The sequence below is a fragment of the Deltaproteobacteria bacterium genome (assembly GCA_021737785.1).
Lineage (GTDB): Bacteria > Desulfobacterota > DSM-4660 > Desulfatiglandales > Desulfatiglandaceae > AUK324.
Genome location: JAIPDI010000010.1, coordinates 1 through 106,959 on the forward strand (window position 1 = coordinate 1; position 106,959 = coordinate 106,959).

Annotated in this window: 86 protein-coding genes, 4 tRNA genes and 1 pseudogene; 63 read left to right on the top strand and 28 right to left on the bottom strand. The window is 54.0% G+C overall.

Annotated features, from left to right (window positions below):
• Positions 1 to 169: 169 nt before the first annotated feature.
• From K9N21_06905 to K9N21_06920, 4 genes are all read right to left on the bottom strand, one after another.
• Positions 170 to 246: transfer RNA gene (locus tag K9N21_06905), tRNA-Thr, on the bottom strand.
• A 123-nt stretch (positions 247 to 369) separates the two neighbouring features.
• Positions 370 to 446: transfer RNA gene (locus K9N21_06910), tRNA-Gly, on the bottom strand.
• 206 nt (positions 447 to 652) lie between these two features.
• Positions 653 to 737 (bottom strand) — tRNA-Tyr (locus tag K9N21_06915).
• 27 nt (positions 738 to 764) lie between these two features.
• A tRNA-Thr gene (locus K9N21_06920) sits at positions 765 to 840 on the bottom strand.
• A gap of 536 nt (positions 841 to 1,376) precedes the next feature.
• On the opposite strand from K9N21_06920, the gene K9N21_06925 reads away from it, so the two are divergent.
• A complete protein-coding gene (locus tag K9N21_06925) occupies positions 1,377 to 1,664 on the top strand; it encodes a hypothetical protein (protein ID MCF8143634.1) in 288 nt (95 codons plus the stop codon).
• A 113-nt stretch (positions 1,665 to 1,777) separates the two neighbouring features.
• Here the strand turns inward: K9N21_06925 and ndk are convergent, their stop codons facing one another.
• Positions 1,778 to 2,197: a nucleoside-diphosphate kinase gene (ndk, locus tag K9N21_06930; protein ID MCF8143635.1), complete on the bottom strand. Its 420-nt coding sequence runs from the start codon at positions 2,195 to 2,197 to the stop codon at positions 1,778 to 1,780.
• 291 nt (positions 2,198 to 2,488) lie between these two features.
• Between ndk and K9N21_06935 the strand changes: the two genes are divergently transcribed.
• On the top strand, positions 2,489 to 3,265 hold the full coding sequence (locus K9N21_06935; protein ID MCF8143636.1) for a YkgJ family cysteine cluster protein: 777 nt from the start codon (positions 2,489 to 2,491) through the stop codon (positions 3,263 to 3,265).
• Positions 3,258 to 4,016, top strand: a complete 759-nt coding sequence (locus K9N21_06940) for a YkgJ family cysteine cluster protein (protein MCF8143637.1) — start codon at positions 3,258 to 3,260, stop codon at positions 4,014 to 4,016. The genes K9N21_06935 and K9N21_06940 overlap by 8 nt, the downstream gene beginning before the upstream one ends.
• 154 nt (positions 4,017 to 4,170) lie before the next feature.
• Here K9N21_06940 and K9N21_06945 read toward each other — a convergent pair whose 3' ends face one another.
• From K9N21_06945 to K9N21_06960, 4 genes are all read right to left on the bottom strand, one after another.
• Entirely contained in the window at positions 4,171 to 5,100 is a 930-nt protein-coding gene (locus K9N21_06945; protein ID MCF8143638.1) for a glycine cleavage system protein H, read from the bottom strand.
• Positions 5,101 to 5,666: 566 nt separating this feature from the next.
• On the bottom strand, positions 5,667 to 6,227 hold the full coding sequence (locus K9N21_06950) for an archaemetzincin family Zn-dependent metalloprotease (GenBank protein MCF8143639.1): 561 nt from the start codon (positions 6,225 to 6,227) through the stop codon (positions 5,667 to 5,669).
• Between the two features lie 5 nt (positions 6,228 to 6,232).
• Positions 6,233 to 7,582, bottom strand: coding sequence for a sigma-54 dependent transcriptional regulator (locus K9N21_06955; protein MCF8143640.1), 1,350 nt, complete (start codon positions 7,580 to 7,582; stop codon positions 6,233 to 6,235).
• Between the two features lie 198 nt (positions 7,583 to 7,780).
• The gene (locus K9N21_06960; protein MCF8143641.1) at positions 7,781 to 10,216 is read right to left on the bottom strand and encodes a PAS domain S-box protein; all 2,436 of its coding nucleotides are present in this window, start codon (positions 10,214 to 10,216) and stop codon (positions 7,781 to 7,783) included.
• Positions 10,217 to 10,671: 455 nt separating this feature from the next.
• On the opposite strand from K9N21_06960, the gene K9N21_06965 reads away from it, so the two are divergent.
• The 11 genes and pseudogenes from K9N21_06965 (at position 10,672) to K9N21_07015 (ending at position 25,290) form a co-directional block, all read left to right on the top strand.
• Positions 10,672 to 15,126: an FAD-dependent oxidoreductase gene (locus K9N21_06965; protein ID MCF8143642.1), complete on the top strand. Its 4,455-nt coding sequence runs from the start codon at positions 10,672 to 10,674 to the stop codon at positions 15,124 to 15,126.
• Between the two features lie 85 nt (positions 15,127 to 15,211).
• The gene (locus tag K9N21_06970; GenBank protein ID MCF8143643.1) at positions 15,212 to 15,415 is read left to right on the top strand and encodes a hydrogenase iron-sulfur subunit; all 204 of its coding nucleotides are present in this window, start codon (positions 15,212 to 15,214) and stop codon (positions 15,413 to 15,415) included.
• A gap of 48 nt (positions 15,416 to 15,463) precedes the next feature.
• Positions 15,464 to 15,631, top strand: a complete 168-nt coding sequence (locus K9N21_06975; GenBank protein MCF8143644.1) for a hydrogenase iron-sulfur subunit — start codon at positions 15,464 to 15,466, stop codon at positions 15,629 to 15,631.
• A 61-nt stretch (positions 15,632 to 15,692) separates the two neighbouring features.
• Positions 15,693 to 16,814, top strand: coding sequence for a (Fe-S)-binding protein (locus tag K9N21_06980; protein ID MCF8143645.1), 1,122 nt, complete (start codon positions 15,693 to 15,695; stop codon positions 16,812 to 16,814).
• A gap of 107 nt (positions 16,815 to 16,921) precedes the next feature.
• On the top strand, positions 16,922 to 18,421 hold the full coding sequence (locus tag K9N21_06985; GenBank protein MCF8143646.1) for a CoB--CoM heterodisulfide reductase iron-sulfur subunit A family protein: 1,500 nt from the start codon (positions 16,922 to 16,924) through the stop codon (positions 18,419 to 18,421).
• 70 nt (positions 18,422 to 18,491) lie between these two features.
• Positions 18,492 to 20,096, top strand: a complete 1,605-nt coding sequence (locus K9N21_06990) for a CoB--CoM heterodisulfide reductase iron-sulfur subunit A family protein (protein ID MCF8143647.1) — start codon at positions 18,492 to 18,494, stop codon at positions 20,094 to 20,096.
• Between the two features lie 260 nt (positions 20,097 to 20,356).
• A pseudogene (locus K9N21_06995) lies at positions 20,357 to 21,088 on the top strand (hydrogenase iron-sulfur subunit).
• Positions 21,089 to 21,093: 5 nt separating this feature from the next.
• Positions 21,094 to 22,767: an FAD-dependent oxidoreductase gene (locus K9N21_07000; protein MCF8143648.1), complete on the top strand. Its 1,674-nt coding sequence runs from the start codon at positions 21,094 to 21,096 to the stop codon at positions 22,765 to 22,767.
• Positions 22,768 to 23,580 (top strand): hypothetical protein, encoded by an 813-nt coding sequence (locus tag K9N21_07005; GenBank protein MCF8143649.1) that lies wholly within the window; start codon positions 22,768 to 22,770, stop codon positions 23,578 to 23,580. It abuts the gene before it with no gap.
• A gap of 454 nt (positions 23,581 to 24,034) precedes the next feature.
• The gene (locus K9N21_07010; GenBank protein MCF8143650.1) at positions 24,035 to 24,454 is read left to right on the top strand and encodes a TlpA family protein disulfide reductase; all 420 of its coding nucleotides are present in this window, start codon (positions 24,035 to 24,037) and stop codon (positions 24,452 to 24,454) included.
• Positions 24,451 to 25,290 carry an amidohydrolase family protein gene (locus K9N21_07015; protein MCF8143651.1) on the top strand — a complete coding sequence of 280 codons (840 nt, stop codon included), beginning with the start codon at positions 24,451 to 24,453 and terminating at the stop codon, positions 25,288 to 25,290. Before K9N21_07010 ends, K9N21_07015 begins: the two co-directional genes overlap by 4 nt.
• A 129-nt stretch (positions 25,291 to 25,419) precedes the next feature.
• Here K9N21_07015 and K9N21_07020 read toward each other — a convergent pair whose 3' ends face one another.
• Positions 25,420 to 27,990: a PAS domain S-box protein gene (locus tag K9N21_07020; protein MCF8143652.1), complete on the bottom strand. Its 2,571-nt coding sequence runs from the start codon at positions 27,988 to 27,990 to the stop codon at positions 25,420 to 25,422.
• Positions 27,991 to 28,793: 803 nt separating this feature from the next.
• Between K9N21_07020 and K9N21_07025 the strand changes: the two genes are divergently transcribed.
• From K9N21_07025 to K9N21_07045, 5 genes are all read left to right on the top strand, one after another.
• A complete protein-coding gene (locus tag K9N21_07025; protein ID MCF8143653.1) occupies positions 28,794 to 29,093 on the top strand; it encodes a DUF2914 domain-containing protein in 300 nt (99 codons plus the stop codon).
• Between the two features lie 3 nt (positions 29,094 to 29,096).
• The gene (cdaA, locus tag K9N21_07030; protein ID MCF8143654.1) at positions 29,097 to 30,533 is read left to right on the top strand and encodes a diadenylate cyclase CdaA; all 1,437 of its coding nucleotides are present in this window, start codon (positions 29,097 to 29,099) and stop codon (positions 30,531 to 30,533) included.
• A 320-nt stretch (positions 30,534 to 30,853) separates the two neighbouring features.
• A complete protein-coding gene (locus K9N21_07035) occupies positions 30,854 to 31,642 on the top strand; it encodes an enoyl-CoA hydratase/isomerase family protein (protein MCF8143655.1) in 789 nt (262 codons plus the stop codon).
• On the top strand, positions 31,558 to 33,465 hold the full coding sequence (locus K9N21_07040) for an AAA family ATPase (protein MCF8143656.1): 1,908 nt from the start codon (positions 31,558 to 31,560) through the stop codon (positions 33,463 to 33,465). The genes K9N21_07035 and K9N21_07040 overlap by 85 nt, the downstream gene beginning before the upstream one ends.
• Positions 33,449 to 34,303, top strand: coding sequence for a general secretion pathway protein GspB (locus tag K9N21_07045; GenBank protein MCF8143657.1), 855 nt, complete (start codon positions 33,449 to 33,451; stop codon positions 34,301 to 34,303). The genes K9N21_07040 and K9N21_07045 overlap by 17 nt, the downstream gene beginning before the upstream one ends.
• Positions 34,304 to 34,319: 16 nt before the next feature.
• On the opposite strand, the gene fusA is transcribed toward K9N21_07045, so the two are convergent.
• Complete coding sequence (fusA, locus tag K9N21_07050; protein MCF8143658.1) at positions 34,320 to 36,353, bottom strand: elongation factor G; 2,034 nt, start codon at positions 36,351 to 36,353, stop codon at positions 34,320 to 34,322.
• A 361-nt stretch (positions 36,354 to 36,714) separates the two neighbouring features.
• On the opposite strand from fusA, the gene K9N21_07055 reads away from it, so the two are divergent.
• Positions 36,715 to 37,341, top strand: coding sequence for an endonuclease III domain-containing protein (locus K9N21_07055; protein MCF8143659.1), 627 nt, complete (start codon positions 36,715 to 36,717; stop codon positions 37,339 to 37,341).
• Positions 37,342 to 37,363: 22 nt separating this feature from the next.
• Here K9N21_07055 and K9N21_07060 read toward each other — a convergent pair whose 3' ends face one another.
• On the bottom strand, positions 37,364 to 37,624 hold the full coding sequence (locus K9N21_07060; GenBank protein ID MCF8143660.1) for a DUF4129 domain-containing protein: 261 nt from the start codon (positions 37,622 to 37,624) through the stop codon (positions 37,364 to 37,366).
• A gap of 152 nt (positions 37,625 to 37,776) precedes the next feature.
• Between K9N21_07060 and K9N21_07065 the strand changes: the two genes are divergently transcribed.
• Positions 37,777 to 38,799 (top strand): J domain-containing protein, encoded by a 1,023-nt coding sequence (locus K9N21_07065; protein ID MCF8143661.1) that lies wholly within the window; start codon positions 37,777 to 37,779, stop codon positions 38,797 to 38,799.
• 27 nt (positions 38,800 to 38,826) lie between these two features.
• Here the strand turns inward: K9N21_07065 and K9N21_07070 are convergent, their stop codons facing one another.
• Both K9N21_07070 and K9N21_07075 read right to left on the bottom strand, forming a co-directional pair.
• Positions 38,827 to 40,404: a GMC family oxidoreductase gene (locus tag K9N21_07070; protein ID MCF8143662.1), complete on the bottom strand. Its 1,578-nt coding sequence runs from the start codon at positions 40,402 to 40,404 to the stop codon at positions 38,827 to 38,829.
• A gap of 344 nt (positions 40,405 to 40,748) precedes the next feature.
• Positions 40,749 to 42,494, bottom strand: a complete 1,746-nt coding sequence (locus K9N21_07075) for an amidohydrolase family protein (GenBank protein MCF8143663.1) — start codon at positions 42,492 to 42,494, stop codon at positions 40,749 to 40,751.
• A gap of 374 nt (positions 42,495 to 42,868) precedes the next feature.
• Between K9N21_07075 and K9N21_07080 the strand changes: the two genes are divergently transcribed.
• Positions 42,869 to 43,294 carry a hypothetical protein gene (locus K9N21_07080; protein MCF8143664.1) on the top strand — a complete coding sequence of 142 codons (426 nt, stop codon included), beginning with the start codon at positions 42,869 to 42,871 and terminating at the stop codon, positions 43,292 to 43,294.
• Positions 43,295 to 43,391: 97 nt separating this feature from the next.
• On the opposite strand, the gene K9N21_07085 is transcribed toward K9N21_07080, so the two are convergent.
• The 4 genes from K9N21_07085 to K9N21_07100 all read right to left on the bottom strand — a co-directional run bounded on the left by K9N21_07085 (position 43,392) and on the right by K9N21_07100 (position 47,439).
• Positions 43,392 to 44,183, bottom strand: a complete 792-nt coding sequence (locus tag K9N21_07085; protein MCF8143665.1) for a dihydropteroate synthase — start codon at positions 44,181 to 44,183, stop codon at positions 43,392 to 43,394.
• 79 nt (positions 44,184 to 44,262) lie between these two features.
• The gene (locus K9N21_07090; GenBank protein MCF8143666.1) at positions 44,263 to 45,225 is read right to left on the bottom strand and encodes an ExsB family transcriptional regulator; all 963 of its coding nucleotides are present in this window, start codon (positions 45,223 to 45,225) and stop codon (positions 44,263 to 44,265) included.
• Positions 45,226 to 45,815: 590 nt separating this feature from the next.
• Positions 45,816 to 46,241 (bottom strand): 4Fe-4S binding protein, encoded by a 426-nt coding sequence (locus tag K9N21_07095; protein ID MCF8143667.1) that lies wholly within the window; start codon positions 46,239 to 46,241, stop codon positions 45,816 to 45,818.
• A gap of 19 nt (positions 46,242 to 46,260) precedes the next feature.
• A complete protein-coding gene (locus tag K9N21_07100) occupies positions 46,261 to 47,439 on the bottom strand; it encodes a pyridoxal phosphate-dependent aminotransferase (protein MCF8143668.1) in 1,179 nt (392 codons plus the stop codon).
• Between the two features lie 339 nt (positions 47,440 to 47,778).
• Between K9N21_07100 and K9N21_07105 the strand changes: the two genes are divergently transcribed.
• The 4 genes from K9N21_07105 (at position 47,779) to K9N21_07120 (ending at position 54,213) form a co-directional block, all read left to right on the top strand.
• Positions 47,779 to 48,954, top strand: coding sequence for a 6-phosphofructokinase (locus tag K9N21_07105; GenBank protein ID MCF8143669.1), 1,176 nt, complete (start codon positions 47,779 to 47,781; stop codon positions 48,952 to 48,954).
• A 128-nt stretch (positions 48,955 to 49,082) separates the two neighbouring features.
• On the top strand, positions 49,083 to 50,150 hold the full coding sequence (gene ispG, locus K9N21_07110) for a flavodoxin-dependent (E)-4-hydroxy-3-methylbut-2-enyl-diphosphate synthase (GenBank protein MCF8143670.1): 1,068 nt from the start codon (positions 49,083 to 49,085) through the stop codon (positions 50,148 to 50,150).
• 210 nt (positions 50,151 to 50,360) lie between these two features.
• Complete coding sequence (locus K9N21_07115) at positions 50,361 to 52,088, top strand: proline--tRNA ligase (protein MCF8143671.1); 1,728 nt, start codon at positions 50,361 to 50,363, stop codon at positions 52,086 to 52,088.
• On the top strand, positions 52,072 to 54,213 hold the full coding sequence (locus K9N21_07120; protein ID MCF8143672.1) for a bifunctional (p)ppGpp synthetase/guanosine-3',5'-bis(diphosphate) 3'-pyrophosphohydrolase: 2,142 nt from the start codon (positions 52,072 to 52,074) through the stop codon (positions 54,211 to 54,213). The genes K9N21_07115 and K9N21_07120 overlap by 17 nt, the downstream gene beginning before the upstream one ends.
• On the opposite strand, the gene rpmB is transcribed toward K9N21_07120, so the two are convergent.
• Positions 54,210 to 54,422: a 50S ribosomal protein L28 gene (gene rpmB / locus K9N21_07125; GenBank protein ID MCF8143673.1), complete on the bottom strand. Its 213-nt coding sequence runs from the start codon at positions 54,420 to 54,422 to the stop codon at positions 54,210 to 54,212. The two genes, K9N21_07120 and rpmB, sit on opposite strands and share 4 nt — an antisense overlap.
• A gap of 296 nt (positions 54,423 to 54,718) precedes the next feature.
• Here rpmB and mpl point away from each other — a divergent pair, with 296 nt between their 5' ends.
• Together mpl and K9N21_07135 are read left to right on the top strand one after the other, a co-directional pair.
• A complete protein-coding gene (gene mpl / locus K9N21_07130) occupies positions 54,719 to 56,089 on the top strand; it encodes a UDP-N-acetylmuramate:L-alanyl-gamma-D-glutamyl-meso-diaminopimelate ligase (protein MCF8143674.1) in 1,371 nt (456 codons plus the stop codon).
• A 70-nt stretch (positions 56,090 to 56,159) separates the two neighbouring features.
• A complete protein-coding gene (locus K9N21_07135; GenBank protein ID MCF8143675.1) occupies positions 56,160 to 57,857 on the top strand; it encodes a YcaO-like family protein in 1,698 nt (565 codons plus the stop codon).
• A gap of 85 nt (positions 57,858 to 57,942) precedes the next feature.
• Here the strand turns inward: K9N21_07135 and K9N21_07140 are convergent, their stop codons facing one another.
• Both K9N21_07140 and K9N21_07145 read right to left on the bottom strand, forming a co-directional pair.
• Positions 57,943 to 58,575, bottom strand: coding sequence for a hypothetical protein (locus K9N21_07140; GenBank protein ID MCF8143676.1), 633 nt, complete (start codon positions 58,573 to 58,575; stop codon positions 57,943 to 57,945).
• A gap of 368 nt (positions 58,576 to 58,943) precedes the next feature.
• A complete protein-coding gene (locus K9N21_07145; protein MCF8143677.1) occupies positions 58,944 to 59,378 on the bottom strand; it encodes an iron-sulfur cluster assembly scaffold protein in 435 nt (144 codons plus the stop codon).
• 303 nt (positions 59,379 to 59,681) lie between these two features.
• Between K9N21_07145 and K9N21_07150 the strand changes: the two genes are divergently transcribed.
• From K9N21_07150 to K9N21_07320, 35 genes are all read left to right on the top strand, one after another.
• On the top strand, positions 59,682 to 62,420 hold the full coding sequence (locus K9N21_07150) for an FAD-dependent oxidoreductase (protein ID MCF8143678.1): 2,739 nt from the start codon (positions 59,682 to 59,684) through the stop codon (positions 62,418 to 62,420).
• A gap of 93 nt (positions 62,421 to 62,513) precedes the next feature.
• Positions 62,514 to 62,921: a hydrogenase iron-sulfur subunit gene (locus tag K9N21_07155; GenBank protein ID MCF8143679.1), complete on the top strand. Its 408-nt coding sequence runs from the start codon at positions 62,514 to 62,516 to the stop codon at positions 62,919 to 62,921.
• A 28-nt stretch (positions 62,922 to 62,949) separates the two neighbouring features.
• Positions 62,950 to 63,618 (top strand): methylenetetrahydrofolate reductase C-terminal domain-containing protein, encoded by a 669-nt coding sequence (locus K9N21_07160; GenBank protein ID MCF8143680.1) that lies wholly within the window; start codon positions 62,950 to 62,952, stop codon positions 63,616 to 63,618.
• Positions 63,615 to 64,547, top strand: a complete 933-nt coding sequence (locus tag K9N21_07165) for a methylenetetrahydrofolate reductase (GenBank protein MCF8143681.1) — start codon at positions 63,615 to 63,617, stop codon at positions 64,545 to 64,547. Before K9N21_07160 ends, K9N21_07165 begins: the two co-directional genes overlap by 4 nt.
• Before the next feature lie 455 nt (positions 64,548 to 65,002).
• A complete protein-coding gene (locus tag K9N21_07170) occupies positions 65,003 to 65,254 on the top strand; it encodes a hypothetical protein (GenBank protein MCF8143682.1) in 252 nt (83 codons plus the stop codon).
• A gap of 10 nt (positions 65,255 to 65,264) precedes the next feature.
• Complete coding sequence (locus K9N21_07175) at positions 65,265 to 67,250, top strand: PAS domain S-box protein (GenBank protein MCF8143683.1); 1,986 nt, start codon at positions 65,265 to 65,267, stop codon at positions 67,248 to 67,250.
• The gene (locus K9N21_07180) at positions 67,247 to 68,716 is read left to right on the top strand and encodes a response regulator (protein ID MCF8143684.1); all 1,470 of its coding nucleotides are present in this window, start codon (positions 67,247 to 67,249) and stop codon (positions 68,714 to 68,716) included. Before K9N21_07175 ends, K9N21_07180 begins: the two co-directional genes overlap by 4 nt.
• Positions 68,717 to 68,882: 166 nt before the next feature.
• Positions 68,883 to 70,244, top strand: a complete 1,362-nt coding sequence (locus K9N21_07185) for a sigma-54 dependent transcriptional regulator (GenBank protein MCF8143685.1) — start codon at positions 68,883 to 68,885, stop codon at positions 70,242 to 70,244.
• A 475-nt stretch (positions 70,245 to 70,719) separates the two neighbouring features.
• A complete protein-coding gene (locus tag K9N21_07190; GenBank protein MCF8143686.1) occupies positions 70,720 to 71,526 on the top strand; it encodes an IclR family transcriptional regulator in 807 nt (268 codons plus the stop codon).
• Positions 71,527 to 71,588: 62 nt separating this feature from the next.
• Entirely contained in the window at positions 71,589 to 72,146 is a 558-nt protein-coding gene (locus K9N21_07195; GenBank protein MCF8143687.1) for a 2-oxoacid:acceptor oxidoreductase family protein, read from the top strand.
• On the top strand, positions 72,143 to 72,400 hold the full coding sequence (locus K9N21_07200) for a 4Fe-4S binding protein (protein ID MCF8143688.1): 258 nt from the start codon (positions 72,143 to 72,145) through the stop codon (positions 72,398 to 72,400). Before K9N21_07195 ends, K9N21_07200 begins: the two co-directional genes overlap by 4 nt.
• Before the next feature lies 1 nt (position 72,401).
• Positions 72,402 to 73,604, top strand: coding sequence for a pyruvate ferredoxin oxidoreductase (gene porA / locus K9N21_07205; protein MCF8143689.1), 1,203 nt, complete (start codon positions 72,402 to 72,404; stop codon positions 73,602 to 73,604).
• A gap of 13 nt (positions 73,605 to 73,617) precedes the next feature.
• Complete coding sequence (locus K9N21_07210; GenBank protein MCF8143690.1) at positions 73,618 to 74,520, top strand: pyruvate ferredoxin oxidoreductase; 903 nt, start codon at positions 73,618 to 73,620, stop codon at positions 74,518 to 74,520.
• Between the two features lie 398 nt (positions 74,521 to 74,918).
• A complete protein-coding gene (locus K9N21_07215; GenBank protein MCF8143691.1) occupies positions 74,919 to 76,175 on the top strand; it encodes an ABC transporter substrate-binding protein in 1,257 nt (418 codons plus the stop codon).
• A 322-nt stretch (positions 76,176 to 76,497) separates the two neighbouring features.
• Positions 76,498 to 77,241 carry an ATP-binding cassette domain-containing protein gene (locus tag K9N21_07220; protein MCF8143692.1) on the top strand — a complete coding sequence of 248 codons (744 nt, stop codon included), beginning with the start codon at positions 76,498 to 76,500 and terminating at the stop codon, positions 77,239 to 77,241.
• Positions 77,229 to 77,921 (top strand): ATP-binding cassette domain-containing protein, encoded by a 693-nt coding sequence (locus K9N21_07225; GenBank protein ID MCF8143693.1) that lies wholly within the window; start codon positions 77,229 to 77,231, stop codon positions 77,919 to 77,921. The genes K9N21_07220 and K9N21_07225 overlap by 13 nt, the downstream gene beginning before the upstream one ends.
• 146 nt (positions 77,922 to 78,067) lie before the next feature.
• On the top strand, positions 78,068 to 78,934 hold the full coding sequence (locus K9N21_07230) for a branched-chain amino acid ABC transporter permease (GenBank protein ID MCF8143694.1): 867 nt from the start codon (positions 78,068 to 78,070) through the stop codon (positions 78,932 to 78,934).
• Between the two features lie 6 nt (positions 78,935 to 78,940).
• The gene (locus K9N21_07235) at positions 78,941 to 79,774 is read left to right on the top strand and encodes a branched-chain amino acid ABC transporter permease (GenBank protein MCF8143695.1); all 834 of its coding nucleotides are present in this window, start codon (positions 78,941 to 78,943) and stop codon (positions 79,772 to 79,774) included.
• Between the two features lie 4 nt (positions 79,775 to 79,778).
• Positions 79,779 to 81,053, top strand: a complete 1,275-nt coding sequence (locus K9N21_07240) for an iron-containing alcohol dehydrogenase (protein ID MCF8143696.1) — start codon at positions 79,779 to 79,781, stop codon at positions 81,051 to 81,053.
• Positions 81,054 to 81,298: 245 nt separating this feature from the next.
• Positions 81,299 to 82,147: an FAD binding domain-containing protein gene (locus K9N21_07245; GenBank protein ID MCF8143697.1), complete on the top strand. Its 849-nt coding sequence runs from the start codon at positions 81,299 to 81,301 to the stop codon at positions 82,145 to 82,147.
• Positions 82,148 to 82,159: 12 nt separating this feature from the next.
• A complete protein-coding gene (locus K9N21_07250; GenBank protein MCF8143698.1) occupies positions 82,160 to 82,642 on the top strand; it encodes a (2Fe-2S)-binding protein in 483 nt (160 codons plus the stop codon).
• On the top strand, positions 82,639 to 84,006 hold the full coding sequence (locus tag K9N21_07255; GenBank protein ID MCF8143699.1) for a molybdopterin-dependent oxidoreductase: 1,368 nt from the start codon (positions 82,639 to 82,641) through the stop codon (positions 84,004 to 84,006). The genes K9N21_07250 and K9N21_07255 overlap by 4 nt, the downstream gene beginning before the upstream one ends.
• Before the next feature lies 1 nt (position 84,007).
• Positions 84,008 to 85,018, top strand: coding sequence for a molybdopterin-dependent oxidoreductase (locus K9N21_07260; GenBank protein ID MCF8143700.1), 1,011 nt, complete (start codon positions 84,008 to 84,010; stop codon positions 85,016 to 85,018).
• Positions 85,019 to 85,493: 475 nt separating this feature from the next.
• Positions 85,494 to 85,802 (top strand): hypothetical protein, encoded by a 309-nt coding sequence (locus tag K9N21_07265; protein ID MCF8143701.1) that lies wholly within the window; start codon positions 85,494 to 85,496, stop codon positions 85,800 to 85,802.
• Complete coding sequence (locus K9N21_07270; GenBank protein MCF8143702.1) at positions 85,799 to 86,194, top strand: hypothetical protein; 396 nt, start codon at positions 85,799 to 85,801, stop codon at positions 86,192 to 86,194. The genes K9N21_07265 and K9N21_07270 overlap by 4 nt, the downstream gene beginning before the upstream one ends.
• A 17-nt stretch (positions 86,195 to 86,211) precedes the next feature.
• Entirely contained in the window at positions 86,212 to 87,087 is an 876-nt protein-coding gene (locus K9N21_07275; protein ID MCF8143703.1) for a methylenetetrahydrofolate reductase, read from the top strand.
• Positions 87,088 to 87,103: 16 nt separating this feature from the next.
• The gene (locus K9N21_07280; protein ID MCF8143704.1) at positions 87,104 to 91,543 is read left to right on the top strand and encodes an FAD-dependent oxidoreductase; all 4,440 of its coding nucleotides are present in this window, start codon (positions 87,104 to 87,106) and stop codon (positions 91,541 to 91,543) included.
• Positions 91,544 to 91,651: 108 nt separating this feature from the next.
• Positions 91,652 to 92,083: a hydrogenase iron-sulfur subunit gene (locus tag K9N21_07285; protein ID MCF8143705.1), complete on the top strand. Its 432-nt coding sequence runs from the start codon at positions 91,652 to 91,654 to the stop codon at positions 92,081 to 92,083.
• 18 nt (positions 92,084 to 92,101) lie between these two features.
• A complete protein-coding gene (locus tag K9N21_07290; GenBank protein MCF8143706.1) occupies positions 92,102 to 92,770 on the top strand; it encodes a methylenetetrahydrofolate reductase C-terminal domain-containing protein in 669 nt (222 codons plus the stop codon).
• Positions 92,767 to 93,696, top strand: a complete 930-nt coding sequence (locus K9N21_07295) for a methylenetetrahydrofolate reductase (GenBank protein MCF8143707.1) — start codon at positions 92,767 to 92,769, stop codon at positions 93,694 to 93,696. Before K9N21_07290 ends, K9N21_07295 begins: the two co-directional genes overlap by 4 nt.
• A gap of 179 nt (positions 93,697 to 93,875) precedes the next feature.
• Positions 93,876 to 94,256, top strand: coding sequence for a response regulator (locus K9N21_07300; GenBank protein MCF8143708.1), 381 nt, complete (start codon positions 93,876 to 93,878; stop codon positions 94,254 to 94,256).
• A 168-nt stretch (positions 94,257 to 94,424) separates the two neighbouring features.
• Positions 94,425 to 95,444 (top strand): hypothetical protein, encoded by a 1,020-nt coding sequence (locus K9N21_07305; GenBank protein MCF8143709.1) that lies wholly within the window; start codon positions 94,425 to 94,427, stop codon positions 95,442 to 95,444.
• A gap of 223 nt (positions 95,445 to 95,667) precedes the next feature.
• A complete protein-coding gene (locus K9N21_07310; GenBank protein MCF8143710.1) occupies positions 95,668 to 96,852 on the top strand; it encodes an aminotransferase class I/II-fold pyridoxal phosphate-dependent enzyme in 1,185 nt (394 codons plus the stop codon).
• On the top strand, positions 96,849 to 97,631 hold the full coding sequence (locus tag K9N21_07315) for a carbon-nitrogen family hydrolase (protein ID MCF8143711.1): 783 nt from the start codon (positions 96,849 to 96,851) through the stop codon (positions 97,629 to 97,631). The genes K9N21_07310 and K9N21_07315 overlap by 4 nt, the downstream gene beginning before the upstream one ends.
• 29 nt (positions 97,632 to 97,660) lie before the next feature.
• Entirely contained in the window at positions 97,661 to 97,822 is a 162-nt protein-coding gene (locus K9N21_07320; protein MCF8143712.1) for a hypothetical protein, read from the top strand.
• A gap of 93 nt (positions 97,823 to 97,915) precedes the next feature.
• On the opposite strand, the gene K9N21_07325 is transcribed toward K9N21_07320, so the two are convergent.
• The 7 genes from K9N21_07325 to K9N21_07355 all read right to left on the bottom strand — a co-directional run bounded on the left by K9N21_07325 (position 97,916) and on the right by K9N21_07355 (position 106,529).
• Positions 97,916 to 98,527, bottom strand: coding sequence for a hypothetical protein (locus tag K9N21_07325; GenBank protein ID MCF8143713.1), 612 nt, complete (start codon positions 98,525 to 98,527; stop codon positions 97,916 to 97,918).
• Complete coding sequence (locus K9N21_07330) at positions 98,463 to 99,320, bottom strand: putative DNA binding domain-containing protein (GenBank protein ID MCF8143714.1); 858 nt, start codon at positions 99,318 to 99,320, stop codon at positions 98,463 to 98,465. Before K9N21_07330 ends, K9N21_07325 begins: the two co-directional genes overlap by 65 nt.
• 224 nt (positions 99,321 to 99,544) lie before the next feature.
• Positions 99,545 to 100,009, bottom strand: coding sequence for a hypothetical protein (locus K9N21_07335; protein ID MCF8143715.1), 465 nt, complete (start codon positions 100,007 to 100,009; stop codon positions 99,545 to 99,547).
• 16 nt (positions 100,010 to 100,025) lie between these two features.
• Complete coding sequence (locus K9N21_07340; protein MCF8143716.1) at positions 100,026 to 100,775, bottom strand: HEPN domain-containing protein; 750 nt, start codon at positions 100,773 to 100,775, stop codon at positions 100,026 to 100,028.
• A gap of 48 nt (positions 100,776 to 100,823) precedes the next feature.
• Complete coding sequence (gene brxL / locus K9N21_07345; GenBank protein ID MCF8143717.1) at positions 100,824 to 102,872, bottom strand: protease Lon-related BREX system protein BrxL; 2,049 nt, start codon at positions 102,870 to 102,872, stop codon at positions 100,824 to 100,826.
• Positions 102,872 to 105,412 (bottom strand): PglZ domain-containing protein, encoded by a 2,541-nt coding sequence (locus K9N21_07350; GenBank protein ID MCF8143718.1) that lies wholly within the window; start codon positions 105,410 to 105,412, stop codon positions 102,872 to 102,874. Before K9N21_07350 ends, brxL begins: the two co-directional genes overlap by 1 nt.
• Before the next feature lies 1 nt (position 105,413).
• Positions 105,414 to 106,529 carry a hypothetical protein gene (locus K9N21_07355; GenBank protein MCF8143719.1) on the bottom strand — a complete coding sequence of 372 codons (1,116 nt, stop codon included), beginning with the start codon at positions 106,527 to 106,529 and terminating at the stop codon, positions 105,414 to 105,416.
• Positions 106,530 to 106,959: the final 430 nt, after the last annotated feature.

A 106,959-nucleotide genomic window follows, 5' to 3' on the forward strand; every position in this document is an offset into this window, starting at 1 on the left:
TGCGGCTTCGTCCTCTCAAATTTCTTCTTCGCCATCTCGTGTCCTCCTACATCAATCAGCAGAAACAAACCGGTAAGCTTTCCCCAATACCATCCCCACAACACTCACCTTATGTCATCCCGAATACATGGGGCCTACCTGTTGCCTACTGCCCGTACGTTGATTTTGGTGGAGCCCACGACCGGGATCGAACCGGTGAACCTCATCCTTACCAAGGATGCGCTCTACCTACTGAGCTACGTGGGCACTCCATAAATCGTGCATCACCGAACTAATGACATTACTAATGACATTGTCCTCTGAATGTCAAAGGGCAAATATCGTACGTATTTCAGAAATTAAAGGATTTAAATTAATCCTCTATGTAAATGGAGCGGGAAACGGGATTCGAACCCGCGACCCTCAGCTTGGAAGGCTGACGCTCTAGCCAACTGAGCTATTCCCGCCCTGTATCAACCCAACGCTGCTCTCAACCGATAAACGGAAACCCTCTCCTTGAATTATCTCCAAAGAGCTGCAGCAAAATCCCACCGATATCCCCTTTTGCCCGATGTACCAAAAATGATCCGCTCTTTTTTACATCCCTTGTTCATTCTGCGGGCAAATACAAACCACATTCAAGTGAAAAATATAAAAAAGTTAAGCTGGAAGCTGGTGGAGAGGGGAGGATTCGAACCTCCGAAGGCTGAGCCGGCAGATTTACAGTCTGCTCCCTTTGGCCACTCGGGAACCTCTCCAGTTCGAGGTCTTGATTGATCGTGTCTTGGAGCCAGCGAAGGGAATCGAACCCCCGACCCACTGATTACAAATCAGTTGCTCTGCCATCTGAGCTACGCTGGCACCCTACCTGGCGATGCATAAATAGTCAATATAATTTTTTTTATATTCTATTTCAATGTCTATACGAGTTCAAAAATGCCCTTTAGATGATGAAAAAATGATTTTTTCTTTGATATGCTTAGGAATACATCAAAATGCTTCCACATCGACCTGTTAACTGATCTCAAGCGACAAATCATATGAGGGAACATACTTTGTGAAACTTCGCGGTTTAAGCGTTCCCTGTTCAAAGCATTGGGTATCATCTTTGCCTTTTCTTATGGGGTGGGACCGGCTTTTAGAGTTGTTTTTTTGGTGCACATGTACGGCTTGCCGTCTGCTCTGCAGGGCCTGGTTTACGGCCAATATATCACATCGTACAAAAATAAGGGCCACATAGTGGGTGTCAACTTCTATTTTCACAATCGCAGTAATAAATACTTGAAAAGCCCAAGTGTTTGTGTTAACTTTACCGCCATATCGCCGGATGCATCGAATAAGCATTGGATATATCATACAATAATCAATAATGAAACAGGCAAAAGGAGGTATGGCGAATGGCAGCGTTAGGAGGAGGACTGGCAGCTCTTATATTGGGGATTATAGGTATCGTCCTGTGGTTCGGGTATTTTGTCAAGGCCCTGCAGGCCGGAGTTCCCATCATGTTGATCCTGGGAGGCGCCTTGGCCGTTTACTTAGGCTTTGAAGAGCTCAAAGACAAACGAAACACCCCGGAAACCTTTGATGACAGTGCGAGCACCCTCAAGAGCGAAGTTGAAACCCTAAAAGACGAGATCAAGCAACTGAAGGAAGAGAAGAAGGAAAGCGAAAATAAAGACCTATAAGCCCAGTCGAGGACAAAAATACACTCGCTGACCCGGTTTCCAGACAAATAAATCTGCATTTCACCCTCCTTGGATATACCTGACGGAACGGCTCCAAGGACGGGTGAAATTCTTTACCTCCCGACTATCTCCAATGCATTGAAAAAATAGTTGATTTCATATTCAGCGGTTTCCACTGAATCGGAGCCGTGCACCACGTTTTTTTCGATGTCCGTAGCGAAATCCTTCCGGATGGTTCCCTCCTCAGCTTTCTTGTAATCGGTTGCACCCATGAGTTTTCGGTATCTGCGGATCCCTTCTTCCCCTTCCAGTATCATCACCACACACGGCCCTGAAGACATAAAATCCGTTACACTCTCAAAAAAGGGTTTTCCCTCGTGCACCTTGTAGAACCCCTTTGCTTCGATCTTGGTCATCCTGATCATCTTCATGGCCACTATTTTTAGCCCTTCCCCTTCCAATCGGCTGATAACAGCCCCGATCACCCCCTTTGAAACCCCATCCGGTTTGATGATCGATAATGTTCTCTCCATCATATCCTCAATATCCTCCTCGCATAATTTGATTGACCCGGTCCTTTTGTTGTTGATATAGAGCACCATGTATAAAAGACAACTCGGCGGCATTAGTCAAGGGATTTCAACCTGCGGACCCACTCAGATAGCCTTCTAACGTCCGTTTCACTCGAATCTGAAAATCCAAACGCCTGAATTTATTACTTGTGGCGTTTGATCCTGTCATTTAATGGAGTCAATAAACCAAAATCAACTCACGACGAATTGGACTCTGGTCAATTCGTCACTATTTGAAAGGAAATGCACGGAATGAATACATCGCACCCCATAGACACCCAGGACAAAAGGGAAAGGATGGATGCGGAACACATCTTTTGCTTCGACTGCGGCTCCCATGTCCCCTGCTTTACCGAATGCTGTCAGGATATTACAATTTTGCTGACGCCCTACGACGTCCTGAGGCTCAAAAATGCGCTTGAGATCCCCTCGGAGGTGTTTCTCGATACGCATACGCTCATTATTCCCAAGAAAAAGCGCCTGATTCCCATGATTGTTCTCAAGATGAATGAAACAGACAAACGATGCCCTTTTGTCACAAAGAATGGGTGTTCTGTCTATGGGGACAGACCCTGGCCGTGCCGGATGTATCCGTTGGATATGAACGATGACGGCACGTTCAGCCGGATACAGGATGCCTCCAGGTGCAAAGGTCTTAATGAAACCAAGACCCACCGGATTTCAAACTGGCTGGTCGAGCAGGGAGTTCCGATGTACGACGAAATGAACCAGCTATTCTCGGAGATTACCACCCCCCTGCAGGCCCAGGAACTGGATATCGATAACCCCAAGATCTATCAAATGACCTTCATGGCCTTGTACAACCTGGATATTTTTAGAAAATTTGTCTTCGAGAGTTCATTTATGGATAGGTTTGAACTAGATCCTCTCATGATCGAAAAACTAAAACGAAGTGATCTGGAACTTCTTAAATTCTCCTTTGACTGGATTAAATTCGGCCTTTTTGGTCAAAAAACTCTGCAAGTCAAGGAGAGCGCCATGCCCAAGACGGGTCCGTCCAATGACTAGCCGTCAGGAACAGGCTGAATTCAGACCTCTGACAGAAGCGCACTTCCACTTTTCCTGCCACAAGGGGGTGTCGTGTTTTACCGAGTGCTGCGCCAGACTCCGCCTCATCTTGAATCCGTATGACATCGTCCGAATGAAGCAGCGGCTGAAACTGTCATCAGATCAGTTCTTAAGCGATTACACGGAAACCGTCATCGACCGGCACCACCGTTTTCCTTTGGTCAAATTAAAGATGAACCCCGACCCTAAAGGCGCCTGCCCATTTGTGACCGAGGAGGGGTGTACCATCTATCAAGACCGCCCGGAGGCCTGTCGCCTCTATCCCATAGGGAGGGCCTCGGCCATGCCCGACGGGGCCAGTGGGGTCCACGAGAAATTTTTCGTGGTGGCCGAATCCCACTGCCAGGGCTTCAGGGAGAAGAAGGTCTGGACCCTGGAGGAATGGATGGACCATGAGGGGGTGAGAGAATACGCTGAGATGAATGATCCCTGGCGCGGCATCATGACATCAGCCAGAAGTCTCGGACCCGAGGCCCATCTCCCGCAGAAGCATCAGATGTTTTTCATGGCCTCCTATAACCTGGATAAGTTCAGGAATTTCATCTTCAAAAGCAGGTTCCTGGAACGTTTTCAGATCGATTCGGGCCTGAAGGCGCAACTCGGAAGAGATGATGTGACCTTGATGCGGTTTGGGTTTGACTGGCTTCGATTCAGTCTTTTTGGAGAAAAAACCATCACGATGAAGAATTAAAGAACATAAAGAACATCAGGATGTTCCATGGCGTCTTTTTCTGATATCCGACAAAAGATTGTGCAGCCACCCGGCCGCACAATCTTTTGTCATCCTCCACAGGGAAAGGGAAGCAGGGGGAACCACCTTAAGGCGGCTTGCAGCAGCGGCCTGATCATGTCCTGAGAAAAGCCTTGAGAAGTCTGGCACGGTCTTCTTCTTTCAACTCTGAAAAGATGTCGGTTACCGACTCGCCGCCGTCCGCAACGATCCTCAGATCTTCATTGGCCATGGCGAAGAGCTTATCCTTTTCCTCATTGAGAAAGCGCCGAGCTTCTTCCCCGTAATAGAGTCCTTTCAGATTTTTTCGAAGCTTCGTCGGTTCAACAATGAACACCCAGGCATCCTGATAAGGAGACTCGTTGATTAGTTCCGGGTGATCCAGGAGCCTATGGTTTACGTGTGACACAATGCCGTCCACAGGAGAAAGGACATGCGCCGTCTCATTGCTGCATCTCACTTTAAACCCGACCTCGCCCTGCGCCACCTCACGTCCCACCTCCGGGATTTCGATGTTGTTGAGACGTCCCATGAGCTTCTGGGCGAAATCGTCCAGCCCCACCCTGATACGGCCTCCGTATTCCGGTCTGGCCCAGGTGTGCCCCTCATGGTAGTAGGCGTCTTCCGCCAGATCAAACCCCGCCGCTTCACTCTGAGTCGTTACAGGAAGGGGTTCTGCCTGCAACCGTTCCTGCATCATCTGGTCGAATGAACAATTGCCGCACTCATATGCATTGGGGCATATCTTGCGGCCGATTTCACCGGTAATCATATATCGACACTTGCGCTGGGATGCAGGGAGTTGCATCATGGTTTCCACCCAGGTCCGGGTGATTTTGTCGGGAGACATCTCGAGGCTGGATAGCTGCGCCGCCTCTTTTTGCCGGGCGACCTTAAGCTGCATGCCCTGGTCGTAGACACACGTGGAACAATCATAATTGTTGTCGCAGAGCTTGTACGAAACGACCCCCGCCTCCATCCAGATACATTTCTTCTTTCCCGGCGGCACGATCTTCATGGATTCTCTTCCTGCCTTTGCTTCCATTTTCTTCCTCCTCGCTAAAAAGCCTCTTGTTTTCATGCATTGTTACCAGAAGAATAAGCAATGATGGTGCCAACGGCCCCTTTTTTTCTCCAGGCACTCATTTAACTGTTTGGTTTTAAAGTAAATAAAAGAAAATCATTAGAGGAAGCGACCCCTTTTTTGCTTGACCTTAATATGTCAATATTCTCGGCACCGATTTCTTGAGACAATCAACTTCCTAGGTAAGCATTAGATAAATAGGGATTTTTCTGTAGTGCCGAAAAGTGCGGCATGCTGCCTACTAATTCGACGCCTTTTATTATGTCCGGGGGGTGAAACCTAAACAGTGCCTGAATCACGCCTTGGCGTGATTCAGGCACTATTGAAGATTGAAGAATTGAATATTGAAAATTGATGGAATAAATTTAAGCTTAACAAACCGGATTCTCACATTTGACTGTTTCTTGATTCCCGGGTTTCCGTTCAGACACTAAATAAAGCCCTGAGACGCTCGAATACCGGTGGGAAAAGATGGATATTACCCCACCCCCCAAAAAAAATGGGTTCCGAACTATCGAAATCAGCAGTTACCGCCGGGGGGAGGAAAGACATGATTCCACACGCCAGGTGAACAACTCCGAACAGGCGGGGCAGAAGTCCATCCGCTTCATATCGGTATCTTCGATCCGGACGGAAGAATACATGACGCAGCGGCGGTTTCTGCAGTGGGTCAAACCGAGGCAATGCCCCAGTTCATGCAAGGCCGTTTTTATCAGCCGTTTCTCCAATAGTTCCTGGTCGGGGGGTCGATCATAGAATTCGGGGCGAAGCCGATACATCGAAATGATCGAACATCGCCCTTCCATTTCTGCCAATCCAAAGACATACTTGAGGATGGGAACAAACAGATCCTCACAGGTAACCCCCATAAATCCCAAGACTTCCTCAGGACAACATCTGATAAGACGTTTCAAAATGGTTGCTGAATTGTATTGGCATCTCCTTTCCTCATAGGCATATCCAGGTCTGTCCATTTTCGGGGATACCCTGCACATGACGTTGCACCGGATCTCAATATGCTTTGCGATACGTTCAAGCATTCCCGGATCCACAGCACCGATCGGGCAGATGATAACGCGTTTGGCCAAACGATTTACGAATCCCCTTTTCTGATCTCATATTTTTCGAGTTTGTTATAGAGGGTCTGCCGGTCGATATCCAGGTCGCGGGCCGCCTGGCTGATATTCCATCCGGCGGCCTCAAGCACCCTCTCGATATGCATTTTCTCCATTTTTTTTAATGACTTAGGAAATGTTTCCAGTCCCGTCTTCCCCCGTGAAAACGGAAGATCGTCCGCCGATATCTCTTTGCCCTGACCGATCACCAGGGCCCGTTCTATGATATTTTCCAACTCTCTCACGTTTCCGGGCCAGTCATATGCCATCAACTGCTTCAACGCGGAAGCCTCCACCTTTGCCTCTTCACGATTCATCTCCAGGCAGTATTTTCGAACAAAAGCATCGGTTAAAAGGGGAATGTCGTCCCTGCGCGCTCTCAGGGGAGGGACCTCGATATGAATAACATTTAGACGATAATAGAGATCCTCCCGGAACCGCTTTTCCTGAATAGCCTTTGCCAGATCACGGTTGGTGGCTGCAATGATGCGGACATCCACCTCCATCACCTTCTCACTGCCCAGGCGCTGCACCTCCTTCTGCTGCAGCACTCTCAGGAGATTCACCTGGGTCTTGAGGCTCACATCACCGATCTCATCCAGAAAAAGAGTCCCCCTGTGAGCCATCTCAAAACGCCCTTTTTTCGTGTGTTCGGCCCCAGTGAATGCACCCTTTTCATAACCGAAAAGTTCGCTTTCCAGCAGAGAGTCCGGGAGCGCGCCACAACTTACGGCGATGAACGGCATGAAACAGCGATGGCTGTTCCCATGGATCGCCCTGGCGATCAGTTCTTTCCCCGTGCCGCTCTCCCCGGTGATAAGGACAGTCGAATCCGTGGGCGCGACCCGGGCAATCAGGGCGAAGACCTCCTGCATGGCATCGCTTTTACCGATGATTTCATCAAACTGATAGGACTCCTCCAGCTTTTTTCGCAGCAGGATGTTCTCCAGAACCAATTCCTTATGGGCAAGAATTTTTTTGATCTGCACCTCCACTTCATCAGGATCAAAGGGCTTCACCAGATAATCAAATGCCCCTTCTTTCATGGCCTGGACCGCTGTTTCCACGGTGGCATAGGCGGTCATCATGAGGACCTCCGCATCGGGTCTCACCTCCTTCAGTTTCTGGAGGGTCTTGAGCCCGTCCATGCCGGGCATCTTCAGATCCAGCAGTATCACTTCCCAGGGTTCTTTCCGAGCCATGTCGATCGCCTCCTGCCCGCTTGCGGCCAGACCGACCCGGTACCCATCCTCCTTGAGCCAGTCATTGAGGCTTTCCCGCATGGGCCGTTCATCGTCCACCACGAGGATACGGGGCATTTTGGACATAGTCTCCTCCTCCATTTCAATCCCGAACCGGACTGTCGGCAAAACCGTACATCTGGCCCGGGTTGAGGGATTGCGGTTGTCTATCGTTGGTTACTTCTCAGAGGATCAGGCGTTTATCCACGATGGGGAAACCTCTTTCCCTATGAAAGGGGCAATCCCTTTCAAGGATCAGCCATTCACCTTGGGTGAAGGCCTGCCTCAGGCGACAGGAAGCAGTATCCTGAAGGTGCTTCCCTTGCCTGTTTCGCTTTCCACCTCTATGGAACCCATGTGATTGGAGATAATTCCATAAACCACGGACAGTCCTAATCCGACCCCTTTTCCTTCCGCCTTGGTGGTAAAGAACGGCTCGAAGATACTCTTCTGATCTTCCTTGGAAATACCGCACCCGGTGTCCGCGATCGAGATTTCCATGAAACCGCTCTTCTCTGCCGGGGCCGCTGACACCGTTAAGGTGCCCCCATTTTCCATCGCCTCTGAAGCATTGCTGATGAGGTTCAGAAGGGCCTGCTGAATCTGTCTGAAATCGCACTTTACCTGGGGCAGATCCGGCGCAATGTTTACGCTTAACGTGATTTCTTTCAGTGCCAGATCGTGAGACAGCAGATCCAGGGTCCTCCGGATGATCGGGTCTATATCCTGCGCCTTTACCTCGGTTCTGGCCTGTCTGGAAAAGGCCAGGAGATTCTTGACGATATCCCCGCATCTCGTCATTTCCGACGACATGGTCTTCAAGTACCTTGAGATATCGTCGATCCTGTCCTGAGAAAACCGGCCGCGGCTCACCAGTTTCATCATCAATTTGATGTAGGTAAGGACCGCAGCGATGGGGTTGTTGATCTCATGGGCAATGGTCGCGGACAGCTTCCCCAACGACGCCAGCTTTTCAGACCGGATGACCTGTTCCTGAACATCCTTGAGCTCCTGGTAAGTCCGGTTGGTACGCTCATAGAGGATGGCATTGTGCACGGCCATACCGATCTGATTCCCGATAGCAGCAAGAAAATCCACATAATCCTCTGAAAATGTGAACGGTTCATGGCTGCACGTACACATCACCCCCACCGCCTCTCCCTTCAACAGAAGGGGGACATAGACCGTAGATTGGATCCCTTCTTCCACGATAGCCTCCACATAGGGCTCATCCGACCGGAGAAAATTGTCCACGATCCTCGGTTCCCGCGTGAGCACGGTTTTTCCCAGCAGACCCTCACCCACCCGCCGCGACTGCATGAAGTCCTTATTGATAAAGCCCGAAGAAAACCCCCGGTGAGCCACCAGGTTGAGGATCTCTCGGTTATCATCCAGAAGGTAGATACGAACACAGTCCGTTCCCAGGATCTCAAGCATCTTGTCAATGGTTCTGTTCAGGACCTCATCCAAGTCCAGGCTGCTGCTCACGGTCATGGAGATGGCATTTAAGACGGCAAGCCGGAAATTCCTGTTTTCAATCTCCTGCTGTGCGCTTTTTTTGGTGGTAACATCCCGAACGATGATCACATATCCGGTAATCTGACCGATGATGTCGAGAACCACGCTGGAGGTGATGACGGCATCAAATGGTTTCCCGTTTTTTGCAGACATCCGGGTTTCAAAATCCATTACAAAGCCATCGGTGAGAAGCTGTTTCTGAATCCGGTAAAGGTCATCCCTGTCCAGGAAAAAATCCATGGCCGAACCTGCGGAACGAAGCTCGTCTTTAGCTCTGTATCCCAGGAGTTCGAGACCTGCCGGATTGATCTCCAGGATGTCTCCCTTACCGTCTGTCAGGATCATGGCATCCCATGAGCGTTCGAATATGGTTCGATATTTTTCCTCTGATTCTTCCAGCTTTCGCATGCGGGTGCCGATCATATCCTCCAGTTTGCCGGACATCTTGCGCAATTCTTCCTGCATGCGCCGCTTGAGCGTGATATCCGTCGCCGTTACCAGGACATACGCAACGCTCCCTTTCGCATCCAAGACCGGCGTGGACCTGACGGAAAGGCGGGCCGTTTGCCCGTCCTTTCGCACAACGCTCTCTTCACTGGTGTGAGGCTCCCCATCCTGAAAGGATTCTTCCACAAGGCAGCTGCCGCACGGGTCATTTCTGCCCTTCCATGCCCTGTAACAATAGACCCTTTGATTGTTTCCGAATTCATTCTTGAAGAGATTATTGCACATGATAATCTGATGATTCCTGTTGATGGCGATCACATAATCGGTGACGCTCTGGAGCAGGGTTTGATATTTTGATTCCGCCTCCCTTCGATCCGCCTCCGCGATCCGGCTCCTGGAGTAGGCTTGCTCTATCTTGCACACAAGATGTTCCGGGTCTAACGGTTTGGTTAAATAATCAAAGGCGCCTGACCGAATCCCTTCAACCCCGTCCTGGATCGACTCATGACCGGTCAGGAGGATAACCTCGGTTCCCGGATAGCCGGCCTTGATATGCCGGAGCACCTCAATCCCATCCATGCCGGGCATCTTGACATCCAGGATCACCACATCCACCGGCGCCTTTTCGAGCATGGAGAGGCATGCCTCCCCGCTTTCCGCCTGTTCAGGGGAGATGCCTCTTTTGGCCAGACGCCTGACAAGAACGTTTCGGAAATTCTCGTCGTCATCAACAAGAAGGGTGCGGATGTCCGCCATAATGAACCCCTTTTTAGGTCTCTTTCCGAACCATCAGACAGCACGGGAAGGGTGCGATGAGATTCAAAGAGAGTCTCCCAAAGCGGCCTGACAGCCGCAACCGAAAAGGTATGGGTGCAAATCCCGGCAACTTTTGAGCGCTTACCCATATGGCGCCAACTTCTCCGCGTGGTGCAGAGAAGTTGCCACCAAACACTCTAAAGCAAAGTACTGATTTCATACTCAGCCCCACGTTTTGGGGTATACCTGGATGGCCATCCTTTCACATCGATGAATGGCTCAAGAATCGATTTATTACATCACAAAAGGGATTTCGGATCAAGGAGATTGGAGCTTGTGAAATATTTCTTGACAACAAAAAGCCCACTTCTATATAAGTCCAACTGAATACTGATTTCTGTTCGCCCAGTGATGAAAGATAAATAAACATGTTTTCACTAGTCAGGAGCTAACCAATGACAGCAGAAAATGCCCAGAAGGTCCGGGGTTCGGTGATGGTGGTCGGCGGCGGCATCGCCGGCATGCAGGCATCCCTGGACTTGGCAGATTCCGGCTTTTTTGTCCATCTGGTGGAAAAGACCCCTGCCATCGGCGGGGTCATGTCTCAACTGGACAAGACCTTCCCCACCAATGATTGCGCCATGTGAATCATCTCGCCGAAACTGGTCGAGGTCGGCCGGCACATCAATATTGAGCTTCACACATGTTCTCAGATCCAAGCGATCGACGGTGAAAAGGGTGATTTCACGGTAACACTGCACAAAACCCCGCGGTTTATCGATGCCGATGCATGCACTGCCTGTGGAGATTGTGCAGCGGCCTGTCCCGTTGTCAGGCCCAGCGAATACGACATGGCACTGGCGGACCGCCGGGCCACATACAAGCCATACGCCCAGGCCATTCCCGGGTCCTTTGCCATAGAAAAGCTGGATAAAGCCCCATGCAGGATGGCCTGCCCGGCCAACCTGCATGTGCAGGGTTATGTCCAAATGGTCAAGGAGGGCAAGTACAGGGAGGCGGTTGAAATCATCATGCGGGACCTGCCGCTTCCCGGAATACTGGGCCGTGTCTGCCCCCATCCCTGTGAAAAGAGCTGTCGGCGGTTGGAGGTGGATGAGTCCATCTCCATCAGGGAACTCAAGCGGGTGGCTGCTGACCACACCGACCTCAGCGACATCCCGGTACCGGAGATGGAACCGAAGGATGACAAGGTGGCCATAGTGGGTTCGGGGCCCGCGGGCCTTACGGCGGCGTACTTCTTAGCCCTTCAAGGCTACAAGGTCAGTATCTACGAGGCCATGCCCGAGGCCGGCGGCATGATGCGTTACGGGATCCCCGAGCACCGGCTGCCCCGTTCTGTCATAGATAGAGAAATCGCCAATCTCAGACGCTACGGAATTGAGATCCACACCCAAACCGCCATCGGCAAAGATATTACGATTGAAGAACTGAAAGACCATGGCGCCAAGGCCGTTTTCCTCGGGGCGGGGGCCTGGAAGGGGCTCAAGCTTCGCGTTCAGGGAGAAGAGGCCCAAGGGGTCTATGATGTCACCTCTTTTCTGAGAAATGTCCATCTGGGAGATCTGAAAAAAATCGAAGGAAAAGCGGTCATTATCGGCGGGGGCCATTCTGCCCTGGATGGCGCCCGGGTAGCGCTTCGACTGGGTGCGGACGAGGTTCACATTATTTATCGACGGTCGCTTCCGGAGATGCTGGCGGAACCGGAGGAGGTGGAGGAGGCACAGAATGAGGGCATCAAGATCCATTTCCTGGTTGCCCCCTTAAAGATTTCCAATGAAAACGGCAAGGTCACAGGGATTGAATGCATTCGCACCCGTCTCACGGATCCCGATACCACCGGTCGGCGGAAGCCTGTCCCGGTCGAAGGTTCCGAGTTTTTTATTGAGGCGGAACACATCATCCCTGCCATCGGACAGGAGCCCGACCTCGACTTTTTGGGCAAAAATCTGGATGTGGACATCTCCAAATGGAATCTCCTGACGGTCAACCCCGAAACCCTGCAGACGAGCGTACCCTGGATATTTGCCGGCGGAGATGCGGTGACCGGACCTGCCACGGTAATTGAAGCCGTGGACGCAGGCAAGCGTGCCGCCCGATATATGGCCAAATTCCTGCAGGGAGAAACGCTTCCCACGGAATGGCAGGAAGAACCCCCCATCGGAACCAACTGGGTGGAAATCCGGGATGATGAACCGACCCTCCATCGCATGAAGGCCCCCACCCTCCCGGTGGAGAAACGGCTTTCCGGTTTTGAGGAGGTCAATCTCCTGGTGGATGAGGAGACGGCCAGGGCCGAAGCAGCCCGCTGCCTCAACTGCGGGGGATGTTGTGAATGTTACGAATGCGTCAAGGCCTGCAAGGCCCAGGCGGTCACCTTTGAGACCCATCAACAGAAGGAGGAGACCGTTTCAATCGATGTAGGATCAGTAATACTGGCCCCGGGCTTTTCCCCGTTTGATCCCAGCCGGTTTGACACCTACCAGTATGCGGCCTTTCCGAATGTGGTCACCAGCATGGAGTTTGAGCGGATACTGAGCGCCACCGGTCCCTTCCAAGGACACCTGTCCAGGCCTTCGGACCACAAAGAACCGTCCAAAATTGCCTTTTTCCAATGCGTCGGATCCAGAGACATCAACCAATGCGACCACGCCTATTGCTCTTCTGTCTGCTGTATGTATGCCATCAAGGAGGCCGTGATCGCCAAGGAACATGCTGCGGGAGACCTGGACACGGCCATCTTTTTCATGGATATGCGCACCCACGGAAAGGACTTTGACCGGTACTACAACCGCGCCAAGGATGAGGCCGGGGTCCGGTTCCTCCGTTCCAGGATCCACACCATCAACGAGGATCCTGAAACCCATGACCTGATCATCCAGTATGCCGATGAGGGGGGCGCGATACAGACCGAGACATTTGATCTGATCGTGCTGTCGGTGGGGCTGGAAACCCCCGGATCTCTCGTGGACATGGCAGAACGCCTGGATATCCAATTGGACGCAGATCACTTTGTCAAGACCGGAACCTTCCAACCGGTCGCCACCTCCCGCGAAGGGATCTATGTGTGCGGCGCGTTTCAGGAACCCAAGGACATCCCCTATTCGGTCATGGAGTCAAGCGCCGCAGCCAATGAAACCAAAGGGATCCTATCCACTGCCCGGGGGACGATGGTCAAGGAAAAGACCTATCCCGGGGAACGGGATGTGTCGACACAAGCGCCCCGCATCGGCGTCTTTGTGTGCAACTGCGGCACCAACATCGGCGGCATCGTGGATGTGCCCAAGGTGGCTGAATACGCCCGCACCCTGCCGGGCGTCGCCTATGTGGAGGAGAACCTCTTCACGTGCTCCCAGGATACCCAGGACAAAATCAGAGACGTCATCGAGAGAGAGGGATTGAACCGGGTCGTGGTCGCCGCCTGCACCCCAAGGACCCATGAACCCCTGTTCCAGGAAACCCTCAGAGACGCAGGGTTGAACAAATATCTCTTTGAAATGGCCAATATCCGGAACCAGTGTTCGTGGGTCCATTCCAAGGAGAAGGAGAAGGCCACGGAAAAGTCGATGGATCTGGTGCGCATGGCCGTTGCCAGGGCCCAGTTGATCCAGCCTCTCCCCCAGCCGACCATTTCTGTGGACAACAAGGCCCTGGTCATCGGGGGCGGGATTACCGGCATGACCGCGGCCCTGGGTCTGGCCGACCAGGGGTATCACACCTACCTGATCGAAGAGTCGAAGGAATTGGGTGGAAATGCCCTGAAACTCATTGACACCTGGCAGGGAGAAGATATTGCCGAGAACGTCACGCACCTGGTCAAGAAAGTCATGGATCATGCCTTGATTGACGTTTACACCGGGTCTTCCATCAAGGCATCTGAAGGATTCGTGGGAAACTTCGAGACCCTTATTTCACAAAACGGTTCCGACCTGTCGCTGAAGCATGGGGCCGTTGTCGTGGCCGTGGGCGCCGAGGAATTGAGGCCCACAGAATATCTCTATGGACAGGATGATCGGGTCCTGACCCACCTGGAGCTGGATGCGGCCATAAAGTCGGCATCCCCAAAGATCACGGGGGCCAGGGCGGCGGTCTTCATCCAGTGTGTGGGATCGAGGGAACCGGACAGGCCCTATTGCTCGAAGGTATGCTGCACCCACTCCGTGAAATCCGCCCTCCAATTGAAAAAAATGAACCCGGAAATTGACGTCTATATCCTTTACCGGGATATCCGCACCTATGGCCAGAGGGAAGCCCTTTACAGGGAGGCCAGAAGACAGGGCGTCATCTTTATCCGGTATGGTCTCGACCGGAAACCAGCCGTTCTAAAGGGGACGGATGCAATAGCCGTCACGGTCAAAGACCCTATCCTGAACCGGGATATCCTTATCAACGCCGATCTGGTCATATTGGCCTCGGCCATTGTTCCCCGTGACAACGCCACCCTTGCCCAGATGTTCAAGCTGTCCCTCAATCAGGACGGTTTCTTCATGGAGGCCCACGCCAAGCTGCGGCCTGTTGAATTCGCCACAGAGGGCGTTTTCCTGGCCGGGATGGCCCACTATCCAAAACCGATCGAGGAGAGCATTGCCCAGGCCAAGGCAGCTGCCTCGAGGGCCTCTGTGGTGCTCTCCAAAGAACATATTACTGTTGAAGGGGTGGTCTCCCACATCAACGAGGTCCTTTGCCGGGGCTGCGGCAAGTGCGTGGATGCCTGTCCCTTCAGTGCCGTCTCCCTGGTGGAGCGAGAAGGGGGCAAGACCGTGGCATTCGTGCAGGCGGCCCTCTGCAAGGGGTGCGGTTCCTGTGCCGTGGCTTGTCCCACAGGAGCGGCGTCCATATTCCACTATGATGATCAGGAAGTGCTGCACATGGTGGAAGCGGCCCTAAATTGAGAATTGAATATTGAAGACCTGATAATATTTTCGAATCTCTTGTGTAGCTGCTTAACATTTCTCAATATTCGATTAAGGAGGTGTCATGTCTCAGGAGTTTAGCCCAAAAATCGTCGCCTTTGCCTGTAACTGGTGTGCGTATTCGGCTGCTGACCTTGCAGGCGTCAGCCGGTTTCAGTATCCGCCCAATATGCGGATTATCCGGGTCATGTGTTCGGGCCGGATCAACCCTAATTTCATCCTCAAGGCATTTCAGAAGGGCGCCGACGGCGTACTGGTGTCAGGGTGACACATCGGCGACTGCCATTACCTGGATGGTAATGTAAAGGCCGAAAAGATGTTCCATATGACCGAGGAGTTGATCAAGATTCTCGGAATTGATGCGGGAAGACTTCGCCTGGAATGGATTTCTTCTGCCGAAGGGACGCGCTTTGCCGAGGTCGCGAGAGAATTCACGGAACAGGTGCGGGCGCTCGGCCCCTCCGCCCTGAAAGAGGCGGCTTGACAGACGGCCCCTCATCCTAATGAGAAGCGGTGAGACCGCATGATGTTACGAGGCGATAGGAATGACTGCAATAGCTGAACTGATTGACGTCACACAGACCTACTTCTGTCTTGACTGCGGGGTATGCACGGGGTCCTGCCCTGTTGCCAGGGTGTTTCCCGATTTTTCCCCCAGACAGATCATCGAGCGTTCCCTTTACGAACTGGAGGCGCCTTCCGACGACACCATCTGGAGCTGCCTGACCTGTGCCCAGTGCAGCGTACGGTGTCCTGCCAACATCGATTTCCCCGAATTCGTCCGCCTGATGCGGGACGAGGCCCATGCCCAGGGATTCGACGGGGTCCCGGCCCACAATGGAATGCTCCAGACCATTACCGCCATCCAGACAGGAGACGTTGTCCAGAACCGGAATTTCTGGGTTGAGGATGGAAAGACCGCCGAAACCGGGGACCTGTTCTATTTTGTGGGGTGCCGTCCCTATTTTGACGTGGTGTTCCGGGATATCGATGCCGGTTCCATCGACAGCGCCCGGAATGTGCTTAAGATCCTGAACGCCTGTGGCGAAACGCCGGTGGTGAGCAATGCGGAACGATGCTGCGGGCATGACGCCCTCTGGAACGGGGACGAGGAAAAGTTCAAGAAACTGGCTGAATTGAACCTCAAGACGATTCGGGACTCTGGTGCCAAACAGGTGGTTTTCAGTTGCCCTGAGGGATATTACACCTTCAAACACTTTTATCCCAAATACTTTGGCGAATTGGGTTTCGAACCGATCCATATCCTTGACCTTCTGGCCAGGAAGGTGGAGGAGGGGGTCATTGAATTTGAAGAAAAACAGGAACAGGTGACCTATCATGACCCCTGCAGGCTGGGAAGGCTGGCCGGTATTTATGACGCTCCCCGCAGTCTCCTGAAGGCCATTCCCGGTATTACGCTTACGGAGATGCCCCGTTCCCGGGAGAACGGCGTATGCTGCGGGACCACCGGATGGATGAATTGCTCCAGTTGTTCAAAGGAGATACAGATGGAACGTCTCAAGGAGGCGGGCAGCACCGGCGCAGGCACTCTGATAACGGCATGCCCCAAGTGCCAGATCCATTTCCGTTGCGCCAAGGCCGCGTTTGACCTGGATATAGAGATCAATGATCTCTTTGATACCATTGCCGAACAGATCAAGGGATAGATGTTCTACACGGAAGACCGCATCATGTGAATTGCAGGCGGTTATCTTATCGGAGGAAACAGATCGTGACTAAAGATATACTGGTTATCGGGGGGGGAATCGCAGGCATGCAGTCGTCGCTGGACCTGGCCGACATGGGCATCAAGGTCCACCTGGTGGAAAAGCTCCCCAGCATCGGCGGCAAGATGGCCCAATTGGACAAGACCTTTCCCACCAACGACTGTGCCATCTGAATACTCTCGCCCAAGATGCTGGATGTCGGTCGACATCCCAACATTGAACTTCTGGCCTACAGCGAAGTCGAGAAGGTCGAAGGGGAGGCAGGGGATTTCAGGGTCACGGTCCGCAGAAAGGCCCGCTATGTCAAGGAAGACCGATGCACCGGCTGCGGGGCGTGTGCGGAGAAATGTCCCACGGTGGTGCCCGATGCCTTCAACGAGGGCTTGGGAAACCGAAGGGCCATCTACAGCCTTTTTGCCCAGGGCATACCCTCAACCCACACCATTGATCCGGACCATTGCCGGCAGTTGAACGGCAAGAAATGCGGTATCTGTGCAAAAACATGTCAGGCAGAGGCCATTGACTTCGATCAAAAGGACAGAATCGTCGAGTTGGATGTGGGGGCCATCATTATCGCCGCCGGATATGATGTATTCGACCCATCGCAGATCCCGGAATACCGGTACCGCGAAATCCCCAATGTGGTCACGGCCATCGAGTTTGAGAGACTCCTGAGTGCCAGCGGTCCCACGGGGGGTCACCTGGACCGTCCTTCAGACCGTGCGGTTGAGGCGGAAATCGAAGAATTGGAAAAAAGCGCTAATAAATCGCAGAAGGTCCTCTCCAAACTCGAAGAAAAATACGGGGAATCTTCTGCCGCGTTCTATGAGAAGTACCAATCCGGGGCATACCCGGACGATGAGGACCGGAAGAAGTGGGCTGACAAATATGCCGCCCATCTGGCCGTTGTGGAACCCCTTGAGGCGCTTAAGAAAAAGGCTGAGGGGTTCGACGTTGCCAAGAGGCTTGCCTTTATCCAGTGCGTGGGATCGCGGGATTTCAGATTTTACCCCTTCTGCTCCGGCTATTGCTGCATGCACTCCATAAAGGAGGCCATCATTGCCCATGAACACGGCCCCGAGACCACATCCACCATCTTCGGCATGGACATCCGTGCCGTGGGCAAGGGATTTGAGGAGTATAAGATACGCGGGGGCAATCACTCCAATATCACCTATGTGCGCGGCCGGGTGGCTGAGATCGCGGAGGGGCCAGACAACAACCCGGTGGTGATTTATGAGGACACCCGGGAGAGAAAGGTCAAGCGCCAGGAATTCGATATGGTGATTCTGGCCACTGCCTGCGCGCCTTCAAAGGGGATCGCCGCTCTTGCCGAAACCGTGGGCGTTGAGCTGGACAAGTACAGCTTCCTGAAGACCAGCCCCCTCTCTCCGGTGGACACCACCACCCCCGGCATCTTTGTGTGCGGCTGTGCAGAGTCGCCCATGGATGTGCCGGAATCGGTGGCCCAGGCGTCCAGCGCTGCGGAACGAGCCGCTGAAATCGCGTTTCAACCGGATTTAGAAAAGGAGAAAGCCGTTGCCTGAAAAAAATGATGATATCCGGATCGGCGTATTTCTCTGCCATTGCGGATCCAATATCGCCGGATACCTGAATATGGAGGAACTGGGGGATTATGCCGAGACGCTCCCCCACGTGACCTTTGTGCAGAGAAATCTCTATACCTGCTCGGAGGGCGGCATCAATGAGATTAAAAAAGGGATAAAAGAGCAGAATCTTAACCGGGTGGTGGTCGCCTCCTGCACCCCACGGACCCATGAACCCCTCTTCCGGAGCTCCTGCGGTGAGGCCGGACTCAACCCGTATCTCTTTGAGATGGTCAACATTCGGGACCAGTGCTCCTGGGTTCATATGAAGGAGGAGGAGAACGGCACCAATAAGGCCAAGGATCTTATCAGGATGGGTGTGGCCAAGGCCGCCCTGCTGGAACCTCAGGAAGTGATTATATCCGAGGTCCAGGTCCGGGCACTCGTGATCGGCGGCGGCATTTCCGGTATGACCGCGGCCCTCGCCCTCGCCACCAGGGGGTATGAAGTGGTCCTGGTTGAGAAGGAAGAGGCCTTGGGGGGGATGCTGAACCGACTGAACCGGCTGGGGCCCACCATGACGCCGGCAAGTGATTTTGCAGCAGAAAAGGTTCGGGCCGTGACCGATCATCCCAATATTACGGTGTTCACCCATGCCAAGGTTGCCGAGGTCCAGGGATTCATCGGCAAGTATAAGGTGGACATTGAAACTGAATCGGGCGTCAAGAATATCGATATCGGCGTAATCATCGTTGCCACCGGGGCCCGCGCCTTTGTGCCGGAGGGTCTTTACCATTACGATGGAAAACGCGTGATAACCCAGTTCGAGATGGAAACGCTTCTCAAGGAGGGATTGAACCCTGATATCAAGAACGTCGTCATGATCCAGTGTGTGGGAAGCCGCAATGAAGAAAGGGCCTACTGCTCCAGAATCTGTTGTCAGACCGCTGTCAAGAACGCCATGCTTATCAGGGAACAGAACCCGGACGCAAAGGTTTCCATCCTTTACCGGGACATGCAGATGTATGGCGTGGAAAATGAAGAGATGTTCCGGGATTCCAAGGCCGGGGGGGTCCGGTATATGTACTACGATCCTGAGAGACCCCCTCAGGTGGAACCTGACAAGGTCCGAACATATCACGCCCTCCTGGGGCGCGAGATAGAACTACCCGCCGATCTTGTCGTCCTTTCCACCCCTCTTGTCTCACAGGAAGACGCCGAGATCACCTCCCGGCTCCTCCGGGTCCCCATTGATAAAAACGGGTTTTTCCTGGAGGGACATGTCAAACTGAAACCGCTCGATTTCGCCACGGACGGCATCTTTCTCTGCGGCAGCGCCCGGTTTCCGGCCAATATCCGAGAGGCCGTGGCACAGGGCCTGGGCGCCGCCTCCAGGGCATCCATCCCCCTGTCCAAGGGATCGGTGGTGGTGGAGCCGATTATATCGGTGCTGGCCGATGAGGATGCCTGCCGCGGGTGCGGGCTGTGCGTGGCCCTCTGCCCTTACGGGGCACTGGAGATTCAGCGTACGGAAACGGGGAGAAAGGTCCATGTGATAGACGTGGCCTGCAAGGGATGCGGCGTCTGCGCTGCCACATGTTACCAGCACGCCTTGTCCATAAACTCCTTCACGGACCGGCAGATCAGGTCCCAGCTGGAAGCGTACTTGGGTTGAAAACCGACGATGAACACCCGTCGCCCGTTTTCAATTTTGATGCATCCGTAAAGAATGAGAATCTCGCGCAAAGACGCAGGGCTCGCGAAGATGGAGACAATAATTTTAATGGGAGATTTCTGTGCTCTCTGAGGGCCTGGTGAGGAACCCGATCTTTTACGAGACCATCATTTTTCAATGTTCAATTTTCAATCTCATAGGGGGTTAAATTGGCCGACTTCGTTCCTAAGATATTGACGTTTTGCTGCACATGGTGAGGATACGCAGCCGCAGACTTAGCTGGAGTTTCCAGACTACAGTATTCACCGGATATCAAAATTGTTCGGCTCATGTGCACAGGAAGGATTGACCCGGCCCTGGTAGCAGAAGCGTTCGGAAGGGGCTTGGACGGCCTGCTGGTGGTGGGCTGCTATTTCGGAGACTGCCACTACATCACAGGAAATTACCAGGCAAAGGCCAAGCTGGACATGACCCGCAGGCTGTTCAAACACATCGGGATGAATGAAGACCGGCTGGCATTCCGGCAGTGTTCCTCAGGAGAGGGCTCCGTATTCGTCGACATCGTCACCGAATTCGACACCAAATTGCGCGGCCTGGGTCCGCTGGGTGGAGACGGAGACCGGGTAGCGGCCCCTGAACTCTACAAAAAGCTGGAGGCGGCCAGGGCCGTACTCGCCAGTGAAAAGATTCGATGGGTCATCGGGAAGCGAACCCCTTTCCTCACATCCGGAAACATGTATGGCGAGATCTTTACGGAACATGAGTTCAACCGCGCCATCGACATGATCATCGTGGAAGAGATGGAGACCCAGGAAATCCTCGCCAGCCTTCGTCAGGGCGCACAATCCGTCAAGGATCTGTCCGGCAACCTGGCCATTCCATCCGAAAGGGTATTCCGGTATATCACCGCTCTCAAGCGAAAAGGGATGGTGGCCCTGGACAAGATCGCCGGCCAATCGCCAACCTTTCAGGTAATTCCCCAAGAGGTGTAACAAAAGTGGATGATAAAAGCGTATTGATTGTGGGTGGAGGGATCGATGGGGTCAGCGCGGCCCTTGAAAGGGCAAAAAACGGGGAACAGGCGACCATCGTGGAAAAATTTCCCACTCTCGGCGCCGAGCGGATCCCCAGAGACCGGCTCATCAAACCCGGAGAGGCGTTTATCAATCCGGATTTGGACGCCGTGCGTCATCACGATAGTATCAGGATCCTGACCTACAGCGACCTAAAGAAGGTCAAAAAGGATAACGGGAAGATTCAGGCCCGCGTTCTGAAGCATAGCCTTAGAGTGGACAATACCAAGTGCACCGACTGCAAGGCCTGCATCAAGGTCTGCCCTGTCAACATGTTTGATGATTTTGACGAAGGGTTTACGTTCCGGACGGCGGTGGATTATTTTAATCCGGCCACGGGCGAGTACAACATATTTAAAGAAGACATGCCCGTCTGCCAGCGAAGTTGTCCGGTCAATCTGGACATCCGGACCTATGTCGGTCAAATCGCCGACGGGAACTATCTCGACTCTTTGGCCACCATCAGGGACCGGCTTCCTCTTCCGGGAAGCATCGGCCGGGTCTGTCCTCACCCTTGTGAGACGGCCTGCAACCGGCAATACCTGGATGAACCGATCAGCATCTGTTTCCTGAAGCGGTTCGTAGCGGATGTGGAGCTGAACAAAGGGATTGAGCCGGTCTATGAAGTCCCTGAAAAGAAATACCCCGAGAAGATCGCCATAATCGGGGCCGGGCCCGCGGGCCTGACCTGCGCCTATCACCTGGCACGAAAAGGATATCAACATATTACCATTTACGAAACACTCCCCGTGCCGGGGGGCTACCTCTGGGTGGGAATCCCGGAATACCGGCTTCCCAAAAAACTCCTGAAACGTGAAGTGGACCTTATTGCCGGTATGGGCATTGATATCCGCTACAACACCCGCGTAGGTGAAGACGTCTCTTTTGAAGATCTCAGAAAAGACAACGACGCCCTGTTTATCGGAGCGGGCTGTCACCGCGGGCTTAAGCTTCGGGTGCCCGGCGAAGATGAATATGAGGGCAAGGGGATTGTGGACTGCGTCACCTTTTTGAGAGAGCAGGCCCTTGGAAAACCCTTTGATGTCAAAGGCAAACTCATCGTGATCGGCGGCGGAAACGCGGCCATCGACTCGGCGCGGGTGGGATGGCGGATGGGTTTTGACGAGGTGTACATCCTTTATCGACGGACCAAGAAGGAGATGCCCGCCAATCCGTGGGAAATCGACGCAGCCGAACACGAGGGGGTCATCCTCCAGTATCTGGCTGCTCCTGTTGAGATATTGGGAAAAGATGGGCGGGTCTCGGGCATGAAGTGCATCAAGATGGAACTGGGAGAGCCCGATGCCTCCGGGCGGCGCAGGCCTGTAGCCATTCAAGGTTCGGAATACGTCATTGATGCGCAGACCATTGTGCCGGCCATCAGCCAGGGCACCAACCTTGATTTCTTAGGCGAAGATCATGGGATTGACATCAATCGCTGGAATACATTTGACATCGATCCGGAAACAGGAGAAACCAATGTCCCGGGCGTTTTTGCGGGCGGAGACGTGGTAACCGGTCCTGATATCGCCATTCGTGCAGTTGCTGCGGGCAAGAAGGCGGCAGACGGCATTCATACCTATCTCAGGAGCAAATAGATGATCTACGAAAAGCAAAAAAGGTATATTATCCCATTCGACGATGTCCCAACACCGAGGGCAGAGATGCCCGAGATTTCGGTGGATGAGAGGCGGGGAAACTTTGCAGAGGTGGAGACCGGGTTTCCCGAAGCGGTGGCACTGGCTGAGGCCAAACGATGCCTGAGCTGCCGACGTTGTCTGGGATGCGCCCTGTGCTGGGCCGAATGCGGGCCTGAAGCCATCGATTTCTCCCTCCCCGATGAGGAACTGGACCTTCAATTTGATGAGGTGGTTATCACAAAGGGACAGGACAACGCTTTTTATCCGATTGCCGCCGAGCTGGGCTTCGGAACCTACGCAGACGTGATCACCGATCTCCAGTTCGAGCGGATGCTCTCACCCACCGGACCCACGGACGGTCTGGTGGTCTCCCCCCTCAACGGAGACATCCCCCGGCGTCTGGCCATTATCAAGGCCGATTCTAAAAAGGATGACGACGGGCGGTCCTCAGCACTGGTCTTGGGCGTCAACGAGGCGATCATCGCCCTGGACAGGGTGGAGGGATTGGAGGCGGTCCTGGTGGCCCCTCTCAGCCAGGGATTCAAGGAGGAGTTCCTTTCAGAGGCTGAGCGGGTCTCCGGGCTCAGGATAGTGGACGGGGCCCCTGATTCTGTTGAAAGGACGGCCGAAGGAACCCCCCTGGCCCTCCGCTACTCCATGAATGGTCAGCAACAGGAAGAGGCGTTTGATCTGGTCGTGGTCCTCACCACGCCAAAGACTCTCCCCGAACTCGTTTCGTTGAGTAAACGGCTGGATGTGAATATCTCGTAAACGGGAAGACGACCCTCTTTCCACCGGCCGTGACCCTGCCAGGCATCTGTTGAGATCCGGCTATCTCCCTGCGACGTTAAGCGTCTCTTGGCGTTCCGGCCGTTTCAATGGCCGGCAGCTGCATTGACTGAGGGAATCTCAGGGAAAATGCGATTCTCCACACCAATTTCCACGACTCGCACTCGCATATCGCAGCATTTCACGTCGATTCAAGATGATGAAGGGTCCTGTGACCGCAGAAGAGGGGGCCTCCTTTGAACCGAGGCCGTCACTTTGTAACCTTTTGACTTTTTTGTCTCTATAGTAAATACTCATCAGAGTGAATCGACATCAACTCTTGAATAAAAGGAACCCCATGAAGCTGAATAAAAGTATTTTATCTATCGTGGTATTCATCTGTTTTAGTTTTTTTATGTTGTCTTTGGGATGCAATAATAATGTTGAAGCCGGCCCGTTGGCACCCGATTTTTCCCTTTCAGATCTTTCAGGTCAGACAATTTCTCTGGAACAACACCGCGGCAGTGTCGTACTCCTGGATTTCTGGGCCACATGGTGCGGTCCGTGCAAGATGACCGTCCCTTTACTGGCCAAACTCCATGAGCAATACAAGGACAACGGCCTGGTCATCCTCGGCATTTCAGTGGATGATCCGCAGCTGATTAAGGACGCGGATCTACGCAACTATAAAAAAATGACTCAGATTGACTATCCGCTCATGCGATTCAACCAGGAAATAATGGAGGACTATTTTTCGAGCGGGCAGATCGCCATACCCACCATGTTCGTCATTGACCGCAGCGGGCGGATCCGCGATAAGATTGTTGGATTCCAGCCTGATGCCCTTGAAAAATCCGTGGCCGCAGTGATTCGATGATTATCGATTTCCATACCCACCTTTTCCCCCCCGCCTTCAGGCAACAGAGGGATCAACTCGTTCATGAGGACCCTGCGTTTCAATCCATCTACAGCTTTCCCGATGCCAGGCTTGCAAGTGCAGAGGACCTCATCCGGAGTATGGACGAAGAAGGGGTCCAGCGGTCGGTCGTCTTCGGGTTCCCCTGGGAAAAAGCCGGGCTTTATACCAGGCATAATGATTATATTATCGAATCGGTCCATCGATACCCCGATCGGTTAACCGGCTTCTGCACCTTTTCGCCCCGCGCCCCGGGGGGCGCCCGGGAGGCCGAACGCTGCCTGGAACAGGGACTTTCAGGCGTGGGGGAATTAGCGGTTTACGGCTCCGGGCTCACTTCAGAAGTGGTCAAGGGCATGAAAGACGTCATGGATCTCTGCTCTCGAACCAACGCACCGCTCCTCCTCCATGTAAATGAACCGGTGGGACACGCCTATCCGGGAAAGACCCCCAACACCCTCAAACAGATATACGACTTTGTCAGGGAATATCTCTCCAACCGGATCGTGCTGGCCCATTGGGGAGGGGGTCTTTTGTTCTACGGCCTCATGAAAAGAGAGGTGAAAGAGGCATTACACAATGTCTGGTTTGACACGGCGGCCTCGCCCTTTCTTTACACCCCTGAGATCTACCGGATTGCCGGGGAGATCGTCGGTTTCGAAAAGATCCTCTTCGGAAGCGATTATCCCCTCCTCAGTCCGGGGCGTTATTTCAAAGAAATGGTCTCAGCAGGCCTGTCTTCCGAACAAATGGACCAGGTCAAAGAGGTAAATGCCGCACGATTGCTGAAATTCTGACCTCCGGGCGATTCCTTTCCTCTATTCTTCTTTTGTCCACCCCGCCCGCTGCCTCTGGATTCAACTCGTAAATCATCAAAAGGCCCTCATTACGATTGAGAATGAGATTGGGCATGTTTCGCCTGAGTCTCACTTCCTACACCTTCCACGTCGATCGTCCAGAATCTCTCGCAATTTCTGTGATAGGTCAGCTATCCTGATGGGTTTCTGAATAAAGCCGTTACACCCCCGATCCAATATTTCTTTGACCTGGCCATTCATGCTGTAACCGCTGGATAGAATGACTTTCATATCTGGATTGATCGCCTTCAGCCGGTTAAATGTCTCACTGCCGCTCATACCCGGCATGATCATATCCAGGATGATGATGTCAATTGTTTCCCAGGATGCTCTGTATGTTTCTATGGCTTCGGTGCCGCTTCTGGCCAGAAGAACCGTGTAACCCAATGTTTCCAGCAATTCCTTCACAATTTTAGTGATCATCTCCTCATCATCGACCAAAAGAACTGTTTCGGATCCCTTTTGAATCCCTGCACGTTGTGCGTCTTCCTCGGGTGCCGCATTTCCAGTCACTTTTAGACAAATATGAAAGGTAGTTCCATGCCCCTTTTCACTATAGACGTTAATGAAGCCGCCATGATTTTTGATGATCCCGAAGGCAGAGGCCAGTCCCAGCCCCGTCCCTCTCCCCATCTCCTTGGTGGTAAAGAACGGGTCAAATATTCTCTGCCGGGTTGCTTCATCCATCCCAATCCCAACATCCGTAACAGATATCCTGACATACCTCCCCGGATCCACCGCATAGGATATGCTATCCTCTTCATCGATTACGACGTTTCTTGTTTCAATGTACATCTCTCCGCCCCCAGGCATTGCATGCCAGGCGTTGACATACATATTCAGCAACACCTGCTCTATCTGCCTCCGGTCTGCCTCCACAATCCAAATATCATCCTGATAGGTGGAGTGAATGGTAATCTCTTTCTTTGTCCTTCCGAACATCTCAGAGGTCCTCGATACAATTTCATTCAGGTTCACGGGTTTCACTTCATACTTTCCACCTCTGGCGAGGCCCAAAAGCTGTTTGGTAAGATTTGCCGCATTTTGAACATAATCTTCTATGATCTTGAGATGCTCAACAGGAGGATAAGATTCATCCATATTCATCAACATCAAGGAGATCCTTCCCTGGATCCCCATGAGGATATTGTTGAAGTCATGGGCGATACCGCCGGCCAGCGTACCTAAAGACTCAATCCTTTCGGCCACCTGGATATGATTCTCAAACCTTTTTTTGGTCTCCTCTGCGAGCCTTCGTTCAGTCACATCCCGTATGATACCTCTATATCCGAGCGGCTGACCTTCCATGTTCCTGACAAGAGATACAGAAGCTTCCACATCTCTCCTGGAACCGTCCGGCCTCAAAACTCGCCACTCCGCACTTTGTTCGGGTTCCACGGTATTGTAGACCTTGTCGAATGCCTTTTGTACTTGTTCAATATCTTCTGTATCCACATAGTCTCTGGTATTCATCCCCATCAGCTCATCTCTGGGATACCCCATGATTTTAGACAACGCGTCATTAACAAGGGTAAAATTACCTTGAAGATCAACTTCATAGTAGCCTTCTTCGATATTTTCCAGGATGGTTTTGTATTTTTCCTCACTCTCCCGAAGGGCCTTTTCAGACTGTTTTTGCTTCAAGATATCACGGACTGTGGCAATGATATATGTATTGTCCCCAAATGAAATCTCGCTTGAGTAGACCTGTACATCTACAAAGGATCCGTCGCGACGGAGATCTCTTAATTCGTAAAGACGATCTTCATAATGCGGCCATCTTTCTCGACGTTCCAGAAGTATTTTACGGTCTTCCTGACAAATAATATTTGAGATATCCATCCCAAGCACGTCGCTCTTTACCTCGAATCCGTGCATCTGCAGCCATGCCTGGTTTACATCGATGATCTTTCCATCCAGCGTCAGACTCATCGCTTCCAAGGAACCTTGAAACAGCGTCCGGTACTTCTCTTCAGATTCAGCCAAATCGTTTATGGCGCGTTTCCGCTCTGTAACCTCCTGTTCAAGTTGTTCATTGATAGAGGTTAGCCTCGCGGTGAAGGCCTGCTCTTTTAGCAGGGCCTTTTCCAAGTTTCGAACCAATATGGCCAGAGAGACGACAATCACACAGCTCAGAAAGGCAAACGTTACTGAAGTCGTTCTCCATGTACCCAATGTGTATGGCATGGTTAACAGCCACTTCAAGTGGCCCGCACTCATTTGCTGTGCCAAAATGAATAACGTACATATGTTAAGGGCTGAGGCGGTGAGTCCGGCCCAAAGGCCCAGTAAAAGCGTGGCCGTTACGGCAAAGGTGAAGAGCCAGATGGAACTGGTTCCCATCGGTCCCACGGTCAGCAGAGTGGCTAACCCAAGTATATATAAGATAAAGAGACCAATTCCCGCACGAACGGCGAAGGGAATGGGACGCACCAGTAAAATGATGACCGCACAGAGATAGACCGATGTATAGAAGATTGCACTGCCGGGAAGGTGTCCTCTCGTTACGGCATACCTGAGCGTCGATACGTAGCTTAGCAGCCCAAAGAGGATACCGCTTGAGAAAATTACAAAAAAAATGCGCTCACGCCAGACATGCAGGGGGCTGTTTGAATTGCCGACATCCGTATAGGAGTGCATAATTCAACCTCGGAATATTTCATGGGTCGTTGATGAATAATACAGAGTATTGATTTATTTTTCCATATATTAATTATTTTTTTCAAGATGACCTGATTGCCAGAGGATAGAAAAGGGCTTCCGCCCACCGGCAGCGAGCATCGGTCCGGTAGATCCGGCTCAGGATATGATTAAGAAAGATTAAGAAACAATCTGTCGCTCGCCAATCGGGCAGCGGGAAACGCTCCCTCCACCGGCCAACTGACAGAAATGGGTGTGCGCCCCGAGTTTTATCTTGGGCTGAAATTGATCGGTTAAAATAGTCAAAATATTCATCAGCAGGCCTGTCTTCCGAACAAATGGACCGGATCAAAGGGGTAAATGCCGCACGATTGCTGCACGGCTGACCCTGATGCAACCAGTCTTTTCTCTCTTTTTATGACCAACCCTCCCGTTTCTTTGGAATTCAATCCACAAATAATGAAAGGCCCTCATATCAATCTACCCTCCGCCATTGAAAATGGAGAGCAGTTCTGATATGCTGATTTCGGCAGTTTATCCCTTCCCGCCTTTGCTTGGGATTTACCATCAATAGAAATCAAGATGACCATGACGCTCAAAGAGGAAAGTCATCCAAACGCCGGTTCTTCTCCTTTTAGACGGAAAGTGCTCTTATGGAAACAAGTCATACTCGAAGATCAACAGGGTTCTTGATTGCCGCCATCCTCCTTATCCTCTTTCAGGGCGCCTGGGCCCAGGAAGATGACACGGCCCGACCCTCGCCCCCCGAGAGACCCGCCTCACTGACCCTAATCAGGGCCCTCATGTGCGAGGAGATGAGAGAATTCGAACCCCATAACGAAACCATTATTTTCTCCGCAACCTTGGGACAGGCCATCTGTTTTACAGCCTTCGACCCGGTCCCTGAAAAAACAGAGATCTACCACAACTGGTTCAAACGGGACCTCCCTCAAGGCAGAATCAAACTAACGCTCAAGCCGCCCAAATGGGCCAGCTTCAGCAAGATCCGCCTGCCAAGTTCTGATGCGGGTCCGTGGAAGGTTGAGATCACCGATGCGAACGGAAAGATTTTCCAGACCTTGCGTTTCAGTGTAACGGAGTAATTGTTGTTGCAAAAAATCCTGATGCTTATCTCCACCATTCGATGGCAGGATATTGTTGATATCGCTTTCAACAGTTATATCCTATTTCGTCTCTATGCGCTTTTTCGAGGGACGGATGCCTTCCGGGTCCTCACCGGCATTGCCTTCCTTTGGGTGCTGCAACGAATAGCCGTGTCCATCGGCCTTATTCTCACGAGTTGGATGATGGAAGGCATCATCGCTGTGGCAGCTCTTATTGTGATCGTTGTCTTTAGAAACGAGATCCGATCCGTTTTCCGGGTCAGGAATATCTGGGCTATTCTCTGGGGTCTGCCCCAGAAACAGGCCAGGACACCCATTGATATCATCACACAGAGCGTTTATGGACTGGCGCAGCAGCGTATCGGCGCCCTCATTGTGTTACCTGGCAGGGAAGACATAGAAGAGGTCGTTCAAAAGGGCGTGCCCTGGGATGGGAAGATCTCCACGGAGATGATCAAGAGCATCTTCTGGCCGAACAATCCGGTGCATGACGGGGCCGCCGTTATTCGGGGAAACCGGGTAGTGGAGGTCTCAGCCATTCTGCCCCTTTCCCAAAGAAAGAATTTACCCTCCGTTTATGGGACGAGACACAGGGCCGCTGCGGGATTGTCTGAGATAACGGATGCCCTGATCATTGTCGTGTCCGAGGAAAGAGGCACGGTGACCATAGCCCAGGGCGGCGACCTGAACAATATCCATTCGGAAAAAGACCTCACCATGGTTCTCAAAAGGCATCTGGGCATTCGGGAAAACAGGACCCGTTATCTGAAAGAAAGACGCGAGCTTTATGCTGCCGCCTTCGTCTCCCTTCTCATTGTGTCCGTTGTCTGGTTCAGTATCAGCAGAGGCTTTGACGCCATCAAGACTTTTGATATTCCCATCGAGTATGCCAACCGTAATCCGAATCTGGAGCTGTTGAACACATCCACGGCCTCGGTTCGCCTATATTTGAGGGGATCCAGGGCACTGTTGAGATCCATTCAGCCCGAACAAATCCGAGTAGGAATAGACCTAAGCAATGCCGTCTCTGGTTCTAACACGTTCGCCATCACCAATGAACACCTCTCTATCCCGCCCGGACTTTCATTGAAAGAGGTCAGGCCCATGGTCGTCGATGTCACCATTGATGAACGTGCCCAGAAGGCTCTTCCCGTGCAGGCGGATTGGGTGGGGAAACTGGCGCCGGGGCTTATTCTTGTCCGATCAACTATTATTCCTTCAAAAGTGGAATTGATCGGACCCAGGACCATCCTTGACAGCATGTCGACGCTCTACACCACCCGCATCCCCTTGAACGACATCACCCGTACGGGGAAGACAGACGCCAAACTGGTCATCCCTTCCGCCCTTCTGACGCTGAAACCCGGCTCAAAAGACAAAGTGGTTGTGGAGTACGAGGTGAAGGAAAGGAATGAGTAGGCAGCGATTCCAGTTTGTGGTTTCCATTGAAATAACCTTTTCTTTCATATATATTCCCATCTGAAATGAACGACTCCCGCTTCAATGTCCAAAGCACATAAAATTATATCATGCTGATATTATTTATTTTCTTTGTTACCTTGGGTGCGAGGATCCACTTGGACACCTTTGTCCGTTCTTTTTGAGATAACATGTGGCCCTGTACATACAACAGGGGGAATTCCAGGAGTGCTTTCCATAGCCCTTTAAAGGGATCAGCCACGTATGATAATGGGCGACTGACAAATGACACGTCAATCGTTATAAGGGGAGAATAGGACATGGATCAACCGGTAAACCTGGAAAAAAGAGGGGGGATGGCGCTTGTTACATTAAACCGTCCGAAGGCCTATAACGCATTCGGTCTCGACATGATTAAGGTGTTGGCCGACATGCTGATTGAACTGGCCGTTGACCGGAATGTGACCGGGGTGGTGATTTCAGGCGAGGGGAAAGCCTTCTGCGCCGGTGGCGATTTGAGATGGATCAGTCAATGCGGGGAGCGTCACGGATCGGCATTTCATGAACTGGCCGCCCGGTATCATCAGGCCATATTGGAGATACGACGCATGCCCAAGCCGGTGGTGGCGGCCATCAACGGACTGGCTGCTGGAGGGGGGTTTTCCATGACACTTGCCTGCGATTTCAGAATCATGGAGGCCTCGGCCCTCCTCAGACAGGCCTATACCGCAAACGGTCTGAGCATCGACGGTGGCGGGACCTATTCCCTCCCGCGACTCGTGGGGATGGCAAGGGCCCTGGAGATTGCCGCATTCGACCCGCCCATTGATGCTGAAAAGGCCCTCTCCTGGGGTCTCGTGACTGAGGTGGTGGAGGACGGAAAGGCGCTCGACAGGGCCATTGAAATGATCCAGGTCATACAGCGGGGCTCTCTCACCTCCTTTGCCGCGTCAAAACGCCTGATGACAGACTCCTTCAATACCTCCTTTGAAACCCAGCTGGAAAAGGAGCGGCATCTCCTGGCATGGGCCGCGGACCAACCGGGAGGCAGAGAAGGAATCGCGGCCTTTCTGGAGAAAAGAAGGCCCATTTTCAATACGGATTGTTGAGAGATGGGTCCAGGGTAACCATGTATACGGCATATTTCGGTCTCAATGAAAATCCCTTTTCCCTTACGCCCGATCCCCGCTTTCTTTTCATGAGCCAGCGGCATCGAGAAGCCCTGGCCCATCTCCTGTATGGCATGGGCGACAAAGGGGGCTTTGTCCTCCTGACCGGTGAGGTGGGGACCGGCAAGACCACATTGTGCCGGAGTCTGCTGGACCAGGTCCCTGAAGGGGTGGAGGTGGCCCTGGTCCTGAACCCCAAACAGACGGCCCTCGAACTGGTGGCCTCCCTCTGCGACGAGTTGAAGATCGCCTATCCCGCCGGTACAGACAGCCTCAAGGTCCTCATCGACCGGCTCAACCGACATCTATTGGATATTCATGCCGGCGGCCGTCGCACCGTACTGATCATCGACGAGGCCCAGAACCTGAGCATCGATGTATTGGAACAGGTCCGGCTCCTGACCAATCTGGAGACCTCCACCCGCAAACTCCTGCAGATCCTCCTCATCGGTCAACCCGAGCTTCAGATCATGATGGCCCAGCCCGAGTTGAGGCAGATAGGCCAGAGGATTACGGCCCGTTACCACCTGAGCCCGCTCCTCTCTGATGAAACAGCCGCCTATATCCGACACCGCCTGGAGGTTGCAGGCTGCAAAAGACAGTTGTTCACAAAGGGATCCCTCCGGCTGGTGCATACCCTTTCCGGGGGCATTCCTCGACTGATTAACACCATTTGTGACCGCGCCCTCTTAGGCGCCTATGCCAAACAGCTTGAACGCGTCGACCGGCAGTTGCTGCGAAAGGCTGCATCAGAGGTCATGGGTCCCAAAGTTATCGCCCGGCCCCGCAGATTGATCGGCTGGGCCCTGGCCCTTTGGGCCTGTGCACTGGCGTGGGCGGGATGGCAGTTCATCGTCCACCCGATGATCGAAAACCAGATGATGATATCAGAGGAAGGACCCCACAGCGCCCTTTCCGAGGCGGCTCCCACAGTCCCGAAGCCGCAGTCGGAGAAGCTGGAAAGAGCCGATGGAAAGACTCTGAGCGCCGGGCCCTCAGCCGAGGCGGGGGAAAAGCCTTTTACCCCCGAACGTCTCAGCCATAATATGAAAGCAGAGGAAGAAAAGACCGACGATCCGGATGCGCTGACTGGATTGCTGGCAACCGGGACAGTCAGAACGGACATGGACACGGCATTTGCGGCCCTCCTGAGACAATGGCAGGCCGACTATCCAGGGTTAACCGGAACCACTCCGTGTGAACGTGTCGGAAAGATCGGACTCCGCTGCTATATGGACAAGGGCAACTGGACCACCTTGCGTCATCTGAACCGGCCCGTGATCCTGAAGCTGCTCGACCGTGATCAGCGACCGCATCATGTGGCGGCCATTCGGATGAAGGACCAGATGATTACGCTGGTCTTGGATGATCAACAGGTCACACTGAACCAGGCCGCGATCGAACCCTTCTGGTTTGGAGAATTCATACTGTTATGGAAACCGCCGGTCCTGGCTTCATCTGTGATCAAGGAGGGGGACAGGGGGTCGGACGTGCTGTGGCTGCGCGTTCAACTGGACCGGGCACAGGGAACCGGGTCTGCGGATTCCGATCTGAGCGGATCACAGGACCCGTCGCCCAGCCCATTGTTTGATGAACAGCTAAAAAGGCGGGTCATGGAATTTCAGCGAACCAACTTTGTGAAAGCGGATGGCATCGTGGGAGAGCAGACATTGATTCAATTGAACAAGGCGAGCGCAGACAATGCCACTCCTTTGTTATATACCCGGGCAACGAAGGGAGAGAAGCATGTCGTTTATCCTTGACGCGCTCAAACGCGCTGAGCGTGACCGCCGACTGGAGCGGCCGCCTGATTTGACCGCGGTTTACGAGGAAGATCATCTTCCACAAAGGGGCATTCGGCCGTGGCTCTGGATTGTCGGCATCTTTCTGGTCAGTGCCATTGTGGTCGGACTTATCCTGTGGCCCGACGGCCCCGATCCTCCCCCTCCCGTCGTGCCGACAGAGGCTTCTATCGCCCGGGCCGCATCTGAGACAGCCCCGCCGCCTGCAAAGATAGACGCACCCGCTTCCCCGGCTTCACCGGAGAGGAGTGTCCCGAGCCCGCCAGGTCCCTCCCCGGCCCCGAAGCAGGAAGCCCCGCCTGCCCCTCCCCCGAAGACGGCGGATGACACAGGGGCCAAGGCCCTTCCGGAGACAGGGTCCAAACCAGCCGGCGAAACACCGGATGTGAAGCCCCCACCCTCGGATGAAGGCACTCCCCCGGCTCCGGCCCCGTCTGTTCCGTCAACCAGGGAGATCGAACCTGTTGAACCGGCGGCGCCCCAGACAGAGGCGGATCCGGACAGCCCCCCTCCCCCGCTTCCGGCCGACCTGCAGACCGAGGCGAGTCCCGTCAAACCGGCATCCATCCCCTTGCTCAGCGAACTCCCCTTCGAGGTCCGGGAAAAAGTGGGCGAACTCCAGATCAATGTCCATTCATACTCGGAGAATCCGGCCGAGCGTCTGGTCTTTATCAATATGAAAAGTTTCAAGGCCGGAGATCAACTCAAGGAGAACGGGCCGATCCTGAAAGAGATCACGCAGGAGGGGGTGATTATCGATTACGGAGAGGGTCAGGCCCGGGTGCAGGTCTGGCGATAGGGATAAACAAACGGATTCAAGACCGGTCATAATGACTGAACTGCATGGTGAAGGTGCCTCTTCCGTGGGTGACCGAACGAAGGGCCGTGGAATATCCGAACATCTTGGACAGGGGCACACTCGCGGTCAGGACCTGGATCACGCCGGTACTGGAGATCTGCTCGATCTTTCCCTGCCTGGCATTGAGATCGCCGATCACCTCGCCGGTGAATTCCTCCGGCGCCAGTACCTCGGTTTTCATGATGGGCTCTAAAAGGACAGGCTCGCCTTTCTGAAATGCACTCCTGAAGCCCATGTTGGCAGCCGCCTTAAAGGCCATCACATCGGTGAGATTCTCCTTTATCTGAACGCCCAGCAGCGTGGTTTGAACATCGCATACCGGATACCCCAGCAGGGTCCCCCCGGCCTGGGCCTCGGCAATACCGTTGCTGATGGCCTCCACAAAGGCCTCTGTGAGCATCGGATCGTCGCACTGGTTGACAAACAGATTTCCGGTTCCCCTCGGCAAGGGGGATATGCGGATCCGAATGCCTGCAAAATGCTCCTGACCCGCCAGTTCTCTCTTAAAGAGGTTTTCCTCTTCCACCGGCACGGTGATGGTCTCCCTGTATACGACCTGGGGTTTGCCCTGATTCACGGGAACCAGATATTCCCGTTTAAGCCTTCCCACAATGATCTCTATGTGCAATTCACCCATTCCGGAAATGAGTGTCTGGCCGGTCTCTTCATCGATCCTGAACTTGAATGTGGGATCCTCATCCGACAGCTTTTCCAAGGCATCCAGAAGCCTGTCATGATCCTGTACGCCCTTGGGCTCCACAGCCACACTGATCACCGGCTCATTGAACTGGATCGTCTCCAGCAGGATGGGGTGCGCTTCGTCGCACAGGGTATCGCCGGTGCTCGTGAGCTTGAGGCCCATTGCCGCAACAATATCCCCTGCAGAGGCCTCTCCGATCCGTTCCCGCTTATTGGAATGCATCTTCAGCAAGCGTGCGGGCTTTTCAGTAAGACCCCTCCCCGGATTGTAGACCGGACTCCCGGCCGCTATTGTGCCCGAATAGACCCGCAAGTACGTCATCTTTCTCCCCTGGTCCATCATGACCTTGAAGGCGAGGGCGGAAAAAGGTCCCTTGGCCTTTGGGGGCCGGGATTCCACTTCCCCTGTCAGAGGATTCATTCCGGTGATGGGTGGAACATCCAGGGGTGACGGCAGGTAGTCTACAATCCCGTCAAGAAGGGGCTGGATGCCCTTGTTTCTCAAGGCGGCCCCACAAAAGACCGGGACCAGTTTCATGTGGGTAACGGCCTTACGAATGGCCGCTTTGAGTTCCTTAACCTGGACCTCCTCTTCCGCCAGATACCGCTCCATAATGAGATCGTCCTTATCCGCCAGTGTCTCCAGAAGCAGATCTCTGTAACGGTCAGCCTCCGCGGCCATTTCCTCCGGTATCGGCACCATAGCCAATCTCGCACCCAGAGAATCGTCTTCCCAGAGGATAGCTTTCATGTTGACAAGATCGATCACTCCCTTAAAACTGTCTTCCACCCCCCAGGGCAACTGCAGAACCAGGGGAACCGCGGCCAGTCGGTCCTTGATCATCTGGACGGCCCTGAAAAAATCCGCGCCGATCCGGTCCAGCTTGTTGACGAAGGCAATCTTGGGGACCTTGTATCTATCGGCCTGATGCCACACCGTCTCAGATTGCGGTTCCACGCCCCCCACTGCGCAGAAGACGCCGATGGCCCCGTCCAATACCCGGAGGGAACGCTCCACCTCAATGGTAAAATCCACATGACCGGGGGTATCGATGATGTTGATGGTATGCCCCAGCCATTCGCATGATGTTACGGCAGAGGTGATGGTGATGCCCCGTTCCCTCTCTTCCACCATCCAGTCCATGGTGGCCTCGCCGTTGTGGACCTCGCCCATCTTGTGAACACGGCCCGAGTAGAAAAGGACACGCTCCGTCACCGTGGTCTTGCCCGCATCGATGTGCGCAATGATTCCGATGTTTCGAGTATTATTTAGGGATGGACCTTTTGCCATGATAGATCACTTTTTCTGTTGTCACCATATGGTTGCTCAATTCATAAAAGCAACTCGGGGTGTCTGCAGCAATTCTCATCTTAAGACGGGAGGAAGCGGCTTTCCGGTCCCGCCGGAGCAGGATGGCAGAATGCCGCTCTCAACCGTTTTGGGACAAAAACAGATATTGTAATGAGAATTGCTGACTTGGCGGTTGCTTTGTTGACATGAAGGAAAAATCTAAGGTATCTTCATTCGCCTGTCAAGCGATAAGATCTTTATTTCGGGAGAACATGCCTTGAAACAGCCACCCTGCCCCGCAAAAGAACCACCGGATCAGCCATTCATCCCCTTCACCCATACGGGTCGACGGTTGCTGGAGATGTTCCAACTCCTCCTGGCCCATTTCGGTCCTCAGAACTGGTGGCCGGCAGAAACGCCCCTGGAGGTCATGATCGGGGCGATCCTCACCCAGAATACCAACTGGACAAATGTGGAAAAGGCCATTTCAAATCTCAAGGGCAAGGGGCTCATCTCCCTCGATCGTCTGGCTTCTCTGCCGACAGCGGAACTGGCTCAGGAAATCCGTCCGGCAGGCTATTATAACATCAAGGCAAAGCGGCTGAAGAATCTGCTCAATTACATCGCCGATCAGTACGACGGAGACCTGGCATATTTTTTCAATCAGGAGACCGATGCCATCAGAGAGGGGCTGCTCTCCGTCAACGGTGTGGGGCAAGAAACCGCGGACAGCATTGTCCTCTATGCCGCCAACAGGCCCCTCTTTGTGGTGGACGCCTACACCCACCGGATACTGAGCCGGCACAGCATGGCCCCGGAGGAGGCGACCTACCACGACATACAGTCCCTCTTTATGGACCATCTCCCCGAAGAGGTATCCCTGTATAACGAGTTTCATGCCCTGATCGTGCTGACCGGAAAGCACTACTGCCGCAAAAACCCGCTCTGCCCGGAGTGTCCCCTGCACCGATGGGAGGAATCCGAGTAGATATCGGCCCCAAAGGCCGGTGTTATATTCCCCGATGCGGCCGGAACCACGACTTGAGACGGGCGGGCCAGTAACGTAGACTCCGCACCCTGTTCAACGAATGCCGGGCCGACATGATCTGTTTCTCATTGGGCTGAGTCACGCCATAAACACTTTGATTATACAGTTCCACAATCCATGAGATATCATTTCCAAGGGTCGGGAATCGTCTTGCCAGATGAACGCCGTATTCCAGCGGCGTTTCATTGGGGGTACGGGGCAGCCCGCAAATTTTCAAAAACAATCACAAAAAACCGCCATATCGCAAGAGAGATGCACCAGCGTTTTCAAACGTCTCCATCATTCCCTCAACCGCCCTTCAAGGGACGGCGGGTTGACAGGACACGGCAAAGGAAATAGGGTAATCCTAAATGGGCATAAACCTGGGGTTGCCATATGTATCTGAAGAGACGATTCGTCAATCATGAAAGACATTACATCCTCTGCGAATCCTACTGGGATGTGGATTGCTGGAGGTCCCGCCAATTGATGGACCTCGGTCCCGACCCTGAGCAGCACGTTGTCTATCCTGGGGGCAACAGCTTCTACGTGGACCAGGTCCTGGAAGAGCGGCTTCAGGCCAAGGGGAGCCCTGTTGACAGCGATGCGCTGGAAGCGCTCTTCATGCCCTTTATCGATCCGAGAATACGCAGGATCGTGGAGATGTTTCAGCGGCCCAAAAACCGCAGCGGCCGCCATTCCCGGCTGAATCGAGATGAACTGATGGCGGCGCAGCAAAGGCTCCATCCCTTTGACAAGCGCCGGCTTCACTATCTCCGTTGCGGAAGAGTGGACATCGGGAATCTCGATGCACGGCCTTGGAAGTTCCTGAACATACTCCTGGATAAGAGCCGTGATGAACTTGAGCACCTCCTTGAAGAGATGGAAAGGGATCTGCCGCCTCACGAGATGGGGGACTATATTTATACGGCCCTCCACATGCAGCGTCATTTCAGTCATCTCCTGACCCGGCATCACCCGGCATTCCTGGGGTCGGAGAAACTGGATGCATATCTCCTGGAAGACCTCTGCCAACTGAACCGGGATCCGGAATTTTTTATGGGAGTAGGGCGTTATGACCCGGATACCCTCCATCCCTATCTCACCAAGTACCTGATCCTCTATTTTGACAACCCCTTCGATCCGCAGAACATCTGGCAGGAGACCGTCGAGGACTTCATCAGGAAACACCGCTTTCACAGTCCCCCCCGGTCCCGAGCCCCGGAGTTCATGCCGGAGGTGGAGGCCTGTCGCTGTCTCGGCATCCTGCCCGAGGATTTCAAAAAAATGGACCGGAAGGCCCTGCGTCGCTGTTACCGGAGGCGTGCCAAAGAAAGCCATCCTGACCAGGGGGGTGATGAAGGGACCTTTATTCAGATCACACAGGCCTATGAACGCCTGCGAACCCTGAAAAGCTGACCGGCTGTCTCCCTCCTCCTTTTCCCGCTACCTTTTTGGGATTTGAGACATGATGTATTCGGCGAGCGCCGTAATGGTCAAACTCGGATTGACCCCCAGATTGGCCGGCACAACAGATCCGTCCGCCACGAAAAGATTGGGATAGCCAAAGACCTCGCCGTTCATCCCTGCCACGCCCTTTTTAGGGGATCCGCCCATGCAACACCCGCCCAGGATATGGGCGGTGGTGGATGCATTCAAAACCACCTCAGGAAAGGAACTCAGGGGCGTGCCGTTCATTTTGCGGGCCAGGCGACGGGTGACCTCGTTGGCGATCGGTATGTAGGCGGGCGACCTGAGCATTCCGGAAGGGACGGTTGAGTTCACGCTTCGCCCGCCCAGCCGCCACCATCTGGGGCGGTAATCGAGTCTGAGATAGTTTTCATCCGTCTGCATGACCAGGACCACGGTTGTGGTGGAGGCCATCCCCAAGGGCCATAGAAGTCTGATAAACCGGACCGGATGTCTGGCCACATTTCCCAGAAATCTCACCGGCCGCGGAACCCTTCCACCCCCGTCGGTCATCAGGGTGAGGAGATTGAGCAGGACATCGGATCCTTTATTGTATCGCACCATCTCCACATGGGTGGTGTCGTCCGCATAGATGCCGGAAGTGATGGCGATCTGATCGTTCCAATCCGTTTCAGTATCCCTGGATTTCACTCCGAGCAGGGCCTCGGAGTTGGTGCGGACACAGTTGCCAAGCTGATCCGATAGGTCCGGCAGAAACCCTTTCTGCTGAGATATCATCAAAAGCTTGACCGAACCCAGGACCCCGGCGCTGAGAATGACGCCCCTGGCCCGATAGGTTCTCACAGAATGGACCGGCCTGGTTGATTTTCTGGCGGATATCTCATACCCATTGTTCCAGGGTCTGAGAACGGTCGCTTCGGTCTCGGGAATGATCCGGGCCCCCAGACCTTCGGCCAGGTAGAGATAGTTTTTGTCCAGGGTGTTCTTGGCGCCTACCGGGCAACCCACCATGCAGGACCCGCAAAACTTGCACCCGGTTCGATCCGGCCCCCTCCCTCCGAAATAGGGATCTGGGACGGTCTGTTCCGGCGTGCCGAAGAAAATGCCGACATCATTGACATGAAACGTATCCTTACCCCGCAGTTCCATGCCGACCTCCCTGAGGTATCGGTCGGCAATGCCGATCTGAGGGCTGGGGTTCGCGCCAAGCATCTGTCTCGCTGTTTCATAATGGGGCATCAATCGGGCCTTGCAATCGGGCATGCCCCAGTCCGGTCTCTCAAACACCCCGTCGGGCGGAACCAGTAACTGGTTGGCATATACCAGACTGCCGCCCCCCACTCCCCCGCCATGCAAGATCATGACATGTTTCAACTGGGTCAGCATCTGATAGCCGTAGCACCCCAATCGCGGCAGCCACAGGTATTTCCGTATATTCCAGTTGGTCTCCGGAAAATCCTCCTGCGCCCATCGCTTGCCTTTCTCTAATACGGCGACCCGATATCCCTTTTCAGAAAGACGTAGCGCCGATACGCTTCCGCCGAACCCTGAGCCGATGACGATGAAATCATAATCAAACCCTTGCGTATTCATGTCGCCCCGCGCCTCGATTTTCTGTTGATCTGTTGGTCACGAATGGAGGGCCTCTATGGCCCATTCATCCGAACACGCTTGAATGACCGATCATTTCCAAAGCGGATAACCGCAACCAAAACGGCTGTGTGCTGTCCTGTCATTCCGGCATGCCCTCAGCCGGAATCCAGTCCGCCGTATTTCTGGATTCCGGCCCAAAACCGTGCCGGAATGACGGAAAGGTAAGTGTGCGATTGAAGGATGGCCATATTTTCTTGGTTTTCATGACAGAAGACCAGGGAATAAGGTGCTGAATTACCCGCTCTGACGCTTGCGGTTGAAAAGGGACCTCAGCCCGCAAACGGTTATATCCCCACCAGGTCCCCTTCTCGAAATCGTGCATATCCCTTTTCGGTCATCTTGATGAAGGGGATGGCCGCCGAGGTCAGGGTGCATAAGGTGAGATGGGCGGATTCAAGGCCTGAACCCAGATCCCTCAGAATCTTCTGGAATCTCTTCAACTCTGAGACCAAGGTTCCTATCTCCATGCCGGACACATATCCCCCCGCCTCACAGGGGATCTCCACAAGGGATGTCCCCTCCTTCACCAGTACGGTGCCCCCCTGAATCTCGATAACCCGGTTAATGGCCGTGGCAATATCCCGATCGTCGACCCCTATGGCGATAAGCCCGGAGCTATCCCAGCAGAGGCTGGTGGCTGCGGCCCCTTTTTTCTGCCCCCACCCCCTCACAAAACCGATGAACTTCTCGGAAGCGCCGCTCGCCCTCTCAATGAAGACGCACTTGCAGAGATCGGTTGCCGGATCTGCCGAGAGTTCCCCATCTACCAGGACCGCCGTTGCCTTCCCCTCCCGGGTAACCAGGCCGCCTTCCTGTATATCGATGGTTCGAACATACCCGTTCCCGGCCGAAACCCGTAAGGCTGAAGCGGAGACAGGGGCCACATTCAGCGTCCTCATAAACCGGTCCGGATGGGGGACCCTGGACAGGGGCACGGTACATCGCCCGGTTTCGGCGACCACACGGCCTTTGGATATGACCAGATCCGGCATCATGATGCCCGGTTCCGGCAGGAGGAGGATGTCGGCCATCCGTCCCGGGGAGACGCCCCCCACCAGATGATCGATGCCCAGGTGCTCTGCCGGATTGAGGCTCGCCATCTGGACCACCCGCATAAGGTCCAGCCCGAGATCAACCGCCTTTTGGATCACATCCACAAAATATCCCCTCTCCACCAGGAGTTCAGGGCTGATCCCGTCCGTCACCAGGCCCACCCGTCGCATGTCCAGCGCATTCCCTATGGAGGAAATGATTTCGAGGTCGCCCCGGATGTAGCCTTCTCGAACCATCACAAAATAGCCCAGCTCCAGCCGGGACAGGACATCTTCGGTTGAAATGGCCTCATGACAGGATACGGCCCCGGCAGCGGCATAGGCGGCAAGTTTTCTGTCAAAGGCCCCGGCGCCGTGCCCCTGAACAGACTTTCCGGCCCGACGGGTTTCTTGAATGAGTTCCAATACCCGGTTGTCAGGGGTCAGGACGGCCCCCTGCCAATAGGACTCCCCAAGCCCGATGACGAGGTCGGACGTCAGAAGCCCTCTGGCCTCTTCCCGGGTGATGCACCAGGATCCGGAGGCCGGGCTGAGGGTGATCATTGGCGGTATCAGGCTGTAGATCTTGACCGGCCGGTCGCGGGTCTGCTCCAGGAAGACCCTGAAGCCTTCGGCCCCCAGGGCAAAGGCATAGCTTTCCGCTTCGGTGATATAGGTGGTCGTCCCCCCCGGGATTGCATGGGCCAGAAAATCGGTCAGATCAAAGAGGTAGGGTAGATGGGTATGCGCATCGATATACCCGGGGGATATGATTCTCCCATCCGCCTGAATCACCTCAGTATGATTCCCGATGCAATAGGAGGCATCCGGCCCCACATAGGCAATCCACTCGTCTTTGACAGCCACGGACCTGTGGGGGAGCATCCGTCCCGTGTAGACGTCCAGCAGCGTGCCGTCCTGAATCACCATATCGGCCGGTTCATTGCCCAGGGCCGTCTCCACCAGTTTTCGATTGGGAACGTCGGCGGTCATCTTCATCTATTTCGGTCATCCTTTCGCTTGGGTCTGAGATGCAGTCGATCATAGGAGAAACAGTGCCCGGTGTCAAACAGACATAACGATCGGGGTCACAGAATGCCTCTCCTTGAAGAGATGATGTTCGGTGAATATTCGTTGATAAAGCTCAAGCCGGCCTTGCGGGGGAGATCTTCTGTCTTATCTTGATGCCATCACATACACCTTAACCCTGCAACGCAACTTGCCACTCCGTCATTGCGACGAAGGCCGGAATCCAGCCAGAGGGAGATGCAAGATGGCTTATTTTTGGTTCGGTGCTTACGGCATGACAGGATGCAAAATAGGGTTATCACGGTAACATTCGTTGTAGGGTTAATATCCTCGGAAAGAACATAATGAGAAAAGATAAAGATCGAACGCCTGTTGCCCAGGATCTGGTTACAAGGTGCTCCAGATGCGATCTGGAACTGGCGCACGTGGTGGTTTACCACAATCTTGCAGGCATTGTTGACAGGGTAAAATGTAAGACCTGCGGGAGCGAGCACAAATACCATCCTGACAAGAAAAAGGCTCCTGCCAGGACCCTCAAACAGAAGAAACGTCCGGTCCCCAAAAAGAAGGATTTAACCAGGGACTTTGCGAACCTGGCTGAAAAGTTCAAGGAAAAGCCATCAATAGCGTACAGCATATCGGCATCGTTTGAGCCGGACGATGTGATCGACCACAAGACCTTTGGAAGGGGGATCGTGACAAGTGTCTCCCATGAAAAGATGGAGGTCGTTTTTTTCGAAGGACCCCGCATCCTTGCATGCAACCGGTAGAAAACATATCCCTTATTTGGGCAGCCCCCACGGTTGATCTTTCAACCAAATAACCTCATCCCCGGTGTGTTCGCAAATACACGGGAATGGGTTTTATTCAAGGCACTTCCTCCCACGAAAAGGTCCCCTGACGGGTGATGACGTTGCATGCCCTGGCCACAGAGACCGTGTGGTGATGAGACACGTCCATCAGGGCCCAATCCAACCCGGCCGAGGCAACCATCGGGAGGTACACGGCCTCCATCACTCGTCTTTTTTCTTTCGGACCTCTGCCGCTTGTCAGATTGGACAGCCCCACGACGGTCTTGACCGGACAACCCAGGAGTTCCGGCAGCATCCGGATGACCGTCAGAAGTTCCATGGCCTGCCTTGGCCCATCCTCCCACATCAGGGGGACCAGTACCGGATCGATAATCAGCCGCTCAGGTTCAATGCCCTTTTCATGCAATGCCTCAAGTAGCTGAACCGCCAGTGAGAGGCGTTCGTCGGCATTGCCCGGCACCCTCCCGGTTGGATCAAGGAGAAAGCCTATGATATCGCAATCAAACCTTGAGGCGAGGGGGAGGATTTTTTCGATCTTGGCTGGCTCCAATGAAAACCCGTTGAGGATCGGTTTCTGTCTGCATACCCGAAGACCAGCGGCCATGGCCGAAGGATTGGAGGTATCCAGCGAGAGGGGAAGATGACATACCTCCTGAACCGCCTCCACAAGAAAGGCCATTTTCGTTTCACCATCCCGCGTCAGCAGGCCTGGATTGATATCAATGATGTCGGCCCCCGCCTGTTCACAGTGTCTTGCCAGGGCCTGAATAGGCAAGGGGTCCATCTCATCCAAGGCCTGTGCGATCCGTGGATCCGTAATCTGAATATTGTCGGCAATAATCTGCATAGATGACCCTACATCCAAGGCCAGGCCTTATTTACGATATCGGCGCACGGCCTTTTGTCCATGACTCCGGAATTCTGGATTACACCGCTTCGATGGTGGAAGGCGGCTTTGTGGCAATATTGTAGGTGACGCTGACGATGCCGGGGACCTCGCGAATAATGTCGCTGGCAAGTTGTTCAAGGGTTTCGAACGAAAGACGTGTCGGTGTCGCGGTCCGCGCGTCCACGCTGTCCCAGCAGCGCACCTCGATCTGCCGGCCGAAATCCCGCTTGCCGTCGCGCACGCCGGTGACGCGATCTTCATGAAGAATTCCCATGTACTGGAAAGCGCCGGTGTTTTTCAGCAGCCGCTCCACAACGACCGTTGCCTTGCGCACCGTCTCAATGCGTTCCGGGGTGGCTTCTCCGATCACCCGCGCAGAAAGCGCCGGACCCGGAAAGGGGATGCGCTCAAACAGTTCGGAAGGGAGACCAAGCGCCTTGCCGATCTTCCGGACGCCGTCTTTGCGAAGCTGGATCAGCGGCTCGATGATCTGATAGCCGAAGGCCTCCTGTGGATCAATGCCGAGCTGTTCGAAAACATTGTGTTGCCGTTTGATCCCTGCAACGGTTTCATCCACGTCTGTCAGAATCGTCCCCTGAAGCAGATGTTTGGCGCCGCTTTCTTTGACAATGCGCCCGAAGACCGTACTGTAGAAGGTCTGCCGGATCGCTTCCCGCTTCTCTTCCGGGTCGGTGATCCCTTTGAGGGCTGAAAAAAACGCCTCCCTGGCATCCACCACGTCAACCATGACACCGAGGTCCCTGAAAAAACCGACCACCTGTTCGGATTCCCCTTCGCGCATGAGACCGTTTTCGATGAATACGGTCTTCAGCTGATTTCCCAGGGCGCGATGCCCGAGCATGGTCACGGTGGACGAATCGACGCCCCCGGAGAGGGCGTTTATGGCCATCCCTTCCCCCACAGCGGCCTTGATCTCCCCAACCTTTTCCTGGATGAAGTGTTCGGTGTTCAAGTCTTGCACAGCGATTTCCCTGATCATGGGGCATCCTCCTCTGAATGGTGAACTTTTATTTAGAATTCCTGGTATTGTCATACAACAATTCGTCTTGACCTCAAATGGCCACCCATCCCTGTAACAATAAAGGGCTAAACTGTTACTTAGTACCCGAACGGAAACCCGAAAAATCAAGAAACTGTGAAATATGAGAAGAGGTTCTGTTAATGAAAATTTTGTTCCATCAATTTTCAATTTTCAATTCTTGAATATTCAATTGTGCCTGAACGGGGTTTTCGTTCAGGCACTTCTTATACGCACGATGCCTCTGCATACGCCCTTCTCGCTTCAATGACAATCTTGATGCCGCCACTGGGCACCACCACCGAAATGATTAACCCTATGGCGAGGTCAGGAAGGCGTGCCGGCTGGGTGTTGATTACGATGGATACGAATACCTAACAGTCGACGAGGGCGGGCGGATTGGGCCAAGGGGAGGCATTGCCGGATTGTGGAGTCCCGGCCTCTGGTGTGCTGCTGGAGACTGAAAACCCGGGCGTCCTGAAGGGGCAGCCCATAGATGGGCTTGTCCTTATGTGAAAATCCTTGGCTGCAGTCCATCCGGGTCAGCCGGATCATTCCAGAAGGACCTTGTTGAAGCTGACCTCCATGGCACCGGCCGGGCAGGCGGGAACGCACCATTCGCAGGCGCTGCACCGTTCATTGTCAAATATCACCTCCATCTCGGGCCGCTTGATATAAAGGGCCCCCGTGGGGCATACCGCCGTGCAGGCCCCGCACTGAATGCATTTCTTTTCATTGCGCCGGATATCCTGCCCGATGCTCTCCACCTTGATCCCGATGCTCTTCAAGTATTGGACGCCCTTTTGAAAATTCTTCCGGTGACCGCTCAGTTGCAGCACCATCAGACCTTCTTTTCTCGGATAGATGACGGCCTTGAGGATATTGAAAGAGAGATCGAATTTCTTGACGAGATTGACCGCGATCGGTTCATCCACGATCTTTTTGGGAAACCTGAGGGAAAGCATTTTTGAATACATTTCTTTTCTCCGTGGATCGTCAATACCTCTCGATCACCCTCTTAAACCCCGGCAGCGCCCCTTCGATGACCCGGTCCGAGACGCAGTAGGCGATCCGGAAGTGACCCGGACCGCCGAAACCGGTCCCCGGAACGGTCAGGATATTCTCCTCCTGGAGCGCGGCCACAAAGGCCACATCGTCCGCCATGGGCGTCTTGGGAAAGAGATAGAAGGCCCCTTCCGGCTTTATGATGTCGTAACCAAATGATGCCAGGGCCTCGCACAGCCGGTCTCGCTTCTGCTGATAGATCGAAATGTCCACACTCTCGTTGAGGAGCCGCGCAATGGCCCGCTGCATCATGGCCGGGGCATTCACATATCCCAGGACCCGGTTACAGAGGACCATCCCGGACAGGACCATGGCCTTGTCCGAGATCTCCGGATGGGCAGCGGCATAGCCGATCCGTTCACCCGGAAGCGACAGGTCCTTTGAAAAGGAGGTCACCAGAAAGGTCTCAGGATATGCATCAAAGACGCTCGGCACTGAAATGCCGTCATAAACGATCTTCCGATAGGGTTCATCAGAGATGAGATAGATCGGCTGACCGAACTTTCCGGTGTAATGGGTCAGGAGACGGCCCAATTCTTTCAAGTCCTCTTCCGGGTAGACCTTTCCCGTCGGATTGTTGGGGGAATTGATGAGGACGGCACGTGTCTTTTCATTGATGGCCGCTTCCATCGCATCAAAATCAAATGAAAAATCGGGTTGGGTCTCCACCAGCCTCGGCACGCCCTGATGATTATCCAGGTAGAAATTGTATTCCACGAAATAGGGTTTCGGGATCACGACCTCTTCTCCGGGGTTCAGGATCGTCTTCAAGACCACGTTGAGGGCCCCCCCGGCCCCCACGGTCATCACGATCTCATCGGGCGAAAAACGGGGCCTGTTATACGTATTCAGATACTCAGCAACGGCCTGTCGCGTCTCCACCAGGCCGGCATTGGACATGTAGGCATGCTGTCCGGGAGTCGTATCCCTCACCAGATCCTCAAAGACTTCCCGGACCTTGGCAGGGGGTTCCAGATTGGGGTTCCCCAGGCTGAAGTCAAAGACCCTATCGGCGCCGTATCGGGCCTTCCTTTTGGCGCCTTCTTCAAACATCTTTCTGATCCAGGACGATTTTTCGATGGCCCCTTGGATTTTCTTGGATACGGACATACGCTTCTCCTTGATGACTAAGGTGGGATTTCCGGCTCGACAACGGGAATCAAATAATCAGGGGAGTTTGCCCTCTCTTCCTTGCGCCTTGCGCCTTGCGCCTTTAGAGCATAACCTTTTGGTTCCGCTTGTCAACAAAATATTGCGCCAGGGACCCTGCCGCGGTGCGGGCAGGCGCTGAAATCATCTTGACACGGTTTCAGGGTTCTTTTATAGCTTTATATAGGAAATCAGACGCCCCACATGCTGACAAGAGAGGGCGTCGACATACGAAACGGAACCCCCGGCAGACGTCATCTGCCGGGGTTCCGATCTATGCTCAAGGACGGAGACAATTCCATGAAAAAAAATGCGAAGAAAAAACCGACGATTGCCATTCTGACCGGTGGTGGGGACGTCCCCGGCCTGAATCCCTGCATCAAGACGCTGGTATATCGGGCCGCGAGCGAAGGGATTCAGACCTTCGGTATCCGACGGGGATGGGCCGGGATACTCAATTATAATCCGGATAATCCCAAGGCCTCCAAGGGCTGGGTCCAGAAACTTACGCCCGCGGAGGTCCGCACCATCGACCGTTCCGGAGGGACCTATCTCCACACCTCAAGGACCAATCCAAGCGCTGTCAAGGAAAAGGATGTCCCTGAATTTCTCAGGAGTGAATTTAAGGAGGGAGATTTGGCCCATGATTTCACCTCCCACTGCATCAGGGGCCTCGAACATCTCGGGGTTGACGCCGTAATCCCGATCGGCGGGGACGATACCTTGAGTTTCGCAGAACGGCTCCACAAAGAAGGCTTCCCCGTCATTGCCATCCCTAAGACCATGGACAACGATGTCTTCGGCACCGATTACTGTATCGGGTTTTCCACTGCCGTGACCCGCGGGGTAAGCTTTATCCATGCCCTCCGGACATGCACCGGTTCCCATGAGCGGATAGCGGTGATCGAACTCTTCGGGCGGTACTGCGGGGAGACCTCCCTGATATCGGCCTACCTGGCCGGAGTCGACCGGGCCATCATCTCCGAGGTCCCCTTCGAACCAGAGAAACTGGCCCACCTGATCATGAAAGACAAGAAGGACAACCCGAAAAATTATGCCATGATCACCATATCCGAGGGCGCCAGGATCATCGGCGGGGACATGTTCCTCTCGGGTGAATGCGATGCCTTCGGACATCGGCGTCTCGGCGGTATCGGCGAAGAAACAGGCGCCATTTTAAAGACACTGACCGGTCAGGACGTGCTCAATCAGCGGCTGTCTTACCTCATGAGGAGCGGGTCTCCAGACTCCCTGGACCTCATGGTCGCCGTCAACTTCGCCAACATGTCCATCGACCTTTTTCTGAAGAAGACTTTCGGCCGGCTGGTGGCCCTGACCAACGGGAACTATGTGGACATCCCCCTGAGCAGCATTACCACAGGCCAGAAGCGGGTGGACGTGCGTGAACTCTACGACATTGCGGAATACCGCCCCAAGGTAAGGCATGTGAGCGGTAAGCCCATGTTTTTGTATTGAGATGTAACAAAAAAAGCTAAAGCAGGTAGTCTGGAGAGCCTCAAGCTGAAAGGGCAGGAATTGCGATATCAACTTCTGCTTTCACACTTCACACTTCATACTTGTTTTCCGGATTGGAGCAACACCTCATGCCTTTTACTGAAGACCGAAAACAGACGCGCCAGATCCATGTGGGCAATGTCCCGATCGGCGGAAATGCGCCCATTGCGGTGCAGTCCATGACCAACACCGATACCCGGGATGTCTTTGCCACGGTCCATCAGATCGAGCGGCTCTCAGGGGCCGGGTGCGAGATAATCCGGCTGGCCATCCCCGACGAGGAGGCCGTGACCGCCTTCGGTCTTATCCGGGGAAAGGTGGATGTTCCGCTTATCGCCGATATTCATTTTGATCACCGTCTGGCCCTGGGCGTCCTGAAGGCCGGGGCCGACGGGCTCAGGATCAACCCGGGCAATATCGGGACCCGCAACGCGGTGGAAAAGGTGGTCCGGGCGGCCCGGGAACGGGAGGCCCCGATCCGGATCGGGGTCAACGGGGGATCCCTCCACAAAGATATTCTCGCCAGATACGGAGGGCCTACGCCTGAGGCCATGGTCGAAAGCGCCATGGAACATATCCGATTCCTGGAGTCGATGGACTTCGGCCTGATGAAGATATCCCTGAAATCATCCCATGTGAAGAATACGATTCGCGCATATGAGCTACTGAGTGAACGGGTCGATTATCCCCTCCACCTGGGCGTTACAGAGGCGGGCGGCCTGATCGCCGGCACCGTGAAAAGCGCCATCGGGATAGGGTATCTTCTGGCAGAAGGGATCGGGGACACCTTCCGCGTCTCCCTGACCCGCGACCCGGTGGAGGAGGTCCGGGTGGCCTATGAGATCCTGAGAAGTCTTGAACTCCGGTCCCGGGGGCCCGAGATTATCTCCTGCCCCACCTGCGGCCGGTGCGAGATCGACCTTTTTTCGTTGGTCGAACAGGTGGAAAATGCCCTTTCGAACATGACGGCCTCCCCAAAAATCGCCATCATGGGCTGTGTGGTCAACGGCCCGGGTGAGGCCAGGGAGGCCGACATCGGCATAGCAGGGGGGAGGGGGCAGGGGATCTTGTTTAGAAAGGGAAAGGTAGTGCGGAAGATTCCGGAGAACCAGTTGGCCGAGGTGCTCATCGAGGAGGTCCGGCAACTGGCAGGATAAACCACGACCTGTGGCAAGGCGTTTTAAAAGGTTTATGCGCATGCCCGCAACCAATCCCGCCCAGGCGGGACTCACACAAAGCCACGAAGCCACAAAGAGGTTATATTTTCGGCTGTTCACATGAATCATTTCTGTTCTTCTTCGTGCGTCTCTGTGTGAGATATTTTTGATTCCGGTTGATCCGGTTAGGGAGGAAATTTAGAAACCATCATGCGATATACAAGCTATTTCATACCCACCCACAAGGAGGTCCCGTCGGACGCAGAGGTTATCAGCCACCAACTCATGGTCCGGGCCGGCATGATCCGCAAACTGACCTCCGGGACCTATACCTATCTGCCTTCAGGCCTCCGTGCCATTCGGAAGGTGGAGGCGATCATCCGGGAAGAGATGAACCGGGCCGGCGCCATCGAGATCCTCATGCCTGCTGTCCAGCCGGCAGAGTTGTGGCAGGAGAGCGGCAGGTGGGAACACTATGGCCGGGAGCTGTTGCGATTCACGGACCGGCACGATCGGGAGGCCTGTTTCGGCCCTACCCACGAGGAGGTGGTTACCGACCTGGTGCGGAAGGAAATCCACTCTTACAAGCAGATGCCGATCAATCTCTACCAGATTCAAACCAAGTTCAGGGATGAGATACGGCCCAGATTCGGGCTCATGCGGGCCCGTGAATTTATCATGAAAGACGCCTACAGTTTTGATGTGGACGAGGAAGGGGCCAACCGAAGTTATGAGGCCATGTACGAGGCCTACACCAGAATATTTCGGCGTTGCGGTCTCTGGTTCAGGGCGGTGGAGGCGGATACCGGCACCATCGGCGGGAGTTATTCCCATGAATTCATGGTCCTGGCAGAAACCGGGGAAGACCAGATTGTCAACTGCACCCGATGTGCCTATGCGGCCAATCTTGAGAGAGCTGAGGTCCGCACCGCCGACACCCCCCATTCTCCGGAAGACGATCCCCTGCGCCCGCTCACAGAGGTTTCGACCCCCGGCATGCGGACAGTGGAAGAGGTCACCGCGTTTCTCTCTGTTTCCCCGGATCAGCTTGTGAAAACGCTCATCCTTGCCGTCGATGACCAGCCGGTTGCCGTTCTGATCAGGGGGGATCATGACCTCAATGAGGCCAAGCTGAGGAACCTCCTGGGTGCCCAAACCGTTGAGCTGGCCCCGGAACATATGATTGAAGAGGCCACGGCCGCACCCGTCGGGTTTGCCGGTCCGGTCGGTCTCAAGGTGAAGATCGTGGCCGATGCCGCGGTCAAGGCCATGAGAAACTTTGTCACGGGCGGAAACAGGAAGGACCTCCATCAGATAAACGTCAATCTTGAAAGGGATTTTCAGGTACACCAATTCGGCGATCTGCGCGTTATCACCCCCGGGGATCGATGCCCCAGGTGCGGGGAGGCCGTTGAATTCGGAAGGGGTATCGAGGTAGGACATATCTTCAAGCTGGGGACCAAGTACACCCGGGCCCTCAATGCCGTGTTCCTGAACCGTGAGGGCAAGGAGTCGCCCATTATCATGGGATGCTACGGCATCGGCGTCGGCAGGACCGTGGCAGCGGCTATCGAGCAGAACCACGACGCAGACGGCATCCTCTTTCCCATCCCGATCGCACCATTTGAAGTGACGGTCCTTCCCCTTCAGATGCACGACTCAAAGGTGGTGGAAACAGCAGAGAAGATCCATGCAGAGCTGACCGGTCACGGGATAGACACACTCCTCGATGACAGAGACGAACGGGCCGGATTTAAATTCAACGACGCCGACCTGCTCGGTATCCCGGTACGGGTGACCGTAGGGGCCAAAGGGCTCAAAAACGGGGAGGTGGAGATCAAACTGCGCTCGGAAACCGAAAGCGCGTTCGTCCCTGTTGACGCGGCACTATCTTCTGTCAGGCAGAAAGTGAAATCCCTCTATGATTCGATTGAATGATATCACCTCTCTGGTCCAGAACTACCATCCAAAAGCAGATATCGAACTCGTAGAGAAGGCCTATGTGTTTTCAGCCAAGGCCCATCAGGGCCAGATCCGCCTTTCCGGAGAACCCTATCTCTCCCATCCGTTAGAGGCCGCCTACATCCTTGCCCAGCTCAAGATGGACGTGGTCTGCATTGCGGCCGGCCTCCTCCACGATGCCGTCGAAGACAGCGATGCCAGTCTGGAAGAGATAAGGGAACTCTTCGGCGAGGAGACCGCTACCATCGTGGACGGCGTCACCAAGATCAGCAAGATGAAATTTGTGAGCAAAGAGCAGCGTCAGGCCGAGAATGTGCGCAAAATGATCCTTGCCATGTCCACGGATATTCGCGTCATTCTGGTCAAGCTGGCCGATCGTCTTCACAACATGCGGACCCTGGGATTCCAGTCGGAGACGAAACAGATCCGCATCGCCACTGAAACCCTCGATATCTATGCCCCGCTGGCAGGAAGGATGGGTATCAACTGGATCAAGTCGAGTCTGGAAGACCTCTGTCTGTATTACCTGGAACCTGAAATCTATGCCAAGATCAAGGATGCTACGGCTCAGAGACGGGGAGAGATGGAGAAATTCATGGCCGAGGTCAAAGAGATCCTCTCTGTCAAATTGCAGGAGGCCAACATCCAGGTGACCATCAAGGCCAGGCAGAAGCATTTTTACAGCATCTATAAAAAAATGCTGGATCAGGACCTTAACGTCAATCAGGTCTACGATATCCTGGCATTTCGGGTCATCGTCAACTCCATCAAGGAATGTTATGAGGTCCTGGGAAATATCCATTCCATCTGGAAGCCGGTCCCGGGAAGATTCAAGGACTATATCTCGGTGCCCAAGGCCAACATGTATCAGTCCCTCCATACCACGGTGATCGGGCCCCTGGGTCAGCGGATGGAGATCCAGATCAGGACATGGGAGATGAACCGGGTGGCCGAATCGGGGATTGCCGCCCACTGGAGATACAAGGAGGGATCCATTGCCACCAAGGCTGACCAAAAGCAGTTCACCTGGCTGCAGCAGCTCCTGGACTGGCAGAAAAACCTGAAGGACCCGCAGGAGTTCCTGGAATCCGTCAAGATGGACCTCTTCCCGGATGACGTGTATGTCTTTACTCCGAGGGGAGAGGTAAAATCCTTCCCCAAAGGGGCGACCATCATCGATTTTGCCTACAGCATCCACTCCGAGGTTGGGGAAAAGTGCATAGGGGCCAGGGTCAACGGCAAGATGGTGCCCCTTCGCTACCAGCTCAGAAACGGCAACATCGTCGAAATCACCACGTCTGCCAAACAACACCCGAATAAAGACTGGCTCAAGTTCGTCAAGACATCGAGGGCCAAGACCAAGATCAGGCAATGGATCCGCACAGAGGAAAGAGAAGAGGGCATCAACTTAGGGAGGACCATTCTCGAAAAAGCCCTTCAGCAGGAGGGGCTGAGACAGATCAATGTCTTTAAGAGCGAACAGATTGAGGCCATTGCCAAAGAGCTTTCTTTCCATTCGGTCGAGGACATGATTGCACAGATCGGTTTTGGCAAGACCTCGCCGAGGCAGGTGGTGGGTCGCCTCAAGCCCAGGCTGGATATTCGGACCGACAGATCACAGGGTCTTGTAAGCAAGATGGTCAGCCGGTTCAAACGTCCCAGGACCGACCACGGAATCAAGGTAAACGGGGTAAGCGACATGCTTATCCATTTTGCCAAGTGCTGTTCTCCCCTACCCGGTGAACGGGTGGTGGGATTCATCACCCGGGGACGGGGAATCACCGTCCATCTGCAGTCGTGCGGGCATGTCCAGAAGGCCGATCCGGACAGGCTGGTTCCAATATCGTGGGATGAAGCGGGAAAAGAGGCCTACCCTGCGACCCTGAGGGTGACCAGCGTGGAGAGAAAGGGAATCCTGGCTGAAATCAGCACGATTATCAGCCAGAAAGACGCCAATATCATCCATGCCGAAATCAAGACGACCGTGGACAATAAGGGCATCTCAGTGTTCACTCTTGAGGTGGAAAACTACAAACAGCTGCAGGATATTGTGAGCGCCATCAAAAAGGTAAAAAACGTGTTGATTGTAGAGAGGCTCTAAGCCGAGGCAACCCTCTCCTTTGACGGTTTCACCACCAGCCCCGACCGGATGCAGCTGGTACATGCCTTTATCCTGACGGCCTGCCCATTGATGACACATCGGACACTCTGGAGGTTGGGGAGCCAGCGCTTTTTGGTCTTGTTGTGGGCGTGACTAACACTATATCCTGTTACCGGCCTTTTGCCGCAGATTTCGCATACTCTTGACATGGGTGTCTCCTTGGTGCATTCAGAATTTTTAAGAATTTTATAATTTATTTGATATTGAAATAGATATCAAGTATTTTTTTTATCATGCCTTAGATGTGACACACCCTCAAACATCCTTTGGTCATACGCAACGCCGAAAAAGACGCCAAGATAAGAGAGATGAGACCCCTGAATTCGCCGATAAACATTTTTTCCGGAGGACATGCACATTGATTACATCCCAAGGAAGGCCAGAGGACGCCCTCCTATCACCCGATCTCAACCGTCTGCCGGACACCCTGCGCCATATCCATCTCATGGGCATCTGCGGGACAGGGATGGCATCCCTGGCCGGAATGCTGAAAGATAAAGGATATCGGATCACCGGTTCGGATCAGAATGTCTATCCTCCCATGAGCCTCTTTCTCGAATCGCTTCAGATCAAGGTATGTAACGGGTATCACGGGAAAAACCTCCATCCCGAACCGGACCTGGTGATTGTGGGCAACGTGATCACCCGAAAAAATCCCGAGGCCGTCGCCCTCTCTTCCCTCGGGCTCCCCTACCTCTCCTTTCCCCAGGCCATCGGGCACTTCGCACTGAAGGACCGGCAATCCATTGTCGTCAGCGGGACCCACGGAAAGACCACGACCTCCGCCCTCATTGCATGGATGCTGGAAAAGGCGGGCATGGACCCGGGATTCATGATCGGGGGGATCCCCGGTAATTTCGGGAAAAATTACAAGACAGGCAGCGGCCCCTATTTTGTGATAGAAGGGGATGAATACGACACCGCGTTTTTCGATAAGGGCCCTAAATTCCTCCATTATCGTCCATGGGTGACCATACTGACCGGTATCGAATTCGACCACGGAGATATCTATCGTGATCTGGAGCATGTGATCGAAAGTTTCCGCAAGCTGATCGGGCTGATCCCGGCCGACGGACTTCTCATTGCCAATGGAGACGATGAGATTGTCAGGCAGGAAAGCGAGGGGGCCGCGTGCCGGACAGAGACCTATGGATATACCGGGGACAATCAATGGCGTGCCGAACACATCTCTGTCCAAGAGGCCTTCACCAGGCTGACCATCGCCACAGAAAGGGAAGCGGTGCCCTTTACCACCTCCCTCTATGGCCGGCATAATATCTCCAACCTCCTTTCAGCCGTTGTCCTGGGTCGCTTTCTGAAGATACCCTGGACGACCCTTGAGGAGGCAGCCAGGACCTTTCGAGGTGTCAAGCGGCGGCAGGAGATCATCGGGGAACAAAACGGGGTCCTGATATTGGATGATTTTGCCCACCACCCTACCGCGGTGAGGGAGACCCTTCAAGCGGTCAGGGATAAATACAGTGACCGGCGTCTCCTCGCTGTTTTTGAACCCCGTTCAAATACCAGCAGGCGGAATATCTTCCAGGACCGCTATGCCCGCTCATTTGATGCAGCGGACCGGGTCTTCATCCCCGAGCCCCCTTTAATGGACGGCATATCGGTTGAGGAACGTTTTTCGTCACGCAAACTGGTCTCAGATCTAAACAGTCGCGGCCTTGAGGCCTCCTATCATGAAACCACGGACAATCTGTTAAGGGCCTTGATTCAACAGGTCCGATCCGGGGATGTGATCCTGATCATGTCCAACGGCGGGTTTGATAACCTCAATCAGCGGTTGCTTAAGGCACTCGAGTAGTTATAGATGGCTTCCGCGTTCCGAGTTCCAAGTTCCGCGTTCGCAAAAATGACTGACAAAAGGAGTCCCCATGAACTACACTCTCTCCCGGGTCGGTACGGGTATGGGCGTAGGCTGGTTCGAGTGTCTACCGGAACCGAAACCCACATTCGAGGAGGCCGTCCTCTACAGCAGAGAACATCCGAACGACCTGTTTATGCGCAGACATCTTCTGAGCATACTTCGGGACATTGAGCCCACCAAAATGACGGCGCTTATCCGGAATGCCCGCAACAGCGACATGCACCTCCTCGCCCTTGTCTATGAAGCCTGCTTTCTGAATACGCGATTCGACCCCCTGAAAGCGCATTTTCAGGGTGTGGATCTTGAAAAACTGGCTGGATATACGCCGCTGGTCGTTATCCCGTCATCATTAAACGAAAAAGCGGATCAGAACTTTTACTGGCGCAAACAATTTTCCGCAAACGCAAATCTCCTCCGACCCCTCCCCTCCCCGGATGAGGAGGCCAAGTTCCTCCTTCCTTTTTCACGGAAGGCGATTCAACAGTGGCGAAGAGGGGTGGTCTCTCTCAAGGATATTGCCTCGCCGTCGGCAATACATCGGGCAGTTCCTGATGGTCCGCCCCTTAAGGAAATCACCAAATTACTGAGGAACAGACTGGAGCAGTTGGGTATCCTGACCGGCTGGGATACGCGGACCGAGGCCACACTCAGTCCTTTCGCAATAGAAAGGCCGTGGAATCTTCATATAAGCGTCGATGACCGGAGAAATCTATGGCAGTTGTCCGGGACCCAGACCGGATACGGCCGGGGAATCAATATCTCCCATGCCCGCATGTCGTGTCTCATGGAGATCGTTGAACGCTATTCGGCTTTTGCAAGTATTGCATCTGGCCGGGTCCTGGGATACCGGAAAGACTACCACCTTATTCAGGGATCCTACGATGATCTTGTGGCCAAAGGACTCAAGGCGGTCAAGCCGGATGATATGTGTCTGGAGGCACCCTATCGGGGACAGTCATTATCATGGATCGAGGCCGAGCTCGGGCCAGGGGACCAGACAGAGGTCGTCCATGTCCCGGCGCAGATGGTCTTCCTCTTCTCCAACCTGGATGAGATCAGCCTGACCAGCGGCCTTTCGTCCAACGGCCTGGCAGCAGGCAGCACCCCGGAAGGGGCCAGGCTCTCGGCCCTCTTGGAGGTCATTGAAAGAGACGCGGAAAAGGTGGTCCCCTATACCAAGGAAAGGTCCTTCCTCTTGAGGTCCGATGACAGGAAGGTGAGCGACATCCTGGACGCCTGCGGCCAGAAAGGGATCCAGATCCAGGTCCTCGACATCACGCCGGAAATGGGAATCCCCTGCTATAAGGCCTTTGTCCAGGGACCTGGGGGTGTTATCCTGAAAGGGACCGGGGCGCACCTGGACGGAAAACGCGCACTCCTTTCCGCCTTAACGGAGATCCCCTACCCCTATCCCTACTGGTTCGGGTCCATGCCTGCACCCGAAGGACTCGACTTCGTGGACTATGAAGATCTCCCGGATTACGCCTCGGGCGATCCTTCCAGAGATCTTGCCTTCCTGGAAAAACTCTTGTCCCTGAACGGCTACACCCCGGTTTACGTGGATCTGACAAGAGAGGATCTGGGAATCCCGGTCGTCAAGGCCCTGGTCCCGGGCCTCGAGATCATGACCGTCCTGGACCGGTTTTCCCCATTGGGGCTGCGCCAGTTCGGCCATTATCTGCTAAGAACTCGGAAAAATGAATAGCATACAACCCCATTTTGTCCAGGCGTTCAACCACCACACACGGGCAAGCGCGTAGTGCGGTCTATCTGCACAAATAACACGGGAATTATAGCCCCGCCTGCTTGAACAGCCTGGCCACATCGAGTGAATTGACCATATCCGTAAAGATCTCGCCCATGAGGGTGTCTGCACTGTCGCGCCCGATGACCTTGTAGCGTTTGGCCTCTCCATTGATGAACTGGGTTGCAACTGCACCCCGCTCCCCGGTTAGTCTGGCCTCATAACTCATTTTGGCCAGCCACTCGCGCCCGGCCAGGTCGAGTGAGAATGTTTTCAGGACAATTTCCAGACCAGGCACTCCCGCGGTCTTGTCTGAGAGTACCCTCACGCCTGACCGCGCCAGTCGTCTTGTAAAGGCCTCTCTCATAAGGGTAGGGACCTGGAAGATTCCGACGCTCGTTCCCTTCTGGTCAGGTTCCGCAACCTTTAAGGCAACACTGTTGGAAAACCCCTTGAACTCCTCATGGGCCCCTTTCCCCAGGATTGACTTGTCTGAACGCCGGTCCTCAATGGTCAAAGCTACGGCGCGTCCCTTTAAAGTATCAGACTGCGTCGGGAGCGTGTACCGGACCTGCAATTCGGGGATGGTCGTGGCGCACGAGACCATGCCCATCAAAATCAGCAGGGCCGGCAAATTCCTGACGACGCTCCCCGGCCATGTTCGACATATTCTTTTCACGGGTCTATCCTCCCTTTCGATTGGCGATTGGCGATTGAGTATTGAAAAACCTGCAATCCCCAATCCCGCAACTCGGCATTCCGGCATCCTCGATAATCCTACAGAAGGATACCCATATGTCAAGCAAAAGCCTCCCCTTCTATTCCGACAGGTGCGCCTCCAGGCCCACAACCACGCCACAATCTTCCGAAATGGATCCAACCTGCCCTTTTGTGAGGCTCCCAAGCCTCCACCTCCCCCGGGTATGGGTGCCGCTCTCCCACGATCCTCGAGGCTTGCAAGCCGCTCACACAGAAAGGAATGCATAAGAGTTGGAATCCATTCTATCTATAACTGCCGGGTAGAAGCCGCTGACACAGAACCATGGACTATTTCACGCCCCGGGACAAATTTTCCTTTGATGTCTTCCTCATATAGTCATCCAGGGCGGCGTGGAGGGTCTCTTCGGCCAGACGGGCGCAGTGGAGGTGATCAGACGGGAGCCCGCCCACGGAACGCTGGATCAGGTCGGCATCTATCTCGAGGATCTCGTCCGGATGTCTTCCCCTGGCCAGGTCCGCGGCGGAAGATACGCAGTTGAAGCTGTAGGCGCATCCATCGGTCCAGTGGGAGGTCTTTTCGACATGGTCCCCTTTGAATTTCAGACATACCTCCATGGTATCCCCGCAGGTTCCGGTGATGCGCGCCTTTCCGTCAGGATCCTTCACGTGGGGGGACAGCCAGAAATAGATGCCGACCCATAGCCCGACGATCACAAAAAGGATCAGGGCGACAATAAAAAACCAGAGTATATACTCTATCATGGTGCCTTTGCCAAGGGTTTGGGAATTTGAAAATGTTCATGGCCTTACAACTCAACGGCTTACGATTTGCCCGCAGTTTACACCAGAAACAATCCGATGGTCGAGGGGAAAAAGGAGGCGTTTCAAACCCCCGAAAAGGAGGGCGTCTGCCCCGCCTGTGCCCCCTTATATATTCCAACATTTTCCTTGACACTCAAGCATGGCATGTGGCATGTAACAAATTTCACAAAAGGGGTCAATTCTTGTAAGCAAATGTAGTTTCTAACAAACACCGAACCGGTCAACAAGCAGGAGATAAACATCATGAGTCAAGAAAAACCAAAAGGTCCTGTCCTGGTTGTGGGCGGCGGGATCGCCGGGATTCAGGCGGCCCTTTCCCTCAGTGATGCAGGCCATGGCGTCCATCTCATAGAACACACGGGCACATTGGGCGGCATGATCCCCAAACTTCACCGGATCTATCCCCTCTGCGCATGTTGCAAGGTGGATCCGAGGATCGCCGCGTGTGAACAGGATCCCAACATCAACGTCATGGCCAATGCCCGCGTCTCCGGCATTTCCGGGGAAATGGGCAATTTTAGTGTCTCCCTTGAGACAGAGGAAGGGAAAAAGGAACTGAAAGCCGGCGCCGTGGTTCTTGCCGCAGGGATCGACACATTCGATCCCTCAGCGCACCAGACCTATTCCTACGGAGAACTTCCCAACGTGGTCACCAGCGTGCAATATGAGCAGATACAGAAGCCGCTGGGACCCGGAAAAGGGATGCTTCAACGGCCCTCGGACGGCAAGGCCCCGAAAAAAATCGCCTGGCTCCAGTGTGTGGGCTCCAGAGACATCAACCAGTGCGATGCGCCCTACTGCTCTTCTGTCTGCTGCATGTACGCCCTCAAGGAGGCGGTCAATTCCAAAGATGTTGATGAGGAGATAGAAACCACTATCTTCTACATGGATATGAGGACTCCCGGTAAGGGCTACGAAGACTATCTGAACACCGCCGTTGACAAAGGCGTCCGTCTGATCCGCAGCCGGGTTCACACCGTAGACGAGGTTCCTGAAGGGGATGATCTCCTGATTGCCTACGCGGACGAGAGCGGTCACCTCCAAAAGGAGACCTTTGACATGGTGGTCCTCTCGGTAGGGATCCGTCCGGCCAAAGCCGCAGCCGAGGCCGCCGGACAGATGGGCGTCCGGCTGACCGACGACATGTTCGTGGACGTGGAACCCTTTCAACCGGTCTCCACCAATGTCCCCGGCATCTTTGTCTGCGGCGGGATCAGCGGTCCTCATGACATCGCCCAGTCCATGATACAGGCCACTGCCACTGTCTCTGAAATTGCATCCATCCTGACGCCTGAATCTTTTTCCCCTCCGAAGGCATACCCGGCCGTGTTGGACATGGAAGACAAGGAACCTCAGGCACTGCTGGCCTATCACCTCTGTCCGGGCATGGCCCCGGATCTGGGGAAGGAGTTGGAGGCCTGCGGCATGAAGACCCCGGGCATCAAGGCCGTCTCCCGGGTCGAGGGAGACATCATCAATGCCCTCGTTGACCAGCTGAAGAAGAGCGGGGCCAACCGGCTGGTCTTTGCCAGTTGCACACCCGTCATTCATAAGCCCCTGATCGAGGAGGCCTTGAGGATGGCAGGCCTTAATCCCTATCTTTATGACCTGGTCGACCTGAGGGTGATGGATCCCGAGACCGCCACAGCCCAGATTCAGGACCGGATCCGTATGGGAGCGGCCCGCGCGCTTCTCATCTCGCCACCGGCCTTGAGGGAAATCCCGGTGGTCAAGAGCGCCCTGGTGGTGGGGGCCGGGGTGACCGGTATGGAAAGCGCGCTGGCTCTTGCCAGGGAGGGGTATCCCGTTACTCTGGTAGAAAAGGAAAAGGAGATCGGCGGCCATGGCCGGCACGTGCGCGCGACCTGGCAGGGATACGACGCCCAGGAGTATCTCAAGGGGCTCATCGCTGCGGTCCGGAATGACCCGAACATCACCCTGATGACCGAGACACGGGTCAGGGAAAACCGGGGGGTTGCCGGAAATTTTGTGACCACCCTTGAGCAGAAGGGAAAGGCCGTAGAGGTTTCCCACGGCGTTACCCTTCTCGCCTCGGGAGGCGATCCCACCCGGCCCAAGGAATACCTCCTGGGAGAGCATCCCAATGTCTACATCTGGTCGGATCTGGAGCAAAAGCTGCTGGAAGACCCCGCCGCCATTGAAAAGGCCCAAAGTGCGGTCTTCATCCAGTGCGTAGGCTCCCGGGAGCCAGGCTGTCCCCACTGCAGCAACATCTGCTGTACATTTTCAGTGCGGGCCGCTGTCGACCTGAAGTCCAAAAACCCGGACATGAATATCTATATCCTGTATCGGGACATCCGCACGGTCGGAGAAAGGGAGACGCTTTACCGGGAGGCGCGGTCAAAAGGGGTCATCTTTATCCGGTACACGACAGACAACAAGCCGGTGGTGACGCCCGGGCCCGATGGGAACAGCCTCCGCGTGGTGGCATATGATCCGGTCCTCCAGAAATCGATCGCCCTGGAAGCGGATTTCGTCTCCCTCCAGACGGCCATTGTGGGAACCGGCACCCCGGAGCTGGCCGATATCTTCAGGGTCAATTTAGACCCGAACGGCTTTTTTGCCGAATCTCCTGAAAAGCTGAAACCGCTTGACGCAACCGAAAAAGGGGTCTATGTGGCCGGTCTTGCGGGCTATCCCAAGGATACCATGGAGAGCATCGCCCAGGCCAAGGCTGCGTCTGCCAGGGCACTGGAAATCCTTACCCGGAATACCCTCCAGGTCGGGGGACTGGTGGCCGAGGTCCTGACGGAAAAATGCGCCGTGTGCTGCACCTGCGTCCGGACATGCCCGTTTCACGTACCGGTGATCGACCATGACCGGGGGGCCGCTTTCATCGATCCCGGTCTTTGCCGGGGGTGCGGCATGTGCGTGGCCGAGTGTCCCGGAAAGGCCATCGTCATGGGCACCTGCAGCGACCCGATGCTGACCCGGGCCCCGTCGATCCTTTTGGCAAATTAGCGAAGGGATAGGAGACACCCCTATTGGTGGCTACTAACTCTTTAATCATCAATCGAAAATCATCAATCGAAAATATCAAAGGGAGATGGTAGCATGAATGACTTCAAACCCCGAATACTCGCCTTCTGCTGTTCCAACTGCGCATCGTCTGCCGCAACAGTCGCCGAAGGCATGAAAAAGGCCCTGCCGAACAACGTCAAGGTGGTTCAAGTCCCCTGCACCGGCCGGATCGAGATCCTGCACCTCCTCAAACCCTTTGAAGAGGGTGCGGACGGTGTTTACGTGGCCGGATGTCAGGAAGACAGTTGTCAATATATGGACGGCATTGCCAAGGCGGCCAAGCGGGTCGACCAGGTCAAAAAAATGCTGGAGGAACTCGATATCGAACCGGACAGGATTCGCCTGTTTCATCTCAGTGCCGGCAAGGGTCAGGAGTATGTGGAAGCCGCCTGTGACATGGTCGATAAGGTTAAGGCATTAGGCCCTTTCCTGCGGGCATAAACCCCTAAAACGCTGCGAGGAACGAACAATGATTGTTGCACAACCAAAACCCATCAGGGAAATTCTTGAAATGGTAAAAGATTTCAGGAAAATCCTTGTCGTTGGATGCAAGGGCTGCGTGACCGTGTGTAATGTGGGGGGGGCCAAAGAGGTGGGTATTCTGGCGGCCTCCCTGAGGATTGCGAGAAAGCGGAGCGGCCATGCGATCCAGGTGGATGAACACACCCTGGAACGGCAGTGCGATCCGGAATATATCGCTGAACTGAAGGATATCGTCGGGGATTACGATGCGGTCATTTCCATTGCCTGCGGCGTCGGTCCCCAGTTTCTTTCAGAGAGATATCCTTCCACCAGGGTCTTCCCTGGGGTCAATACCCAGTTTATGGGAGGGGCCGAGGCGCACGGCGTATGGTCCGAGAGATGCGCCGGCTGCGGGACCTGCGTGGTTCACTACTTTGGCGGGCTCTGCCCCATCGCCCGGTGTTCCAAGAGCCTTCTCAATGGTCCCTGCGGCGGCTCTTCCCATGGAAAATGCGAGATCTCCAATGAAGTGGAATGCATCTGGGACACCATTGTCAACAAGATGACGGAGCAGGGGCGGCTGAACGAACTTCTTGAATTCAGGCCGCCGAAAAGCTGGACCACAGCCAGGGACGGCGGACCGAGGAAAATGATTAGGGAGGAACTGGTGAAATGAGCGACTACAAATCAGGAAGCAATCTGGAAAAGGTCTTGAGGTCCGGACAGTTCGCTTTTACCGGTGAGTGCGGTCCCCCCCAGGGCGCCAACGTGGAACACCTCAGGGAAAAGGCCCGGCACCTGAAGGGGGTGGTGGACGCCGTCAATGTCACGGACAATCAGACCGCGGTGGTCCGCATGTCCAGTTGGGCCGCATCCCTTATTCTTGTCCAGGAAGGGATCGAACCCAATTTTCAGATGGTCTGCCGCGACCGCAACCGGCTGGCCATCCAGAGCGATATCCTGGGCGTCTATTCATTGGGCATCCGGAACATGCTCTGTCTTTCCGGGGATCATCAGAAGTTCGGGAATCATCCCGATGCCAAGAATGTCTTTGACATCGACTCGATGCAATTGATCCATACGGTCAAGACCATGAGGGACGACGGGAAATTCCTGAACGGCCAGGAGGTGGACGTGCCTCCCAGGCTCTTTATCGGCGCGGCCTCCAACCCCTTTGCAGAACCCTTTGATTTCCGGGTGTACCGGCTGGCCAAGAAGATCGCTGCCGGAGCGGATTTTGTCCAGACCCAATGCATCTACAACATGGATAAGTTCAGGGAATTCATGAAGCGGGCCGTGGACATGGGCCTTCACGAGAAATGTTACATCCTGGCGGGGGTGACGCCCATGAAGAGCGTCGGTATGGCCCTCTATATGGCCAAACAGGTCCCCGGCATGGATGTCCCCGACAGCCTGATCCAGCGTCTTCGCGGGGCCGGAAAGGGAAAGGCGGCAGAAGAGGGCATCAAATTTGCACTGGAACAGATCGAGGAATTCAAGGAGATGAAAGGGGTAGCGGGCGTCCACCTCATGGCCATCGAATGGGAACACAAAGTACCCGAAATCGCCGAACGAGCGGGGGTCCTTCCGAGACCGGTGGTGTAAGAGAGGCGCAAGGTGCAAGGCGTAAGGCGCGGGGTATGAGGCGCCGGGTGCGAGAGGGGTGAGCGCTTCAGCGGCTAAGCTGTTGAGCTGTTGAGACGTGCATCCGCTTATCAGCCATCAGCGATGAGCTATCAGCGATAGCTTGTCGGCGCAAGACGTGTGGGTATCGGGTGGGTTGTGCCCGCAGGATCCTTCGATGATCGCTCCTGCGGGCTTTTTTTCTTGAATTTCCGATAAAAACATCCATAATAAACAGTCATGACAACAGGGTATGCCGTCCCCGCGCCTGAGACCAGGAACTGGTTTCAGTTAATGGTTATCGGGAAAATCATAAGCCGGTGAGATAACAATATAACCGATAACTGGCGTGAAACGCATTTCCGTTGCAAAATGGGTTCCATCCCTAAATTCCCCAATTCGGGATCCCTCAATAGATCGACGATCCTAAGACCCCTATGATTATCACAACGACAAGCGGACAGCGATTCGACACGGACCGGGACCTCACGGCAGGCGAACGCCATGTTCTCCAGAAGCTGTTCCTCTGGGAAGCCATGGCTTCCTCGCTACAGGAATTCAGAGAAAAGAAGAAAGCAGCTCTGTCAAAGGGATGGAACAATTCCGGCCCCGTAGACCAGAGCGAGGCACTGAAAAAGATTATTCTTGATCTGGAAGCAAAGGTCGCCCTTCGCCTGAAGACCTCATGAGGAACACCACGTGAAAGCACCCCCTCTGAAATCAGATTCAGCCGCACGTGATCCTGCCAGCCTATTCCGTGGAGAACAGGCAGATCACCCCCTGCGCGTGGCCATCGTCGGAGGAGGGAGGGCGTGCTGCAACCTGCTCAAGGTCCTGAATGCGAACCATCTGTCACGACTCAAAATGGTGATACTGGGCGTCGCCGATATCCATCCTGACGCTCCCGGTCTTCTCTACGCACGTGAACTGGGCCTTTTTACCACAAGCGATTTCCGTCATCTCCTGGACCTGAAGGGACTTAACCTGCTCATCGAGCTGACCGGATCATCTGATGTGAGAGAAGAAATTTTCAGGATCGTGCCCCCGAACATCTCCATCATGGACCACATGGGGGCCAGATTGCTTTGGGATCTCGTCCAGATGGAGGAGGAGAGGATCCGGCTGGAAAGTGAACGTCAGGAACAGGATGAAAAGGAAAAGCGGTATTCTCAGGTCATCCTCGATTCACTTCCCTACCGAATTATGGTGGTCAACATGGACATGACCGTGGAAACGGTCAATCAGACCTTTCTTCAGGAATTTCATCTCACAAAAGAGGATATCCTTGGAAAGCATTGCTATGAGGTGCGCTATGGCCTCGACCGGCCCTGTGGAGAGATAGGGCAAGCCTGCTATCTGGAAGATCTGAAGGAGATGAAAACCGAAAACAAGCTCATCAGCATCATCCGGGAGTTTAAGAATCAGAAGGGAGAAGAATGTTTTGATGTGATTACCACGGCCCCGATCTACAATGAGCAGGGTGAGATGGTCCAGTTGCTGGAGGCATCCAGAGATGTCACGCAACGGATCAAATTGGAAAAGGAGGCCCAGAAATCCAATATCTTTTTTCAAAACGTCATCCAGAGCGCTGTGGACGGGATCGTTGTGGTGGATACCAAGGGAAATGTGCTCATTTTTAACGAGGGGATGGAAAACCTGACCGGCTATACGGCCGAGGAGATCATGGACCATGGTCATCTGAGCAGTTTCTACGACATCGATGTGGCCAAGGAAAACATGAGAAAGATGCGCAGCGACCAGCACGGTCCTGTGGGCAAACTCAATCCGACCAGCATGTCTGTGACCACCAAAGAAGGTGAGGAGATTCCGGTCACATTGACCGCCTCCATCATCACCATCGGCAACAGGGAAATCGGCAGTGTCGGAGTATTTACGGATATGCGGGAGGTACTCCAGATGCGGAAAGAGCTAGAGGATGCCCATCTCCAACTGGTCCAGTCTGAAAAAATCGCCTCTGTGGGGCGAATGGCGGCAGGAGTTGCCCACGAAATCAATAATCCTCTAGCCGGGGCCTTGATATATGCGGAACTGCTCAAGGAAAGGCTCTCGGACGATCCCCAGGCCCAAAACGATATCCAGGAGGTGATTCATCAGACCCTCCGATGCAAACGGATAGTATCCGAACTCCTTGAATTCAGCAGACAATCCATTGGGCAGACATCTTCCTTCAGTCTGGACTACCTCATCGGCCAGTGTTTGAATCTCCTGGTGAACCAGGCCCTTTTCCACAACATCCGGGTAATCACGGACATAGAACCGGACATGCCCGAAATGGTAGGCGATATCGGTCAATTGCAACAGGTCTTTACCAACCTCTTCATCAACGCGGCCGATGCCATGGAGGGAAAGGGGCTGTTGACGATCTCTGCCCGCTATCAGACTGACCCCCCCCCCCGCTTTATCATCAAAGTGTCCGATACCGGGCCTGGAATTCCGATCGAGATGAGAGATAAAATATTCGACATCTTCTTTACGACCAAACCCGTGGGCAAGGGCACCGGGCTCGGTCTGAGCATTACCCGGAACATTGTTCAACTTCACGGGGGGACCATGAGCATTGAGTGTCCTCCCGGCGGGGGGACCTCCTTTATTATTGAACTCCCTTTGGAATTTACAGAGACCCCGCCGGCCGAACCCGTTTTTCTGGGAGTGGATGAATCATGAACGAGACAATCAATATCCTGGTGGTTGACGATGAAAAGGCGATCAGGGATGGGTGTCAACGCGTGTTGACCGGGAAGGGCTACCAGGTCGTCACCGCTGAAAACGGTCGGATCGCCATGGATATCCTTTCCTCCAGCCCCATCGACATCGTACTTCTCGACCTCAAGATGCCGGTCATGGGGGGCGAAGAACTCCTTGAAATGGTTCGTAAGACATACCCGGACATCCCGGTGATCATCATTACAGGCCACGGGACCGTGGACACGGCCGTCATCTGCATGAAAAACGGGGCCTATGATTTCATTACCAAGCCATTTCAGATCGACCAGTTTCTCCTCACCATTACACGGGCCGCTGAAAAAAGACGCCTGGAGCAGAAGGCGACCCAGTTGAAAGAGGAGAACATGCAGAACCTCTATGACCTCAACCTGGAAAAAAGCCGCCTTAAAACCATTATCAACCAGATGGCCAATGGGGTCATGGTTACCAACCGCAATCTGGAGGTGGTGCTCCACAATCCGGCGCTCATGCGCTTGATGGAGATCTCAAGCCTGTCCGAAGGGCCGGTTCCCATTTCAGGAATCATCACCGATAACTCCCTGATAGATACACTTAAACAGATCCTCGGCGGCGAATCGGCCCAGGCGGAATCCGTTTCACAGGAGATCCAGGCAGGGAAAAATGTCTTGAGGGCCATTTCCGCCCCTGCCTTGGGTCCCAACAACGCCGTTGCCGGAACAGTTACTGTCATGGAAGACATTACCGCCTACAAGCAGCTTGACGAAATGAAATCAGACTTTGTCAATATGGTGGCACATGAGCTCCGCAGCCCCCTGGTTTCCATCCGGCAGATCAACAGCATCCTTATAGAAGGATTGGCAGGGCCCTTGGATGAAAAACAGGAAGGGTTTGTCAAGCGAGGGATGAACAAGATTGACTCCCTCCTTGAATTGATTAATGATCTTCTCGATGTGGCAAAGATCGAGGCGGGAAAAATGGTCCAGCATCGGGTCCCCACCGACATGGGGCAGATCATAGAAGAGATCGTGGCCTTGATGGGACCGAGGGCCCAGGAACAGAAAATCCATCTCACCCATTCGTGCGAAGGGCTGAAGCCGGTTCTGGCCGACCCCAAGAACATGGAAGAGGTTATCAATAATCTCGTGAGCAATGCCATCAACTATTCGCCCGAAGGGGGTCGGGTAACGATTACTGCGCGGGGTCTGGCCGAATACATGGAAATCAGGGTCGAAGATACGGGCGTAGGGATCTCTCCTGAGGAACTCCCCAAGATCTTCGATAAATTCTACCGGGTCAAACATCCCAAGACCCGTCAGGTCATGGGCACGGGGCTTGGCCTGGCCATTGTCAAGGGGGTGGTCGAGGCCCATTGCGGCACCATCGACGTGGAGAGCGTCTTGGACAAAGGAACCACTTTCCGGGTCCTCCTCCCGATGATTGTTTGAGCTGGATGCTGGCTTATTGGGTTCAGGATCCCTGTTTCCCGTGCTCCGGGTCGTTGACGGATAACTGACAACCGATAATTGATAACGATTTCTTACGACCAACGCCTTGCGGCTCGCACCTGAAAACTTTAGCGCACTTTAGGCACTTTAGGCACTTTCCTTGAAAATGACAAACACCCAAAACATCCATCAGGTGCTGGTCGTGGATGACGAATCCGTGGTCCGAACCGGCATCTGCAGAGTACTGAGCGAAAAGGGAATAGGGGCAACACCGGCGGCCGGCGGTGAGGAGGCCCTGGATTATCTGAAAACCCGTCCGATAGACCTCGTGCTGCTGGACATTCGGATGCCGGATATGGACGGCATGGCCGTCCTCAAACAGATTCGCACCGCATACCCCGACACGGATGTGATCATGATCACCGGCTATCCGACCATCGACTCGGCGGTCCGCTGCACCAAACTGGGGGCACTGGACTATCTGGTGAAACCCTTCCGACTGGATGATCTGGAGGCGGCCCTTCAGAAGGCAAACCTGGGTCGTGCCTCATCTCAAAAACATACCGTTGTCAATCACGGCCTCAAGATAGATTCGGAAGAGCATCTCATCATCGGCCAGAGCCGCCCCATGAAGCGGATATTCGACAAGATCCTCAAGGTGGCGCCCACCGACAGCACCGTCCTGATAACGGGTGAAAGCGGCACGGGCAAGGAGCTGGTGGCCCAGGCCATCCATGCCAAGAGCCTTCGCAAAGAACGGGAATTCGTTGCAGTCGATTGCTCTTCCCTTGTGGAAACCCTCCTCGAAAGCGAGCTGTTCGGACATGTCAAAGGTTCTTTCACCGGGGCCCACCAGACCAAACACGGCTTTTTTGAACTGGCGAATCACGGCACCTTCTTCTTTGACGAAGTGGCAAACTTGAGCCTGAATATCCAGGCCAAGCTCCTCAGGGTGATTCAGGAGCGGGAGTTCATGAAGGTCGGGGATCAACAGAAGATCAATCTCGATATCCGGATCGTCTCAGCCTCCAACAGTGAGCTTACAGAATCGATCCGAAAGGGAACGTTCAGGGAGGATCTGTATTACCGGTTGAGCGTGGTGCCGATACATCTTCCCCCGCTCAGGGAAAGAAGGGAGGATATCCCTCTCCTCATCCGCCACTATATCGACAAATTGAGCCGTAAAATGAAGAAATCGCGCCTGGAAGTATCCTCAGAGGCCATGGATATCCTGTCGGAGTATGCCTGGCCAGGCAATGTAAGGGAACTGGAACATACCATGGAACGAATCCTCATCCTTGAGGATACCGATATGATACGGGCCGCGAACCTGCCGACGTTTATCACCCAGAGACAGGGAGATCTACAGATGTTTTCCGAAGAGCCTTTCTCTCTGGAGCAATTGGAGAAAAAATATATCGCCTTTGTGCTCAAGCGAACCAAAGGAAAAAAGACCGAGGCAGCCGACATCCTCGGGATCAACCGCAAGACCCTGGCGGCCAAGATCAAGAAGTTCGGCATTGAGTGAAGCAGGCGCCTTCAATAGGCATCAAGTTTAACGTCAGGGATAGAGATAGTGTTTCCAGTCTCCCTGGCAACGTCTGATCCCGTGAAGAGTCGACGTTCAAGGGTTTATTTCCTCAGTTGTTACGACCGTTAATTTTACCTTATTTCCGGTTAGTTAGCCCTCCGCCACACCTTTCGCTTGCAATTGAATTTTAAAGGATGTCCCGTTGCCCGTAAATGCAAAGATGTAAAGATATTGTCAGTGCCCTATTTTGCCTCGATCCTCTTGGAAAACCTAAACACCTTACCGCGTCCCCATTCTCACATTCTCACGAAAGCAGATGAAAGAACGTATCTTGGCCCTACAGCGAGCCGCGTTGACAACCGAACAATCGGGTAAAATGGAAAAATCCAACCGAAAATGACGCTAAAGAAAAAACACTTGACAGCGGCCATGCCTAACGTATATGTTGAACATCGTTCCATGTAATGAAACGATGTTTGTTGAACAGAAGGAATGCAGTGTGGGAAATACAAAGACAGGGGCACTTGCAAAGGCCCTCCAGGTCATTGAGCTACTAAGCAGGAATCCAAAAGGGTTGGCTCTCGTTGATATGAGCAAGACACTTGGCTTTCCGAAAAGCACAATTCATCACATGTTGCAGCCCCTTCTCCTAAACGATTACATCTCGCAGGACGATGACACAAAAAAGTATTCCTTAGGATTGCGGTTCCTGGAAATATCGTCAAGGATCCTGGCAGATTTTGATATTAGGGAGAGGGCCAGAAGATATCTGATCCAGCTCCACGAGAAGTGCCATGAGGTTGTCCATCTATATCTTTTAAGGAATGGCAAAATTGTCTGTATTGACAAGATGGGTGCGGCCGCAGGAGGACTCTCTATCTCGTCCTATGTGGGGTGGTCCACCGAGCCGCATGCCTCTGCTGCAGGGAAAGTGCTTCTTTCCCAGTTAACCAATGAAGAGATTGGGGAAATCTACCCCGATGGCCTGCTAAAGCCTTATGGAAAAAACACCATCACTAATTTGAATCAGCTGTTCAAGGAACTGGCATTGGTGCGAAAGCGCGGATATGCCATTGATGATGAGGAATATTATGAGGGCGTTCGGTGTATCGGTGTGCCTGTTAGATCAAGAGGACATATTGTTGCGAGCATAAGCGTTACAGGTTCCATCTTCAGCATGACCATGAAAAGAATCGAGGCGGGGCTCATTGACTTGGTTAGGGAGACCGGCGAAAGCATCTCAAGAGAGCTGAGCAATGTGCCTGTAGGATCTGTTTGATTGGGTAAATGCCGTTTCATATTATGAAACAGCATTCGAGGTCGATGGAGATAGAGGGATTGATGAAAGAAGTCCGCATTCATGGCAGAGGAGGACAGGGCTCTTTGGTCCTTGCCCAGTTCATGGCGATTGCCGCCTTGGAAGACGGTAAGTATGGACAGGCATTCCCTTTTCTCGGTGGCGGTGGTGAGAGAAGAGGCAAGGCCATTATGGCCTTTTGCAGATTAGATGACAAGCCAATCAGACTGAGGTGCAGAGTGGAAGAGCCTGATTGCGTGATTATTCAGGATCCCACCATCGTCAGGGAGATCGACGTAACGTCGGGACTCAGAGAGGGAGGGCTTATCCTTGTAAACACAGACAAAGACCCTTCAACTCTAGGCCTGTCAATACCTTTTTCTCAAATCTACACCATTTCGGCCGATGAAATGGCACGGTCTATCTTAGGTTCCCCCATAATTAATACAGCCCTATTGGGGGCATTTTCCGGCTTAACCAAGGCCCTGACCCTTGACGCCGCGCTCAAGGCTGTCATGAAAAGATTCCCCGGCGATTTGGGTCATAAAAATGCTCTCATCGTAAGAAAAAGCCATGAGAGCATGGTAGAGCGATTATCATGAAAATAGCATTGGGAGGCGTTGTCAGGGGAGGAACATCCCTGGCCTACGAGACCGGAACCTGGAGAGACCGAAAGCCTATCATCGATTATGATCTGTGCAAAGGATGCGGCGTCTGCGAAGAGGTTTGCCCGGATAATGTCATTCATGATGTAAACGGGGTGTATGCCATTGACTACGGATATTGCAAAGGCTGCGGTCTGTGCGCCTATGAATGCCATGTGAATGCAATTGAGATGATTTTCGAGGCGAAATGAGATGGGCGACAACGGCAAAACGGAAAGGGTGCTTGAGGGATCGGAGGCGGTCGCCTTAGCAATAAAGGCGTGCCGTCCAGGTGTGATATCCACTTATCCGATTAGCCCCCAGACACATATCGTTGAGGCCCTGGCGAGGATGGTTGTGAATGGTGAGTTGGAATCCGAATATGTGCGGGTAGAGTCTGAATTCTCTGCGGCCAGTGTCCTGGCCGGTGCTTCAGCAGCGGGCAGTCGCTCTTATACGGCCTCTACATCTCAGGGTCTGTTGCTCATGACAGAGGTAATCTATGCGAGTGCAGGGATGCGGCTGCCGTTTGTCATCACAGGGGTTAATCGGGCGGTTTCAGCGCCCATAAGTATTCAACCAGATCATCAGGATGCCATGAGCCTTCGGGATTCGGGAATCATTCAAATTTATGTGGAGAGCAGTCAAGAGGCCTACGATACCCACATTGCCGCCTTCAAAATCGCGGAGGATCCCAGGATAGCACTCCCGGTAATGGTCTGTATGGACGGATGGATACTGACCCATTCCTATGAAAGAGTTCGTCTGGTTGAACAAGAAGAAGTGGACCGATTTCTGCCTCCTTTTAAACCTATCCATTTCTTGGATGTGAACGATCCCAAGAGCTGGGGACCCATTGCTGATGAAGATCTGTACATGGAGTTCAGATACGCCATCCATGATGCCATGCAAATGGGAAAAAAGAGGATCAAGGAGATTTTTTCTGAATGGGCGGATATCAGCGGTCGGGATCACGGAGGGCTCATTGAGGCATACAGAACAAAGGATGCCGAAATCGTTCTGATCGCAATGGGATCGGTAGCCGGCACAGCCAAGGACGCTGTGGATCATTTGCGAACTGGTGGAAAGAAAGTAGGACTGATTAAAATTCGCTGTTATCGTCCTTTTCCGTATGAAGACATCCTGAAAGCCATCCAGGATGCGAAAGTGGTTGCGGTTATGGAGGCCAGTTTCTCCATGGGAAGTGAAGGTGCCATCGGTCTGGACCTCAAAGCCAAGCTTTATGGCCGATCCAAAACTCCGGTAGTTATCGATATGATAGCCGGCTTGGGGGGGAGAGTAATCACCCGTGGGACAATCTATAAAATTGTGGAACAGGTTGAAAAAGCATGTGAATCAGGAGCTGTTCCCTTTGAACCCTATTGGATGGATTTGAAACCGGAAGTCTTACCGTAGAGGAAAACCAAGATTGAGTGAGAAGAACGCGGTACAGGAAAAGGATCTGTTTGTTTCCGGGCATAGGGCCTGCCATGGATGCGGACAGGCATTGGCCGTAAGGCATATTCTTAAAGCCACCGGCCGGGACGTCATAGTTATTACACCCACTGGATGCCTCGAAACCTTTACCTTGACCTATGGGTATTCTTCATGGCGTGTTCCGTTTATGCACCATCTTTTCGAGAACGGGCCTTCCGTGGCGACGGGTGTTGTTGCCGCCCTGAAAGCACAACATAGAGACCATATCAGAGTATTGGTGATCGGAGGAGATGGGTCAACCTTTGACATCGGGTTCGGGGCGTTATCCGGTATGCTGGAACGGGGAGATGATGTTCTCTACATTTGCATGGATAACGGGGCCTATATGAATACAGGCGGTCAGCGCAGCGGTGCGACACCTATCTATGCCGGAACGACGACCCATCCTGTGGGGAAAAAATCCATAGGAAAGCCTCAACTGAAAAAAGATATGCCAGCCATTGTCGCCGCACATGGTGCCCCTTATGTGGCAACAGCCTCAGTTGCTTACCTGAAAGACCTGCGACGGAAAGTCGAACAGGCGATGACCTATCAGGGTCCCCGGTATATCCAGATCGATGCGCCCTGTCCGTCGGTTTGGGGCTTTCCCAGTGATCGCACACTGGAAATTGGAAGGCTGGGAGTGCAATCCGGTCTTGTGCCGGTCTTTGAGATGGTGGATGGCAGGATTACTGGCGTTCGCAAAATTAGGACAAGGGTCCCCCCACGTGAATACCTAAGTGCCCAGAGACGTTTCAAGCACCTACTGGAGGGAAACAGGGCTGCGCGGGAGGGGTTTGAAAAGATCTGCGCCATGGCGGACTCGAATATAGAGAAATACGGTCTGATGGACTAGGGCAGAAGTATGGACGGTATACCCGGATACGAATTCTCCATGGTAAATAAGAACTCGGGCGCCGGGCCGAAAAGCGGCGGTGGCCATTCGCTTGCGTGCGCCTAAATAGTGGTATTGGCGGGCACCAGGGGGCATTTTGGTAGCATAGGCGTTTGAGATGGAACAGAAGAGGATTGGTTTGCTGAGGTGCCTAGCTGGGGCGTGCACCTAACATAAGGACAACATCAGGGAAAGGGGGAATGCCAGACCAGGTAAACAAGAAAGTATGGGGGCAGGAGGCTGGAAGTACCGGAATGCGGATTGGATGGCTCCCAGTCCAGAAATAACGGGAAATGGGTCCCATCGTGCATTTCGGCAGGAAGTTGACCGCATTACCTTAGGCAGAAAGGAGCAGAAGGATGAAAGGGATACTCAAAACGACGATTCTATTGGGCATGGTCGTGGCGCTTATGGCAGGCTTTTCCATAGGTTCTCCTGCTGCCGCTGACGACAGCATTAAGTTGGGCATTATCTACGCCATGACGGGTAAGGGCTCGGCTCTTGGAACCAAGCAGATGGATTCAGCCAAACTGGCAATAGAAGAAATTAACGGTAAAGGTGGGGCTGACTTCGGCGGGAAAAAGGTCAAAATCGAGGCCATTTACCAGGATACAGAAACCAAGCCGGACGTGGCTGTCAGAAAGATGAAGTCCATGATCAAGGATAACGGCATAACGGCATTGATTGGCGGGACGTTTGCCCATGTATCTTTAGCCATGAACGCCCAGAGCAAAAGAACCCCTATTATCTTCAACGCCACAAACGGTGTGCCGGAAAAGATGTTCACCAAAGAAGAAAAAGGGCCATATAGTGTGTCCATGATCCCACCGGCAGAATCCATCGGTAGCGGCGCTTCAGCCTATGTGACGGAAGTGATGAAAATGAAGAACATTGTCCTGTTGCTTCCGGATTATGCCTATGGCCATGGCGCCCTCAGAGGTCATGAAAATGTGCTCAAGAAAATGCCTGATGTCAAGTACCAGGTGATCATGACGCCGGTCGGAACTGCCGATATGACCCCTTATCTCATTAAGGCGATGGAGGCCAAGCCGGACATCGTCATCATGGGCCAATGGGGAAACGATGCCATCAACATCCTCAAGCAGGCGTATGAGATGGGCCTGGGAAAGAAAACCAAGATTTTTTTCCAGTGGATCGTCAATGTCTTTGCCACAGGAATTCCCGCCGAGGCCTTAGAGGGGGTCATGTGTCAGATGTTCTGGTATCACGATATGACCGGATTTCCGTTCCCAGAGGTGGTTGAGGCCGCCAATTCCTTTACTGCCAGATATCGAGCTGCTTACGGCGAACCTCCGGATCCCTATGGCTGCAGCGCCTACATGGGAGTGTATGAAATCGTCCGGGGCATGGAACTGGCCAAATCGACCGACCCCAAAAAGGCCTATGATGCGCTCATGGCAAATCCCGACTGGAGTGGACCCAAAGGCCCGGCCAAATGGATGATTGACGGGAATCCGAGATATAAGCACTCCTCTTTTATCGCTAAGGGCCTGGGCCCCCAAGAGCGGAAGGATCAAAAGTGGGACTATGTCAAGGTGATCGACTCCTACCGGGGCAAATACTTCCAGAGAACACCCCAGGAGCTTGGGTGGTAGGAGCCTCCAAAAGTAGAAGATGCGGAGGTGATAAGGAGCGCGAGGGGGCTTTCCCCCCGCTCCTTCACACGGTTGTTGAACCGTTGTAATATTCAGGGAAAATTACCATAATATCTTTTACCCCAAAAATGTTAGGATACAGCTATAGGTGATGGTAATTATGACCTCTTTAGCGACCAACCGCCTGTCAATACTAGGATTATGATAGCTGCCATCACCTCCGGCCGGTAGGAACCGGCAATGCCGGACCGGAATAACATGATTGATGGGTGCCGGGTTCCATGACAAAGTCGCCATGTCCGCTCTAATCGAAACAGAGAACATCAGCAAGCACTTCGAGGGCCTCGCCGCGGTCGAAATGGTCAACTTTCGTGTTGAACAAGGCCGTGTGGCAGGGCTCATCGGGCCTAACGGATCCGGCAAGACCACCCTTTTTAACCTGCTTTCCGGCCTTTTTCTGCCTACCAGGGGAAAGGTCATCTTTCAAGGAAAAGACATTACCAAGTCAGCGCCCCATAAGCGGGTGGGGATGGGTATAACCCGGACATTTCAGCTGGTATCGGTATTCAACTCTCTTACGGCCTGGGAGAATCTGGTCCTCTCAAACATCAAGTCTAAAGAAAAACATCGAACTGTTCGTAACTTCTATTTTGTATCCGCCCAGAATAAAAGGGTACAAGAAGACTGCCTGGCCGCGCTCGAGCTGGTTGGACTTCAGGAAAAGGCCGCTGTTCAGACATCGGAGCTTTCCTATGGAGACAAAAGGATGCTTGAAATCGCCATCGGGTTGTCTCTCAAGCCCACGCTGTTGCTTCTGGATGAGCCGTTGGCCGGACTGAGCGATCATGAAATTGGAGGGGTATTGGACATCATCCACCGGGTCAAGGAGAATTTCACTCTGGCGATTATTGACCACAAAATATCCAAGATTATCAATCTAGTGGACTCGCTCAGTGTGATGAATTACGGCCGAATTATTTGCGAAGGCCACCCCGAACAGGTCCTGTCTCATCCCGCGGTAAGGGAATGTTATTGGGGAAAGGAAGAGAACGGTTGCTCGACGTAGTAGAAATCGACGTGGGCTACGGTCATGCCGTGGTCCTTCATGACGTCTCCCTCCAGCTGAAAAGGGGGGAAATGGTCTTTGTCGTCGGCCGCAACGGAGCGGGAAAAACAACCCTGCTAAAAACCATAAGCGGGATCATGAAGCCGAACAAAGGATTCATCACCTACGAAGGGGAGGATACGCGTAACCTGAACGCAGAAAGACTTGCCAGGCGGGGCATCCGCTTCGTCGCCCAGGATAAGAAGGTATTTGCCGGTTTGACGGTACGAGACAATCTCCAACTTGCTGCCCATGCCAGTGGAGAAAAGATGGAAGAGGCCCTTCAAAAAGCCACAAGCATCTATCCGGATATGTCTAGATTCATGGACAATAAGGCAGGAAAGCTGAGTGGAGGCCAGAGGGAAATCCTGCTCATCGGGCGTGCACTGGTGGGGTCTCCCAAACTTCTGCTGATCGACGAGCCAACCGAGGGCTTGGCCGCCATCGTCATTGAAGATATTAGCCGAATATTGAACCAGCTGAAGGCAAAAAACGTCTCCGCCATCATTGTGGAACAAAACCTTTCTCTGGTAAAACGTCTAGCCGACCGAATCTACGTGATGAAAGAAGGGAAGGTCATCAAGGAGATTGCGGACAGGTCCGAAATGGAGGATACCGCCGATCTGGAAAGTTACCTGTAAGGGGGGACATATTGTTGGGCACTGATTTGCACAAACCGTACATACAGGCAGCCAGAAAGGGTGTCGTGTGGCGCGAGATAACTATCATTGCAGCCGCTTTCTTGGTATTGACACCGTTCCTGGCCGTTCATAGGGTGACAGACTTCATGATTTTCTGTATCTATGTCATGTCCTTCGATCTCCTTTACGGGTATATGGGGCGATTGTCTTTCGGTCAAATGCTATACCTGGGTACCGGCGTATATGTGTCCACGCTCTTCTCCCTCCATGTCAGCCCCAATCCCATATTATCCATGCTTGCCGGTATCGCCGGGGGGGCAATTGTGGCCGGGATATTGGGTTTGATTGTGGTCCCCCTTTCGGAAGCGCCCTTTGCCTTGACCAACCTGGCATTCAACCAGGTGGGGTTCTTCTTGATTGGCTCTGCCTTCCAGAGGGTTACCCACGGCGAAGATGGCATATCGAGCGGCGTGGAACCGTGGGGGTTTCTGGATTTTGCCAATGAGTATGTTGCTTATGGATTCGTATTGGCATGTCTTATCCTTGCATTTCTTGTGCTCAAGACACTCACCCGTTCCCCCTATGGGATTCTCATCCGATCCATCAAGGAAAACGAGGTCAGGGTCAAATTTCTGGGGTACCATACCTTCTTCTATAAATGGCTCACCTTTGTGATTGCTGGCAGTTTTGCCGCACTCGCCGGAACCCTGTATACGCTGTATATCGGATTTGTCAGCCCGGTATTTATCCATCCGCTGAACAACGTGGAGGTTATTTTTGCAGCGCTCATTGGCGGCGCCGGCAACCTTTACGGCGCGCTGGCGGGCGGTGTTTTCTATATGGTTCTGCGCGACAGTCTTTCCACCCACATACCCCAGTGGGAATGGATCTTAGGGATACTTCTACTGATAGTCGTCTTCTACCTGAGGGAGGGTATCACCGGCTTCGTCAGGTCTCTGACCCGAGGGATCTTGCGCAAGATGGCGCAAAAAAAGGCAATGGAGGAGGCATAGACCGGCATGATCCAGACCTTGCTATATGGAACCACGATCGGTGCCATCCTCTATTTCTTCTCCATCGGGCTTTCCATCACGTTCGGCACCATGAAGATCATCAATTTCGCCCACTGTATGGTTTATACGCTGGGCGTCTATTTCTTCATCACCCTCCTCCCCTTCCTTGGTGGAATTTTCCCGGCAGCCCTTGCCTTTGCGATGCTGATGGTCGTGCCGGTTGCTTACGTCATGGAGCGGTTCGTCATCCGGAGACTTTACGGAGAATCCCTTGACTACGCCATGATCGCTACCTATGCAATGCTTCTGATCGGCACGGACGCCATTAAATGGATATGGGGCAACACACCACTCCCGGTTACCGATCCCTTAGGTACAGCCATGACCGTCTTAGGTGTCTCCATCCCTGTGTATCGCGTCATCATCGTGGCCAGTTCGGTGGCCCTTTTTCTGTCGCTGAACGTCTTTTTTAAGAAAAATATCATTGGCAAAATCGTCATCGCGGCGCTGGACGATAACCAGGGCGTCAGGTGCCTGGGGTTGAATGTGGATCGCTACTTCTCCATTGTATTTATCATCGGGAGCGTCCTGGCCGTACTGGGTGGCGTGCTCTACGCCCCTATCTCTGCTGCAGAGCCCTACATGGGCCATGACATCCTACTCATTGCCTTTGCCGTGGTCATCGTGGGAGGCATGGGAAACCTCACAGGCACATTTGTCTCCGCCTTTGTTCTCGGTATGGTCATCGCCCTCACCGGCCGATATTACTCCCAAGCGGCCGATACCATGGTATTTGTCGTCATGGCGGCGGTGCTTATCTTTAGAGGATCGGAGGGCTGACCGAATGAACCTGCCGAAAGGAAAGGATTCTGCCGTGGAAGAAAAATCATCACTGGATGCCCTGATGAGCCAAGCCGAAAGGACGGTGGCTGATTGGAGGCCTACTACGCTTTATTTCGGCGAAGGGGCTATCGCCAAGATCGGGGATATTGTTAAAAGACACGGCCGGAAGGCCCTGATCATCACTGGCCGCGGGTCAATGAAGGCGGCAGGCTATCTGGATCGAATCGGCACGAGTCTGGACAAAGCATCCGTGACACACCGTGTTTGCGAGGGTGTTGAGCCCAACCCGAGCAAGGAGACGGCCTATCGCATCGCATACCACCTTTTGGCAGGCGGCTTCGACTGCATGGTGGCCGTAGGCGGGGGATCGGCCATGGACGCGGCAAAGGCCGCGGGCATTCTGGCTACAGCAAAAGAGGGCGACCTGGATGATTATTTCGGCGTGGGCCTGGCTTCCGGTAAGATTGAAAGGATTATGCCTCTGGTCGTGGTGCCGACCACCAGCGGTTCGGGAAGCGAGGTCACCAGGTTTTCAGTGATCACAGACACCCGGCTGGGAGTTAAAAAGCTGATGATCGATCCGGCCATCGTGCCTCATGAGGCAATCCTGGACCCGGAATTGACCTATACATGCGACCCTCACGTCACAAGGGTCTCAGGATTGGACGCCATGACCCACTTGATTGAAGGCTATTTCAATGAAGTGGATGAAGGCGCTGACCCCCAGTGCAACGAGAGGGCCTTGCTGGGTATAAAACTTCTGTTTGAGGCGCTTCCAAAAGTGGTGCAGCATCCCGAAGACAGGGAAGGCAGAAAAAAAATGGCCATGGCCAGTCTGCTCGGGGGTACCGTGCTCTATTTTAAACAGGCAGGAGGACCACACCTCAATTCGTTCAGTTGGTGCAATGTCATGGACCACGGAGAGGCCTGTGCCGTAATGCTCCCCTATTATGGCGCATACTACGCGCCGGTGATCGCCCAAAAGATGAGAAGGGTCTGTCAGGCCATGGGCATTGAAGGTTCGGGCGACGTGGCCAAAGACTTTGCCGAAGGGCTGCTGGATTTCTATAAGAAACTGGGTTTTCCCGTAACCCTAAAGGAATTTGATGGATTTTCCGAGGGGCTTATCGAAAAGGCCGTCAATGATGCCGCTCAGAATAAGATGAAATTGGAGGCCATGCCGCGGCCGGTCCCCATTGAAAACAGCGCGCGGGTTCTCCGGACGATTATCGAGGGTGCATATACAGGTTCACTGGAAGAAATATTGAAGCTCTAAATGGAGAATGCAGCCCATTAAGCTTCGACCGATATGCAGGGATGGGGATCTGTACAAACATCAGTTTTAATGAATCTGTTTTAGGCCGGTCGCCGTCAGGCGGGCAACAACGGTAAACAGTTCTTGCAACACCGGAAAAGCCATTTCTTTCCTTAGGTTGGCTCTATTAGCCCTTGACAGGAATGCCTTCTCACATAGATAATGAAGGCAGATAAATACTTGTGGCACATTTGGGGGGAATGATCATGCCAAATGAAATGTTTTACACACCGGACGATTTGGGGCAGGCATGTTCCCTGCTGTCGGATCTCGGCGACAGGGCCATCATCATTGCAGGCGGCACCGACCTGATGCCGAGGTTCAACCGCTATCGACGCAGGCGATCAGAAGTACTGGTCTATATCGGTAAGCTCGACATGGACTTCATTCAGGAGATGAACGGCCGATTGGTCATCGGGGCCGCTACACCATTGTCCGATATCACAGCATCTCCGATGGTGAAAGAAAAGTTGCCTCTGCTGGCCCGGGCCTGCGAAGAGATGGCATCTCCGGCCGTGCGAAATGCCGCCACCCTTGGGGGTAATCTGATGACCAATGCCAGAAACGCCGACGGCGTGGCTGCGCTGATGGCGCTGGGCGCCACCGTAGTGACCGTCTCAAGCAGTGGGGAAAATCGGATGCCGATCGACCAATTCGTTTTGACGCCTAAGAAGGAGAAGCTTGCTGACGGCGGCATTGTCAAGCAGTTCGAAGTCCCCTGCCTGGCCGACACCGAAAGATGGGCATGGGAAAAACTGAAGCAGAGACAGGGTGACGGCAGAAGTGTTGTGTCGGTGTCCTTGCGGGCCAGGATGGAAGGGGACATTTGCAAAAGCATTCGCCTGGTTCTCGGAGCCATGGCCGCCCATCCGTTTGTGTCGAAAACCGCTGTTCGACTCCTGGAGGGAAAACCGCTATCCCCGGACCTTGTAGACCGGGTGGCAGAAGAGATCCTCGGAGAAACCAATGCCGCCACAGATACCCGGGCCACCGCCTGGTACAGGCAACGGGCGGCCCAGGCGTTGGTAAAACGCGTTCTTGCCCAACTTTCATGATGGAGAGGTAACATGGCATTACTTGAAATCAAGGTCAATGGAAGAAAATACCAAGTGGCGGTCGATGCGACGACCAGCCTTTTGACCGTCTTGAGGGAGCACCTGCATATTACCGGTCCCAAAGTGGGTTGTGAAACCGGGGATTGCGGGGCCTGTTCCGTCCTGGTGAACGGCAAGCTTCGACGCGCCTGCCTTACGAACGCCCTGACCATTCAAGGGGCCGAAGTCGTAACGGTCGAAGGGGTTGGCGGCTCGGGACGACTTCACACCCTCCAGAAGGCCTTCTACGAAAACCATGCCACACAGTGCGGGTTCTGCACACCGGGGATGATCATGGCCTCCAAGGCCTTGCTGGATGAGAATCCCAACCCTACAGAAATGGAGATCAAGGAGGCCCTTTCAGGCAACCTGTGCCGCTGTGCCAGTTACCCCAACATTATCACTGCGATTAAGAGTGCTGCCCAAAAGGTGACCGATGGGGGAGGTGACCGATGACCTACAAGAGTGTTGGAGAAAGCAAACCCAGGTACAACGCCCTGGCCCACGTGACCGGCGAGGCCCGATACGTGGACGATATCTTTATTCCGGGGACCCTCACGGTCAAGGTGTTGCGCAGCCCGGTACATAAAGGAATTATTCGAAAACTCGATATTTCCAAGGCCGAAAAAATGCCCGGCGTCTATGGGGTGATTGTTGCTGCGGACGTGCCCTGCAATACCTATGGCTACCTGACCCTGGATCAGGCAGTCTTGGCGGAAAAGGAGATCCGCTATATGGGTGAGCCGATCGCCGCCGTGGCAGCAGATACTGTGGAGATCGCCAACGAGGCTCTCGATCTGATCGAATTCGACATCGAAAAGCAGACACCGGTTTTTGACCCTCTCGAGGCAATGAAGCCGGATGCACCGAAAGTGCGGCCGGAGGGAAATGTCCTGATGGTGGGCGGCCGGCCGTATCGTCTGGTATATAACGGCGACATTGAAAAGGGCTTTGCCCAGGCGGACGAGATCGTGGAGAACACATTCTTCTTCCCCTCACAGGAACACGCGCCTATCGAACCGCAAGTGAGCTTGGCCGTACCCGAGAAGGATGGACGACTGACCATTCATACCGTCACTCAGGGCATGCATTTTCTCTTGAAACAGATCCAGCGCATTCTGGGGCAGGGCGAGGATCTGAGCCATCGCTGGTCCGAGCGGATGCAATACAGTTCCCGCGGCGGGCATTTGGGCTGGAGTGACATCAAATATGTGGGCGGTAATGTGGGGGGTGCCTTCGGCGGCAAGACCGAGCTTCACGCCGACGCCATTGCCGCTCTGCTGGCACTCAAGACCGGGAGACCCTGTAAATGGCGCTGGACGCGGGAAGAGGAGATGCTCCACTCGGCTCGACATAGTCCGTGGCGGATTACCTTTAAAGACGGCGTGACCAAGGACGGTCGCATCGTGGCCCGTCAGGTCTTCACCTTGCATGACGCCGGGGCCTACACAGGGTTTAGCTCCTATGTGGTGGACAAGCACGCCTTTTATGTGGCCGGGCCCTACCATCTGCCCAACGTTCAGGTGAAGTGTTCTGTGGTATACACCAATAAGGCGCCCACCGGTGCGATCCGTGGCTTTGGGGTGACCCCGGGCACCTACGCCTGTGAGATCCAGATGAACATGATCGCCGAAAGGCTGGGCATGGACCCGTGGGACCTCCGTTTCGTCAACGCCATGCGAAACGGCGACCAGCTGGCCACGCGGACCAGGCTTGAAAGCGTCTACCTGATCGAAACCATGCAGAAACTGGCCGAGGTGGTAAATCACCCATTGAACGAGAAATACGCCACTTTAACGTCGGCTCCGAGGGAGACATAACATGAAAAAGCGGGGAAAAGGAATTGCCATGGCCTTCTATCCCACCGGAATGGGTGGGGGAGGTGATTTCACCAATGCCATCGTCAAGATCAAGCCCGACGGCACCGCAGATCTCATTATGGGGACCGTAGAGCTGGGGCAGGGTGCAAACACGGTGCTGCCCCAGATGGTGGCGGAAATACTGGGCCTCACATACGAGCAGGTCAGGTTCATCAACGACAATACCGACACCTGTCCCATCTGCTTCGGGTCGTTTGCCAGCCGAGTCACCTACTTTGCCGGCAATGCCGCAGTCGAAGCGGCCACAAGCGCCCGCGAAAAGCTGTTTGAGATTGCGGCCCCGGACTTGGACGCGCCGCCCGAAATGCTTGAGGCGGCAGACGGAATGATCCGCATTAAGAGCAGACCGGACAAGGCCGTTCCCATAGGAGATGTGGCCACAAAGGGGCTGTATGAACTCCATCAATTTGTGGTCGGCACCGGCACCTTCGGGAGACCCCGGTCGATTCCTGACCCGGAAAACGGCGCTTGCGATCCTCTGGCGACCCTGGCATGGGCGTCGGTGCAGATCGAGGTGGAAGTGGATACCGAGACCGGTATTGTGACGATCCTGGACAGCAAGAGCGTCTATGACGTGGGCAAGGCCATCAACCCGGCACTGGCCAGACAGCAGGTGGAAGGCGGCGCCATCATGGGCATGAGCTGGGCCACACTCGAGAACCTGTACCCCCAGTATCCATCGCCCAACTTCCAGCCCCGCTCCTTGGGGGAATATATGATTGCCACGACCATGGACATCCCGAATATCGAGACATTTATGCTGGAGTGCCCTTCGCCGCTAGGGCCGTTCGGCGCCAAAGGTATCGGCGAGATGACCGCCAATCCTCCGTCCCCCGCCGTGGTGAACGCGGTACACGACGCGATCGGTGTCTGGATAACGGATATCCCGATTACCCCGGAAAAAGTGCTGCGGGCGCTGGAAAAAAAGAAAAAGGAGGAGAATGACGGATAACCGACAGCAGCACTCCATACCGTTGCCTAAATTATTGGGATGCAGCTCTCCATTAAGCCTCTGGCGGCTTTTTGTCATTTGCTCGGTGAGTTTCTCACTATAAATCAATCTTGCACCTGATCGTTACATATCCGGTGTGCCACACGGCGGCAGGTGCTCACCCTATCAAGCCTCTCCAAAGCCCTCCAAACTGCAAAAGTCATTTCGAGGTGGTTCAAACGGCAACGTGGCGAGGGTACCTCCTTTTCACCTCTAAGGCAACCACAGGATGTACGATTGCCGATCTGCCAACGCCAGGTGAAACAGCCTCTCTCTCCGCCCTTGCCGCATAGAAGAGAAGAATGGGCGGGATACGCATTGCCATGCCCGGTCCGCTTAAAAGAAGTAGAATGGGTAGTTTTGCAACATTTGTCCATTCTTTCCCCAAACCTATCTTATGACAATAATCTCAAATGGTTATCAGTTGGAAAAGAGATTGGATGTTACAAAATGCCCCAAAAAAGGCATACTTTCCCCAGAAGTCAACCCCATGTCCATTCTCTCAAATCCGTCGCATGCCCGGAAAGCCCCTACATGCCCATACCCCGTCCTAGACAGGGCTAACATATATATAACAGCTTGTATTTACTGGCTTCTGGCCTTCGCCGGCATCACAGAGAAAGAGGACCCATCACTTCCTCCGGGACGGTCAACAGGCATAGTAAAACATTGGTTTTGTGCCTTGGGCATAAAGATTGCTAAAAGGTGTGTGACAATGAATCAGCCAATTGGAAAAGAGGCGTGAACAGGATAAAAGAGGACATGACCGCTCAGAAGACCATCCTTATTGCCGAGCCGGCCGAGGCGCTTTCTTCAAACCTTGAGGCGTTCGCAAAGGATAAGGGGTTCGCCCTCCTGAAGACCGGCAACCTTAAAGAGACCCTTCTCACGCTGCAGGGACAACGCGTGGACGGGCTCGTGCTTCATGCCGTCCTGTTAGAGAAAGATTGCGAGTTCATATCTGTTATAAAAGGCATGGAAAGAGATCTGCCCGTTATCATCTGCGCCGACGCCAATACGGCCGAACTGGAAAGCAGCATCCGTAAACAGGGGATTTTCTATTATCATATCCAGTCATTCGGCATTGAAGATCTGGAGATGGCCATATCCAACGCCGTCAACGGATTGCCCCACTAGCCCAGGAGGACCCGAATATGCTGTTACAGGAAAAGATTGCTTCTCGAAAATTTGTTCTCTTAGGGGAATTCGAACCGCCCAAGGGCGCCGAGTTCTCACGTCTGTTGGACATGGCCAACAGGGTCAAGGGAAGAATGGATGCCTTGGTGGTCCCTGAAATGGGAAACGCCGTGATGAAGGCGAGTTCCTTGGGCGGATGCGCCTTTCTGAAGCAGAACGGTTTTGAAACGATTCTCCAGGCCTGTTGCCGGGACAGGAATCGTTTGGCCCTCCAGGCCGACATTCTCTCGGCCGCAGCCCTGGGTATCACCTCTGTTATGGCCGTCTCCGGCGAAGACATCCGATATGGGGATCATCCCCAGGCCAGAGAGGTATACGATGTGGATGTGCTGGAGCTTCTGGAAATCCTCGGCAGGCTTCAGACGGGCAAGGATATGGCCGGGATCGAACTGTCAGGCGTGCCCCGCTTCTGTATCGGTTCCACCGTCAATGCGGGGGCTATGGGCGGGGCACTCGATATCGAGATTGAAAATCTGAACAAGATGGTGGCGGCAGGGGTTCAATTCACCGTTACCCCCCCTGTATTTGACCTCCACCGCTTTCAGCAGTTCATCAAGCGGATCGATACGAACAAAGTGGCCGTCATTCCAACGGTGCTCCTCCTGAAATCCGCGGGCATGGCACGGTATATGGATAGGAATATCAAACATATTTCTATCCCTCCGGAGATGATTCGGGAAATCCAGAAGGCCCCTGATAAATTGAAACAGTGTATTCAGATTGCGGCCGGTCTCATCCGTCAATTCAAAGATATGGGGACGGCGGGGGTTATGGTCGCAACCGCAGGCTGGGAAGACAAGCTTCCCCTGCTCTTGGACGCAGCACGGCTGTGAGAAAGGAACAATAGATATGCCTAACCATCAGACCAAAAACATGTCAGGCTCCGTCATGGTCGTCGGAGGCGGCATCGCCGGCATGCAGTCAGCCCTGGATCTGGCGAACTCAGGTTATTATGTCTACTTGGTGGAAAGGAATCCGGCCATCGGCGGGCTCATGTCTCAGTTGGACAAGACATTTCCCACCAATGACTGTGCCATGTGAGTCATCTCACCTAAACTGGTCGAGGTCGGCCGGCACCTGAATATCGAACTCCTGACAACAACAGAGCTCCGGGAACTGGAGGGTGAAGAAGGGAACTTCAAGGCCCGCGTTGTTCAACACCCCCGTTACATCGACGTGGCCAAGTGTACCAGCTGCGGCGAATGCCTCAAGGTATGCCCCATCGAGACCACGGATACCTACAATGTAGGCCTCTCCACCAGGAAGGCGGTTTATAAGCAATACGCCCAGGCCATGCCCGGGGCCTATGCCATCTCCAAGAGGGGGACGGCGCCATGCAAGGCCACCTGCCCGGCCCATGTGAGTGCGCAGGGGTTTGTGGCCCTGATTCGTGAAGGAAAATACCGGGAAGGGTTGGAACTCTTTAAGGACGCCCACCCCTTCCCTGCCATATGCGGTCGGGTGTGTCATCATCCCTGCGAAGCAATCTGTACCCGGGGGGATGCGGATGAACCCATAGGCATTCAGTATCTTCACCGTTTTCTGGCTGACCGCGATCTCTCCCAGGAAATGCCCTATATCCCTTCCACCGCTGAGCCGCGCGGCGAAAAAGTGGCTGTTATCGGAGCCGGTCCTGCAGGACTTTCTGCGGCCTATTTCCTGAGAAAGAGGGGGTATCCGGTCACGGTCTTTGAGAAACTGCCTGTCCCCGGCGGAATGATGGCGGTGGGCATTCCAGCCTACAGGCTGCCCCGGGATATCTTGGCTGCGGAAATCCGCATCATCGAACAGATGGGTGTCGAGATCCGGACCGGTGTGACCTTTGGGGAAGACATCACCCTCGAAAGTCTCAAGGCCGACGGATATCAGGCCGTCTTCCTGGGAACCGGTCTCCACCTGAGCCGCAGGCTGAACGTGGAAGGGGAGGACCTTCCCGGGGTCTTGAAAGGGGTGGATTTCCTGAGAGACGTGGCCTTGAATCATCCGGTTTCCGTGGGAAAAAGGGTGATTGTAATAGGCGGCGGCAACGTGGCCGTGGACGTCGCCCTGAGCGCGCTTCGGAAAGGTGCCCAGGAGGTCTCTTTGGTCTGTCTTGAAAAGAGGGACGAGATGCCCGCCTGGGACTATGAAATCGATGAGGCCATTGAGGAAGGGATCCGGATCCTCAATTGCCTGGGTCCCGAACGGTTTGTCGAGGAGGGCGGCCGGCTCTCCGGCGTCCAGTTCAAAAAATGCACCGCAGTCTTTGATGATACCGGCGCCTTCCGGCCCCAATACGACGAAATCGACTTGACCACCATAAATGCCGATACCGTCATCGTAGCCATCGGCCAGGCCGCTGATCTGGGCTTTGTGCAAAAAGAAGGGATCATCAGCAGTCCGAAAGGCGGATTGGAGGCCGATCCCCTCACGCTGGAGACGCCTCTGAAAGGGGTCTTTGCCGGGGGGGATGTCTTTTATGGGCCCAGATCCGTGGTAGAGGCCGTGGAATGCGGCAAGGAGGCGGCTGAAAGCATTCATCGATATATAACCGGTGAGGACCTGAAGGCGGGCCGGGAAAAGGAGTGGCCTTACGAAAAACCGGAAATCCAGGAGGAGGAGCCCCTTGTCCCCCGCACCCGGATGCCGCAGCGGTCCCTGGAAGAGCGCCGGGGAAACTTTGAGGAGATCGCCCTCGGTCTTACCGAGGAAGAGGCCCGCAAAGAAGCGGAACGCTGTCTCAAATGCGGAATCTGCTCCGAATGCTATCAGTGCGTCAAGTCATGCCTGGCCGAGGCCATTATCCATGATCAACAGCCGATAGAGAGGGAAATCCGGGTGGGTTCCGTGATCCTGTGTCCGGGAGCGGAAGTGTTCGACACCGAACCCTATGAAGAGTTTTATCACCACCAAAGCCATCCCAACGTCATGACGAGCCTGGAGTTCGAACGAATACTGAGCGCATCCGGTCCCACCCTCGGCCACCTTGTGAGACCTTCCGACGATAAGGAACCCAGGAAGATCGCCTGGCTCCAGTGCGTGGGATCGCGCGACACCCACCACTGCGGCAACGGCTACTGTTCGGCCATGTGCTGTATGTACGCCATCAAAGAGGCGGTGATCGCAAAGGACCACAGTCCCGAATCCCTGGATGCGGCCATCTTCTTTATGGACATGCGGACGTTCGGAAAGGATTATGAAAAGTACTACAACCGGGCCAGAGAGGAGCATGGCGTTCGATTCGTCCGCTCCAGGGTCCATACCATCGACCCTGTTCCAGGCACAGACGATCTGGAAATCAGCTATTCCGACGAAGCGGGCATTATCCACCAAGAAATCTTCGACATGGTCATTCTCTCCGTAGGTCTTCAAGTCAGCCGGGAGACCATCGACCTGGGTCGCCGTCTCGGGCTGGATCTGGACAAATATCATTTCGCGTCCACCCTCCCCTTTACACCCGTAAGCACCTCCCGAAAGGGTGTTTACGCCTGCGGCATTTTTCAGGGTCCCAAAGATATCCCCACCTCGGTAACCGAGGCCAGTGCCGCGGCCTGTGCAGCCGGGACCGCCTTGTCCGGGGCCAGGGACCAGGATACCCGATCCCTTGAGATCCCCCCTGAGATGGATGTGGAGGGAGAGACACCGCGAATCGGTGTCTTCGTGTGCAACTGCGGGATCAATATCGGCGGGGTGGTGGATGTCCCTGGGGTGGCGGAATATGCAGCCCGTCTCCCCTTTGTGGAGCTTGTGGACCAGAATCTGTTTACCTGCTCCCAGGATACCCAGGAGAAGATCAAGGAGGTCATCAAGGAAAACCATCTCAACCGGATTGTGGTGGCCTCATGTACCCCGAGGACCCACGAACCCCTTTTCCAGGAGACGCTTCAGGCATGCGGGCTCAACAAGTATCTTTTTGAAATGGCCAACATCCGGGACCAGGACTCATGGGTTCACGGGGATGACCCGGAAGGGGCCACAGGTAAGGCCAAAGACCTGGTGCGCATGGCCGTGGCCCGGGCCGGCCTGCTCAAACCCCTTCATGAACGGAGCATCCCGGTCAACAAGCGGGCCCTTATCATCGGCGGCGGCGTGGCAGGGATGAATACCGCCCTGGGCCTGGCGGACCAGGGCTTTGAGGTGGTGATCGTGGAAAAGGAGGCCCAGTTGGGAGGACTTTCCCGGGAACTGACCACCACCATCGAGGGGGCGGATATCCAGCGGTACGTCATGGAACTTACGGAACAGGTGAACCGGCATGACCGGATTCAGGTCCTGACCGAGTCCCTGATTGTGGGGTTTTCCGGGTTCAAAGGGAATTTCACCACCGAGATCCTGGTAGGTCCCGGCATGTACGAACGAAAGATAGACCATGGCGTGGTGATCCTGGCCACGGGCGCCAGGGAATACACCCCCAAAGAATACCTTTATGGAGAGGACCCGAGGGTCATGACCCAAATCGCCCTGGGAAAACGGCTCGAACTCAAAGGGGCATCGGATCTCAATCAGGTGGTCATGATCCAGTGCGTGGGGTCCCGAAATGAGGAGCACCCCAACTGCTCCCGTATCTGCTGCCAGAGCGCGGTCAAAAACGCCCTCCATATCAAGGACCTTAATCCGGATGCCGATGTCTATATCCTCTACCGGGATATGCGGACATATGGTCTGTTGGAGGACTATTACAGAGAGGCCCGGCAAAAGGGCGTTATCTTCTGTCGGTTTGATCAGGATCGGCCCCCCCGGGTCGAGGCGGTCGACGAAGGGGTCCGGGTCACTTTTCTGGATCATGTTCTGCAAAGAGACATCCGGGTCACTGCGGACCGTCTGGTCCTGAGCGCCGGCATGGTGGCCGAGGATACAGAGGAACTGTCCTCCATCCTCAAGCTCCCCAGAAATGACGACGGATACTTTATCGAGGCCCACGTCAAGCTGAGGCCGGTGGACCTGGCTAACGAAGGTATCTTTCTGTGCGGGACCGCCCACGGGCCCAAGCTGGTATCCGAAGCCGTGTCCCAGGCCCTGGCAGCGGCATCCAGGGCCGCCACATTCCTCTCTCAATCCGAGATACGCCTCTCTGCCGTCACGGCCAAGGTCAACCCGGAACAGTGCGCTGCATGCCTGGTCTGCGTAAGGGCCTGTCCCTTCGGGGTCCCCCGGATCAATGCGGACGGCGTCAGCGAGATCGACGAGGCCTTGTGTCACGGGTGCGGCATCTGCGCGGGCGAATGCCCGGCCAAGGCCATCGAACTGAACTGGTATGCAGACGACCAGATCATGAGCAAGGTGGATGCGTTACTCGAAGGGGTGATATAAGGGTATTGAGTTTGTTGGGTGTATTGAGTTTATCGCGTTATGGATGGTGTTTCCAATTTTGCGACGCACCATGACCACTGACTACTGACCACAAGAAGGAGTCTTCCCATGGAAGAGTTTCATCCGATCATTGTCACCTTCTGCTGCAATTTCTGAGGATACACGGCCGCGGACCTGGCAGGTTCGATGCGTCTTAAATATCCGGACACCATCCGGATTATCCGGGTCCCCTGTACTGGAAAGGTGGATGTTATTCATATACTTCGGGCATTTGAAAAGGGGGCCGACGGGGTCTACGTGGTGGGCTGTCTGGAGGGAGAATGCCGGTTTGAAAACGGCAACCTGAGGGCCCGCAGGCGTGTGGCGCAGGCCAAGACCATCCTCGATGCCGTCGGCGTCGGCGGCGACCGGGTCAAGATGTTCAACCTCTCCTCCGGCGAAGGCACCCGATTTGCGGAGTATGCCGTAGAGATGACCGAGAAAATAAAAGAGTTGGGGCCTAACCCGATCAAGAGGTTCAGGGAAAAAATGGCAGCGTGAGGGAAGGAGGATTGTCACATGATTGTTGCTGATAAGAAACCGATCGAGGAAGTCATCGACATGGTGAAAGACTTCCAGAAGATCCTCATTGTAGGATGCAATGAGTGCGTGACCGTCTGCGAGGCGGGCGGAAAAAAGGAGGTCGGCATTCTGGCCTCTGCCCTGCGCATGTATTTCATGAATCAGGGAAAGAAGGTGGACATAGATGAGGTTACACTGGAGAGACAGTGTGATCATGAATACTTGGAGGAGATCCGGAATACCATCGATCAGTATGATGCTGTCCTTTCCCTGGCCTGCGGCGTCGGCGTCCAGTTCATGGCAGAGACATACTTCGGGACGCCGGTTTTTCCAGGCGTCAACACCTGTTTCATGGGGGTTACCGAAGAGAGGGGCGTGTGGAGTGAGCGCTGTCAGGGGTGCGGAGAGTGCATCCTCGGCAGGACCGCGGGCATCTGTCCCATATCCCGATGTGCCAAACGTCTCCTCAACGGTCCCTGCGGCGGATCTTCAACAGGGAAATGCGAAATCAGCAAGGACCTGGACTGTGCATGGCAACTCATCATCGATCGTTTAACTGAACTGGGCCGCTTAGATGAATATGAACAGATCGCTCCGATCAAAGACTGGTCAACCGAACGGGCCGGAGGGCCCAGAAAGGTGGTCAGGGAGGACGTCAGACAATGAGCGTAAAGACACCGAGCAAACTTGAAAAAATCCTGGATTCCGGTCAATTGGCGGTCACCTCGGAATGCGGCCCCCCGAGGGGGAGCGACCCTGAAGCGATCAGGCAAAAGGCGGAGATGATCAGGAATCACGTAGACGCCATCAACATTACGGATAATCAGACCAGCGTGACCCGTCTTTGCAGTCTCGCCGCATGTATCCATCTAAAGCAGATGGGACTGGAGCCGACCCTGCAAATGGTGGTCAGGGACCGCAACCGAATCGCCCTTCAAAGCGATATCCTGGGCGCCGCATCCTTTGATATTTACAATATCCTATGCCTCACAGGGGACCACCAGACATTCGGGGATTGTCCCCAGGGGCAGAATGTCTTTGACATCGACTCCATGCAATTGATCCAGACCGTGAGACGCATGCGGGATGAAGGCAAGTTCCTAGGGGGAGACGATATCAAAAGACCGCCGCAGATGTTCGTTGGCGCGGCCGCCAACCCCTTTGCAGATCCCTTTGAGATCCGGGTCCCCCGTCTGGCAAAAAAGATTGCGGCCGGGGCTGAATTCATTCAGACCCAGTGCGTCTACAATCTGGACAAGTTCGAGCTCTGGATGCGGATGGCCCGGGACCGGGGACTCCATGAAAAGGTCCATATTATGGCAGGGGTGACCCCCTTTAAATCCGCGGGAATGGCCAAATACATGAAAAACCGTGTCCCTGGAATGGATGTGCCGGATGACGTGGTGAAGCGGATGGCCGGCGTTCCCAAGGAGAAACAGCCTGACGAGGGCATCGACATCTGCATAGAGACCATCCAACGATTGAAGGAATGCGAGGGCGTCCGGGGATTTCACATCATGGCCATCGAATGGGAAGAGAAGGTCCCCGAGATCGTGGAGCGGAGTGGTCTTTATCCAAGACCCAAGGATTGATAATTCAGGAATTTAGGGATTGAAGAAGTTCACCTGCATCATCTGCCGTCTTGTGAAACTTCTCATGGGTTGTTTCATCAGGGCAATTTGTGAAGAAAATACGACTGGTTACAGAGTCAGCCACAAGAAACAAATAAATACCTAATCGATGACCAATGACTGGGAAAGGGGGATTGGACATGGACAAAAAATATATTCTGGTTGTAGACGATGATCCGGATCTGGTGGAGACGGTTTCCATGATGCTGGAGAGTAAGGGGTGCGAGGTGGGGCAGGCCTATGACGGCATCGAGGGGGAGGAGTCCATCAAACAAAGACGGCCCGACCTGGTAATCCTGGATGTCATGATGCCCCGAAAAGACGGCTATGTACTCTGTGCGGAACTGAAGGCGGATGAGGCCACGCGCGATATTCCGGTGGTGCTCCTCACCGCGGTCGGCGAGGCGGTCCCCACCACCACGTATACCCATGCCGACGGCATGTCCACCGAGGCCGATGATTATATCGCTAAACCGATCGATACCGAGGGTCTCTGGAAGGTCGTAACCGCCCTTTTGTAAACCATGCGCAGGTAAAGAAAGGCAACGATTCCCAGTAAATTGTCCTGGCAGCCGGTCAGGTCCGGAAAGGTCTGAGTTGCATGGAATCGATACCGATACATGAGATTCCAGGGTATACCGGTCTCAGGACCCGGGTCCGCCGCACTGTCAAGGGGAGCAGGTTCTTCCATGCCCGTCCCTGAAAAGCTGGGCGGATTCAAAGTCCTGAAAGAGGTCACGAGAATCCTGCTGGTCTCTCCCAGAGAGTCCGGCGTCTTACCCTTACGCCTCTTCCGCGCCCTTGCCGACCAAAAGATCAATCTCCCCTATGCCACCTGCGTCTCCGACGACCGTGCCTGGGGCCTCACCCTCGTGGTCGATGCCGTTAATGCCGTCGGAACATCGGCTGCGCTCGTGACTGCCTTTACTGAAAGACCGGCGCTTCAATACGGGGGCGCCATTCTTTCCATCTTCCCTCATCGGAAAAACCCGGAGATCACCCGCGCCCTCTTCGAAGCGTTCCGCCGGGAGGGCGTCGCCCCCGATGCCCTGGCCAGTTCACCCTCGGCCATCTCTGTGGTCCTTGATGAACAAATCCTTAACCGAGCCAGCAGCGCCCTGTTCGGTCCCTTCACCTTCAGCGCTTATCGCACTCCGGCCGACTGGAAACTGGCCCAGAAGGGAAAGGAACAGCTCTGCAAGGAGGTAGTCGCCTCCTATCAGGAGAAACGGCCAAAGGTCTACGGGCTCGAGGTTCAGGATGAGCAGGCGTTGCTGAAGATAAAGCTGGACAAAGGACAGATTGCCGCCCTGGGGCCGGCCTTCGGCCGACTGGCCCGTCCCGGTCTCTCTCTCACCTTCCTGGCCACCAGCCCATGCCGGGAATCGAATCAGGACCAGATCTCTTTCTGCCTCCCTCTGTCTGAGGACGATTTCTGCCAACAGGTGTTGCGTGAGGCGGCTCCCCTTTTGGATTTGCGGAACATTGCGCCGGCAGCCGTCTTTTCCATGAACGGCCCCCACTTCGGCGATCGCTACGGTATCATCAGTGAACTCCTCACGGCCTTTGAAACCTGCGGTGTGGAGCTTCTTGGCCTGAGCTGCACCATCGCATCCGTGACAGGCGTCGTTCCCTCAGCCCAGTTGGCAGCCGCTGTTGAGGCCATCCGGGGTCGCTTCGATATCCCCTCCATTATCCATCGAACATGACACCCATGATATACTCCTGGGACGCTTATCCAACCATCCGGATGACAGGATACTCGAAATAACACCTATTATCTTCTTCGTTTTCTTCGTCACCTTCTGCAAAAACATTTTTAAAATCTCTTCTGTAACATCCATCTTAATTCCCATTTGACTTTTTGTGTCATCTGCGCTTTAAGAAGGTGGAATTTAAAGCGTCACCAAAGCAGCAGAGGGAGGTTTTTCCATGGACAACAACCGGTCGGATCAAGAAAATGATGTAGGGGTGAATGCCCTTCGGCCCTACGGCACATCCATTTTTACGGAGATGACCGTGCTTGCCAATGCCCATGATGCCGTAAACCTATCCCAGGGCTTTCCGGATGTGGACGGCCCCGAAGAGATCCGTCAACGGGCGGCAGAGGCTATCTTGAGGGGTCCCAACCAGTATGCCCTCTCTTCGGGCATTCCATTGCTTCGGGAGGCCGTAGCCCGAAAAATGAAGCGTTTTTACGGGATTGCCGTAGATCCCGACACCGAGGTCACGATCACTTCCGGGGCTACCGAGGGTCTGTGTGCCACCCTGCTGGGCATCCTGGAACCTGAAGATGAGGTAATCCTGATCGAGCCCGTCTACGACACCTATGCGCCCATATCAGCCCTTGCCCGCGCCCGCATCCAATATGTATCCCTCGTAGGGGACACTTTTCAGCTTCCTGAGGAAAAGCTTGCCAAGGCCTTCTCTCCACGGACAAAGGCAATTATCATCAACAATCCCCAGAACCCCTGCTGCAAGGTCTTTACCAGGGAGGAACTGGGCTTTATCGGAGACCTGTGCCAGCAGTACAATGCCTATGCCATCGGCGACGAGGTCTACGAACATCTGGTATATGACGGCAAAGAGCATGTCAGCCTTCTCTCCATCCCTTCCCTTCGGGAGAGGGCCTTTGTGGTCTCCTCCACGGCCAAGACCTTTTCCATGACCGGATGGAAAATCGGGTATGTTATCGCCCCGGCGGCACTTTCACGGGCGGTGCGCATGAGCCATCAGTTCATCGTCTTCTGCGGGCAAACCGCCCTTCAGGAGGCCATGGCCTATGCCATAGATTTTCCCGACAGCTATTATACGCAGCTCCTTTTGGATTATACACGCAGGCGGGACCTGTTGACCCAGGCCCTGCGGGAACTCGGTTTCAGGGTCTTTCAACCGGAAGGGACCTATTATGTGGTGGCGGATATCACCCCCTTAGGCTTTGATGACGATCTGGCATTCTGCCGCATGCTTCCTGAAAAGGCAGGTGTCGCCGCCATTCCCTGTTCGGTCTTCTGGAAAGACCGGCACAGCGGGAGGCATCTCATTCGATTCTGCTTTGCCAAGCAGGAGGAAACCCTTCACAAAGGCATGGAAAGACTGCGGAGGTGGCTTAGATGAAAGTGGCGGCAGCCCAGATGGACATTGTCTGGCACGACCCGGATGCAAACCATGTCAAGATCCGAAAAATGGCTGAGACAGCCAAAGCAGCGGGCGCGGAGCTCATCGTCTTTCCCGAGATGGCCGCTACCGGCTTTTCCATGGATACCGTTGTAACGGCCGAACCCATGGACGGGCCTACCCCTGCCCTGTTTCGCAATCTGGCTAAAGATCTCGATATGGCGGTTGTGGGAGGCTTTGTGCTCAAAAGGAAAGAGGGTCGGCCCCAAAATGTCTCTCTGGCAGTGGACCGGAAGGGCATTGATCTGGCGCTGTATGCCAAGATCCACCCGATCGGCCTCCTTAAAGAGGACCAACACTATGCTCCCGGAGATCGGACGGTCTCTTTTCAACTGGACGACATGGAGGCATCGTGCCTCATCTGTTACGATCTTCGCTTCCCGGAGGTCTTTCGTCCCCTGGCAGACGCGTGCACCTTGGTTCTGGTGATCGCCTCCTGGCCGGCGGTGCGCCAGCGTCACTGGGACCTCCTTCTCCCTGCCCGCGCCGTGGAGAACCAGCTTTATGTGGTGGGGGTGAACCGGGTGGGCGAGGGAGGCGGGCACCTGTTCACGGGCGGATCCGCCATCATCGATCCCTCAGGAGAAACCATTGCCCGTGGCGGCGGCACCGAAACCCTTGTTATGGGAGAAATCGATCCTCACCGCGTGGAACAGGTTCGCTCGGCCATGCCCTTTCTGAAAGACCGGAGATCCCATTACGTTCATAATGTATCCTGACTTTATATCAGTAGGTGGCATATTGGGCCATGTGGCAAGTGATCCCATCCCGTGACGTTTCCAAGGCCATTGGTCGCCTTCCCAAGGCTGTTCAGGAGAAGGCGTTCACGCTCATTAAAGAGATCGAGGTCATGGGGCCGGTCAGGGGGGAATGGACCAATTACAGCAGGCTTTCTGGACGGTGGAGGTGATCTATATTGGCACACATGTACACCATCAATACCCCGTTTTTCTTCAACCAGGGTAGGAGGACCTGGTTTTGAATAAAATCCTTGAGTTTCATCTTAGTCTTCCGATTGCGGTCCCTCTTCGGGGAAAATGATCTTCCAATGGCCGCCCTTCTGGGGACCGATTCGTTTTAGAAGGCCTTTTGCCTTCAGTACATCCATGTTCTTTCTGATATTCCGGGGTGATATCCCGACATATGTTGACAGTTCCTGCTGAGTAACCCATCCATTTTCAAGGACCCGGGAGACGATTTCCGCCTGGATTTTAGAAAGCCCCATCTCTGTTTTTAGGTCTTTCACATGGGTTTTTAGGTCTTTTTTTAGGTCTTTCGTATCGGTTTTTAGGCCGCCTGTTCCCGAGTGAAAAAGCTCGGCAACAAAGGCATCGCCGGATTCACGGATATCGTACCGGATTTCGGGGTAGGCCTTTAACCACTCTCGGATCCGGATGAAGCCTGTTCCGTACTTTTCAATATCCCCTGTCAGATAGAATGCTTCGGCAAGAAGCTTGTTGCGAATAGATGAACTGTAGTCGTCACGCTTGAGGTCCGCGATGGTGAGTTTTCCAAACAGCCTTCCGGGACTGCTGATAACAATTCGATCGTCAAAGACCTTGATAACAATGTCTGAAGCGTTTTTGTAGTCCCGATGCACCACGGCGTTTAACACCAGCTCGCGTATCGCCTCCAAAGGATACTGCCATCGTTTCTTTTCGCTGAAGACTGCCGTCAAAGTGAAAGGACACATTGATGTGTTTCTTGATAAAGATCATCACCTCTTCAAGGGCGGCGGGAAGGGGGGCCTTTGTGTAAAAATCATCGATGATGATATCATGGGATTTGAACCGGCCCGCATGGATAGCGTATCCATGATTTCCAAACAACAGCATGGCCGCCAGTGTCGGCTTCCCCTCTTGAATGAGGCGCAACTTGATCAAGTTGGTGAACAGATCATCCTGCAAATTGATGCGGCCTGTTGCGCCTGCTTTCTCTATGAACTGGGTCATCAGGGAGGAATTCAAGGAAGCAGGATTTTCGTTGAGCGGATAGGCGTCATAGGAAATGTTCAGGCTTTGCTGCCGCAGGTCGATGATTTCATCAAGGGCAAGCAGATGGTTGCTGTTTTTTACCCTCTTGTAATACCGGTTTTTGCAGGGGACCGGTTTGATCGGATATTCACTGATTTCAAATAGAAGAACCGTCTTATTGTCTATTTCGTGCGTGGTCAGGTGGGGCATCAACTGAGGATAGGTAGCAACTTTAATCTCGTTGAGATATCGTTGTTCGGTCTCTGGTCCAATGGTAAGCCCCGTCGGTTTTCCGGTGTTGTCCACGCCGACCACCACTTTTCCACCCTCGGTATTGGCAAAGGCGGAAAGAGATATAATGACCTCTTTGCCGAACGTACGCTTGAACTCCACTCGCTCGGATTCACCTGATTTGAGCAGTTTTTTCAGTTCCATAGCGTTTTCCTATGCGATTCTCATGAAACTTGAAACGTGCCATTACAAATCCCTTACCAGTGTATTGTCCTGACTGCCCGAGATTATTCTTGTCGGTAACCCAGTCTCCGGGCGAAAAAGGGATTTGGTCCTGTGACTGGTCGATGTTCATGGGTGTATTCCCTCAGGCGTTGATGCCATTGATTTAACAATATTTCCGGTTAGTTAGCCCTCCCCAATTCCTTTCACTTGCAATTGAATTTTAAAAGAGCGTCCCGCTGCCACGCTTTTTCGTCAGGCATTTGCTCGGTATCTGAACTGAAGCATTTGGGGCAACGGTCATAGATTTCGCCGACGAATGTGTGGCCACATGAAAGGCATTTCATATTTGCGATTTCACCACCCTCATCTCCATCATCAATGAATGACAAGACCTCTTCCGTGTCGAGACGGTTGCATTTCGGGCATCTGTCGTAGATCTCACCTGTGAATCGGTGGCCACAGGAGCGGCATTTCATTTTCTTTTTATCGGTCCCGGTGATTTCATCTTGGGCATCGTCGCTAAGTAAAAAATAGGCACTCGCCGGGTCTGAAATATCCATGGGATCGAGGCCGCCCAAGGAAGCCTCATCCGGCATGGCACTGGAATTGTGCCCGCCATGGCCCATCTCTTCATAGCCTACATTAAATTCATCATCGTCCCAGTCCATCGGGTGCTCCATTAATTCAAGGAAGCTGAATATATTTTTCGAGTTGAGATCTCAGGCTGGGATCCTGGCTCCAGCCTCTTACGCTTGGAGGATTTGCCGAACCTCTTATGGGAGAATAACTGACCTGCCCTTTTCTTCGAGTTCCGTAATACAGGTTTTGCCATATTAAGGCTTGGCGCACAGAGTCATTCTTAGAACGCGAAAGGACATTTTCAAGGAAAGCATCTCGGATTCTAAATTTCCATGGATCCTGAATGACTGAAGCTGCATTCAACTTATCGACACGCTTGGCAATCATATCTATGCTTTGACCAGATGGATCTTTCACGACCCAGCGCAATTGTTGGCAATAACGGCGGATATGCCAGACAGCCTTATCCAGCTCCAAAAGCTCGTTCCCGATAGTATATGTTGATCGGTCGAAATAGCGATTTATACCAAACTGTTTCAGGTACTTAATAAAAACTTCAACCTCTCCTGGACAAGTGACTTTGATTTCGGTGATATTCTTTACGGCATCGTACAGGGCGACAAGATCATGCCCGAATCTGGGTCCTTTTGTTGCCGGCCAATTTATGTAAAGGCTACTGCGGCCATTAAAGAGAAGAATCGCTTTTAAATATTTTTCTATCGCCTGCAAACCTGACCATAGAAACTGCTCTCGGAATTTTAATCGATAGACGAGACGCGATGAGATGTAGTCTCTATCGCCTTGGTCTCTAAAGGCTTCTTTTGCGAAACTATTTAATGCAACTTGCAAATCCAAACCGCGTTTCCTTCCAGATTTAGTCATCCTCTTCATAACGAACTTGTGTCAACTCAACCCAAGCGCCTTCAACGCCGCGGCCCTTGGCTCTCCGTAGAAGACGGGGTCCACGTGTTCCATGATGTCGGCATCCACATCCAGGAAATTGCGTTTGTTTTCGATGGGGATGAGGGCGCGTTTGGCCCCGTTGTCCTTGGCCACCTGGAGGGGTTCCACCAGGGAACGGGCAGGCTTGATGTTGCCCTGAATGCTCATATCGCCGATAATCAAAGTGGCAGGGGTGGCAGGGTTTTTCCGGATAGCGGAGAACAGGGCCACGAAGAAGGCCACGCCTAACTCGCCCTGCACCTTGTTGTTTAGGAGATCCAGGACCTCCACGTGGAAATCCGAGTTGTCCACTTCCCGGACCAGGCCCAGCTCTCCTTTTTTGGCCGCCAGGTAGCCAAAGGCCCGCTGAATGGATTCCTTGATGATTCCGGAAACTCCGCCCGCCATCTTCAATTTGCCCGTCCCCGGCGACATGCTCACCTCGATGCGGTACATGCCTACCGTACCTTCGGCGTTGACGGATGCGCTGTAAACGGTGCCGGGGGCCATGGGGTCCGGCGAAATCAAACCTCTCCCGCCCATCTCGGGTGCACCCACAAAGTGCTCTTCCCCAGTCTCCTTTTCCATGTAGCTGAAGGAAGTATGGTAATACTCAAACGACCCCATTTTTTTGAGCTGCTCCTTTACCCGCCGCCGTCCTTCCAGGGCCAGCTCAACGATCTCCTTCAGCTCATCCGGGGTGGCCTTTGCGTGGGGATAAAGGATTTTCATCAGGCCTGAGACGGTCTTTCGCACGGCCTTCCGGTCTCGGGCATTGAGGTGGGAACCGAGACTGAAGTGCTGGTCAATCACCTCTGTGAAATTGTATTTGCGCATGGCCCGCAGCGCCTCAGCCAGGTAGTCCACTACAAAGCCATAATGCCGGGTAAACAGCTCCACCCGCATCTTGGGGATTTCCCAACCGGGCAGATAGAAATGGATCCGGTCAATAAAGGCCATATCATCCCGGATCACGTCCGGCATGGGAGCGAAGAGGTGGCCTGTCTGCACCATCACATCGATAGGCTGGTTCGTATTGCCAAACATCACAATGCTGGCGTTTCCGGAGTCCGCGTCCTTGCCCCGCTGGAATGTGCCCGATTCACAGTAGGTCTTGAGCGTGGTAATGACCTCTTTGGGCATCTTCTGAAGATCCGCCACCTCGTCAAACCCCACCACATCCCAGATAGACACCATCCCCTTGTGCCTACCGCTCATGTGTCCGAACATGTTGGCCACGGTGGTGGGACCGGTCAACAGGGCGCAATAGGGGGAAATTTCCTGAATGACAAAGCTCTTGCCGGTCCCGCGCGGCCCCAGTTCCACCAAATTGTAATTGCGCTCGCACAGGGGCAGGAGCCGGAGGAGGAAATGCAGCTTCAATCGCCGTTCCATCCCGTTCGCTTCATAGCCCATGCTCCTCACCAGCAGGTCCACCCATTCATCGGATGAAAATTCGGCTCGAAGTCGGCAGTATTCTTCGATGTCAAAGGTGGCGATCTGGATGGGGGCTAACTTGTCGATCCAGAAGGGGTGTTTGCCCCGGCTCTCCTCGTCGTAATCAAAGCGCAGGTCCACCTGTGCCCAGACGCCCCCCATTAGGAGACGGTCGTATTCCCTCACGTATTGGGTGGGCACATGCACGAACCGATCTCCAAAATTGACCACTTCAGCCCAGTAATCCGAATCCACAAGACGTACCTTAACCTTGTCGATAAATGTATGGGTGTTCTGCTCCTTCACCAGGCTCTTGGCCCGGGTGGATTCGTCCGGGCCGATGTAGTTTTCTGCCAGGGTCTTATTGACAACCTGGAGCCCCATTTGAATGGCCATCTCATCGGATGAGGCGCAGTACTTTCCCAGAAGAAATTCCAGAACAAAGACCGGCACATTGGCGCCCACCTTAACCTTTCGCACCAGGTCCTTTCGCACCACCCGCCCGGAAAAGACTCGATTGGCCTTGTCGTCCAGGAGGTCTCGCTCTGGAATCTGAATCTCTCTTTCTTCCATCACACCGTTCCCAACTTCACCGGAATATCGTCTGATTGGGCCAGCACCCCGTCCGTTGCCGGGTCCTGGATGATCACCCGCACCGTTTCACAGTCCTCTTTTTCGAGAATCATGGCCACTCCTGCCTGTTTGCCTGGTTGAAGGACAATGTTTCCGGTATCCTGTTGATACGCTGCATTCAGGGCCATGCCGGCCTTTCCAACAATAACGCCCTGGCTCAACAGGAGGGGTCGAACCGTAATCGGCGTCTGGTTGAACAGGCCTTCCATCGCGAGTTTAATCCCGAACGTCCGGTTGGTCAGTTTTTCAGGGACCTCCGAAAGGGATATAATCCCGCCCGGTTCCATCGTGGGCTTCTCCCCCCCCATGCGGAAACTGATCACCGGGATGATCATTTCCTGAAGGGTCAGTCCCCCGTGGTGATATCCCAGATCCCCTCCAGTCTTGAACACCCCGATTCCCCTGGGGAAAATGAATTCCAGGTCGCTGTTGTATCCCATCTGCCCTGCGGAAAGGCGAACGGTTCCGGCCGGGGTGGTTCCGCCCTGGCCGATCCAGCAGCGGCGATGGATCTCCAGGGTTTTACCTCCTGGCGGGTCGGTCTTGAAAGCGTCCTCCTTTTTCCGGGTAAAGAGATGACCATGGTCCGCCGTCACCACAAAGCGGGTGACGCCGCAATCGGCAAGCCGTTGAACCGCCCGTGCCACGTTGCTTACCATGGTATCCATCACCTGTCGAGCGATGAGCCCCCCTGCAAGCTCCCCGAGGGCGTCGATCTCCTGGGAGCGAACCACGAGAAGAGGGACCCCCGAGACCCAATCGGCGAGCCGCTTTCGGGACATCTGCAACAGCTTTTCAAGGGGCATTTCCTTCATGCCCGGGATTCGGGCTTTGAGAAATTTCAGGCGGGCGTTTACGTCCGGTAATGCGGCATTGTCAATCAGGGCTGCGAGCTTTCCACCCGAATCCGCCAGGCTGAAACCAGCAGAGGCCCCGGGCAGCAGGGCGGCCATGCCCACCGGCGTAATGGTGGGCCAGGCTGCAACGGCAGGCTTGACCACCATTTCCCGCGCGGCCGGAAGCATTTCCACGAATTCATGGACCATGGCAAACCGCATGGCATCCACCAGGAAATAGGCCGCAGGCGTCTTTTCTTTGTCCACCACCTTCGGATATACATCGGTCTGTTGAAGCACGCCCGACACGAGCCACCCCGAACGATCCAGGGCCTCCATAAATCCCACGGCCATGTCTTGAAGGAGTTCTTCGTATGCCTGGCGTACCTTTTCGAGGGCCGCCTCAGCCTCCGGGTCCACCGTCATTTTGGCGGCCCAGGCCTCCAACTGCTGCTGGGCCAGGTCCACCCGGTGCCAGCCTTCCTGGTCGCAATAGGCATTGACCCAGTTCAAAGGCTCGGAACCCGCCCTGGATAGGGCCTTTCGCGTTGCGTCTATCCGGTCCCCCAGATTGGCCATGAGCTGACAGGCCCTCCACTGGGCTTGTCGTTCGATGGTCCGGTCCGCCCAGAAGCTGCGCTGACGTTCGGAAACGAGCGATAGTGACTCCTTGTATTCCCCTTTCAGGATCCGTTCGCCAACCCATTTCAGAAGCGCCTTTTCCTCAAACGCAAAGGTATCCACCTTGCCCAGGGCCGAAGGATCAATGGCCTGGCTCGTTAGGGACAGGGCCTTCTCTATGGCGTCGGCCGTGTCCACATAGACGTCAGGATGGTTTTCGCGCATGGCCGAGGCCGTTTTTCGAACCAGGGCGAGCTGGTCTTTGTTCTGAGGTTCCGGAATCATGGAGATGGTCTGGGGCGGGGTGCAGGAAAGATCATCCCGGAACTCGTTCGCCAAAACGTAACGAAGCGCCTTTTCCCTGGCCTTTATAAGGGACATTCCCTCAGGCAGTTCCAGACCGAGCCGGCCGGCGAGAAGGAGAAACAGTTCCGATTGCGCGCTCTTGGATACGATTTTTTCATCCGATCCGGGGTTGCACAGCCATTGGGCCAGCATGGCGGGATTGTCTCTTGCCCCGTCAAAGATCATTTTCATCAGGGATGGGGCCTCGCCTCCCTCCCGGGTCAGGAACCCCACAATATCCTGATAGGTAGTGGTCTCCGGGGCCAGGAGCTTGTCAATGACGCCGTCGGAATCCCCCCTTTCCATAAGACAGAACCGACCCAGCCGCTTCAGTTGCCACTCGAAGCACGAGCCCCCCTTTTCAAGGTCCATGAGTACCGACCCTTTTCGGTCCTGAGATGCCCTGGGAATGTAGATCAGTAAGAGCCCTGGCTCGTCTTTGTCTACCAAAGGCTCCACCGCTGCCTTGATGCCGAAAAAGGACCCATCAAAGCGTGCCAGGGCCACCGGCATATCCCCAATGAGGGTCTGCCGAATGCCCTTTTCCAGCTCCCCCGATATGGGCAGCGCGTCCACAAACGCCTGGAATTCTGCCCTTGGATCGTACCAGACGGCCACATGGCGCTTGGCGAGGCGGTCGGTCAGGAGTTTTTCGAGATATTGATGAAACGCGTTCATATCAAGACTTCCTCTTGGTTCTTCTGCGGCCGGAGCCGTTGGCAACAGAGGCGTTCAACAGCTCTTCCAGCGCTGCCTTGACCGTAGCGGATGTTCGCTCCTGGATCAGTACGTTCAGGGTCTCTTTTGAGATCTCTTTGGCATGCCATTTTCCTTTTTCATCTTCCTCCCACAGGGCGTCGTCCAATCCATGGGCAATGGCCAGACTGCGGTCGGCCGTGCATTCGGGGACCACCCGCTCCGGCCACAGGTGCATGGCCAGATGCGCCCAGTCATAGTCGCCGTTGACCAGCTTGTCCCACACCTTCTTGCACTCCTTCTGCCATGATTTGTTCTGAGGGACCAGCCGCCACAAGGGCGCAAAGTTGATGATCACCCCGTCATTCAAATCCGGGTTCCACAACTGCGCGACCCGGCCCACCTCCTCCCTGAACGCCCGGAGTTCCTCCACAAAAGTCTCCCGGCCCGCAATCTCTTTTCGCTGCGAGGCTGTCGGACTTTGCCCATACTGCTGCCGGGCGCTGGTCAATTCCCGCTCCTCAAACTGAAGCTTGGGATTCACATATTCATTGAGCAGTTTGTAAAAGGTATCTTTGGTGAACCGGTGGTAATACAGCCAGACCGAATAGGCCCCCGAAGCCGTGGAAAGCTGCCAGTAGATAGGCGCCTTTCTCCGGCTCTTGGAATACCGCTTGATATGATCCGGGAAAAAGCCCTTCCGAAAATAAGTCCGCAGATCCGCCACCCCCAGAATTTCGCACGCCTCCTGCTCAATATCCAGTGCCTTGTCCGTCCACAGCACACGCAACACTTCCCGCGTCCGCCGCACAATGTCTTCCTGATGGAGCTGCCCCCCATTGAACCCTGGATCATCCACCAGAATCCCGTCCCATGAGATACGGATGGGATACTCGGGATCTGGAATCGCGGGGTTCTGGACACTGTCCTCGGGTGGCAGCGTATTTGCATCCGCCCGTGCGCGGAGCCATTCTTCACTGACGATTTGATTGGGTTGGGCGGGGAGTCCGTCTCGACCGACCAGTATCGCCGGCGGGCAGAACGGCAACGGCTCGAAGGGGTCGGTTGGTGTCGGCGAAAGCGATAGATCAAAAATCATGCGCCCATCAAAGCGTCCAAGCATTAAGCCGAAAGCAAGGCTTAAAACCGAATCGACATAGTCGCGAACGCTTTGGGGTTCACCTGAAAACGCCTTCTGAAAAGCTGAAAAATGTTTTTCGCAGAGCCGTTGAGATTGATCAGGCGATAGGCCGTATTCACGACAAACTATACGATCAATTTCCAAGTATGCGTTAGTTATATAAGTTGTCGTCTCTTCCCGATGTATAGTATTTTCTTGGTAGATAGCAATTAGAGACTCTATTCCAAAATAGGTAGATAGATTAAAAAGGGGAGCATTACCGGTTTGTTAATGGATTTTTGATGGATTAGCGAAAAAAGTTCTGGACATTCCTGCTGATTGCCTGTATAGCATAATGGACTATCTTATGAAAGGCAGGTGATCAAAAGGTGCCGGAACGTTTAGAGAA

Excerpts from the sequence above, each read along its gene's own strand:
- K9N21_06970 (MCF8143643.1), top strand. The coding sequence starts at position 15,212 with ATGTCTCAGGAGTTTAGCCCAAAAATCGTCGCCTTTGCCTGTAACTGG.
- K9N21_07145 (MCF8143677.1), bottom strand. The coding sequence starts at position 59,378 with ATGATAGAGTATATACTCTGGTTTTTTATTGTCGCCCTGATCCTTTTT.
- porA (MCF8143689.1), top strand. The coding sequence starts at position 72,402 with ATGGGCGACAACGGCAAAACGGAAAGGGTGCTTGAGGGATCGGAGGCG.
- K9N21_07195 (MCF8143687.1), top strand. The coding sequence starts at position 71,589 with ATGAAAGAAGTCCGCATTCATGGCAGAGGAGGACAGGGCTCTTTGGTC.
- K9N21_06955 (MCF8143640.1), bottom strand. The coding sequence starts at position 7,582 with ATGTCCAAAATGCCCCGTATCCTCGTGGTGGACGATGAACGGCCCATG.
- K9N21_07040 (MCF8143656.1), top strand. The coding sequence starts at position 31,558 with ATGGGCCGCGGACCAACCGGGAGGCAGAGAAGGAATCGCGGCCTTTCT.
- K9N21_07165 (MCF8143681.1), top strand. The coding sequence starts at position 63,615 with ATGAGCGACTACAAATCAGGAAGCAATCTGGAAAAGGTCTTGAGGTCC.
- K9N21_07250 (MCF8143698.1), top strand. The coding sequence starts at position 82,160 with ATGGCATTACTTGAAATCAAGGTCAATGGAAGAAAATACCAAGTGGCG.
- K9N21_07335 (MCF8143715.1), bottom strand. The coding sequence starts at position 100,009 with ATGGACTGGGACGATGATGAATTTAATGTAGGCTATGAAGAGATGGGC.
- K9N21_06935 (MCF8143636.1), top strand. The coding sequence starts at position 2,489 with ATGAATACATCGCACCCCATAGACACCCAGGACAAAAGGGAAAGGATG.
- K9N21_07045 (MCF8143657.1), top strand. The coding sequence starts at position 33,449 with ATGTCGTTTATCCTTGACGCGCTCAAACGCGCTGAGCGTGACCGCCGA.
- K9N21_07095 (MCF8143667.1), bottom strand. The coding sequence starts at position 46,241 with ATGTATTCAAAAATGCTTTCCCTCAGGTTTCCCAAAAAGATCGTGGAT.
- K9N21_07025 (MCF8143653.1), top strand. The coding sequence starts at position 28,794 with ATGTGCGAGGAGATGAGAGAATTCGAACCCCATAACGAAACCATTATT.
- K9N21_06945 (MCF8143638.1), bottom strand. The coding sequence starts at position 5,100 with ATGGAAGCAAAGGCAGGAAGAGAATCCATGAAGATCGTGCCGCCGGGA.
- K9N21_07305 (MCF8143709.1), top strand. The coding sequence starts at position 94,425 with ATGCCCGTCCCTGAAAAGCTGGGCGGATTCAAAGTCCTGAAAGAGGTC.
- K9N21_07295 (MCF8143707.1), top strand. The coding sequence starts at position 92,767 with ATGAGCGTAAAGACACCGAGCAAACTTGAAAAAATCCTGGATTCCGGT.
- K9N21_07235 (MCF8143695.1), top strand. The coding sequence starts at position 78,941 with ATGATCCAGACCTTGCTATATGGAACCACGATCGGTGCCATCCTCTAT.
- K9N21_07180 (MCF8143684.1), top strand. The coding sequence starts at position 67,247 with ATGAACGAGACAATCAATATCCTGGTGGTTGACGATGAAAAGGCGATC.
- K9N21_07320 (MCF8143712.1), top strand. The coding sequence starts at position 97,661 with ATGTGGCAAGTGATCCCATCCCGTGACGTTTCCAAGGCCATTGGTCGC.
- ndk (MCF8143635.1), bottom strand. The coding sequence starts at position 2,197 with ATGGAGAGAACATTATCGATCATCAAACCGGATGGGGTTTCAAAGGGG.
- K9N21_07310 (MCF8143710.1), top strand. The coding sequence starts at position 95,668 with ATGGACAACAACCGGTCGGATCAAGAAAATGATGTAGGGGTGAATGCC.
- K9N21_07230 (MCF8143694.1), top strand. The coding sequence starts at position 78,068 with ATGATTTTCTGTATCTATGTCATGTCCTTCGATCTCCTTTACGGGTAT.
- K9N21_07330 (MCF8143714.1), bottom strand. The coding sequence starts at position 99,320 with ATGGAACTGAAAAAACTGCTCAAATCAGGTGAATCCGAGCGAGTGGAG.
- K9N21_07240 (MCF8143696.1), top strand. The coding sequence starts at position 79,779 with ATGAACCTGCCGAAAGGAAAGGATTCTGCCGTGGAAGAAAAATCATCA.
- K9N21_06960 (MCF8143641.1), bottom strand. The coding sequence starts at position 10,216 with ATGGCGGACATCCGCACCCTTCTTGTTGATGACGACGAGAATTTCCGA.
- K9N21_07055 (MCF8143659.1), top strand. The coding sequence starts at position 36,715 with ATGTTCCAACTCCTCCTGGCCCATTTCGGTCCTCAGAACTGGTGGCCG.
- K9N21_07015 (MCF8143651.1), top strand. The coding sequence starts at position 24,451 with ATGATTATCGATTTCCATACCCACCTTTTCCCCCCCGCCTTCAGGCAA.
- K9N21_07275 (MCF8143703.1), top strand. The coding sequence starts at position 86,212 with ATGCTGTTACAGGAAAAGATTGCTTCTCGAAAATTTGTTCTCTTAGGG.
- K9N21_07160 (MCF8143680.1), top strand. The coding sequence starts at position 62,950 with ATGATTGTTGCACAACCAAAACCCATCAGGGAAATTCTTGAAATGGTA.
- K9N21_06925 (MCF8143634.1), top strand. The coding sequence starts at position 1,377 with ATGGCAGCGTTAGGAGGAGGACTGGCAGCTCTTATATTGGGGATTATA.
- K9N21_07215 (MCF8143691.1), top strand. The coding sequence starts at position 74,919 with ATGAAAGGGATACTCAAAACGACGATTCTATTGGGCATGGTCGTGGCG.
- K9N21_07005 (MCF8143649.1), top strand. The coding sequence starts at position 22,768 with ATGATCTACGAAAAGCAAAAAAGGTATATTATCCCATTCGACGATGTC.
- K9N21_07255 (MCF8143699.1), top strand. The coding sequence starts at position 82,639 with ATGACCTACAAGAGTGTTGGAGAAAGCAAACCCAGGTACAACGCCCTG.
- brxL (MCF8143717.1), bottom strand. The coding sequence starts at position 102,872 with ATGGAAGAAAGAGAGATTCAGATTCCAGAGCGAGACCTCCTGGACGAC.
- K9N21_07080 (MCF8143664.1), top strand. The coding sequence starts at position 42,869 with ATGAGAAAAGATAAAGATCGAACGCCTGTTGCCCAGGATCTGGTTACA.
- K9N21_07085 (MCF8143665.1), bottom strand. The coding sequence starts at position 44,183 with ATGCAGATTATTGCCGACAATATTCAGATTACGGATCCACGGATCGCA.
- K9N21_07075 (MCF8143663.1), bottom strand. The coding sequence starts at position 42,494 with ATGAAGATGACCGCCGACGTTCCCAATCGAAAACTGGTGGAGACGGCC.
- K9N21_07090 (MCF8143666.1), bottom strand. The coding sequence starts at position 45,225 with ATGATCAGGGAAATCGCTGTGCAAGACTTGAACACCGAACACTTCATC.
- K9N21_07105 (MCF8143669.1), top strand. The coding sequence starts at position 47,779 with ATGAAAAAAAATGCGAAGAAAAAACCGACGATTGCCATTCTGACCGGT.
- rpmB (MCF8143673.1), bottom strand. The coding sequence starts at position 54,422 with ATGTCAAGAGTATGCGAAATCTGCGGCAAAAGGCCGGTAACAGGATAT.
- K9N21_07155 (MCF8143679.1), top strand. The coding sequence starts at position 62,514 with ATGAATGACTTCAAACCCCGAATACTCGCCTTCTGCTGTTCCAACTGC.
- K9N21_07115 (MCF8143671.1), top strand. The coding sequence starts at position 50,361 with ATGCGATATACAAGCTATTTCATACCCACCCACAAGGAGGTCCCGTCG.
- K9N21_06980 (MCF8143645.1), top strand. The coding sequence starts at position 15,693 with ATGACTGCAATAGCTGAACTGATTGACGTCACACAGACCTACTTCTGT.
- K9N21_07190 (MCF8143686.1), top strand. The coding sequence starts at position 70,720 with ATGTTTGTTGAACAGAAGGAATGCAGTGTGGGAAATACAAAGACAGGG.
- K9N21_07185 (MCF8143685.1), top strand. The coding sequence starts at position 68,883 with ATGACAAACACCCAAAACATCCATCAGGTGCTGGTCGTGGATGACGAA.
- K9N21_07290 (MCF8143706.1), top strand. The coding sequence starts at position 92,102 with ATGATTGTTGCTGATAAGAAACCGATCGAGGAAGTCATCGACATGGTG.
- K9N21_07355 (MCF8143719.1), bottom strand. The coding sequence starts at position 106,529 with ATGATTTTTGATCTATCGCTTTCGCCGACACCAACCGACCCCTTCGAG.
- K9N21_07200 (MCF8143688.1), top strand. The coding sequence starts at position 72,143 with ATGAAAATAGCATTGGGAGGCGTTGTCAGGGGAGGAACATCCCTGGCC.
- ispG (MCF8143670.1), top strand. The coding sequence starts at position 49,083 with ATGCCTTTTACTGAAGACCGAAAACAGACGCGCCAGATCCATGTGGGC.
- K9N21_06940 (MCF8143637.1), top strand. The coding sequence starts at position 3,258 with ATGACTAGCCGTCAGGAACAGGCTGAATTCAGACCTCTGACAGAAGCG.
- K9N21_07065 (MCF8143661.1), top strand. The coding sequence starts at position 37,777 with ATGTATCTGAAGAGACGATTCGTCAATCATGAAAGACATTACATCCTC.
- K9N21_07035 (MCF8143655.1), top strand. The coding sequence starts at position 30,854 with ATGGATCAACCGGTAAACCTGGAAAAAAGAGGGGGGATGGCGCTTGTT.
- K9N21_07070 (MCF8143662.1), bottom strand. The coding sequence starts at position 40,404 with ATGAATACGCAAGGGTTTGATTATGATTTCATCGTCATCGGCTCAGGG.
- K9N21_07350 (MCF8143718.1), bottom strand. The coding sequence starts at position 105,412 with ATGAACGCGTTTCATCAATATCTCGAAAAACTCCTGACCGACCGCCTC.
- K9N21_06990 (MCF8143647.1), top strand. The coding sequence starts at position 18,492 with ATGGAGGAACTGGGGGATTATGCCGAGACGCTCCCCCACGTGACCTTT.
- K9N21_07300 (MCF8143708.1), top strand. The coding sequence starts at position 93,876 with ATGGACAAAAAATATATTCTGGTTGTAGACGATGATCCGGATCTGGTG.
- fusA (MCF8143658.1), bottom strand. The coding sequence starts at position 36,353 with ATGGCAAAAGGTCCATCCCTAAATAATACTCGAAACATCGGAATCATT.
- K9N21_06975 (MCF8143644.1), top strand. The coding sequence starts at position 15,464 with ATGTTCCATATGACCGAGGAGTTGATCAAGATTCTCGGAATTGATGCG.
- K9N21_07245 (MCF8143697.1), top strand. The coding sequence starts at position 81,299 with ATGCCAAATGAAATGTTTTACACACCGGACGATTTGGGGCAGGCATGT.
- K9N21_07260 (MCF8143700.1), top strand. The coding sequence starts at position 84,008 with ATGAAAAAGCGGGGAAAAGGAATTGCCATGGCCTTCTATCCCACCGGA.
- K9N21_07150 (MCF8143678.1), top strand. The coding sequence starts at position 59,682 with ATGAGTCAAGAAAAACCAAAAGGTCCTGTCCTGGTTGTGGGCGGCGGG.
- K9N21_07100 (MCF8143668.1), bottom strand. The coding sequence starts at position 47,439 with ATGTCCGTATCCAAGAAAATCCAAGGGGCCATCGAAAAATCGTCCTGG.
- K9N21_07170 (MCF8143682.1), top strand. The coding sequence starts at position 65,003 with ATGATTATCACAACGACAAGCGGACAGCGATTCGACACGGACCGGGAC.
- K9N21_07120 (MCF8143672.1), top strand. The coding sequence starts at position 52,072 with ATGATTCGATTGAATGATATCACCTCTCTGGTCCAGAACTACCATCCA.
- K9N21_07315 (MCF8143711.1), top strand. The coding sequence starts at position 96,849 with ATGAAAGTGGCGGCAGCCCAGATGGACATTGTCTGGCACGACCCGGAT.
- mpl (MCF8143674.1), top strand. The coding sequence starts at position 54,719 with ATGGGCATCTGCGGGACAGGGATGGCATCCCTGGCCGGAATGCTGAAA.
- K9N21_07020 (MCF8143652.1), bottom strand. The coding sequence starts at position 27,990 with ATGCACTCCTATACGGATGTCGGCAATTCAAACAGCCCCCTGCATGTC.
- K9N21_07135 (MCF8143675.1), top strand. The coding sequence starts at position 56,160 with ATGAACTACACTCTCTCCCGGGTCGGTACGGGTATGGGCGTAGGCTGG.